Origin of the sequence: Micromonospora sp. NPDC049044 (genome assembly GCF_040649215.1) — a bacterium.
In the GTDB taxonomy this organism is placed as follows: Bacteria; Actinomycetota; Actinomycetes; order Mycobacteriales; family Micromonosporaceae; genus Micromonospora.
Map to the genome: position 1 here is coordinate 1 of NZ_JBEZFA010000012.1, position 112,890 is coordinate 112,890.

Below are 112,890 nucleotides of genomic sequence, written 5' to 3' on the forward strand. Positions count from 1 at the left end.
GGACGGCAGCGGCGTCGTGGTGATCGGACTGGGCCGGTTCGGCTGCCACCTGGCCGATGCTCTCACCCGGATGGACCGCGAGGTGTTGGCCATCGGAGCAGCTGTGTCGGCTCAGGCCTCGGCGGTGTCACCCGTGAGGTTCTTCACCAGGTTGGGGTCGACCGGAACGCCCGGGCCCATCGTGGAGGTCACGATGACCTTGCGAAGGTACTTGCCCTTGGCCGCGGACGGCTTGGCCCGCAGCACCTCGTCGAGCACCGCAGCGTAGTTCTCCACCAGCTGGCTCTCCGTAAAGGAGGCCTTGCCGATGATCAGGTGCAGGTTGGAGTGCTTGTCCACCCGGAAGGTGATCTTGCCGCCCTTGATGTCCTGCACCGCCTTGGTGACGTCCATGGTCACCGTGCCGGTCTTCGGGTTCGGCATGAGACCGCGCGGGCCCAGGATCCGCGCGATCCGGCCGATCTTGGCCATCTGGTCCGGCGTGGCGATCGCCGCGTCGAAGTCGAGCCAACCACCCTGGATCCGGGCGACCAGCTCATCGGTGCCCACCTCGTCCGCACCCGCCGCGGCAGCCTCTTCGGCCTTCGCGCCACCGGCGAACACGATCACGCGGGCGGTCTTACCGGTGCCGTGCGGCAGGTTGACCGTGCCGCGGACCATCTGGTCCGCCTTGCGGGGGTCGACGCCGAGGCGCATGGCGACCTCGACCGTGGCGTCGAACTTGACGTTGGTGGTCTCCTTGGCCAGCTTCACGGCCTCGGCGGGGGTGTAGAGCTTGGACCGGTCGATGACATCGGCGGCCTTGCGGTAGCTCTTGCTGCGCTGCATTGCTTATTACTCCTGTGGTCTCTGGCGGGCCGCTCGGCGCGGGCCCTCCCACGGTCTGGTCGACGGCCTGGGCCGACGTCAGTCGTTGACGGTGATGCCCATCGACCGGGCGGTGCCGGCGATGATCTTCTCGGCCTGCTCGATGTCGTTGGCGTTGAGGTCGGCCATCTTCTTCTCGGCGATCTCACGCAGCTGGGCGCGGCTGACCGAGCCGACCTTCTCGGACTGCGGAACACCCGAACCCTTCTGCACACCAGCGGCCTTGATCAGCAGCCGGGCAGCGGGCGGGGTCTTCAGCACGAACGTGAAGGAACGGTCCTCGTACACGCTGATCTCGGCGGGGACGATGTCGCCCCGCTGGGACTCGGTCTGCGAGTTGTAGGACTTGCAGAACTCCATGATGTTCACGCCGTGCTGGCCGAGCGCGGGGCCGACCGGCGGCGCCGGCGTGGCCTGGCCCGCCGGCAGCTGAAGCGTGAACGTCTTGACGAGCTTCTTCTTCGGAGGCATGTCACTTCCTGGGGCTTGGAGCTGGGAAAATGCGGCTGTCGCCGCCCTCGGAGCGCGCACGGTCAGCGCGGTGCGACAGCGGCGACATTCAAGAGTAGCGCAGGCCGCAGCCCACTCGTCCGCCGAGGTCGAGCGGGAGGGCGTACGCCGACGTCGGCGGCGGGTCGGACCCGCCGCCGACGACCAGTCAGATCTTGGCGACCTGGTTGAAGTTGAGCTCCACCGGCGTCTCGCGACCGAAGATCGACACCAGCACCTTGAGCTTCTGCTGGTCGGCGTTGATCTCGCTGATCGTGGCCGGCAGCGACGCGAACGCACCGTCGGTGACGGTGACCGAGTCGCCCACCTCGAAGTCGAGGACCTTGATCTCCGGCTTCGACTTCTTCTGCTCGGTCTCGACGGCCGGTGCCAGCCACTTCAGCACCTCGTCGAGGGAGAGCGGGGCGGGCCGGTCGGCCCGGTCGGTCGCGCCGACGAAGCCGGTCACGCCCGGGGTGTTGCGGACACACGAGTAGGACTCGGCGGTCAGCTCCATCCGGACCAGGATGTAGCCCGGGAAGACCTTGGCCTGGATCTGGGAACGCTTACCGTTCTTGACCTCGACCTCTTCCCTGGTCGGCACCTCGACCTGGTAGATGAAGTCCTCCATGTCGAGGCTCGTGATCCGGGTCTCGAGGTTGGTCTTGACCTTGTTCTCGTAGCCGGCGTAGGAGTGCACGACGTACCAGTCGCCCGGCGCGTAGCGCAGCTTCTGCCGCAGCTCGGCGACGGGGTCGTAATCCTCGTCCGGTGCAGGCTCGGTGGTGGGGAACTCCGGCTCGCTGGCGGCCTCAACCGACTCGTCACCAGCCGCCGTCGCGACCGTGGACTGCTCGTCCGCGGGTCCGGCGGTCTCGTCGTACTCAGGCACGCTCGCTCACTTCCATCACTATCGGCTGGAGGCAGCCGGTCAGTCCGAGTTGCCGAAGACAAACAACACGACCTTGGCGAAGCCGTAGTCCAGCACGCCGACGATCGTCAGCATCACCGCGACGAACGTCACCACCACGGCGGTGTAGGTCAGCAACTCCTTGCGGGTCGGCCAGATGACCTTACGCAGTTCGGCAACGACCTCGCGGAAGAACCGGGCGATGCGGCCGAACACGCCCACCCGACCCGTTTCCGACCGCGTGGTGGGCCGGCTGTCCGCCGACTCCGCCCGGGCGCGGGACCGCGTGGCGGTGCCGCCTCGGGAAACCGGCTCGTCCGCGCTGGAGGCGTCGTCGTCGGCTACGTCGTCGACGACCTCGTCGTCCAGACGATCGTCGCCGGCGTCCTCGCCGTGCCGCTTGTTGTCGGCCACTTCGCCCTCCGTCGCGGAATCTCGGGTCGCACGCCGAGCGGCGTACGCGGCGCTGGTCACGCCGGCCGGACCCAACCGTCCCGCGACGGGCCGCGGCCGGTGGATCACGGAGGGCCCGATTGCCTCGGGCCACCCCGCCGATGCCACCACCACGGGCCGGACGCCGCCGAACTGGCGGCGCGACCCACGGGAACGGTCAGGCCTGAGGCGCAGGGGTGACAGGACTTGAACCTGCAGCCTGCGGTTTTGGAGACCGCTGCTCTGCCAATTGAGCTACACCCCTGTGCGGCAACACTCGCCCCACGCGGTCACAGACGACCGAGCAGGGGTCACTTGCCCCACGGCGGACCAGTGTACGGGTAGCTGCCCGACTTTCCCAACCGGTCTCTCCGCCTCGCGTGGCGGGCCTGCTTCAGCGCGTGGTCCGGATGGTCGCGCGGGCCTGCGAGAGCACCTTCTCGCCCCCGCAGGTAGCCGTCACGTCGAGTCGGGTGAGCCCGTCCCCCGTCACCTCACGGACCCGCGCGGTGACCTCGATCTCGGTCCCCCGGTCATCGTCCGGGACCACCACCGGGCGGGTGAACCGGACGCCGTACTCGACCACCGCGTCCGGCGACCCGGCCCACTCGGTGACCGCCCGACCGACGAGCGCCATGGTGAACATGCCGTGGGCGATCACCCCGGGCAGACCCACGTTCGTGGCGAACCTGTCGCTCCAGTGGATCGGGTTGAAGTCACCCGACGCGCCGGCGTAGCGGACCAGGTCCGCGCGGGTCACCTGGAACGTCTTGGCTGACAACTCCATCTCAGGCCTCCCCGCGTACGACGATCTTCGACCAGACGGCGACCACCGGTTCCCCGGTGACGGTGTGCACGTCGGTGCGCGTGGTCAGGAAGCCGTGCCCGCCCCTGGTGCTGACGTCCTCGATGGTGTTGACGCAGACCAGCTCGTCGCCAGCGACCACCGGCCGGGTGTACGCGAACCGTTGGTCGCCATGCACCACGCGGCTGTAGTCCATACCCAGGGCCGGGTCCTCGATGATCTGGCGGCTCGCGGCCATCGTGACGATCACCGGGAAGGTCGGCGGAGCCACCACGTCGGGGTGGCCGAGCGCCTGCGCGGCCGCTGGGTCGTGGTGGGCCGGATCGGTGGCGCCGATGGCGGTGGCGAACTCACGGATCTTTTCTCGGCCCACCTGGTAGGGGGCGGTCGGCGGATAGGTCCGGCCGACGAAGGAAGGGTCCAGGGACATGCCGCGAACCTACACGGAACGCACAATCGCCGACCTGGTCGGCAGGCTGCGGCGGAGCCGCACCACACCGCTCAGATCGGCGATTGGAAAGCTTTGACACCGGCCGGCACGAGGCCGGCCCCGGGTCAGCGGGTCTCGCGGTGGACCGTGTGCCGACCGTCGCGCGGGCAGAACTTCTTCAGCTCGATGCGGTCGGGGTCGTTGCGCCGGTTCTTGCGCGTGATGTAGTTGCGCTCCTTGCACTCCACACACGCCAAAGTGATCTTCGGCCGGACATCGGTAGCCTTCGCCACGGCGGAGTGCCTTCCTCGCTAACGGAAACAACTACGACGCGCCAGCCTAGACGCTGACAGCGCGGACATGCAAAGTGGGCGCCGGAAGCGCCCATTTTCTTACGACCACCGGCAACAAGCCCGGAAGACGAGAGTAGCGGTGGCCGGACTTGAACCGGCGACACAGCGATTATGAGCCGCTTGCTCTACCATCTGAGCTACACCGCTGCGATGGGTCCAGCTGAACCCTCGAGCCCCCTTACGGAATCGAACCGTAGACCTTCTCCTTACCATGGAGACGCTCTGCCGACTGAGCTAAGGGGGCCTGCGCGAACTCCCCGTGGGGCGCGCAGGAGTAAGAGTACACGGCCCTGCTCGACAGGTGAAATCGGAACCCCGGTGATCGTCTACGCCCAGCTCAGGGCACCACACGCAGGCGCGGCAGCTCCCCGCTGGAGATCGATTCCGGCTCGACCTGGGCACCGAACCAGGCGGCCAGCCGCTCGTACGGCAGCGGGCGGCTGAACAGGAAGCCCTGCCCGATCTCACAGCCGATGTCCTGGAGAAGCTCCAGGGTCAGCTCACTCTCCACGCCCTCGGCGACCACCGCCAGGCCGAACTGCTGCGAGAGGGTGACCACGGCGTTGACGATGGCCAGGTCCCCCGGGTCGGTCGCCATGCCCTGCACGAAGGAGCGGTCCACCTTCACCTCGTGCACCGGCAGCCGGCGCAGGTGCGCCAGCGACGAGTCGCCGGTGCCGAAGTCGTCCACCGAGAGCCGGACACCCAGATCACGCAGCCGCCGCAGGGTCGGGATGGGCCGGTCGGTGCCGTCCAACACCCCCGCCTCGGTGATCTCCAGGGTCAGCCGCTGCGCCGGCACGCCGTACTCGGTGAGCAGCTCCTGGACCCGGTCCGGGAAGTGCTGGTCGGTGAGGGTACGGGCGGCGATGTTCACAGCGATCGGCAGCGGCTGATCGGCGAGCGCCCAGTCCCGGCTGCGGCGTAGCCCCTCCCGGAGGACCACCTCGGTGAGCCGGCTCAGCTGGCCGGTGTGCTCGGCCACCGCCACGAAGTCCTCGGGAGCGACAGTGCCGTGCGTCGGGTCCTCCCACCGGGCCAGGCACTCGACCCCGACCAGACGTCGATCCCGCAGCGTCACCTTGGGCTGGAAGTAGACCTCCAGCTCGTCCTGGTCCAGGGCGCGGCGCAGGTCGCCGGCCAGACCCAACCGGCGCAGCGATCGGGACTCCAGCGCGGGGTTGAACAGCTGCACACTGCCCGGCACCGACTTGGCCGCGGTGGCGGCCAGGTCGACCCTGAGCAGCAGGGTCGCCGCGTCGCTGCCGTGATCGGGGTGCACGGCCACCCCGACGGCTGTGTTCACGTCGAGGGTGAGCGCGTCGAAGACCATCTCGTCCCGGATCTGGTCGCGCAGCTGGGCGGCCAGCTCGAGCGCCGCCTCCGCGCTCTCCAACCGCAGTGTCACCAGGAACTCGTCCCCACCGGCGCGACCCACCAGAGCCGACGACGGCGCGCTGGCCCGCAGCCGGCTGGCAACCTCGGCGAGGACCTTGTCCCCGGCCGCGTGACCAAGCGACTCGTTCACTTGGCGCAGCCCGTCCACGTCGAAGAGCAGCAGTGCCACCACCTCGCCGGGGGCCGCGATCGTGAAGGACTCGGCGAGCGCGCCGGTGATCCGCCGACGGTTGGGCAGGCGGGTCAGTGCGTCGTGGTACGCGTCGTGCCGGAGCCTGTCGACCAGCCGCGAATTCTCCAGGGCGACGGCGGCGTGCGCCGCCACGGTCTCGAAGATGGGGAGGTCGGCCGGAGCGAAGTGACCCACGTCGCTGAGCCGGTTGGCCACCTCCAGCGTGCCGATCACCGCCTGCCCGGAGCGCAGGGGCACCGCGATGACGTCCTTGACCTTGGAGTCGGCGAGCGCGGACCGCAGCATCGGGTCACCGCCGAAGGCCCGACCGAGGGCGACCGTCCGACCCGACTTACGGGTCTTCTCCCGGATGACCGGCGGTGTCGGGGCGACGTCGAGCAGGCCCCGGTCGTCGAGGCGTGCGGTAAGCAGGACCTCCGGGTGCCGGCCCTGGGCCGGAAGCCACAACGTGGCGTACTCCGCCTGCATGAGAGAGCGGAGTCGGCCGAGCAGCGCGTCGGTCAGGTTGCCCTCCTGACCCGCCTCGCTCATCGCCCGGGTCAGCTCGTACATGTCGCCCAGGGTGCGATGCTGCCGAATGAACTGCGAGTAGGAGCGGTAGAGCAGGACGCCGGCCACGGCCAGCGCCAGCAGCAGCAGGATCGACCAGAGCGTGGTCGCCAGGGCGATGAGGATGATCATCCCGACCGCGACGTTGAGCGCCGTGGTCAGCAGCACCTGGACCGCCGTACTCGCCGTCTCCCTGGTGCCCTGCCAACCCTGGAGAAGGGTGATCACGCCGACCACGGCGACCAAGCTGATCAACGCGTTGGCGGCGACGGCGGCGAAGACCGCACCCCAGGTGGTCGGACCGACCCCCTCGTGCGGTGGCATGGCGGCCAACACCAGCCCGGCGACGGAGAACCCGGCCGCCGCCCGCGCGACGTTGAACCAGAACTTCGGCGGCGCGTAACCGCGGTGAAGCTGCGTGAAAAGCTCGGCCGCCGTAGCGACGACGACCATGAGCAGCGGCGACAGCCAGAACAGGGCGAGCACGAGTGGGATCTCGAGGAGGGTCACCACCACCGCTTGACGGCGGACGACGAAGCTGAGCGTTGGGATGCCGGCGGCAGCCATCACCACCAGCAACGCAACAGCAGTCGGCCAATCCTCAAGGCGGATTGGCACCGTTAGCGCGAGGACCAACGACCCCACCAGGGCGATCCCGGCGAGGGGTGCCGTGATCAGCCAGGCGTGCTCGGTCGTACGACGTCGGACAGCCTTAGGTGACACCGCACCGCCCTGTCATCGGACACGTCGCCGCCGCACCGGGGTCACCGAGCGACGCTTGACGCTCCACTCGGAACCGAAACGCTGTGGCCGGCGGGGGCACCCCACTCGATCAGCGTGGACTGGAAACCACTGCCGAGTTGGGCACCAAGGAAACCAACGGCCAGCGCGGCGAGGACGAGCGACGCCGTGCGCAGCCGGCCAAACTTTCGACCAGACATTTGGAACTCCTGTCGGCAGGGGGCTGTGCGGGGATGGAGATTCCACGATGGTGCCACAGCGACGTCCGCCAGGAAAGTTCCACACCCGCGATCGGGCCAACCGACCCGCGAGCCGACCCGCTCGGCCGGGCGGGCACAACGTCCGGCCAGACCATCTGCTGATCAACCCACGGCGGCACGGCCAAGAAACGACCTAGCAGGGGAAAGCGCACCTACTAGACGTAACAGTTGAATTGACCTGTCGTCCCTCTGTCTCGGGTACGCACACTACTCGTCGCTACGTCGGGACGACAGGGCACTGTCAGCAATCTCGCGACAGTGCTCGGGACCCCGATCGCTTGGATGCTTATCGATCTACTCCCGGTTCTGGCTCAGACTCGCGTAGTGACCGGAACACGGCCCGCAACTCCGCGGCGAACAGCTCCGGCCCAGCGGACGCCGGATCGCCGACTCGCGGTAATCAAACCTGGCTCAGGGTAATTGTGGTGCATGGCGAACCAACGACAGAGCCCAGCGGTCAACGGGGCTCACTCCCGGCCAAGCGACGTCGACGACAAGACAGTTGAGGCGTTGGGCAAGTTGAGCGAGGCGCTGGAGACCATCCATCGGGTACGCGGTCACCTGTACTCGGCACACCAGCTCGTCGGCGGCGCGGACCTCACCCTCGACCAGGTGGTGAAGCTGCTCCGCGAGGCCGGGCACGACGAGACGGCCGACCGGGTCGAGCAGGAACTGTTGGGCCGCAACGTGCTACCCGGCCGGTGGACGTTCCAGATCGTGGAGGAGTTCGACGACGGCTACTACGCCGCGTTCCAGGAGATCGAGCGGGACGCGCGGGAGAAGCTGGCCGGCGGACGGCGGCACATCTACGAGGCGGAGATGAAGGAACGGCGGCGTACCCACGGGATGCCGGGGCACGAGGCAACGCCGTAGCGCGACCGTCGACGCCATTCGGGATCATCGAGGCCGGCGCGCCAGCTCGGGGCTCGATGATCCGCAGTCGTACCCGACAATCGGCCGACTCCCGGTGCGCGGCCTGGCTGGGCCACTTCCGGTGGAGCGGCCGTACCCCCGGATGAAGTAGCCGCGGTGACCGCGTTGGCCCTGGCCAGCGCGCCGGTGCCCGCGGCGGCCGGCAACACCGGGTGGAAAGACGGGTGCCGGGCCCCTGGCCACCCACTCCACGGCGAAAGCCTGTCGAACTGCCGACATCGACATCTGTTGCGCCGCTGTGATCCACTGGGCGGGGATCAGCTTGCACTTGTCTACACGGGGGACAACGGCATGAGCCTCTATGGCGACCCAGACGAATTGGATCGCGTCGCCGCACGCCTCGCGGCTCGCGCACGTGAGCTGCGCGATTGGCGTGACGATCACAACCGCCGAGTCGAAACCGCGCACTGGGTCTCGACCGCGGCGGACGCGTATCGGCAGCGGGCACGCGCCGACAGCGCAGAGATCAGTCGCGCCGCCGACAACCTGGAGCAGGCCGCCAGAGACCTCTACGCGCATGCGCAGGAGGTCCGGGAGACGCTGGCCCGCATCGCCGCGATCGAACGGGCGGCAGTGGACTGGTTCGACCGCACGAGCCGTGAAATCGCCAACCAGGTGCAGCAGGTCGCCGGAGTCCTGGAGCGGGTGCTGACGCCCCCGTGGGACGCCTGGCCGTACAAGCCCGGATTGCTGCCGCCGCCTGGCGACCGTCAGTGGCTGGATGTGGGAAAGCTCCTCCGGTCGACGGGCGCGATCTGATGCCGAGCCAGGCGCTTGCCGCGCACCGGCTGACGCTGTCGGCCCAGGAGTGGTCGGTGCTCTGCACGAAGGCGGAACTGCCCCAACCCCCCGGGTTCGACAGCCAGGTCCCCGACGACGGCACCCCAGCCACGCAGGAAGCGACGGATGCCCTCTTCGAACGGGGCGTACTGACCGGCGACGAACGCGAGCCGACCGCCTCGGTCGCCGCCAACCTCGCGGTGATCGTGGGCGGACAGGTAGTCGTTGACGTCGTCATGTCGGTCCGGCATCTCGGCCTCCGCGCACGCTTTGCGATCACCGGCGAACTCGGAGCGAGCCTGCTGACGCTTCCCGACCAGGCAGTGGAACTGTCCATGTTCCCGGCCGCCTCAATCGGCCGGGAACTGGTCCGCGCCGTGCCCGGCACCGACGAACTCGCGCGGGCGTCGGACCCCGTTCGAGCCGCCCTGGCGGGACCGGGCACCCCGCCGTACGGGCGGCTCCCGCTCGCGGCGCTCGCAGAGTACGGGCCCGCCCAACGCACGACCGGCACCCAGGGCACCGCAGCCGTGGCGGACCGTTGGGGGCTCACCGATGTGCAGCGTCGGTTGGCGGGGCGCCTCGACAGTGAGGTGATGGGCGTCCTGCGCGCAGTCGTCACCGGGCCCGCCCGAGGCGCAGTCGCCGTCGCGCAGATCATCTGGCTCGCCACCGCCGACGGTTGGCTCGCCACGCACCCGGTGACCGCAGCGGACGGCACCCGCGAGGTCGTCATCGAACCAGTGCAGAGAACCGACTTCGCAAGTGCCGTCGCTCCCTACCTCGCTGAACTGATCGGGAACAACGATGACTGAGCCGCAGCTCACCGTCACCGGCGGAGCCGGCGGCATCGACGCCCGCTACGAGGATCTGGACCTGCTCGCCAGCCACAGTGACGAGGTGAGCTCCTTCCTCGCCTCGGTCAGCCAGGAGTGCCACTCCGCCCTTGTCGATCCCAACGTGCTGGCGTCCGCGGTCCTGAATCCCGGCGGCGTGGCCCGCTTCGAAGCCGCCCTGCTCTCCGCCCTTGACGGACCCAACGGTATGACCGCGCTCGCCGCCGGATTCGGCCTGCGCGCCGCCGCACTCCGCACCGTCGTCACCGCCTACCAGGTCACCGACGAGGCGCAGGCGCAGGCAATCGAGAGTCTACGATGGACGCTCGGCTTCGCCCTGAGCCAGAATCTGCCAACAGTGATCCCGTTACTGGTAGGGCTGGGAGTGCCGATCGCCGCCTACGAACTGGCGGGCGGGGACATCGACTGGCAGCGGTTGATCACCGACCATCCCGGCGTCGTCGACCTGGTGGTAGGCGCGAGCCCAGGCTTGATCACTGGTCTCGGGATCCCGACACTCGACGTCACGGGCGCCGCGGGCATGCTCGGCGCCTTCTACCCCGACGGCTCCCCCGTGGTCGCCGACCTGGGTGTCGACATCGACCCTCGCGCGGCGAAGCCGCCAGAGGGGTTCGCCGACCTCATGCGCTCCCTCGACTACCGCAACGGGTTGTCGAACGCGGAACACCCCGACCAGATCGACGTGCGGACCATCCGCCACGCCGACGGCAGCACCGCGTACATCGTCGACATCCCCGGCACGAAAGCGTGGGGCATGCCCGGCGAGTTCAGCCCCTACCTCAACGATCTCGGCACCAACATCCACGTCATGGCCGGTGACACGACGACGCGTGAGGTGGCCATCGCGGATGCGCTCCGCAGGGCCGGCGCAAGCCCCACCGACCCCGTCATGCTCATCGGCCACAGCCAGGGCGGCATGGTCGCCGCGCAAGCCGCCCACGACAGCGCGAACGGCAACTTCGACTTCAACGTCACCCACGTCGTCACCGCGGGCTCTCCCATCGGTACGACCGACGTACCCGCGAACGTGCAGGTGCTGTCGCTGGAAAACTCGCACGACATCGTGCCGCATCTCGACGCGGCGGATAACCCGGACCGCCCGAACCGCACCAATGTCACCTTCGACACGCAGACCGGCAGCATCGGCAACAACCATGGCACCAACACGGCTTACGTACCCGCGGCCGAAGCCCTCGACCGGAGCAACGACCCGTCCGTGACGACGTACCGAGACAGCGCGAGCGCGTTCCTCGGCGCTCCCGGCACTACCGTGCAGACCAACGTCTACGAGCTGACCCGAGTCCCGTGATCGAGCAGGTGGAAGCGAGTGCTGCAGGTGTTTCGTAAAAGTCGAATCCTGACGTCAGTTGCCGCCTGCCTGGCCGTGTTGGCTCTTGTTCTGGCCGGATGCGAGCAGGTAGGCCCGAAGTCCCAGAAGCACGAGGAAGACATGACGCCGATCGCCACCCAGATTCAGACGCAACTCGCCGCAGAACCGGGCGTCACAACGGCGAAGGTCATCTATCAGAACAACCTGAACGCCCCCGGCATGGTCTCCGTAAGCCTGACGGCTGAGTCCGGTGCCGACATGAGGACCCTCGTGGACGCCGCCGGCAAACTGGTGTGGCAGAGCAGGCTCACGCCCATCTCGACCATCTCCATCGGTGTCGCGGATCCCGCGAACCCGGCCAGGGGCCAGGCCCAGGACTACAACCTTGTCACCGGCGACGACAAGGCACAGCTCGAACAACAGTGGGGTCCGCGGCCGGTCAAGTGACGAGGGCAACCTCGCATCCCATCACCGGAGCATGTCCAGCTCACCCGTCTCCGGGTCCACTGCCATACCGAGCTTGCGGTAGCCCTGAACCTCGGCGTCACCCTGAGGAACGAAGTCAACGACGAGGTAGGGCTTCATACCCATGGGTCCTCGCAGCTCTTCCTCGTACGGCTCGCCGACATGCCAATCCTCGATCCGGAAACCACCCCTGGGCTTCCGTGCTCGCATCCGTCTGACGAACTCAGCGGTAGCCAATTCCCGAGCCTCATCCTGATCCATGGTCCTCACTGTCAAGCAACTCGACCGAGTGCGCCACTGATCTTGTCGTTCGTGGTGTCGTCTCTTGTCGTTCGTGGTGTCGTCTTGTCGTTCATGGTGTCGTCGCCGCCGTCGATGCAGTTGGCGTAGACGCGGAGCAGGACGGCGACGCCGTGGCCCAGGCACCGGGCAACCTCGGTCGGTGGGGCACCGGCATTCAGCCACCGCGAGGCCGCCGCGTGCCGCAGGTCGTACGGCCGGCGGACGAGACACTGATAAGCCAGCGACAGCGCCAGAGGAGCCCTTAGCGGCAAGATCGACGCCACCTTCGCGGCCCAGCCGGACTCGGCAAGACAAACGACAACGGCCCCCGATCAGCATCTCTGCTGGTCAGGGGCCGTGTCTGCACCTGTTGGCGGGTAGAGGATTCGAACCTCTGAAGCCTTCGCGAGCGTCAGACTGGAAGGTGCCAATCTTGTAGCCGATTCGACGCTCAGCTCTACGGCCAGCCGAGCGGACATCGGCGACGCGTTCGGCATTCCACGCCTCGACACGCTCGACGTACTGCCAGCCGAGTTCGAGGTGCCGGCGATCGTGCCACCTCGGCACTCGGCCACGGTCATCCGGCCATCCACCACGTCTACGTGCCGCCGCCGCAGACACAGCGTTTCACCAATGTGCTGCCCGCCGTCGGCGAGGACCAAGACCAGGAGGTCATCCGGCGGCGAAAGCTCGGCCACGAGCCGGTCGACGTGCGCGGCGGTGAGGATGGTCAGCCGCGAATCCCCTCGCCGGGCACCACCAGGGCTACCAGCCTCCCGGGACGGTCAACGACTGGCCGACGAGGAGATCCGCCACCGCCGTGCAAGCGTTGCTATCGCACCTCGGACACAATCAGACCTATGGACGAGGGTTCCGATGATGCGGTCACGCGAAGCAACCAGTCGTCCCGCTGGCTTCTGTGGTGCCCGCGTGAGCCCAGCTGGGTACCGACCGCCGGGCCGACGGTCAGCCCAGACGTTCCGTTTGCGCTCGACTACGTACTCATTCAAATCCTGGTTGCGATCTACGTATCGCTCCAGTGGATGGTTGTGGTAGTGATCGCGCCAGTGGTCTTCCTCGCCCGGAGCCTGCGGGCCACCACGGGCCATAAGTCAGGGTCAGGGGAGGCCAGGTGAGCTTGAGGGATCGGACCGAGCACGGGAAGAGCCGCACGCCGGTCCGATCTTTGCGATTCAAGCCGAAGCTCCGCGCCGCCCTGACAGGCGAGCGGTCCGCATCTGGTCCGCAAGAGGCCGACGGACGGTGGGGAGTGGTGTGGAGATGTCGAGAGGCGTTTCCGGTGCTAGACCCCATGTGCCCAGGTTGCCGAAGCGGACAACTTGATCTCATAATCCCCCGGTCGGAGGTTCAAGGCCCACCGCTTGAGCCCCCTGCCCGCCGGGCACGACGGCCGGCCACCACTGGCGACCGGCTGTGTCCTACCGGCGACCGCACCAGCGCTTGACATCCTGGAGCGATGAGTATCAGCCCCAAAACAGCGAAGGCCCCTAACCCACGTTTCCGCAGGTCAAGGGCCTTGCCGTTTCCTGGTGGCGGGTAGAGGATTCGAACCTCTGAAGCTTTCGCGACGGATTTACAGAGCGCCAAGCCCAACGCCGTGACCAGCATGAACGGCGATGGGGAGAGGCACGGCAACACAGATGCGACACGGGACGTCAGGCCCACTCGATCTCACACGGCCGCAAGCTGACGGGGTGGCGACTTTGGCGGGCCTTAGATGCTCTGCCGCGCGAGCCTCAGCCCCTTGTCGGTGCATCGCCCAGCTTCCTGCCTTTGTCGCCTACTCGACACGAGCAGTGTCCGCAGTCGCGGCGTCGGCGACCATGCGCCGGTGAACGAAAGTGAACACCGCCGGCCCATGCCCAACAGCGTCCTGATCCCCGTCGGCTTGTACTGGATCATCGGGGTGACGATGGTCGTGAGTGCTGTCCTCAACGCAACCAACGACGGGGTCGGCCGGCTGGGTGCCGTCGTGTTCCTCGGAACTGTTGGCGCGGCTTGTTTGGTGGCTGCGGTCGGCCTGCAACGGCGATGGGGTCCGGCCACGTTCATGGGCTACCTCTTGGCAATTCTGCTGGCGCTGGTGTCGCTGTCAAACCCGGGCGTGGCACTGCTCCTGGTGCCGCTCGCTGTGGGGATTGCTGTGGCATTGTCTCGACCGTCGGCCAAGCAGTGGACGGGGGAAAAGTGAGCGGCATCGACTTTGCCGCCTGGCTGGCGGTCCCGGTCGGGGCCGTTGGCGCGGTGGTCGCAACGTTGGCATGGCGTACCTCGGCTGGTGCCCGCCGCGACCAGGCCGAAGCTGAGGCGACTCGACGGCACCGGGAGATGCGGCCCGAACTAGAGGTAGCCATCGACCTGCGGTTCGGCCCTGACTCGGGTGTGTTGATGGTCAAGCTCGTTGGGCCGCGCGAGGTTGAGCGGTACGACTGGATTCGCGTAGAGATCCGCGACGACAAGGAGCGTCCGCCACCCCGAATGGGCAGCGGCGTCAGCGTGGAGCAGCAGCGTCGGCAGGTGTGGGGGCCATTCTGGTTCCGCCACGGTATCGACGGAGGCAGCGAGGACAGGCGCAGCGCCGAGCAGGGCGAAAATGCGGTCACCGATACCTGGCTTTTCAGCATTGACCGAACACTGGCACCGCACTGGTATTCGGGCGGCAACCGGGCATGGCGCAAGGACTATGAGGGCGCTCCGATGCGGCTGCGGATCGAGGTCGGCTTGGGTAACCAGTCGTGGACGGAGATAGTCGAGGTGCCTCCGCCGACGCGCAGCGCATACGAACACGGCGATTTGACGGTTGTCTGAGCCGCTGGAGCGGAAACTGATCAACGCGAGCCGTGCACCGCTAGGCACTTCCAGCCGCCGCTATCCGAGCGGAAGGTGGCAGTTCCGCCATGCTGATTCCTGAAGTGCTTCGCTGATAGGCAGCACCAGACAGGGAATCGGCTAATTGCTGTCCTTGAATAGGTTTTGCACTCGGCGCTGCAAAGGCCAGGTGGCGCTCGTGTCAGCAAAGAGACGCCGAGCGGGCTCCTTGTTCCTTGATACCCGACAAAGAAGTGCAACCGCCAACAACAGCGACGCACTCTCCGCTAGCGTGGCAAGCTCGTACTCATCGAATACATACTCGGGCTCATGCTTAAGCTTGTTGTATGTGCCCCAGAACCGGTGGGACCATTCACGGCTGTCGCCTACCCACTGATCAAAGCTACCGCCAACGGAACGGGCTATCGGCCAGGCCCACCCGCACCCTTGGCCACGCCTCCTACAGCAACTCTCCTTCGCCCATGCCGTGGTTCTCCTATGGGTGGCAACCCAGTACTCCATAGCGGCGGCGATTTCCAGTATCCGAACGGGCGGGGAAGCCTTGCCGTACCTATAAGGCTCAATCACGGGCCGAACGGCACGAAGATGATTCGAGCACAGGATTAGCCATCGCCTCAAAGATGGCATTCCACCAAGCTCCTGCAGAGTCAGGAGAGGGAAGTCTTTGCGTGCCGCTTGTACAACTCCGGGGCGAGTGACCATCAACCAGGCGTCCCACAGCCGCAATTCCTCGGGAGCCTCCTTCGTGAGATCCGGCGTGGCTAATCCACCCTCGGCCGTGATGGACCCCTCGTAACAGAAGGATATTAGGTCTTGGATTCTAAGCAGCGGCTGCCGGAGTGCCCATAGTGATTGGGGGCGTGCACTGCGGCACTCCAGTTCAACCGGCGCGTTGATCGTCCTGCGATCAGCCGACCCCCGCGTGCTCCAGTACGGCGAGATGGCAACCTCTCGGCCGCCCGGTATGCGGATTGAGGCTTCCGGCTGCGATTCGACTCGCACCGTAAATCCGGTCAACCTTCCTTCTTGGTCACGGCTGACGGATTCCCGAGCCCCAGTCAAACCAAACCAACGCGATATCCCAAAGAAGTGTGCCGAAAGAGAGCGGAGGCGCTCACTTCTAATGTCTTCGATGGGCGCGTTGGCGAGCAGGGTACGGGCACGGTAATGCCGCACCGATGCGGCAGACCCACCCATCCTCGTTTTCAGGCCGACACCTTTTACGTCAAGCATGAGCAATCCGCCGCGCTCGGTCGCTCCCGTAATCAGTCGCGGTCGAGGTATGTGCTCACCACCATCATCCCGGAAAGCATCTTCATCCAATGCCGTCAGCTCGACTGTATCCGGCGCGATTAAGCGAATGTAACCCCGCTCAGGCTCAGCACTGATTCTCCTTGGCTTTTCGTACCACGGCCAGAACCAACCTATTGTTCCATCCAGGATCGAAGTTACATCGTCTTCCATTAAAAGTCCTCGCGGTTGTCGCACGCCCGGGAGGCACAATTTTCACACAGGGAATAGCGATATTCAATCATGGGGCCATGACTCCCATGCATCCGCAAGAATGTCGCCGATCTTGGACTTCTCCGGCGTCCAGCCGAGAACGGTTTGAGCACGGCCAACGTCGGCAACCAGCTCCGGCGGTTCGGGCTTTGGCGGTTGACTGTGGACAATTACCGACTTCCCAGCGATCTGTTCGACAGTGGCCACCACGTTGGCCATGCTCGTTCCGATGCCTGAGCCAATGTTGATGGTCTGGCTAATGCCTGGAGTGCAGGCGGTCAGAGCCAGTCGGACTGCGACGGCGACGTCGGCCACGTGCACGAAGTCCCGCACCGCCGCCCCGTCGCCGTTAAGAGTGACTTGGTCAAGTTCTCCGGTGATCGCGCGGAAGACGTTCGGGATGATCCGTGCGCCGTCGGTATCGGTGACGCCGTCGACGGCCCCGGCGATGTTGAAGGGCCGGAGGATGACCGCGCCGATTGCTCCTGTCGCCGCGTATGCCGCGACCATGTGCTCAGCCGCGACCTTCGACGCCGCGTATGGGCTCTCGGGATGCGGGTCGAGGTCTTCGGACAGTGCGCCATGGTGTTGCGACCCGTAGACGATGTTGGTGGAAGCGAAAACCAGAGCGGCCGGCGCGGTGGTGGTCCGCGCCGCGTCCAGGGCCATGAGCAGGTTCAGGGTGCCGGTCGCGTTGACGTCGAAATAGCCCAGCGGGTCTGCGAACGAGTCCCGCCCGCTGGTTAGCGCCGCAAGATGTACGACTCCGTCGTACCCGCCCTCCTGGACGATCTCGGCGACCCGCGCACGGTCGCGGATGTCCCCTGTCACCAGCTCGACGCCGGACGGTGCGGTTCGGTCACCGCGGCCCCGGGTCATGACCGTGACGCGGTGTTTGGCGGCAAGCAGGTCGCGGGCGACGGCGCGGCCGAGGAATCCCAGGCCACCAGTTACCAGTACGTGCACGTCAGCTTCTCCCCAGGATCGTGCGGCGGTGTTCCCACGCGAGTTCAAGGCATCCGGCCGCCGCCGGTGCCAGTCGCCCGCTGGCGGTCAGTTCGTCGATGGTGTGCCGGGTGAATGGCAACGCCGAGGTCGGCCTTACCCGTCCGGTCATAACCACGGTTCCCTCATCGTTGGAGCTGACCATGTTGGCGAACAGGTGATCGTAGGTGGGACCGTCGTACACAGCGACGGTCAGAATCTCGCCCCACAGGGTGAGTGCGTCGAGCGCGACTCCGAGGCAGAACACCCGCACCCCGCCGGACGCATACGCCCGGTCGAACGCCGCCAGCGGTTCCGCGCTGTAGTCCGCCGGTTCGCCGTCGCCGCCGTGCTCGGCACTGCCGAGGAATTCCTCGCTGTACTCCCGCATCATGTTGCGCCACAGGTCGAAGTCGGCCACCTGAGCGGCAGGCAGGACGCTCGATGGCTGGAACACTCCCGCCGGCATGATGTGCAGCATTCCCCCGGCTACGGCGACGTTGCCGGCTGCGCGGTTATGCAGGACGAAGGACGCTCCGTCGTCGTCTACCCTCAGGGTGAGCGTGTCGGTTGACGGCGCTGTCGGCCGACGGCTGGGCGTGAACGGGTCACCCACGAGACGACGGAAGCTCAGGTGTCGCCAGGATGCCGGCAGGATGCCGCTACCGTCGCCGGCTACGTGGTACATGGCCATTTCGTGCGCGAGCGCTTCCGAGACATCGACACCGCCGAAGTACGTGCCGGTAGTGAACGTGAGTGCATTCTCGGGCTGGCTCCAATCGACTCCCGCGAGGTGCCACGCGAGCCGATTTTCAAAGAGCCGCGGCTGTTCAACATCCCGCAGGGCGAGGCTGTAGCGCTGGTGCCGCCGCCCGTCCGACGCCAACGGCCGTACGACGGCCGCCGCGTCCTCGGTCCCGGTGACGAGGGGCGCGGTTCCCTCCGGGGCAAGCCCAATTCCGAACCGTGCCAACTCAATCGGGGTTGACGGCAACCATTGCGGTGCCGCAATCAAGCCGCTGTCACCTACACGCAGCTCTACGTCGTAAAGCCGCGCGGCCTCGCGCGCAAGCTGCACACGGTGAGCGTTCAGCTTCCGCCGGACCGCTCGCCACTCTTCCTGGCTGTCCTCGGCCTGCGGGTGAGACACCGGATCTTGGTAGATCGCGAAACCTCCGGAATCGCTCTCGGGACTGTCGCGCTGCCTAGGCGTGACGCGCTGCCTGGTGAGTCCAAGGTCCTGCACAGATACGCCGAAGTGCTCGGCAAGAAGCTGCCGGTAGAGCGCGGACGGATACGTGATCCCTCGCTCCCACCTGCTGACCTGATTGGCGGTCAGAGCCAGTCTCTTCCCACGCGCCACCCCCAGGCGGTTCAACCCATCCGCCACGTCCTGCTGAGTCTCGCCCGCAGCGTCGCGGAGGTTGTACAAGGCGAGATTCGGGGTGGCATCCCTGGCGTGAGCAGGCACAGCGGCCCTCCTTCGCTGGCGTAGGCACCCGCTGACGCGCAACCGCGCCTAGTCGATGCCTAGTCGACGGCGTTTACCCGGCTGATGAACGGCGTTCGGGTGCGCGTTCGGAACTGGTGTCCTTATCGCCATGACCGACATCGACACCCATCCGCTCTACGGCATCCGCGAGCCGCCGCACCTCGGCGTGCAGCTGGTCCAGCCGTGCGAGTACCAGCGACGAACTGTCAGCCCGTCCCACTCCCCCGCCGCCGTCCGGCGGTGTGGACCCGGTCAGCACGGCACGAAGGTAGTCGTCTGGCCAGCCGAGAGCCTGCGAGATCGCGGCGAGCGTGCGCGCCGACCGCTTGCGGGTTGCGGTCGCCTTTTGCAGCTCACGCAGGGTGGCAACCGACACCTTGGACCGCTCGGCCAACTCCTGTTGCGACAGCGGCAAATCGGCCATCCGGCCGTTGATTGCGCTGGCCACAGCCTGCCAATCCTCCACCCGATGCCTCCCTGTCTGACTGCTTGATCCGCTGATTCTAGTCCCCTCACCTCGTTGACACCGCACAACTTCAGCGCTAATTTTAGCGCTGAAATTAGCTACACCAGCCGGCAGGCAGCCGGGGAAGGCAGCCCCTCACGGAGCTGCGCGCCCACGAGCCTCTGCGCGCTAGTTCGTTGAGAACCGAATAGCAGGAGCGCCGCGTGGATTCGTCTGCGGCATCCCCGCCTTGAGCCACACGGTGGCCGACCCCGGTGACTTCCCGGGCGAGCGGGGCGAGCGGGCCGGATCTGGCGCGCGGCATGGACTTCTGCCTCTCAATTTCTGTTCACCCCGGGGTGCGGCCGGTCTGGTCGCACCCCGGGCTTTCCCCCACTTCATCGACTTACCGGAGGTTCCCCCGTGCGCACGCACCTTGCCCCCGTCACCGACGAACCGACCACCGCCGATCTCGCCGCGATTGACGCGGAGTGGCCGCTGATCGCGGCCGAGCTGGACGTTCTGGACGCCGAGATCACGCTGCTCTACGCCGAGGACCACGGCGGCCCGTCGCCGCTGGACTGGCGTCGGTTGCGCCGGGCCGAGGCTCGCGTCACCCGCGCCGCCACCGACACCGCCACCCGCACCGACCCGCGTCGCGCGGCCTGATGGCCCGCATCCGCGCCGCCTTTCACGACCCGGACGGCACGCGGTACGGCATCCCCACCTACTGGTGGAAGGGTGCCCCGCCCGGCTACGCCACCCGCCGCCAACTGACCGCCGCCGGCCTGCGCCCCGGCGGACAACCCGTCGCCGCACAGATCCTCTGGCAAGGGGTCGGCGGCACCCGCACCGCCTACCTGTACCGGATGGATCTGGCCGCCCCGAAGCGCACCGCGACCCCCGCGCAGCGCGCAGCCATCGGCAAGGCCCTCACCGCTCGCCGGACCTGCCGCACCTGCCACCAGGTGCGGCCGTACTTCATCCCGCGCTCGCTGGGCGAATGCCTCGCGTGCGCCATCCCCCAGGAGGACGCAGCATGACCGCCCCCACCATCAACGGCACCCGCTACCCCCAACCGATCGAAGACCTGTTGCCCGCCGCCCGCGCCCTAGACCTGCCCGACGGGGAAGTCTTCCCCTCACGCAACCGGCTCATGCGGGAGTTCCGCATCGGCGCACCCAAGGCCGGCGAACTGCTCGCGCTGCTCAAGACCGAGCCCGCCGCACCGCCGGCCGACACCAGCGACTCGGCCACCCCGGACCCGGCACCCGCCCCGGCCGCACCCGAGCCCGCGCCGCCGGTCGTACCGGACCCGACGCCCGCCCCGGAGATCACGCCGCCGACGCCGCCGGCCGAGGTCGCGTCGGTCAGTCGCCCGGACACGCCCACCCCGCCCGCGCCAACCCGGTCAGCAGTGGTGTGGCCGGTGGTGCTGCTGGCCCTGCCCGCGTTCGTCGCCATCTGGTCCGGCTGGGTCGGGTTGGGCGGGCTCACCGGGTTCGGCATCGTGCACCCGCTCCCCGGGATCTGGGACAGCTTCTCCATCAACAGTGCGATCACCCTCCCGATCGGCGTGGAGACGTACGGCGCGTACGCGCTCTACGTGTGGCTGTCCGGTCGGGTGCCCGAGCGGGCACGCCGGTTCGCCAAGTGGTCCGCCCTCGGCTCCCTCGCCATCGGCGCACTCGGGCAGGTCGCCTACCACCTGCTCGAAGCGGCCGGGGTCACCTCGGCCCCCTGGTGGATCACCACCGCCGTGGCCTGCCTGCCCGTCGCGGTGCTCGGCATGGGTGCCGCCCTCGCGCACCTCGTTCGCACGCACGACTAGCGCCGCCCGGCGGCGCGGCCCCTCGGCCTGGAAACCAGTGCCGCGCCGCCGGCCCTCACCCATCAACCCTTTCGGACCTCGGGAGATACCCCTCATGTTCGCAGACCCCACCGGCACACGTGCGGCCACGTTCGCGGCCGTGTTCGTCGCTCTCTACGTCGCTCATCAGGTCGCCGACCACTGGGTGCAGACGCAGCATCAAGCCGACTGCAAGGGCCAGCCCGGCTGGCCCGGCCGGATCGCCTGCGCCGCCCACGTCGTCACCTACACGCTCACGGCCCTGCTCGCGCTGGTGTTCGTGATCGCCGGCACCGGCCTGCGGCTGGATGCGTGGGGCGTGGCGATCGGCCTCATGATCTCGGCGGTATCGCACTACATCGCCGACCGGCGCACTCCGTTGCGCCGACTGGCCGACGCCCTCGGGAAGAACCCCGCGTGGCTGGAGCGCGGCGGTGGCCTCTACGCCCTGGACCAGTCCTGGCACGTCGGGTTCCTGTTCGTCGCCGCGCTGTTCTGCGCGGTCTGACCACCCCCGCCCTCACCGGCCCGATTTCCGGTGGGGTGCGGAGGTTGCCAGACCCGCTGGCAGCACGGCAAGGAGGAATCCTCGTGGCGATGTCGTCCTGCTCCACCTGCGGCAAGGGCTTCCGGTCCGTCTCGATCGACAGCACCGGCACCCTCGCGATCTGCACCGCCGGCCACTACAACTTCGACCCCGGTAGCCGCTCCGACAGCGGCTCGATCAAGACGGGCAGCGTCAAGGTCAAGGGTCAGTCCGCGATCGGCAACGGCGCGACCGCGATCAGCCGCAAGGGCAAGAAGGGCCGCTGATGCCGGCCCGCTGCCCCGGCTGCGGCTGTATGCACGCGCACTCCGGCGGCGTCCCGGGACGCGGGTGCCTGTCCTGCGGCTGCGCGTGCTCCCCGGTCAACCGTGGCAAGACGTGCCGCTGCTGCGGCGCGACCGACACCTAGCCCTGCCCGGCGGCGCGGCCTCACGGCCTCGACAACCCGGCCGCGCCGCCGGCCCTCAACCCCCGACCCTCACGGATCAGATGGAGGAACACCCATCATGACGTCCCCCAACGAAGACGACCGATTCGACTGGCACGCCGCCGAAAACGACCTGACCAACCCGACCGCCGCCGGCCCGGATGCCGAGGTGGTCGACCTGGACGACGCCCGCGCCCGGCGGGCACCTCGACCGCACCCCGCCGCCGGTGACACCCACTTCGACATGCCGTTGGATGAGACGCCGCAGCGCGGGGGGATGCTGGTCGACCCGCCGCCTACCGCGCCGAACGGCCGCCGGCCGATCATCCCGGCAGGGTGGTCGGGGTGGCAGAACATCAAGCACAGCGTGCGGCAGGCCGCCGAGCTGGCCGGCTACCGCGCCGGTTTCCACGCGGTCCGCTCGCCCTGGTACGCCACGCAGGCCGCGTTCTGGGCCACGGTCGGCGCGTTCCGCCTGACGGGTCGGCAACTGCGGTGGTGGTGGGTCGCCGAGCAGACCGGGCTACGGCAGGCCGCCGCCGACGCGAATGACCCGGCGATGTGGCACAAGCTGCACCGGGAGGTCAAGGCCACCCGCGCCTGGCGGGGTGTCGTCCTGCTCGCCGAGGCGGTCACGCTGGCGGTGGCCGCGCCGATCGCGTGGGCGACCGCCCCGTGGTGGGCGCTGACCGCAGGTGCCGGCCTGGCCGTGGCCTACCTCGCGCACGTCGGACGGCCGGATGACCGGCCGATCATCACCCCGGCTACCGTGGCGGGTCGGTTCCGGCGGGTCAACCCGGACATCATCCTGCGCGCCTACTACGCCGCCGGCCTTGGCAACCCGGACAAGGCGCACCAGCGGGTGGAGTTCGGCTCCACGATGGCCCGTGACCCCTCCGGCACCGGCTCGCAGGTGTCGATCGATCTGCCGTACGGCAAGACCTTTGACGACGCGGTCAAGGCCCGCGGTTCGATCGCCTCGGGCCTGGACGTCGCAGTGTCGCAGGTGTTCATCACCCGCGATCCCAGCTCGCACCGCCGGCACACACTGTGGGTCGCCGACCGTGACCCGCTCGCCCAAGGCGCGGGCCGCACGCCGCTGCTGCGGTGCAAGCCGACCGACATTTGGCAGCCGGCCCCGTTCGGGCTGGACGAGCGCGGCAACAAGGTCGCCGTTGACCTGATGTGGAACAGCGTCCTGATCGGCGCGCAACCTCGGCAGGGCAAGACGTTCGCCGCCCGCTCCCTGGCGTTGTACGCGGCTTTGGACCCGTACGTGAAGCTGACCGTCCTCGACGGGGGCGGTAAGCCCGACTGGCGCAAGTTCGCGCTGGTCGCCGACCGGTACGCGTTCGGGCTGGCGATGACCCGCGACGGCGACCCGGCGGAAATCGTCCTCGACGCGTTGCGGGAGATCAAGGCCGACGTGCAAGACCGCTACGAGCGGCTGTCACGGCTGCCCGTGGACGTTTGCCCGGAAGGCAAGCTGACCCGCGAGATTGCCCGCGACCCGAAGTACAACATGCCGGTGCGGGCGGTGTTCCTGGACGAGTTCCAGGAGTACTTCGATCTCGGCGACATCTCCAAGGAGATCGCGTCGCTGCTGGTCTACCTGGTGAAGGTCGCCCCGGCAGCCGGGGTGATGTTCGTTGACGCCACGCAGCGACCCTCAGGGGTCGGCGGTGGACAGGTCGCCACGCAGTTCATCAGCTTCCGCGACAACCACCAGGTGCGTTTCTCGCTGCGCACCGGCTCGTGGAACGTCTCGGATCTGGTGTTGGGGGCGGGGGCGAACTCCGAAGGCTACGACTCGTCCACGCTGCTGCCGTCCTACAAGGGCGTTGGCATCCTGCGCGGCGCATCCGATGCCACCCCGACCGTGCGGACGTACCTCGCTGACGCCGACGACGCGGAGAAGATCCTGATCGCCGCGCGGAAGCTGCGCGAGGCCGCCGGCACGCTCTCCGGGATGGCGGCCGGGGAGGACGTCGCCCGCGAGATCCGCGATGTGCTCGCCGACGTTCGCAGCGTGATCGAGCGCGGCGAGACCGGCGCGCAGTGGGAAGAGATCGCGGCCCGCCTCGCCGCCCGCCTGCCCGAGGCGTACGCGGACGTGACCGCCGAATCGATCTCCGCTCAGGTCCGCGCGTTCGGTGTACGCAGCGTAGACGTCAAGCGTTCCGGCAAGGCCCTCAAGGGAGCCAAGGCCGACGACATCGACGCCGCCATCACCCGCCGCAAGGCCGCCTAACAGGTCGCGGCCCGCCCGCGACCGGTCGCGTTCACGCGACTCGACCCGCGACCGGCCTGGTCAGGACAGACATCGGCCGGTCGCGGGTCGCCCCCACCCCGCTCTAAGCCCGAAAACAGCCTCGGGAGGCCCCACCGTGCCCACCCACGCCGCGACCGCAACCACCACCGGCAGCGCTGCCGGCATGATCATCCTGGTTCTTCTCATCGTCACACTCGGTTACCTCACGGCGTGCATGATCCGGCCGTTTCGGCGCTGCCGCCGCTGCCACGGCATCGGCCGACGCCGCACCCTGATCCTGCGCGTCGGGCGTACCTGCCGCCGCTGCGAGGGCAACGGGGAGCACCTACGTGTCGGCCGTGTCGCCATCAACTACCTGCGCGAGCTACACGACAAAGGCACGCCCCGATGAACCGCCGCGCCGCCGGCCACACCGAGTGGTGCGGGATGAACCACCGCTGCAACCTCGGTGAACACCGCTCGGAAGAAATCGTGATCGACGTCGCCGGCCGCTCCCGCGCCGTCCTCGTGCGGGTGCGCACCGCCGCCGGCCGCGAACACGCCGAGGTCCGCGTCAGGGTCGCGCTCGCCCCGACCGAGGTGGCCGCCCGCCGACAGTTGGTCGGGCTACTCGGCGACCTGCGGCACGCGGTGACCCGGGCCGCGATCACCACCCGGCCCCGACCGAGGCGGTAACCCGGTGGCCGCCCGGTGGCTGGCCGCAAGCACGGTGCTCGGCCGGCCGGTGACCGACGCCGAGGCATACCCGCACATCTGCAACCGGCTACTCGCCGCCGACAACGCGAGCAGCGGCCGGCCTGTCCTGCTACGCCGCCGCGACTGCGCCGCCTGCGCCCAAGGCCGACACGAACGCCTACACGGCCGGCCGCAACCCGCTCGCCTCACCACCTCACCCGCACCACCGGAGAGGACCCGCACCATGCCCGACAACCCGCTGCTCACCGCCGCGCTCGCGCACGCCGCACGCGGCTGGCACGTCTTCCCGCTACGCCCCGACGACAAGCGACCCGCCTTCCCCGACCACGCTGGCGACGACTGCACCGGCCGCGACCCGCGCTGCCGCACCGCCGGTCACCACCTCGGATGGGAGCCCCGCGCCACCACCGACCCCGACCGCATCCGCCGCGCGTGGTCTGCCCGCCCCTACGGCATCGGGTTGGCCTGCGGCCCGTCGCGGCTGGTCGTGGTCGACCTCGACCGGCCCAAGGACGGCACCACCGGCCCTACCGGACTGGACACCCTCGCCGACCTGGCCGCCGCACACGCCGCCAGCATCGAACCGACGTACACGGTCACCACCGGGCGGGGCGGCACCCACCTCTACTACCGCCACCCCGACGACGGACCAGAGTTGCGCAACACGGCCGGCACGCTCGGCCCGCTGGTCGACACCCGCGCGCATGGCGGCTACGTAGTCGCCGCCGGGTCGACGGTCAACGGACGGCCCTACCGGGTCGACCTGGACACCGACCCCGCCCCACTGCCCCGGTGGCTGGCCGCCCGGTTGATTCCGGCGCCGCTTCCGCCGCAGCGGCCGGTGGTGGTATCGCTGCCGACCGACCGCAGCGGCGCGTACGTCCGGGCCGCGATCACCCGGGAAGCCGACCGGGTAACCACCGCACCGGCAGGGGAGCGCAATCGGGCGCTCTACGTCGCCGCCGTGGCACTCGGGCAACTCACCGCCGGTGGGTCGCTCACCGCCGAGGACGCCGAAAGCGTGCTGGAACAAGCCGCAGCACAGGCCGGGCTGGGCCACGTCGAGACGGCACGCACCATCCGATCCGGGCTGGCCGCCGGCAGCAAGCGACCCCGGCAGGTGGCCGCATGAACGCCGCCCGCCTCCACCTCGTCACCGACCACCCCGACACCACCGACGCGCCGGCCCCGGGCGGTCCGCTGTGGGATGTTCCAGTGCCCCTGACCGGGCCGAGCACCGCGCCGCCACCGTTCCCGGTCGACGTGTTCCCCGCATGGTTGGGCGACATGGTGACCGGCGTCGCCCGGTTCACCCAGACCGACCCCGCGATGGCCGGCACCCTCGCCGTAGCCGTGCTCTCGGCGTGCGCGGGTGGCCGCCTGGAGGTGGAGCCGGTGGGCGGGTGGCGGGAGCCGGTGAACGTGTTCGCCGCCGTCATCGCCGGCCCCGGTGAGCGGAAGTCGCCTGTGCACCGGGCGATGACCGCGCCGCTGTTCGCCGCTCAATCCACGCTTGGTGAGGCGATGCGACCTCGGATCGCGGAAGCGGCGGCGCTGCGGGACATCGCCGATCGGCAGGCCGAGCAAGCCAAGGCTCAGGCCGCAAAGGCCAGCGACCCGGGCAAGCGGGACGAGGCCGCCGCCGAGGCCGTAGCCGCTGCGATCGCGGCCGAGGCGATCACCGTTCCCGGCCTGCCCCGGCTGATCGTGGACGACGCCACCCCGGAAGCCCTCATCGGGTTGATGGCCGCCAACGGCGGACGCATGGCGATCATCTCCGATGAAGGCGGGATCTTCGACACCCTCGCTGGCCGGTACTCCGGTGCACCCAACCTTGACCCCTACCTGAAAGGCCACGCGGGACAGCCGATGAGCAACGAACGGCAGACCCGCGAGGGAGCCTCGGTCGACAAACCCGCCCTGACCGTGTGCGTCATGGCGCAACCGACCGTGCTGCGCAAATTCGGCGGGAACGCCGACCTCGCCGGGCGCGGCCTGCCGGCCCGGTTCCTGTTCGCCCTGCCCCGATCCCTCGCGGGGTATCGGCTGGTCGACACGGAGCCGGTGCCCGAGGCAGTGACGGCCGGCTACCGGCACCGGGTGCACGACCTGGCCGCCACCCTCGCCGAGTGGGAAGACCCCGCCGTGGTCACCCTCACCCCCGATGCCGGGCGGGTGCGGCTGGCCGCCGCTCAGGAGGTAGAGGCACAGCTACGCCCCGGCGGGACGCTGCACGACATGCGCGAGTGGGGCAACAAGCTCTCTGGCGCAACGCTGCGGCTGGCCGGGTTGCTGCACGTCGCCCACCACCCCGCCGACGCGTGGCGACGCCCCATCGACGCCGACCGCATGACCGACGCCGTGCGGCTGGCCGAGTTCTTCGCCGCGCACTACCGGGCCGCACTCACCACCATCGGCAGCGACGCCGCGATTGAGAACACCCGGTACGTCCTCGGCGTGCTCACCACCAAGGGCATGACCACCTTCACCCGCCGGGAGCTACACCGCCGCGTCTCCCGCCGGCTACCGAAGTCCGACGAGGTGTCAGCGGTGCTCGCCGAGCTGGCCGCTCTCGGGTGGGTGCGCAACGGGCCGGACGGTCGCTACGAGCTGCACCCGCGCGCCGTGGCCGAGGTGCCCGAAGGCGTTGACACGTTGACAACCGCCCCCGACGCCGACGTTTCCGCAGCTCAGCACGCCCGCGAGGGTGTCAACAGGGTGCGTTGACAGCCGTTGACAGGCGTTGACAACCCGCCGCCGGCCGACCCGGTGTCAACGGGTGTCAACGCCTGTCAACGGAGGGTGTTGACACCCCGACACCGCCTCTCACCTGCGGAAACGCTTCCGGTTCGGCCGATTGTCAACGTGTCAACGCTTCCCGACCCCCTCCCGGCCCGCATCCGCGCCGCCCCCGTCGATCGGCACCCGGAAACGGCCCGCTGAGAGCCACACAGACGGTTCGGCCCTATGCCTTACACCAACGATGCCCGGATCTTGCCTACACGGTGCTCTCAGCGGGCCGCCCTACGCCGTTATGACGCACCGCCACCCCAACCCTCCACAGCCGACCGCCGCCGACCGGAAGGCGCTCACCGCGCCACTCAGCCCGCAAAACACCCCGCTGAAACAGCCGCAACACTGCCCGCCTCAACGCCGCGGCTTGTTCCAGCGCTCCACCTGCACCCCGCACGAGGGAGGCCCCGCCCATGACCGCGCGCCGCACCCCGACCGGCAACCTGCTCACCCTCGCCGAAGTCCTGGACGAACTCCGCGTACCCCGGTCGACCTTCTTCCGCTGGAAGGCCACCGGCCGCGCACCCCGAACGATCAAGTACCCGAACGGCAGCCTGTACGTCCGCCGCCGCGACCTGGACAACTGGCTCAACGACCACGAAGAGGCAGCATGAGCAGCACTTACGAAGTACGCGTACACGGCATCCTCAAGAACCAACTCAGCAAGGGCTACTCCTACGTGGTCCGCTGGAAGGTGGCGGGCGAGCCGTTCCGGAAGACCTTCGCGACCCGCGCCCTAGCCGAGAGCTACCGGTCAAAGCTGGTGGTGTCTCAGCGGGAAGGCGTCGCGTTCGACAAGGCCAGCGGCCTGCCCGAGCCCATGGCCCGCGCGCTCAACGCCCGTTCGTGGTACGAGCACGCGGTGGCCTACGTCGACATGAAGTGGCCCCGCGCGTCGGCAAAGCATCGCAAGGGCATCGCCGAGACGCTGGCCACCGTTACACCGGCACTGCTGACGACGGACCGGGGCGTGCCCAGCGACAAGGCGCTACGGGCCGCGCTCTACGGGTGGGTGTTCAACAAGGCTCGCCGCGACGCTGGCGACCCACCCGCTCACCTGTCCGCCGCCGTGCGCTGGCTCAAGGCAAACACCGTCGATCTGACGGCGCTCGCCGACCCTGCCTTGGTGCGGAAGGCGCTCGACACACTCGCCCTGCGGATGGATGGTGCCCCCGCCTCGGCAAGCACGATCGCCCGCAAGCGGGCAGTCTTCTCCGGCGCTCTCAAGTACGCCGTTGAGCTGCGCCTACTCGACACGCACCCAATGACCCTGGTGAGCTGGACCGCCCCGAAGACGGCCGATGAGGTCGACCGGGGCGCGGTGGTGAACCCCGATCAGGCGCGGGCACTGCTCGCCGAGGTCGGCCGCACGGTGCCCGAGTTGGAAGCGTTCTTCGGATGCATGTACTACGCCGCACTACGCCCCGAAGAGGTGCTTCACCTGCGCGAAGACGAGTACGAGCGGCCCGCCGAGCCTGACGGGTGGGGCGTACTGCACCTGACCGGCTCGACGGTGGCCGTGGGTCGGGACTGGGGCGACGGAGACGACACGGCCGAGGACCGGGGGTTGAAGCACAGAGCGAAGGCCGCCACACGGGATGTGCCGGTGCCGCCGCCGCTCGTGCGGCTGCTCGACCATCACGTCAAGGAGTACCCGCCCGGATCGAACGGGAAGCTGTTCGTCACCCGGCGCGGCCCCGGTGGGCGGTACGTGCCCACCGCCGGCCAACCGATCCCGAACAATACCTACGGGAAGGCGTGGCGCGACGCGCGGGCAAAGGTGCTCACCCCAGCTCAGCAGCGATCCCCGCTGGCACGGCGACCGTACGACCTGCGACACGCCGCCGTGTCGCTCTGGCTTAACGCCGGGGTGCCGGCTACCCAGGTCGCAGAGTGGGCCGGGCATAGCGTGCACGTCCTCATGCGGGTCTACGCGAAGTGCGTCTACGGCCAGGAAGAGGCCGCGCGGAGAAGGATTGAGGCCGCTTTGTCGCAGGTGGAATGACGGGATTCTGACACCTGCCGCTGCTCTCCTCGATCAGAAGGTTCCACCCGGTGCGAGTCAGCGTCGAATGATGCCGAGCGGAGGCAGGACAAGGGCTGAACTGCGCTTTCCTGCCTCCAGCCGGCGAGGTGTCTCGGCCGAAAGTGGCAACCAACGGGCTAAAGGGCGGTCAGTCGGGGACGTGAGGACTCGCCCTAGAGCCCTGGAGCCGCCTTTATCCACCAAACCACTCATTCCGCCACGATCACTTACCGTGGTACGACGTATCCATGGAGTCAGAAGCCACGCCGGCCACCGCCCCTCCCAAGCTCCGCTTCAACTGCTACCTCTTACGCCAAGGCCTGCCGACGATCGAAGCCGCCCTACGCACCCCATACCGCCCAGGGGGCAGAACACCGATGTTGCCCATTCAACCAGCGGGCGGAGCGCCACAGGGAACAGTTGGCTACTTCAGCACCCCGAAACAAAAGGTTCCGCCGTGGGCCAAAGCCCTCTCGCCAATCTTCCCTGCACTTTCCCAGGCGCAGAATCTATCGAATCGATTCGTCATCTTCCTTCCAGTCCAGAGTCGATGGTTCGCCGTGTGCTTCGGCTACGGAAGCTCAGCCTTGGAGTGGAGCGCAATCGAGGCAAATTTCGGCCTCCGATTCGCAGCTCGACGCATGAGCCCTAAGTCGCTCCGCGAGTTCCGCAGCAGAAGGGTAGGCGCGTCAAATCGTGCCCAAGCCGTGCAACTACCGCTCGGAGGTGACCTAAAGGACCTTGATGTTGGAGCACTAGAGGGCGAATTTGTTCGACGCCTGGCGGGAACGCTAGACGAGAGCAACGGAGCCGAGTTCGCCGACGTTGACGCGGTGGCCGCAACCGACGCCATATCCTTCCGAGCCCGCACGGACCTTGAGAAGATCCAAGGAACACTTAGTCGGATGCTTGCCGAGATTGAGGCTGGCACGGCCACCGAGGGACTGAAATTCGTTGACTCCCTAGAACCACTTCGAGTCAAGAGCGAGCAGACAGCCCAGCTTGATCGTCACCTCGCACAAGCGCTCTTCGGCGGGGTGCATGGCTTTGCTGAGTTCGGCGATGAGTTAAGCGGGCTACAGGACCATCTGCTGGAGTTCTCTTTCCCCGACACCCTGACGACAGACGAGATAGACGAAATCCGTCTGTACCGCGGAGAGCGATCGACGCTTCTATCGGAGCCCTCCATCGCAGGCGTGCGTGACGCACTCAACGAACTTAAAGGCCGGCTCACGGCACGATCGCTCGACAACATCAAGTTGATGGCGTTCGACAATGAAGGTGAAGCCAAGAGCCCATATATGCCGCTACGTCACTGGCTTATATTTGAGTCGGGCAACGAGGAGCGGCGCTTCATTCTCACACTCGGCCGATGGTTCGCGCTGAACGAGGACTACACGCGCAAGCTCGATGACGACCTGAGCAAAGTCGATGACCTAACGAATGCCCTCAAGCCGCCCGCATGGGAGGGAGGGAAAGCAGAAGGCGCATACAACGATGACTTCCAGGACGCCCACTCCGATACCACCATTATCCTCGATAAGGTAAAGATTCGGTCAGAAGATGGTGACGAGATCGAAGCATGTGACCTACTTCATCGTGACGGATTCTTGATCCACGTGAAGAACTATAAGAAAAGCCAGACCCTCAGTCACCTGTTCTCCCAGGGTCTCGTTTCCGCGCTTAGCTTGCGCGGCGACTCCGTGTACCGTGCCAACTTTCTCCGAGCCGTGCAGGGCATCGACCCGGCCTTCGTACCTATAGCCGAGAAGGCTCCCGAAGTGGTCGTTTATGCGATCGGGGTTCAGAAGGACCGACCAGTACCACTAGGGCTCCCGAGCTTCAGCAAGGTGAACCTACGCGACTTCGTGAAGCGGGTACGGGGCACAGGCGCGCGTCCCGCGATCTGTCGGATACAAATCACCGACTCTGCCGGGAGCGCGGGAGCCTCTAATGACGTGCAGACAGTGCCGGTGGAGCAGGCTGAGGTCTCATCCCCCCATCCCCCCGGGCCGAGGAAGGCCGAAGAGGGCACGCATCCGAGCCAGACGTAGAACTGGACGCGGCAGGACACGCGATCATGGCGACACGTATGCGACACGACCGGTGAGACGCAGCCGCCCTGAGTGAGAACCAGCGGGACTACCAAGAAGGGCCCCTGACCGGCATCTCTGCTGGTCAGGGGCCCTTCTTAGCACCTGGTGGCGGGTAGAGGATTCGAACCTCTGTAGCTTTCGCGACGGATTTACAGTCCGCTCCCATTGGCCGCTCGGGCAACCCGCCAGGGCACCCCACCGCGTCGTAACGCGGCGGCGGAAGCAAGGATAGCGGCTCCCCCCGGTGCCGACGCAACCGGGTACGGTCAGGGGGTCGTGCCGCTGGTCGGCGGCCGACGGCAGGCCCAGACCGCCGGACAGCAGGAGCAGATACATGGCAGCGAACCCGTCGTTTGACATTGTGAGCAAGGTTGACCGGCAGGAGGTCGACAACGCCCTCCGGCAGGCGGTGAAGGAGCTCGCGACCCGGTTCGACTTCCGCGGCACCGGGGCGGAGATCTCCTGGTCCGGCGAGGAGGCGATCGGCCTTCAGGCGGAGACCGAGGAGCGTGTTCGTGCCGCGCTTGACGTCTTCAAGGAGAAGCTCGTCAAGCGGAACATCTCGCTGAAGGCGCTGGACGCCGGCGAGCCGCGCCCGTCCGGCAAGATTTTCAAGATCGACTGCAAGGTCGTCCAGGGCATCGAGGCGGACAAGGCCAAGGCCATCAGCAAGAAGATCCGCGACGAGGGTCCCAAGGGCGTACAGGCGCAGATCCAGGGCGACCAGCTGCGCGTCACCGGCAAGAAGAGGGATGACCTCCAGGCCGTCATCGCGCTGCTCAAGGGTGAGGACTTCGGCGTCGCCCTCCAGTTCGACAACTACCGGTAAGGCGGCGACCGCCGCTCAGGCCGCCGCCGACCAGCAGGGCTTTCCGATATCGCCGTCAGGCACTGAGGCAAAGGCGGGACCTGGCCGAGTTGGAGCGAGCCGGGCATCAACCGACAAGGCATCCGACGCCTACTCACAGGGCTTCGCCGGTTGCCGTTGTTGATGTCTGCTGGTCGACGGCGTTCGACGGTGTCTTGCGCTCCATCGGTGTCCCGAGCGCCTGCCGGGCGGCTTCGCCCATGGGGTCCTCGCGGGTCGGCATCCCTCGGATTGTCGGCAGCACCTCGTCCCGAAAGACGCCGTGCAGCCGGCGCAGTTCCCGCGCCGGATGCTCGGCGTCGTCGACTCGCACGTCCCAGAGCGGGTACGGCTGATCGCCGATCACCGTGACGGTCGCCGACCGTGCGCCGTGCCGGTCACCGCCGGCCTCCTCGCCGGCCTCGATGGCCAGAACGAGCCGCTCCGCCAGGTCGAGTCCCCCACTCTCCTCGAACACCCGGAGGATCTCCGCGAGGATCTGCGGGCCTACCAGGCGGTTGCCCTGCAGCGCGTAACCCGGCCCGGTGCGGTGCCCTGCCCAGCCCACGGTGCGGGAGCCGGTGAAGGCGTGCGAGCGGCCGTGGCGGTCGACCATGCCGACCTGCCGCACGTCCCGACCCGGATCCTGGGCCAGCAGCTCGGTCAGGACGTCCTGCGGCGAGCGGCCCTCGTCGAGCAGCGGCAGACCGTGATAGGCCAGGAACGGATTGACTGTGGCCTGGGTCGCCACCGCACCGCCGCCCGACTGGACGTGGGCGACGAGCTTGCCGACCGCGGGCCTGGCCGTCAGGGCTCCCACCCCGAGTTGCCCGGTACGCCGGCACCATGCGGCGATCGAGAAGGTCACGCCCGGGAGGTACCCGGACGTACTCCCAGCATGCCCGGAGCCCCGCCTGGGTGCTGTCGCCGCCGACCCCGCCGGCACCGCACCTGACGCGCAGCGGGAACCGCTCTGGATGCAGAGCGCCGTGCACACTGGGCAGGCCGGCGGGACCCGGGTTCCTTGAAGTCGGGGCATCCGACGCGCAGGGGTAGCCGGACTTCAAGGAATTCGAGTGGATCAAGCCGGGGGCGGCCGCCGAGTGGATCGGGCCCGCGCGGGCGGCGAGCCCCGCACGGGAGGCGAGCCCCGCGCGGGGGACAGCGGCGTCAGACCGGGACGGGGGCTTCGGCGCGTACCGCTGTGGTTTCGGCACGGGCGATGGGCCCGGCGGGCAGGGCCGCGACTGCGGCCCCGACGGCGACGGCCGCCCCGGCGAACAGGAACGCCCAGCGGACCCCGCCGGAGTGATCCACGATCAGGCCGGCCACCGCGCCGCCGGCCGCGCTCGCCGCCACCGCGACGGTGACCACCCAGGTGTACGCCTCGTTCAGCATGCTGGTCGGGGCGATCCGGCCGACCAGGGTGTTCTCCAGGGTCAGCGCGGGCGCGATGGTGGCTCCGCCGACGACGAGGGCGACGCCGAGCGCCAGCGGGGTGGGCATCACCGCGAACACGGCGAAGGTGCCGGCCAGCGCGGCGAGGATCAGGGCGAACTGCCGGGTCATGTTCGCCGCCGGCTTGCGGACGCCGAACCAGAACCCGCCGATGGCGCTGCCGATCCCCCAGACGGCCAGGAGCAGGCCGGCCAGGCTCTCCGGGTCGCCGGTGGTGTGGCCGCTCGCGTACGCCGGGACGATCACCCCGGCGGCGCCGAAGGCGATGCCCAGGCCGGCCACGCAGACCAGCAGGGCGGGGAAGCCGGCGACGCGCAGCGGGCCGAGCCCGCGGGCGTGGTGCTCGCGCGGGTGCGGACGCCACCCGCGCATCACCCGGCCGAGTGCCACGGCGGTGGTGCCGACCAGGGTGACCACTGCCGCGCCGATCAGCGCGGCCGCGGCGTCGGCGACGAGCACGAACCCGGCGACGAGCAGCGGGCCGAGCACGAAGACGATTTCGAACAGTGAGGTTTCGGCGGCGAGCGCCGTGTTGCGCAGGGGGTACCTGCCGCTTGCGGGGCCGGTCAGGTCGTTCCAGGCGCCTCGGATGGCGGCGGTGAGCGGCGGGTAGGTGGCGCCGGCCACGCCTGCGGCGAGGTAGATGGCGGGGAGCGCGTCGTCGCCCGAGCGGCTGGCCAGCAGTAGTCCGATGAGTGCCAGCGGGTGGGCCACGGCGGTGGCCAGCAGGACGGGGCTGGGGCCGACGCGGTCGGCGATCCGGCCAGCGATCGGGCTGAGGGCGGCACCGGCGACGGCGTAGATCCCGCCGGCGATGGCGGCCAGCGCGTACCGCCCGGTCACCTGTTCGACGACAAGCAGCAGCGCCAGCGGCGTCATGCCGATCCCGAGCCGCCCGACGATGCCGAGGATCAGCAGCATCGGGGCGCCGGGGATCCGCCAGACACCCAGATACTGACGCAGCGCGGCCACCGTGAACCTCCCGGGGATGTAATGAGCGTTAGCCGTTACGACCCTAACGCCACCGCCGTGCCGGCAGACAACCGAAATACAGCACTCCGCCCGCACCCGGGGCTACCGGATGCGGGCGGAGTGCGTGCTCAGCGGGTCAGCGCTGGAACTGGACCGGACCCGAGTTGGCGGCCATCTGCTCCAGCCGGGCGACGCGGTCCTCCATCTTCGGGTGGGTGGAGAAGAGCGCCGCCATGCCGCCGCCCCGGAACGGGTTGGCGATCATGAGGTGTGCGGTGCTGGTGAGCTGACCCTGGGCCGGCAACGGCCGACGCCGGGCCACCGCGTCGATCTTGCGCAGCGCGCTGGCCAGGGCGAGCGGGTCACGGCTCAGCTCGGCGCCCGACGCGTCCGCCTGGAACTCGCGGCTCCGGCTGATCGCCAACTGGATCACGGTCGCCGCGATCGGGCCGAGGATCAGGGTGAGCAGCAGCACCGCCGGGTTCGGGCGGTCCTCGTCGTCCCCGCCACCGAGCGGAATGAAGAAGGCGAGGTTCGCCAGCAGGGTGATGATGCTGGCCAGCCCGGCCGCCACGCTGGAGATCAGGATGTCCCGGTTGTAGACGTGGGACAGCTCATGGCCGATCACACCGCGCAGCTCACGGTAGTCGAGGATCTCGGTGATGCCCTGGGTCACGCAGACCGCCGCGTGCTGCGGGTTGCGCCCCGTGGCGAACGCGTTCGGCTGCGCGGTCGGGCTGACGTACAGGCGCGGCATCGGCTGCTGGGCGTCGGTCGCCAACTCCCGCACCATGCGGTACAACTCGGGGAACTGTGCCTCGGTGACCGGTTGCGCACCCATCGAGCGCAGCGCGAGCTTGTCGGAGTAGAAGTAGCTCACGCCGTTCATGACAAGCGAGATGAGGACGGCGATGACCAAGCCGCTGCTGCCACCGAACCAATAGCCCACCGCGAGGATCAGGGCGCTGAGCAGGCCAAGCAGCGCTGCGGTCTTCAGACGGTTGTGGTGCACGATGTCTCCTTCGGTGCACGGATCGCCGGGATCCGCTGACCGGTTCAACAACCCGGTACCCGCCAACCATCCGTCTCAACGCTGAGAGTTCACTGAGACTGGAATACCAGGTCAGCGGGGGGCGAGGTCGAGCACCAACTGCGGGGCGAAGCCGAGCACCACAGCGGCCACCGTCGCCACCGCCAGCACCACTGCCACCACACCCACCACGGGTACGGCAGCCGTACCGTCCCCGGCTGGCGCCGCGGCCGGGCCTGACCCCACCGTCGCCGGGGTCCAGAGCGCGGCAGCCACCCGCAGGTAGTACGCCAACCCGATCACCGCGTTCAACGCCACCACGAGCGCCAACCAGGCCGCCCCGCCGTCCAGCAGCGCCCGCACCACTGTCACCTTCGCGAACAGCCCGGCCAGGCCGGGCGGCAGACCGGCCAGGCCCACGAGCGCCAGACCGAGCGCCGCGCCCCGCCACGGGTGCCGGCGGGCCGCCCCCCGCAGGTCGTCGAGCGTGCCGCCGTCCGCCCCGGCCGGACGCAACGCGGTCACCCCGGCGAACGCGGCCAGCTCCAACACGACGAAGAAGACCGCGTACGCCACGGCGGCGGCGTACGCGGCGGAACGTGCCTCGTCAGTGCGGCCGGCGGCCAGCGCCAACGCCCCCAGCGGGGCGAGGATGTACCCGGCCTGCGCGACTGACGACCAGGCGAGCAGCCGGACGGTCCGCCGCTGGCGCAGCGCAACCAGGTTGCCGACGGTCATGGTGAGCACCGCGAGCAGGGCGAGCACCGGGCCGGTCTGCTCCGCCGGCAGTGCCCGCTGCACCACGGCGAGCAACGCGACGAGGCCACCGAGCTTCGACGCCGTGGACAGGTACGCGGCCACCGGCAGCGGCGCCCCGTCGTAGGTGGCCGGCGCCCAGGCGTGGAACGGCACCGCCGCCACCTTGAACGCCAACCCGACAAGCAGCAACGCCACAGCTGCGGTGGTCAGCGGCAGCTCCCGCAGGTCGGAACGCTCGGCGAGCAGCGCGCCAAGCCGATCCAGGTGCAGTCCACCGGTCACCGCGTACAGCAGTGCCGCGCCGAGCAGCGTGATGGTGGTCGCGACCACGCTGACCACGAAGAAGGTGAGTGCCGCCTCGGCGCTCGCGAGACTGCCCCGACGCAGGCCGACAAGCACGTACAGCGGCAGGGTGAGCGTCTCCAGGGCCACGATCACGGTGATCAGGTCGCCCGCCGCGCCGAGCACCACGCCACCGGTCATCGAGCAGGCCAGCAGGAAGCAGTACTCCCCCACCGGCGACCGGCCGCCCCGAAGCGCCGGCACGGACAGCCCGAGCACGCCCAGGGTGAGCAGCGCCACCACCACGCCGACCAGGGCGGCCCGGCCGCCGAAGACCCAGGAGCAGTCCGCGCCGACACAGAACGTCCGCCGCTCCCCGGCCGCGCCGACCACTGCGGCACCGACTGCGGTACCGAGCGCGCCGAGCGCCGCCACCACGATCGTGGCCCGTGGCCGCGCCAGGAGCAGGTCGGTGATGAGCACGAGCACCGCGGTGCCGGCGGCCAGGTAGGCCGGCAGCAGCGCGACGTTGTCCACGCTCTGCACACCGGTCATGGCAGGACCACCCCGATCAGAGCGTCGACGGGCGCCTCGGCGACCCCGAGCACAAGCGCCGGGGCCAGCCCGATCGCCAACGCGAGCAGCACCAGCGGCACCCACGCGGTCAGCTCCGCACCGGCCAGGCCGGGACCGACCCGACCGACGGCGGCACTCGGCCGGTTGTGGGTGACCTGGCGCAGCAGGCGCAGGAAGTACGCGGCGGTGAGCGCGGCACCGACAGCGGCCAACACCCCGAGGGTGGTCCAGAGCGGGCCACCCACCTGGACGGCGGCGATCACCGCGAACGCCTCGCCCCAGAAGCCGGCCAACCCGGGCAGGCCGAGCGAACCGATCGCCGCGAACGCCAGCAGGCCAGCCAGCCGGGGAGCGGTCTCCCGCAGCCCGGACAGCTCGGCGAGCGCGCCCGTGCCGGTGCGGTCCTTCACCGCGCCGGCCAGGAAGAACAGCAGGGCGGTGAGCACCCCGTGCGCGATGTTGCCGATCAGGGCCGCCTGGACGCCGACTGTGGTCAGCGTGGCGACGCCGAGCAGCACGAAGCCCATGTGCCCCACACTTGAGTACGCGATCAGCCGCTTGACGTCCGTCTGGGCCAGGCAGACAAGCGAACCGACCAGGATCGCGGCGACGGCGAGCACGCCGAGCACGGGCGCTGCCCAGCGGGCGCCTTCCGGTGCCACCCCCACCGCCACCCGGATCAGACCGTAGGTGCCCATCTTCAACAGCACCCCGGCCAGCACGACGCTGCCCACCGTGGGGGCCTGGGTGTGCGCGTCGGGCAGCCAGGAGTGCAGCGGCCACAGCGGGCTCTTCACCGCGAACGCCACAGCGAACAGGGTGAACGCGGCCAACTGGGTGCCCCTGGACATCCCCGCGCCACCGGTCAACGCCATCAGATCGGCGGTGCCGGTGGCCGCGACCACCACGTACACGCCGACCAGCAGCAGCACCGAGCCGAACAGGGTGTACAGCGCGAACTTGCGGGCCGCCCGACGCCGGTCCGCGCCGCCCCAGCCGGCGATGATCGCGTACATCGGCAGCAGGACGACCTCGAAGAACAGGAAGAACAACACCAGGTCCAGGGCGAGGAAGGTGCCCAGGATGCCCACCTCGACCACCAACAGCAACGCGACAAGGGTCCGGCCACTGCCGCCGTCCGGCACCCGCCACACCGTGTACGCGCAGCAGAGCAGCGTGAGCAGCGCGGTCAACACCACGAGCGGCCAGGAGATGCCGTCGACACCGAGGTGGAAGCGCAACTCCAGGCCGGGCACCCAGGGCAGGTCCAGGTAGTGCCACGGGAACACCGCCGGCCCGTTGTCCGACCACACCAGCCAGTCCCGGCGGCCGAACACCAGCGCCACCGCCGCCAGCAGGGTCAGCGCCGCGGCTACCGTCCCGACCAGCCGGGCCGCCCGGTCCCGGGGCGTCGCCGCCACCGCTACCGCACCCAGCGCCGGCACCGCCAGCACGGCGACCAGCAACGCCTGCCCAACGCTCACCGGACCGCCTTCGTTCGCGAGGCTCGCGACCCCGACCCACTCCACGCGCTCACCGGACCGCCCTCGGCTCGCGGCCCCGACCCACTCCACGCGCTCACCGGACCGCCCTCGGCTCGCGGCCCCGACCCACGCCGCGCGCTCACTGGGCAGCTCCGATCACAGCCGCCGCCAGGCCGATCAGCAGCGCGCCGGCCAGCACGCCCGCGGCGGCCCGGGGCAGCGCCGCCCGGTGCAGCGCGGCCAACCCCGCGCCCAGACCGGTCGCCGCCCGCCCGCTGCCCTCGACGGCACCGTCCACCACCACCTCGTCCCCGGCGCGGGCGACCCGGGCCAGCGCGCGGACGGGGCGTACGACAAGGATGTGCTGAAGGTCGTCGAGCCGGAACGCGCGGGCGAAGACCGGCCGCAGCGGACCCAGCGCGGCCGCCGGGTCGGCGGCCGGGTTCCGCCGCCACAGCAGCAGGACCAGCGCCGCCCCGACCAGCAGCAACGCGAGTGGGAGCAGCACCTCCGACGCCACGTGGACCAGGCCGTCCTCGGAGCCCGCCACCGGCACTGTCGGAAACCGCAGACGGTCGGCGAACGCCCCGACGAACCCGGCCAGACCCAACAGCGCGGCCGGTACGGTGAGCAGCAGCACCGGCCAGCGCAGCAACGCGGGCGGGTCGTGCGGTCGGACCAGTGGCAGTCGTGGCGCACCGAAGAAGGCGCGGAGCAGCAGCCGACCGGCGTACCAGGCGGTGATCACCACCCCGACCAGCCCGGCGATCCAGACGATCCAGCCCACCCACGACGGTGCCGGGCCGGTGCCCTCGAGCGCGGCGGACTCGGCGACCGTGAGCACGCCGTCCTTGCTCCAGAAACCCGCCAACGGCGGCACCCCGGCCAACGCGCCCAGGCCCACGACCGTGCACCAGAACGTCACGGGCATGCTGCGCCGCAGCCCACCCATCTCCGACATCAGGGTGGTGCCGACCGCGTGGATCACCGCGCCCGCGGCCAGGAACAGCAACGCCTTGAACGCGGCGTGGGTGAGCAGGTGGAACAGCGCCGCCGCCGGTGAGCCGACCGCCAACGCGCCGGTCATGTAGCCCAACTGGGACACCGTCGACCAGGCCAGCACCCGCTTGATGTCGTCCTGCGCGGTGGCGGCGAGCGCACCGAGCAGCAGCGTGATCGCGCCCAGCACCCCCAGCACCGTGAGCGTCACCGGCGCGGCAGTGAAGAGTGGGTAGAGCCGGGTCACGGCGTACACCCCGGCGGCGACCATGGTCGCCGCGTGGATCAGTGCGGAGATCGGCGTCGGGCCGGCCATCGCGTCCGGCAGCCAGGTGTGCAGCGGGAACTGCGCGCTCTTGCCGGCCACCCCGGCGAGCAGCAACAGGCCGGCGGCGGTCAACGTCGCTGTGGAGTGGTCGTGGGCGAGCACGTCGGCGATCCGGAAACTGCCCGTCGACACGCCGAGCAACGCGATGCCGAGCAGGAACCCGACATCACCGACCCGGGTCACCAGGAACGCCTTCATCGCGGCGGCCGGCGCACCGGCCAGTCGGCGGTCGTGGGCGATGAGCAGGTACGAGCAGAGGCCCATCACCTCCCAACCGACCAACAGCATGATCAGGTCCCCGGCCACCACCACCAGCAGCATGGCGCCGGTGAAGATGCTGATCTGGGCGGCGTACGGCGGGTAGCGGTGGTCGACGTCGATGTCGTCGTGTGGACCGCGCCGCAGGTAGCCGATCGAGTAGACCTGAACGGCCAGCGCGACAGCGGTGACCGCCACCGCGACAAGTGTGGCGGCCCCGTCCAGCCGTACGCCGAGGGTCACCGCCAGCCCACCGACGTCGACCCAGGTGGTCGACGTCTCCGTCGGCCCGTCGACAGTGACCAGCAGCGCGACGGCAAGCGCGAACGCGACGGCCGCACCGGTGACGCCGAGCGCGACGGCCGCCCGGCGGGCCCGGCCACCGCCGGTCGGGTCGTCGCGACGCGGGGCCGGCGGCAGCAACAGGCCGGCCAGGCCGGCGACCAGCGGTACGGCGGGCAGCAAAGCCCCGAGCAGCCCGGTCACCGGCCCGCCTCCCGGTCCAGGACGGCCGGTTCGCGCCCACCAACGGTCTGCGCAGGCTCGGTCAGCGGCACGTCATCGACCGCGACGGTGGCCCGCAGCCGGTAGAGCTGCAGGACGATCGCCAGCCCCACCCCGATCTCGGCGGCGGCGAGGACGATCACGAACAGCGCGAAGACCTGCCCGGAGTGCGGCAGCACGGCGCGGGCGGTGCTGTCCGCGGTGACCAGGATCAGGTTTACCGCGTTGAGCATCAACTCGACAGACATCAGCACCAGCACCGCGTTGCGCCGACGCAGCACGCCGTAGACGCCGAGGCCGAACAGCAGCGCGGCGGTGACGTACGGGATGACCGGCCTCACCGGCGCCCCCCGGTCCGGACGTCGACCCCGGGCCGGTCGGCGGTCTCGGCCACGCCGGGGCCGGCCCGGCCGATGTCCGGCCGGGACAGCACTATCGCACCCACCAGCGCGGACAGCAGCAGCACCGAGAGCACCTCGAACGGCAGCACCCAGGACTGGAAGATCTGCTCCCCCAGCCGCTCGGCGGTGCCCGTGGCCGGCAAGGCGACACTGCTCCAGCGGTACGCGTCGACGAGCAGCACGGTAAGGCCCAGCCCGGCGCCACCGCCGATCAGTGCGGCCGGCCAGCCGGGCCGGTCCAGGTCGTCGGAGGCGCCGATCGGCGCCCGGGTCAGCATCACCGCGAACAACAGCAGGACCACCACCGCGCCCACATAGATCAGCACCTGCACCCAGGCCACCAACTCGGCGCTGAGCACCAGGAAGTCACCGGCCAGCGCGCCCAGGCACACCACCAGGTAGAGCCCGGCCCGGACCAGGTGCTTCGTGGTCACCACCAGCACGCCGGCACCGACCGCCACCGCGCCGAGGGCGAGCAGCAGCACATCCGCCCCGGTCACCGGGCCGCCTCTCCGGCTCCGGTGGTCACGACGCGGGGTCCTGGTCGGCGGCGGGGCGTACCGATGGAGGAGCCGGACGGGCGGCGGCGGCCTTGCGGGCGGCGGCGGTCTCCTCCTTGGCCGGCTCCCCGTTCGGGTCGTGCGCGGGCGGCGGCGGGACGGTGGCCATCCACTGACCGAGGTGGTCCTTGTCGTGCAGCAGGTCCTTGATGTCGTACTCGGCGTACTCGAACTCGGGGGACCAGTAGAGCGCGTCGAACGGGCAGACCTCGATGCAGATGCCGCAGTACATGCAGAGGGAGAAGTCGATGTCGAACTTGTCGAGCACGTTGCGCTGGCGGGGGCGGGCGGCGCCGGGCACCGCCACCTCCTCCTTGTGCGAGTCGATGTAGATGCACCAGTCCGGACACTCCCGGGCGCAGAGCATGCAGACAGTGCAGTTCTCCTCCGACAGCGCGATCACACCGCGCGAGCGGGGCGGCAGGTCGGGGGCGACGTCCGGGTACTGCTGGGTGGTCGACCGGCTGGTCATCGTCTTGAGGGTGACCGCCAACCCCTTCACCAGGCCCGCGCCGGGAAGGCCGCGTTCGCCGGTGGCACCGCGCTCGCTGGGGTCGCTCATGTCGACCATCCTGCCCTGTGGCCCCGGCGCGCGCGACCACCACCCACAGGTCCACGGCGATACCGTGGCTGCGGCGAGCCCTTCCCGATCAATCTGCCGATCACACCCCGGGCCCGGTCACAGCCGGGGGCAGCATCTCCACGCCGAGTTGCTGGAGGAGTTGGAACAGCTCGTTGCAGCTCCACACCTCGACGATCCGGCCCGCCGCGTCGAAGCGCAGGAACGTCGCGCCGGAGTAGCTGACCACCTGACCGGTCGGCGGCACCGGCCCGAACTGCCCGGCGTGCGTGCCGGCGGCCCGCCAGTGCACTGCCACCCGCTCGCCGGACGCCACCACGTCCACGATCTTGTAGCGCAGGTCCGGGAACGCCGCCCGCCGCTCCCGGTGCCAGGCGAGCGTCGCCTCCGGCCCGGTGCCGCCCAGCCCCGGGCAGTCCTCCGCGATCAACTCGTACGCCGACTCCTCCCGGCGCGCGTTCCACACATCGGCGATGAACCGCCGGGCCGCCGCCTCCACATCCGTCATCCCGGCAGGGTAACCGGGCCAGCCGGCCCCGAGACGGGCCAGGTTGCGGCGCACCGCACGGTCGAACCGAAGATCGGCGAGGATGTGAGGAGCGGCAACAGACCGGAGGATGACGTGGGCGAGGAAACAGGCGGGAAGTACGTCGAGCCGGGTGGCGAGTTCACCCGCGACCAGCGGTACATCGCCACTCGGATCACCGAGGACGGGCGCGACGGGTATCCGGTGGAGCCGGGCCGGTACCGCCTGGCGGTCAGTCGGGCCTGCCCGTGGGCCAACCGCCTGATCATCGTCCGACGGCTGCTCGGCCTGGAGGATGCCATCTCGATGGCGGTGGCCGGCCCGACCCACGACGCCCGGAGCTGGACCTTCGACCTCGACCCGGGCGGCCGGGACCCGGTGCTCGGCATCGAGCGCATCCAGGAGGCCTACTTCAGGCGCTTCCCCGACTACGAGCGCGGCATCACCGTGCCGGCGATGGTGGACGTGCCGACCGGGCAGGTGGTGACTAACGACTACGCGCAGATGAGCCTGGACCTGTCCACCCAGTGGCGCGCGTACCACCGCGACGGTGCCCCGCAGCTCTATCCCGAGCACCTGCGGACGCAGATCGACGAGGTCAACACCGTGGTGTTCCGGGACGTCAACAACGGTGTCTACAGGTGTGGGTTCGCCGGCAGCCAGGAGGCGTACGACAAGGCGTACCACCGGCTCTTCGACCGGCTGGACTGGTTGACCGAGCGGCTGACCGACCAGCGCTTCCTGGTCGGCGACACCATCACCGAGGCCGACGTGCGGCTGTTCACCACGCTGGTCCGCTTCGACCCGGTGTATCACGGCCACTTCAAGTGCAACAGGCAGAAGCTGAGCGAGATGCCGGTGCTGTGGGCGTACGCCCGGGACCTGTTCCAGACCCCCGGCTTCGGCGACACGATCGACTTCGACCACATCAAGCGGCACTACTACGAGGTGCACCGCGACATCAACCCGACCGGGATCGTGCCGCTCGGCCCCGACCTGTCCAACTGGCTCACCCCGCACGGCCGGGAGACGCTGGGTGGCCGCCCGTTCGGCGACGGCACCCCGCCACCGCCGCCCGCCGAGCCGGTCGACCCGGCACACACCCCGCTGCGCTGAGCGGCCACCTCGCGCCAGTTCGTCGCTCCTCGCCGAGATCCGCGCAACATCAGGGATGTTGGTGCCTCCCGCCTGTCGGAGGCAGCGGTCCGCCCCACCTCGCGCAGGATGATCGCGCTCGATCACTGATGTAGTGGCTTCCGCGCCGACCGACACCACTACAACAAGGATCGAGCGCGATCAAGGTCGCGCGAGGCCCCGGCATCGTCGCGCGAGGCCTGGGCACCGTCGCGCGAGGCCTGGGCACTGTCGCGCGAGGCCTGGGCACCGTCGCGCGAGGCCCGGACACTGCCGCTCCAGGTCAGAGGGCGAGGCGGACGGCCACCGTGAGGACCAGCTGCGCGAGGGAGGCGGGCACCAGTACCAGCCAGCAGAGCCGTTGCAACTGGTCTTCGCGCAGCCGGGGGTAGGACACCCGCAGCCAGATGATCACGAAGGACACCGCGAAGATCTTGAGGAGCGTCCAGAGCCAGCCCAACTGGTCGTCGGCGAACGGGCCCTGCCACCCACCGAGGAACAGCACAGTGGTCAGTGCGGCGATCACCACGATGCCGACGTACTCGGCGAGCAGGAAGAACGCGAAGCGCAGCCCGGTGTATTCGGTCATGTAGCCGAAGACCAGCTCGGAGTCGGCCACCGGCATGTCGAACGGTGGCCGGCGGATCTCGGCCAGCCCGGCGACGAAGAAGACGATCATCGCGGGTGCCTGCCAGAGCAGCCACCACGGCTGCCACGCCTCGACGATGCCGGAGAGGCTGAGCGTGCCCGCCGCCATCGCCACCGACGCGGCGGCCAACACCAGCGGCAGCTCGTAACCGAGCAGCTGGGCGGCCCCCCGCAGCCCGCCGAGCAGGCTGTATTTGTTCGCCGACGCCCACGCCGACATGAGCACCGCCACCACACCGACGCCGACCACGGCCAGCACGAAGAACAGGCCGATGTCCAACGGTTGCCCGACCAGGTCGTTCGGGCCGAGCGGGATGACCAGCAGCACCAGCAGGTAGGGCACCAGCGCCACCGCCGGGGCGAGCCGGAACACCGCCCGGTCGGCCTCGCGCGGGGTCACGTCCTCCTTCTGCACGAACTTGACCCCGTCCGCCACCAACTGGGCCCAGCCGTGGAAGCCACCGGCGTACATCGGACCGAGCCGGCCCTGCATGTGCGCCATCACCTTGTGCTCGGCCTGGCCGACCAGCAGGGGCAGGGTGAGGAACGCGACAAGCACGCCAGCCACCCGCAGCACCAGCTCCACCCAGAGCGGCATCAGGTCGTACCCCCGTCGTCGTCGCTGCGGCCGTCGCGGGCCGGCGCGTCCGCGACCGGGCCCGACCCCGGCTGCCCGGCTGAGCCCTCCCCGGCAGACCGGGGGGTACGCGCCGGACGGGTCCCCGGCGCGGGCCGCGCCGGACGGTCACCGGCCGGGCGGGCCGGGGTGCCGCCGCGCGGGCCCTCCCCCACGCCACCGGCGCCGGCCGGGGTGGGTGTGGTCCCCCACTCACCCGGAGCGGGCACGCCCGGCGGGCGGATCGGGCGGCGGCCACCACCGGCCTCGGCCTCGCCCGGCTCCTTCGCGCCCGGCCAGGGCTTCGCCACCCGGGACGCGAGCACGAACTCCTTGCGGAGCGGGTGACCCTCGAACTCCGGCGGCAGCAACAGCGGCAACAGGTCCCCGTGGCCGGCGAAGTCGATGCCGAACATCTCGTGTGTCTCCCGCTCGTGCCAGGCGGCGCCCGGGTAGACGTCGACCACCGAGGCGACGGTGGGCGCTTCGCGCGGCAGCCGGGTGCGCAGCAGCACCCCGTGTCGCAGCCGCGTCGACCAGAGGTGCGCCACCACGTCGAAGCCGTCGGTCAACTCGTCGACGGCGGAGAGCCAGTCGAAGAAGTCGCAGGCCAACGCGTCGTCGTCGCGGGCGACCCGAACAGCGGTCAGCCAGCTTTCCGGTGGGACGTCCACGGTGGCGCGGGCGAACCGTTGCCCGCCGGAGACCGACGGGGTCGCCGCAACCGGCGCGAGCAGCGCGACCAGCTGAGCGCCGACCTCTTCGGGAGTCATGCCGCTGATCCTAGTGCCGCTCGGGTCGTCGCCTGGCCGCCGCCGAGGCCCGGTGATCTGCCGGCTTTGGGAGCGGCGCGGCCCTGGGCGGGGAAAGATGAGGGACGTGCGCGCTGTGACTGTGAAACCCGGGGTCGCCAACTCGCTGAGCCTCGTCGAGGATCAGCCGGAGCCGGCTGCCGAGGAGGGGTCGGTGCTTGTCGAGGCGCTGGCCGTGGGGATCTGCGGCACGGACCACGAGATCATCGCCGGACAGTACGGCGAGGCGCCGCCGGGTGCCGACCGGCTCGTCATCGGGCACGAGTCGCTGGGTCGGGTGATCGAGGACCCCAGCGGCACGCTGCAACCCGGTGACCTGGTGGCCGGGATCGTCCGGCACCCCGACCCGGTCCCCTGCCCCAACTGCGCGGTCGGCGAGTGGGACATGTGCCGCAACGGTCAGTACACCGAACACGGCATCAAGGCGCTACCCGGGTTCGCCCGCGACCGTTGGCGGATCGAGTCACAGTTCGCGGTCCGGCTCGACCCGGCTCTGGGCCAGGTGGGCGTGCTGTTGGAGCCGACAAGCGTGGTGGCGAAGGCCTGGGACCACATCGAGCGGATCGGGCACCGGGCGGAGTGGCAGCCGCAGACCGTCCTGGTCACCGGGGCCGGGCCGATCGGATTGCTGGCCGCCCTGCTCGGCACCCAGCGCGGGCTCGCCGTCCACGTCCTGGACCGGGCCACCGACGGGCCCAAGCCGGAACTGGTCCGTGGGCTCGGTGCCACCTACCACGCGGTGCCGGTAAACGACCTGCCCTTCGAACCGGACGTGGTGATCGAGTGCACCGGTGCGCCCACCGTGGTCCTCGACGTGATGTGCAAGGCGGCCCCGACCGGGATCGTCTGCCTGGCCGGGGTGTCCAGCGGTGGTCGGAGCATCGACTTCGACGCCGGTGCGCTCAACCGGGCGTTGGTGCTTGAGAACAACGTGGTGTTCGGCTCGGTGAACGCCAACCGGCGGCACTGGAACATGGCCGCGCAGGCGTTGGCCCGCGCCGACCAGGTCTGGTTGGAGTCGCTGATCACCCGCCGGGTGCCGGCGAACAGGTACGCCGACGCGTACACCGCTGGCCCGGACGACATCAAGGTGGTCCTGGAGTTCGCCTCCTGAGGGTCCTAGATGCCCGGCAGCCGGCCGTTGCGGAACAGGTCGACGAAGAGCTGATGGTCCTGCCGGGCCCGCACCCCGTACCCGTGCGCGAAGTCCACCAGGTGGGCGACGAAACCCCGCTCGTCGGCGTCCACCGCCGCGACGATCGCCTCCTCGGTGGAGTAGTCCACCAGGTCGTGGCTGGACTCGTCGTCGGCGACCGAGTGCATCCGGGCCACCGCCCGACCCAGGTCGACAAGCACCCCGGTCAGCTCCTCCGGCTCGTTCACGTCCGACCAGTCCAGGTCGGCGGCGTACGGGGAGACCTCGGCGACGAGCTGACCGGCCCCGTCCAGCTCGGTGAAGCCCAGCCACGGGTCGGCGTGCGCCTGCAAGGCCCGCTGCGACTCGGCGGTCCGGTGCCCCTGGTGCTGGAAGTAGCCGCGGACCGACTCGTCGGTGACGTACCGCGCCACGGCCGGCACCTGCGCCTGCTTCATGTAGATGACGACGTCGTTCTCGAGGGCCTGGGTGTGCCCCTCAAGCAGCAGGTTGTACGACGGCAGCCCGGCCGACCCGATGCCCACGCCCTTGCGCAACACCACGTCCTTGATCCGTGCCGCCACCGGCCGGAGCTGCGTCGAGGCGGTCGGCAGGGTGCCCAGGTAGTCCTGGAAGGCCGCGCGTACCCGGTCCCGGGTGGCGTCGTCGACCTCGAAGACCCCGTCGCCGACGGAGAACCGCCGCTCGTAGTTGTCGATGGTGGTCTGCGCGGCGAGCAGGTCCACCCGGGTGTTGAGCCGGGCCTGCTGGAGCACCCGGCGCAGCACCCCGTCGGCGTTCTCCAGGGTGATCGAGCCGATCGCGTCGTCGCCGCCGGCGGCGATCGCCCGCAGCTCCGTCAGGTACGAGCGGGCGAACCCGGCGACCAGATCACCGATCGCCGTGTCGGAGAGCGCCTTGCCGTAGCCGAGCAGCGCCACACTCGCCGCCAGGCGGCGCAGGTCCCAGGTGAACGGCCCGACGTACGCCTCGTCGAAGTCGTTGACGTTGAACACGAGCTGCCCGGAGGCGTTCATGTAGGTGCCGAAGTTCTCCGCGTGCAGGTCACCGTGGATCCACACCCGGCTGGTCCGCTCGTCGAGGAACCGGTCGTCGGCGAAGTCCCCGCGCTGGTCGGCGTAGAACAGCGCGGCGCTGCCCCGGTAGAAGGCGAACGGGGACGCGGCCATCTTCCGGAACTTGCGTCGGAACGCGGCCGGGTCGATCGCCATCGACGCACCGAACTCCTCGGTGAGCACGTCGACGATGTGGGCGGACCGCTGGTCCACTGAGCTGGTCATGCTGCGCAGGCTAGCTGGGCCCGGCCACCCGGAGGTCAGTTCGTCGCGGGTGGGCGTACCGGCGCGGCGGTGAGCGAGTCGACGGATCGCGGGGCGGCGGCTTCGCGGGGCGGGGCGTCCAACGGGGCGGCCAGCAGGTCCCGCTGCGGCACGCCGCCGACGCCGGACTGCTCGGCGGCGATCTTCTCCTGGAGGCGCAGGATGCCGTGCAGCAGTGCCTCCGGCCGGGGTGGGCAGCCGGGCACGTAGACGTCCACCGGGATGAGCTGGTCGACGCCCTTGGTCACCGAGTACGAGTCCCAGTACGGGCCGCCGCAGTTGGAGCAGGCGCCGAACGAGATGACGTACTTCGGTTCGGGCATCTGGTCGTAGAGCCGCTTGATCGCCGGAGCCATCTTGTCGGTCACCGTGCCGGACACCACCATCAGGTCGGCCTGTCGGGGGCCATGGGCGAACGGGATCACGCCGAGCCGGATGAAGTCGTGCCGACCCATGCTGGTGGCGATGAACTCGATCGCGCAGCAGGCCAGGCCGAAGTTGAACACCCAGAGCGAGTAGCGGCGGCCCCAGTTGAGCACGAACCGGATCGGCTCGCCGAGCAATGCCGGCAGCTCCACGAGCGCCCCCTCTCCTCACCGACAGTGAATCACAGGCAGCGCCGACGCGGTCCGGCGGTGAGCGGCCCGGGGGCCGGTCCGCCTGTCCCGCAGCCGACAACGACTCGGCACCGACCGACCCGCAACCCACCGGCGTGTCCGGCGGTGTGACTGATGCTGGCGAACAACCCGTCAGCGGCCGCCACGGGGAGGGCGAGTGCTTGTGACGAGAGACGTACGGGTGGGCGCGCCGCCCCCGGAGCCTCCGGGCAACTCCATCCCGGCGGCCCCCGAACTGGTCTTCGACGACTTCTACCACGCCCACTTCCGCGGGCTGGTGGTGCAGCTCACCGCGTACACGGGCGACCTCGGGCAGGCGCAGGACCTGGTTCAGGAGGCGTTCTGCCGGGCGTACGCCCGCTGGGACCGGATCGCCGGGTACGAGGACCCGTTGGCCTGGGTCCGCAAGGTCGCCTGGAACCTCGGACACAACCGCTGGCGGCGGCTGCGGACCGCCCAGTCGTGGCTGCTGCGGCAGCGGGAGGCGCACGTCGCCGGCCCGAGCCCCGACCGGGTCGCGCTCGACGTCGCGTTGGCGACGTTGCCGCCGAAGCAGCGCCGGGCGGTCGTCCTGCACTACCTCGCCGATCTGTCGGTCGCCGAGATCGCCGCCGAGGAGCAGGTTGCCGAGGGCACCGTCAAGTCCTGGCTGCACCGGGGCCGGACGGCCCTCGCCACCCAACTGCGGGACACAACCGAGGAGGTGCGGGATGTCTGAGCCGGAGACCCTCGGCCTCGCCGAAGAATTCGCCCACTACCGCCGTACCGTGCTGGACAAGGTCGAGGTGCCCGGCCCCGCCGCCGTCCGGCGGACGGTACGTGGCCGCAACCGACGCCGGTGGGGGGCCACCGCCACGACGGTGCTCGCACTGTTCGGCGGGTCCGCCATCGGGTACGCGGCGATGAACGGCCCGGACCACCGGCCCCCTCCGGTCGACCCGACGCCGAGCATCTCGGTGTCGCCCACGCCGGACGGCTCGACGAGCCCGACTCCCAGCGCCTCCGCGACCAGTGCTGGCCCCGGCTCCGCGGTGCCGGACGGCCGGATCAGCCGGGCTCAGTTGCTCGGCGCGGCGGTGACCCTGCCGGCGTGGCGGGCCGGGCTCGACTGCCCGTCGTCGGCCGCCCGGCTCAGCGGCGACAGCCGCGAGGGGGTCAACTGGCTCGAGGCGCTCGACCACGGTGACATCGACGGGGACGGGGCGGTGGAGACGGTGGCGCTCGTGCGGTGCGTGTTCGGCACCGGCGGTTCCCAACAGGTGGTCGCCTTCGACCGGGACGAGCAGGGGAAGGTGGTCACGCTCGGCCGCGTGGTGGCGACGACGATCGACAAGCCGCAGTGGCTGTTCGCCCTCGACGTGGTGGGCGACGGCACGGTCCGCGTGCAGGTGGGTGACATCGCTCCCGGGGGCGGCTGGCCCGCAGAATTTTCACAACGACAGTGGCGGGGCTACCGCTCGCAGGGCGACGCTTTCGCCCAGGTCTCCGGGCCGACGAGCTTCGCTCCGAACCGGCACGACGTCAACCTTGTCGTCACCGCCACGAATCTGGTGCTCGCCGACGCGGCGGACGGCGCCAAGGTCGGCACTGTCACAGTGCGCATTCGCAACACGGCCGGACTGGCCGCCTACGTGGCGCTGCGGCTGGGCCTGCCGGCGGAGGTCCGCCCGGACGGCAGTGGCTGGGCGGCGTGCCGGAACGACCCGGCGACGACCCGGGAGCCGGTGCGGTGCGACCTGAACAAGCTCGAAGGCGGCAAGGAGACCCAACTGACGTTGGGCTTCCGGGTTCCGGCGGGCAGCACCGTCGGCACCGGCAAGGCCGACGTGGACGTCCGGGCGATGGACGCCGACTTCGACTTCGTGGAGGAGGTCTACGACGTGGACAACACCGTCTCGGTCACCTACCGCTGAACCGGTAGGTCCGGTCCGCCGTCGCCTGCCGGCGGACCGGGCCGGGTCGGGTCGGGTCGGGTTGGGTCGGGTTAGGTTGGGCCACGTCACCAGGTGGGGCGTTGCAGCAGGCCGACGAACTCCACGAGCAGGCGTTCGCGCAACGCCGGAGGGGCGGCGTCGAGCAGGGTGTTCACCACCGCCAGCGGGCCCGGTGTCGGCGTGCCACCGCCACCGAGTCCGAGCCCGGCGGCGAGTCCGGCGACGAGTTCGGGGGTGAGGGCGTCCGGGGTCAACGACGTCGCCAGCGCCATCAGCTCGGGCGGGAGGGCGACCGGGCCGGCTGTCCGGGCGGCGGCCACCGCCTCGACCAGGTCGGGCCCGAACTCGGCGACCCGGGGCGCGACCGAGGCGGTCACCGTGAGGTGCACACTCGCCGGCAGCCCGGCGTACGACAGTTGGGGCTGGGTGTGCCAGCCCCGCGCGGTCAGCTCGTCGACAAGCACGAACAGGTCGGGGCCACCCTCGGTGGCGGTGAAGCACACGACTGTCGACTCCGGCTCGACCATCAGCCGCAACCCGTCGATGGCGCGGACCGCGTCGGCCAGGCCGGCGACCGCGTCCCGGGTGACGGCGGCCAGCCGCAGGTAGCCGTCGTCGCCGAGGTGCCGCACTGTGGCGTACGCGGCGGCGATCGGCCCGCCCGAGCGGGTGGACGCGATCACCGGGTTGATCATCGTGTAGCCGGGCCAGTCCGCGTACGCGAAGTACTGCGGGGCGCGCAGCCGGGCGTCGCGGTGCAGCAGCACCGACACCCCCTTCGGCGCGTACGCGTACTTGTGCAGGTCCACCGAGATGGACGTGACCCCGGGGACCGTGAAGTCGAACGCCGGCACCGGCTCGCCGAGGCGACGCAGGTAGGGCAGGGTCCAGCCGCCGAAGCAGGCGTCCACGTGGCAGCGCACCCCGGCGGCGGCGGCCACGGCGGCGATCTCCGCGACCGGGTCCACCACGCCGTGCGCGTACGAGGGCGCGGAGCAGGCGACGAGCACCGTCTCCGGGCGGATCGCGGCGGCCATCGCGGATGGGTCGGGGCGCAGGGTGTCCGGGGAGACCGGTACGACGTCCAACGCCACCCGCAGGTAGTGCGCCGCCTTGGCGAATGCCGCGTGCGCGCTCGACGGCACCACGATCCGGGGTTCGGAGATCTCCGGGTGCGCGTCCCGGGCGGTCTTGACCGCGAGGATCAGCGACTCGGTGCCACCGCTGGTGACGCTGCCGACGACGTCCGGGGCGGTGCTGCCCGGACCGGCGCCGAGCACCCGGCCGGCGGCGGCGACCAGCGCGTTCTCCATGGCCAGCAGGGACGGAAACGCGGTCGGGTCCAGCCCGTTGACGTGCGCGCTCTCCCGGTGCGCTGCGGCAGCCAGCTCGTCCAGCCCCGGCACCGCCGGGTCGTAGACGTACGCGAACAGTTGCCCGCCGTGCGTAGGCCGATCACCGGCACGCAACCGACGAACCTCCGCCAAAACATCCTCAGCCGCCACCCCGAAAGGCGACAAAGCGCCGCCCGCAACCCTGCTCTCATCGTCGATCATGGAGTCGTGGTGCCTTTCTTGTTCCGGTCAGCGGCTTTCGTCCCCCACCACAACTCCATGATCGGCGCGGTGGTGGGGGGTCAGGGGGGTCAGGGTGTAGTGGCGTAGGAGGAACACGGGCGGGGCTATCAGGAACGCCGGGAGGATCGTGAAGCCTAGGAGCACGCCTAGTCGGGCTGGGTTGGACTGGGTGGCTGCCGTACCGCTGTCGGAGGACACGTAGCCGGAGAGTTGGAGCACCAGTCCGTAGATGCCCGGACCGAGCGCCAGGCCGAGGGTCTCCCCGGCGGTCCACAGGCCGGTGAAGACACCCGCCTGCCGTCGACCGGTGCGGACCGTGTCGTACGCGATGCAGTCCGGCAGCATCGCCAACGCGAAGACCTGCTGTCCGGCGTATCCCACCCCGATGACCGCGACCACCAGGTAGACCGCTACCGGCGGCAGCACCGGCGCGGCGACCAGGGCGAGCGCCCCGCCGGCGAGGATCAGCGAGCCGACGACAAGCGCGGTCCGCTTGCCGAGCCGGGCACCGACCCGGGTCCAGATCGGCATCACCAGCAGCGCCGGCCCGACGAAGCAGACGAAGAGCAGGGTCGGCCCGCTCTGCTCGTCGCGCAGGATCTGCGCCGCGAAGTAGTTGACCCCGGCCAGGATGGTCGCCACCCCGGCGGACTGCACAACGAAACAGATCAGCAGCGCCCGGAACGGGCGGTTGGCGCTGGCGACGGCGAGTTGGGCACGCAGCGTCGGCTCGCTGCCGCCCACCGCGCCGGTGGGCGCGGACCGGGTGCCGAAGAACGCGCCGAGGGCACCGAGGGCGATAAGCGCCGCCACGAACAGGCCCATCCACCGGTGCCCGGCCACGCCGTCGCCGCCGGCGGTCACCACCAGGGGCGCGATCGCGCCGGAGACCAGGATGGCCAGCGCCAGCACCGCGATCCGCCAGGTCATCAACCTGGTGCGCTCGGCGTAGTCGTCGGTCAGCTCCGCCGGCATCGCCACGTACGGCACCTGGAAGAAGGCGAACGCGGTGGCGGTGGCGAGGAAGGCGACCGCCACGTACGCGGCTGCGGCCGAGCCGTTCCCGAACGGCGCGGCGAAGATCGACGCGAACAGGACGGCGAGCGCGAGGCCGCCGACGAGCAGGTACGGGCGGCGGGCGCCCCAGGGCGACCGGGTGCGGTCGGAGATCCGCCCGGCGACCGGGTTGACCAGCACGTCCCAGGCCTTCGGCAGCAGCACCAGCAGAGCGGCCAGGCCGGCGGCCACACCGAGGGTGTCGGTCAGGTACGGCAACAGCAGCAGACCGGGCACGGTGCCGAACGCACCGGTCGCCAGGGAGCCGAGCGCGTACCCGGCGTGCACCCGTCGAGGCAGCGAGCCGGGGCCCGGCGGCGTTGTCATGGGGCCGAATATTACTCACGTTGTGTCGGAGGCCACATCCCCTCCTGCGGCCACGAACCTGCCGCCCGTCGCGGTCATCTAAGAAAGCAGGTGGCCGGCAGCCAGCCCGCAACCGCGTCCGCAGTCTCGGAGTGTTACTACCGCGAGGGCACACCGCCTGGCGGTGACGGGGAGGGGCAGTGACGTCAACGATGGGTGCCCGCGCCAATGAACCAGCGTTACGGACGGCCGCTTCGGCGGTCGAGCCGACGATCACCTTCGACGACTTCTACCACGCGCACTTCGGCAGCGTGACCGCTCAACTGTCCGCGTACACCGGGGACCTGGGCCACGCCCAGGACCTGGCCCAGGAGGCGTTCTACCGGGCGCTGACCCGCTGGGACCGCCTGGTCCGCTACGACGACCCGGTGGCCTGGGTCCGCCGGGTCGCGTGGAACCTGGCGCACAGCCGCTGGCGACGCCTGCGCACCGCCCGGGACCACCTGCTGCGACAACGACGCACCGAGGCCGAGGTGCCCGGCCCGAACCCCGACCGGGTCGCCATCGACGCGGCGCTGGCGCAACTGCCACCCAACCATCGCCGTGCGGTCATCCTGCACTATCTGGCGGACCTGTCGGTCAGCCAGATCGCCGCGCAGGAGGGGGTGGCCGAGGGCACCGTCAAGTCGTGGTTGCACCGCGGCCGGACCGCCCTGGCCGCGCTGCTGGACGAGAACACCGAGAGGGTGCGCGATGTCTGACCTCGACCCGCTGCTGCGCGAGCGGCTCGGCGCGTACCGCAATGACGTGATCAGCCAAGTCGCCGGCGCCGGTCCGGACAAGGCCCGGCAGCGCCTACGCCGACGCCGGCGAACGACAGCGGCGGCCGCCGCGGCGGCGGTCGTCCTGGGGGTGACCCCCGTCGTCATCAACGCCGCACTGCACGGCGACCGGACTCCGCCGGTGCCGGTGGAGTCCATCCCACCGACGGCCCCGCCCACGCCGGCACCGGCGACGCCCACGCCGAGCGGGTCGCCGACGCAGAGACCGACACCCACCGGTACTGCCCCGACCGGCCCGGACGGACGCATCAGTCGGGCGCAGTTGCTCGCCACACCTGTCGACCTGCCGAACTGGCCGCCGGGCATGGCGGAGGGCGGCTGCACCACCTCGAACGTACGGCTGAAGACCAACACGGATAAGACGTACGTGTCCGAGCTTGCCGACAACGAGTTCGAGTACGGCGACGTCGATGGCGACGGAGTCGACGAGACCATCGCCATCGTCGCCTGCCGGTACGGCGAGGCGTCGGCCAAACAGGTGGTGGCGTTCGAGCGGAACCGGGACGAGCGGATCGTGACGGTGGGCAGAGTGGTCCGGACCGACGACGAGTTCAAGGACATCCTCGCGGCGGAGATCAGCCCGACCGGTGCGGTCCAGGTGACGGTGGCCGACATCGTGCCCTGTTGCGAGATCCCGAAGTACTTCCGGCGGGAACAGGTGCGGACGTACAAGTGGAACGGGCAACGGTTCGAGCAGAGCGACGGCCCGACGAAATTCGGCACGGATCCCCGGCTCACCGACCTGAGGCTGAGCATGACCTACGACGTGGTCGACGTCGGCGGGGCGGACACCCGACGCAAACTCACCACTGTCTTCACGGTCACCAACGCCGGGCCGGTCGACGCGCCGCAGGTCGCATTCCACGACATCGAGCGCGGCGAGCGGGCGGGCGGGCGGGCGGAGACTGGTCCCGATGCAAGCCGGGACAGGTCGCGGACTCGAGCCGACCGACGTGTCTACTTCCCGGCGTGCCGGCTGGTGAGTCTCGCCGCTACACGTTCGTCCTACTGATACCTGGCCAGCCGGGCCCCGACGCCTCGAACCGGGACTTCCGCGTCCTGCACTACGACACCCAGGACCGCTACTGGCTCGACCTGAAGCCCGACGACAACGAGGTGCCGCCCGCGTTTCCGCTCTGAAAGGCGCCCCGCCCCAGCCCGGGGCGGGCACCTGTCCTGCCCGCGGCGGGCCGCAGAACTACCTGCCGAGCGGTGTCGCGCGGCAGGACCGCCTGCCCGACCGCGCCCGCCGGGCTCGATCACGTTCCGCCGGTCGTCACGGCCTCTCCTGGGGCGACCATCCGGCCGCCGCGACGTCCACGCCCTCGCCGCGCAGCGGTGTGCCCTCGGCGCGCAGCCGGGCCCGCGCCTCCCGCTCGTGTCCCGGTGGCAGCCGGCCGGCGGAGGTAACCACCCGATGCCAGGGCACCGAGCCGCCGTGGCGGGCCATGATGTTGCCCACCAGTCGCGCGGACGCCCGCCCCGAACGCTCGGCGAGCGCGTCGGCGACCGCGCCGTAGGACATCACCCGACCCTCGGGGATCCGCTCGACCAGGTCGAGCACCGCCTCGACGTACTCGTCAGGAGTCACAATCCGCCACCATATGGGAACATCGCCGGGCGCTGCGACAGTGAGCACGCAGAATGGTCGCGTGCGCGACGCAGTCACGGCGGCCCGGCGGGTCGTCGTCAAGATCGGATCTTCCTCGTTGACCACCGCGACCGGCGGGCTGGCCGACGAGCGCGTCGACACGCTCGTCGACACCCTCGGCCGGCTGACAAGCGAGGGGCGCGAGGTGGTGCTGGTCTCCTCCGGCGCCATCGCCGCCGGCCTCGCCCCGCTCGGGCTCCCCCGACGTCCGCGCGACCTGGCCACCCAGCAGGCCGCCGCCAGCGTCGGGCAGGGCCTCCTGATCGGCAGGTACGCGACGAGCTTCGCCCGGCACGGCCGCACCGTCGGGCAGGTGCTGCTCACCGTCGACGACGTGACCCGACGGGCGCACTACCGCAACGCGTACCGCACACTTCGCAAGCTGCTCGACCTGGGGGCGGTGCCGATCGTCAACGAGAACGACACGGTCGCCACCCAGGAGATCCGGTTCGGCGACAACGACCGACTGGCCGCCCTGGTCGCCGCGCTGGTGCACGCCGACCTGCTGGTGCTCCTCTCCGACGTGGACGCGCTCTGGACCGGCGACCCCGGCAACCCGCACTCCACCCGGATCGCGGAGGTCCGGGACGACGCGGACCTGGCCGGGATCACCATCGGCGGGACCGGCCGCTCCGGCGTCGGCACCGGCGGCATGGTGACCAAGGTCGAGGCGGCCCGGATCGCCACCGGCTTCGGCATCCCGGTGGTGCTCACCGCCGCCGACCTGGCCGCACCGGCCCTGACCGGCGAACCGGTCGGCACCCTGTTCCATCCGCAACGGCAACGCCCGACGGCCCGCTTGTTCTGGCTGGCCCACGCCACCTCACCGCGCGGGCGGCTGCACCTCGACCCGGGCGCGGTGGCGGCTGTCGTCGGGCGGCGCAAGTCGCTGCTACCCGCCGGCATCACCGCTGTGGACGGCACCTTCACCGCTGGCGACCCGGTGGACCTGGTGGACACCGCCGGCGCGTCGGTGGCCCGCGGGTTGGTCAACTACGACGCGGTGGAGCTGCCGGGGCTGCTCGGCCGGTCCACGTCCGAACTCGCCGCGGCGCTCGGCCCGGCGTACGAACGAGAGGTCGTCCACCGCGACGACCTCGTGTTGCTGTAAGCAGGGGCCCCCTTGACGCCTGGTGTCGTACGAGGGGCCCTTCCGAACACGAGGAGCGATCGATGAGCGTCGTCGAGCAGGCGAAGCGGGCGCGGGAAGCCGCCACGGCGTTGGCAGTGGCCACCCGTACGGTCAAGGACGCCGCGCTGGTGGCGATGGCCGAGGCGCTGGTGGCGCGTACCCCGGAGATCCTGACCGCCAACGAGACGGACCTGGCGGCCGGCCGGGAGGCCGGGCTGAGCGCGGCGGTGCTGGACCGGCTCGCCCTCGACGGGGGCCGGGTCGCCGGCATCGCCGACGCGCTACGCCAGATGGCCGCGCTGCCCGACCCGGTCGGCGAGGTGGTACGCGGTTCCACCCTGCCCAACGGGCTGGAGCTGCGCCAGATCCGGGTGCCGTTCGGGGTGGTCGGCATCATCTACGAGGCGCGGCCGAACGTGACAGTGGACGCCGCCGGGATCTGCCTGAAGTCCGGCAACGCGGCGCTGCTGCGCGGGTCGTCGTCGGCCGCGCACTCCAACGCCGCGCTTGTCGCGGTGCTGCGCGACGCGGTCGCCGGCGCGGGGCTCCCGGCCGACGCGGTACAACTGCTCGACGCCAGCTCCCGCGACTCGGTGAAGGAGCTGATGCGCGCCCGCGGGCTCGTCGACGTGCTCATTCCGCGCGGTGGGGCGTCGCTGATTCGGACCGTGGTCGAGGAGTCGACGGTGCCGGTGATCGAGACCGGGGTGGGTAACTGCCACGTCTACGTGGACGCCGCCGCCGACGTGGCGAAGGCCGTCGCTGTGACGTTGAACGCCAAGACGCAGCGTCTGTCCACCTGCAACACCGCCGAGTCGCTGCTGGTGCACGCCAGCGTCGCCGACGCGTTCCTGCCACCGATGCTCGCGGCCTTCGCCGAGGCCGGGGTGACGGTGCACGGCTCCCCCGAGGTGGCCGCGTACTCCGCCGCTGTGGTCCCGGCCACCGAGGAGGACTTCGCCACCGAGTACCTGTCCGCCGACATCTCGGTAGCGGTGGTCGAGTCGCTGGACGCGGCGGTGGGGCACATCCGGCGCTACGGCACCGGGCACACCGAGGCGATCCTCACCGACTCGGCGAGCGCGGCCCGCGATTTCGTCGCGCGGGTGGACGCGGCCGCGGTGATGGTGAACGCGTCGACCCGCTTCACCGATGGCGGCGAGTTCGGCTTCGGCGCGGAGATCGGCATCTCCACGCAGAAGCTGCACGCCCGTGGCCCGATGGGCCTGCCCGAGCTGACCTCGACGAAGTACGTGGTCACCGGGGACGGGCACCTGCGCGCCTGACCGTCCCCGGTGGACGGGGTGCCGCCGGGGTGTGCCGGGTCGCTAGTCTGGGGCCGGTTCGGCACGGCCAGTCCGGGGAGGCAGCATGCTGGGTGAGAAGGCCCTGGAAGAGCAACTAGCCCAGGCGCGGGCCGCCTTGCGGGAGGTCAGCAGCACCGTCGCGCCCCGGGAACGGGTCGAGTCGGTGGGCGAGGCGGCCGACGGGCGGATCCGGGTCACCGTCGACAGCGCCGGCCGGGTCAGCGCCGTCAACCTCGATCCCCGGGTGCTGCGCGAGGGCTCGGAGCAGCTTGCCGAGGAGTTTCGCCGGGCGGTGAACGCGGCCCTCGACGGGCAGGAAGAGGCCACGGCCGGGACGGAGCCGATGCCCGACCTGGCTGCGATGACCGCCACAGTGGAGCGGCTACAGGACCAGGGCCTGCGGCAGATGCGGGAGATCACCCTCGCGGTCAGCGAGACCATGCGGAAACTGCATGGGAGGAGCTGACGATGAACCCGCTCGACGTCGACGTCGACTCGGTGCGCCGCGGCGCTGAGGAGTTGGCCCGGGCCAAGGAGGAGGTCGGGCAGGCCTTCGAGGCGTTCCAGGCCGCGGTGGGTAGCTACGCGGACGCCTTCGGCGGCGACGACATCGGGATGCTGCTCGGTGTCGCCCACCAGGCCTGTGTGGACGGGCTGACCGAGTGCCTCAGCACCAACCTCACCGAGCTGGAAAACTACGCCGCCGGCCTGCACTCGATGGCGGAGGGTTACCGAGCCGTCGAGGAGGGCGTCACCGACCTGTTCCAATCAATTCTCGGCAAGCTCGGCGGCTGAACCCGCCGTACGGGGAAATGGAGTGGCCGTGGGCCTGACGCTTCCGGGTGAGCTCGTGTCGTTGCTCTCGATGATCGGGTACGACTGGCCGGAGTCGGACGAGACAGCCCTGTTCCAGCTTGCCGGCGAGTGGACCGGCATGGCCGACCGGATCAACAGTTCGGTAGCCCAGTTGGAGTCGGCCGCGCGAACGGTGTTGGACGCCAACCGGGGCGAGAGCTTCACAGCGTTCGCCGACGAGTGGAACGACAGGGAGTCGGCCGCCCGCAACATCGCCGATGCCACCGACCCGACGAACATCATCTCCATCGGGCTGATGGCCGCGGCAGGGGTGGTGCTGGCCCTGAAGATCCAGGTCATCATCCAGCTGATCCTGCTGGCCATCCAGATCGCGCAGGCGATCGCCACGGCGGTGGTGACCTTCGGCGCGTCCCTGCTGGAGATCCCGATCTTCAAGATGATCACCGGGCTGATCGTCGACCAGCTGATCGGGATGGCGGTGGACACGGTGCTCAATGGCTAGGAAGCGCACCTCGCCGCCCCGCCAGACGCAGGCGAAGGGCGCCAGGATCGTCTCGGCGTACCTGGAGAACGCCGACGTGTTCCGCACCGCCAAGACGGCCGGCACCACCCCCCGCGGCCCGGCCGTGCTGGTGCTGCGCAACCGCCCGGACTTCGACAAGAGGGACTTCGACCGCAAGGCCAGGGACCTGGTCCGGCTCGGCCAGGAGGGCCGGCTGAGCAAGGCGAAGTCGGACCGGACGGCCAACAACGTCTACCACCGCGGGGGCCGAGGGACCAAGCCGGGCACCCGGACCCGCACCAACGTCTTCCGGGACCGGGTGATCCGCCGGCTGACGAAGAACGAGAAGTTGACCCAGCAGCACGGTGACCCGACGACCAATCAGTACCTGGCCAACAAGCAACTCGTCGATCGCCTCTACGACGGCCGGGGGCCGATCCGGGCCCGGGGCGAGGGACTGGACCCGGACCATATCCACGAGCTGCAACTCGACGGAAAGGACGAATACGCTAACCTCAGGCTGATGGACTCCTGGACCAACCGCCAGCTCGGCAGCGATATCTCCGTGGCGTTGCGCGACGTCCCCGAGGGCACCCCGATCATCGTGAAGTTCCTGCCATGACCGACGCGGACCCCGCCGTCCTCGCCCGGATCACCGAAAAGCTGGAGCTGCTCACCCGGGTCGAGGCCGAGCACGGCTTCGGTGTGCGTATCGAGGGGGCGGCCCCGCTGGAGCCGATCGCCGACCTGCCGGGCGTCGCCGAGGTCTACTCCCTGTTCCAGCGGCTGGAGGGCGACAACTTCCGGTTCCACGCGCCGAAGGAGATCCGCACCCCGCAGGCCTGGGCGGAATACGAGGTCGACCCGAGCGACCCGATGGGCAGCCCGTTGGTCGTCGGCTACGAGATCGACAGTGTCCCCCGCGGCCTACGGTCCGAGATCCGCGGCGGCGACCCGATCTACCTCGACCGGGAAGACCTGGACGTGTATTACATGGAGTCCAGCGCCTACGTCTACCAGTACGAGCACCCCGACGAGGACGTCGAGTTCGCCATCATCGCCCCCGACGTCGCCACGTTCTTCGACGAACACGTGCTCGGCCCCCGCTACCCGGAGCTGACGGCCGTCGTCCTCGGTCCCGCCGCCCCCGAGCAGCGGCTGCGCAAGGGACGGCACGCAGGCGAGTACGCCGACAACTGGCGGCGGCTGCTGATCGCCGCCGGCCTGTCGTCCTGACCGACCCGACTCCTGTGACCACGAAGGACCGTCATGGCCGCTGACCCCCGGTTCCGTGCCCTGTGGCACGAGGACGAGCTCATCCCGTACCCGCGTGAGGCGTGGCTGGAGGGGGGTCTCGGCCCCGACCTGCTCCCCGCTGGCGACGAGATCCCGCTCGACGTGGCGGTCGTCTACACCGCGTTCCTCGAAGGCGACATCGAGCTGTACGACACCATGCAGCTGACCACCGAGGACGGTTCGCTGGACATCCGGCTGATCGTGGTGGGCGCGGTCGCCGACAACCCCAACCTGCTCTACGTGCTGGACCCGCGCACCGGCGAGATCCTCCAGTTCGACCTGGACCAGAAGGACGTTCAGGGCGTCAACAGCAGTTTCCGCACGTTCGTCGAGTTCCTCTACCAGTTCGCGCTCTTCGTCGAGGCGGATGAGGGCAAGGCGGGCCGGGCGGAGCGGGCCGAGACGCTGCGGACGGTGCTGGAGGGCATCGACCCGGCCGCGTTCGCCCCGGACGGCTGGTGGCCGCTGGTGATCAGCCAGCTGAGGTGACCACCCGGCACGCCCGGATCGCCCGCAGTGTGGTGTGCACATCGAACTGGTGACCGTCGTCGCTGTCCCAGCCGCCGTCGCTGCGCTGGGTCTTGGTGAGCCGCTCGCGGGCCGCGACAAGCAGCCAGTGCTCCTCGCCCATGTCCACGCGGCTCAGCGTCCCGGCCAGCCAGGCCACGTCCGCCGGGGACAGCTGTGGGATCCGCTCGGCGAGCACCGACTGGATCAGCGCCGACTCGTAGTACATCTCCTGCCGGTGCAGCACTGCCGCGGTCAGCCAACCGGCGGGCACGAACGAGGGCCAACGGCCGTCCGGGGCGAGCTGCGCGGCGAGCGTCTGCGCGGCGGCCTGCACCACCCCGGCGTACGACCCGCCGACCCGGTGGTCCAGCGGCCCGGCGGCCCGGGCGCCCAGCCCGCCCACACTGAGCCAGAAGGCGGCGTTGGCGGTGAGGTAGAGACGGGCCTCCGGGTCGCCTGGGCGGGCCCACTCCGGGGCGAGGTCGGCGAGCGTCGGGTCCTCGTCCCAGCCGCCGTCGGGCAACTGGGAGGCGGCGAGCCAGTCCAGCGCGCGCCGGGCCGCCGGGCGGCCGAGGGCACCGAGGTCGTCCAACTCGGCCAGGCGGAAGCAGGTCGCGTCGATGGAGCCGACGGCACCGTCCAGGACGGCCGGCCACCCGCCGTCGGGCGTCTGCCCGGCCTCGGCGGCGTCGAGCACCTCGTCCGGCACCGGTACGCCGCCGCGCAGCCGGGACAGACGCGCACGGTCGACCGCGTCGCCGTGCGCCACGACGAAGCCGATAGCGCCGTCCATGTCCACCACGGCGGTCACGCTACCTGCGTAAAGGGCGTCGCGCCTCGGGGAATCGGCCGAGGCCGGGGCGGGTGAGTGGCCCGCCGCCGGCCCCGGTCGTCGCTCAGTACGCGGGCAGCGACGGGTCGATCTGCTTGATCCAGGAGAGCACGCCACCCTGCACGTGCACGGCGTCGCGGAAACCGGCCGCCTTGAGCGCGGCGAGCGCCTCGGCCGAGCGGACGCCGGACTTGCAGTGCAGCACCACCTGCTTGTCCTGCGGCAGCTTCGCCAGCGCCTCACCGGAGAGGATGTCGCCCTTGGGGATCAGGGTGGAGCCGGGGATCCGGACGATCTCGTACTCGGCGGGCTCCCGCACGTCGACGAGGAAGATGTCCTTGCCGGCGTCCTGCCACTCCTTGAGCTCCACAGCGGTGATTGTCGAGTCGACGGTCGCCTCCTGGGCCTCCTCGGAGACCGCGCCGCAGAAGTCCTCGTAGTCTTCCAGCAGGTCGGTGACGCTCGGGTTGTCGCCGCAGAGCGCGCAGTTCGGGTCCTTGCGCACCTTGATCTTGCGGTATTCCATCTCCAGGGCGTCGTAGACCATCAGGCGGCCGACGAGCGGCTCGCCGATGCCGGTGAGCAGCTTGATCGCCTCGTTCACCTGGATCGAGCCGATCGACGCGCAGAGCACGCCGAGCACGCCGCCCTCGGCGCAGGAGGGGACCATGCCGGGCGGCGGCGGCTCCGGGTAGAGGCAGCGGTAGCAGGGGCCGTGCTCGGCCCAGAACACCGACGCCTGGCCGTCGAAGCGGTAGATCGAGCCCCAGACGTACGGCTTGCCGAGCAGCACCGCCGCGTCGTTGACCATGTAACGGGTGGCGAAGTTGTCGGTGCCGTCGACGATCAGGTCGTACTGGGCGAAGATCTCCCGGACATTCTCCCGGTCCAGCGCGGTGTTGTGGATCTCCACCTGGACCAGGGGGTTGATCTCGCGGATCGACGCGGCGGCGGACTCGGCCTTGGACCGCCCGACGTCCGACACGCCGTGAATGACCTGGCGCTGGAGGTTGGACTCGTCGACGGTGTCGAAGTCGATGATGCCGAGCGTGCCGACCCCGGCCGCGGCGAGGTACAGCAGGGCGGGCGACCCGAGGCCACCGGCGCCGACACAGAGCACCCGGGCGTTTTTCAGCCGCTTCTGCCCGGTCACCCCGACATCCGGAATGATCAGATGGCGTGAGTAGCGGCGGATCTCGTCAACGGTCAGCTCGGCGGCGGGCTCGACGAGCGGGGGCAACGACACGGTGGACTCCCCGGGATCGGCGGTGTGAACCGCGCCATTGTCACTCGCCGGAGCCCCGCTCGGCCATGAGGGACGACACTGGTCCGCGATGCGGGAGTGGGAATAACCGACGACCCGGCTGATCAGGGAACAATGTCGCCGGCGTAGCGACGGCCGTCGAGGTAGGGCCAGGCGTTCGCGACGCAGCCGCGCAGGCCGTACGTCTGCTGCTGCATCACCGGGGCGGGCTCCCCCGGCTCGGGACAGGCCTCGTGCTGCTCGCCGAACTCGTGACCCACCTCGTGGTTGATCACGTAGGTGCGGTAGGTGTCGAGCGCGGCGCCGTAGTCGGGGACCGCCTCCATCCAGCGGGCCAGGTTGATGATGACCTGGCCGGGCAGGCGACAGGAGGTGTAGCGCTCGGTGGCCAACCCGCCCTCGGCGCACATCCGCTCGGACGTGACCGGGGTGGCCAGGTAGATGGTGAAGTCCGCCGCCCCGGCGTCGGCCACCCGCTGCACCCGCAACTCGTCGGAGGCGATCCAACTGCGCCGGTCGGCAAGCACCTCGTCCACCTTGGCGGCGAACGCGTCGGCGTCCTGGCCGGTGCCGCGTTCGACCACCACCCGGTAGCGGCGCAGCGGCCCATCCGTTCCGTACACGGGTGTCTCGCCGTCGGCCGCCGTGAAGCGTCCGGCTCCGACCGAGGGGTAGCTGGTGGGCGCGGGGTGCGCGGGCGCCCCACCTCCGTGGCCCATCTCACCCTGCCTGGTGGCCGGGGTGTCGGCCGGCGGCTCGCCGCCCTGGTTGAGCGTCACGCCGACGCCGGCGGCCAGGACGAGCACGAGCGCGCCGAGCAGCAGGGTACGGCGACGTCGCCTGCGCATCCGGCGGAGCGTGGGACGCGCGCCGTCGTACGCCGACCGGCCAGACCGGTCGGGCGGTGAGGGCGGGCCGTAAGGGGACGACGGCGTCATGACGTCAAGCCTGCCAGATTATTCGGGCATTTCTCTGTTTTTACCGTTATTCAGGCATTGCGCCTGATGGTGAGTGGGCGGTCAGCCGGTCGCAGCGCCGTTCAGAGGGCGGGGCCGGCGTAGCGGCGTCCATCGACGTACGGCCACGGGTTGACCCGGCACCCGTTGAGGAAGAGCGTCTGCTGCATCATCACCGGCGCCGGGCGGCCCGCACCCGGGCAGCGCTCGTGCCGGTGCCCGAGCTGGTGACCGACCTCGTGGTTGACCACGTATGTGCGGTAGACCGCAAGCGGCACCCGGGCCGAGACGAAATGCGGCACCGACAGCCGCCACCGGTCCAGATTGATGATCACCTGGCCGGGTGCCCGGCAGGAGGTGTACGGCCGACCCCCGATCCGGATGTTCACCCCGCCCTCGGCACACATCCGCCCCGCCGTGCGGGCGGTGGCCAGATAGACGGTGAAGTCGCGCGGCGCGTCCCCCGGCACCTGCTGCAGCCGGAGCCTGCCGCTGTCCACCCAACTGCCCGGCCCGGCCAGCGCCACCTGGACCGCCTGCGCGAAGTCCGCGGCGACCTCGTTGCTGCCCGACTCCACAGCGACCCGGTACCGCCGCACCGCACCGGCGCGACCCAGCACCGGGCCGGAACTGTCGTCGTAGCCGAACCTCCCGGTGCCGGCACTCGGGACGGTGCCAGGCACCCGCAGCACCGGCGACGGACTGGACGGGACCACGGCGGAGGGCGACGGGCCCACCGACGGCGGCGGCGCGACCACCAGCGGCGTCGCGTCGACCTCGTCGGCGGCCAACCGCTCGGCACCGGGACGCCCGCCCGGCCCCTCGGCGACGACGGTGACCACCGCGCAGACCGCCAACACCACCGCAGCGAGCTGGGCGAACCGCGCGAAACGTCGCTGACGGCGACCGGGAAGGGGGCTTGAGCTGGGCATCCAGGTCAGCCTGCCAGATCGGACCGCCCGACGGTCTCCTCCGTTTCGGCGAGCAGGCCGACCACCGCCCGGGCAACCAGGCGCGGCACCTCCAACTGCGCCACGTGACCGACGCCGTCGAGCATCATCAACCGACTGTCCGGGATCACCCGGGCGGTCTGCGGCGCGACCCGCACGTCGACCAGGCGATCCGCCCGGCCGCCCACCACCAGGGTCGGTGCACGCACCGCCGCGGCGAGTCGCCACAGCGAACCCGACCCCGGCAGGTACGCCCGCAGGAAGCTGGAGACCAGGCCACGGAACGTCCGGACGTACGCGGCGGCGTAGTGCTCCGCCTCGTACCGCACCCGGATCTCCTCAAGCGCCTCGGCCCGACGCTGGTCGCAGATCCGGCTCAGGTCGGCGACGCACGCCTCCAGCACCTGCTGGGCCATCACCTCGGGAGCGAGCTGGGTGAGGTGCCGGGCGACCAGCCGCTCACCCCGCGGGATGGCGAGCACCGGCAGCATCCGCCCCTGCAACGAGCGACGGAAGTCGAGGAACGGCAGGGCCGGAGAGATCAGGGTGAGGGTCCGGACCAGGTCCGGCCGGAGCCCGGCGACCTGCACCGCCACCGCGCCGCCGAGCGAGTTGCCGAACAGGTGCACCGGCCCTCGACCGGAGTGCTCGATCCAGCGGACGACAAGGTCGGCGAAGGCCGCAATGGTGTAGCGGGGACCCGGCTCACTGCGACCGAAGCCGGGCAGGTCGATGGCCTGACCGTCAAGCCGGTCGGCGAGCAGCCCGGCCAGGTCGGTCCAGTTCTGTGACGACCCGCCCAACCCGTGCACGTACAGCGCCGGTTCCGCGCCGGCGGTGGTCGCCGGAGTGTCTCGGACGTACGTGACCCGGCCGTCGAGGCGGACCTCCCGGCCCGGCCAGGGCGGTGGGACCTGATGATCGGGGAGCAGGTGGTCGGGCCAGAGGGTGGCGCGCTTCATCGTTCCAGTCTGCCCCGTTCCACTCAGGACAGCAGCGCCTCCAGCCGACGGTTGACCGCCGCCAGCGTCGCCCGGACCACCGCCTGCCGCGGATCACCGGCGACCAGCGCCGAGCCGGCGAGCTGCTCGACCCAGCCCGCACAGACCAGCAGCACCACCACGGTGGCCACCTCGCAGTTGCCGAACGGCACCACCGCCGCGTGCTCGACGAAGCAGCGACCCCGTTCGGCGTTGTCGGTGCCGCGCAGCAACTCGTCCACCGCGGCGGCCGCCGCCACCGCGCAGAGCCGCAGCACGTAGCCGTCCACCGCCGGCCCGGTGGCGTACCCGGAGGCGTTGTCCCCCTCGGCCAGCAGGCGGACCTCCACGTTCGCGTCCAGCCCGAACGTGCTCACCTGCACGTGGTCGATCACCACCCGCGGCCCCGGCACTCCCCCGGTGTCCAGCGGGCGGGACGGCGCCGACTCCGTCGTGGTCACCTGACCACCGGAGTACGACGTGCCGAGGGTGGCCGGGCTGCCGGTCGCGGCACCGGCCGGCGCGGCCGAGACCGAGCCCGGCTCCTCGACCGTGGCGCGACCCCGGTGCGTCGCGTTCGTTCGGCGGCGGCGTGTGGTGTCCGTGCCGGTCCACTGCTCCGGGCCGGTCGGCGTCGCCTCCACCGGGCCGCCCGACGGACGCCCCGGCGGCGTCGGCTCGGCTGCCCGGATCTCACCGGTGCGGGAGGCCGGACCACCGTCGCGCGGGGTCGCGCCGGGCGGCTCCGCCGTACGCCGCTCGGCAGGTCGGGGTTCGGCCAGCCGTCGACGAACCGGCGGAGGTGGCGTGCTGGGCAGGCCGGGCACGTTCTGTGGGGCGGCGGCCAGCCCCATCCGATCCTGCAGCAGCCGGGCCACCTGGCGGCTCACCTCGGCCGGGTCGGCGCCGTCGGCCAGGTCCAGGCGCAGGCTGTGCGCCCCCGCCGGGGTGCGGCGCAGCGCCGCGTCGCGGACACCGGCGACCTCTCGAACGGCGTCCAGGATGGCGTTGACGTCGAACCCCTCGGGGCGCTCCCGGAGTGGGGCTGGTTCGTCGTCGCGGCGAAGGTGGGTGGCGATGCGGGCGAGCTCCGGGGTTTCGGCGGGTGGATCCACGGCTGGCGGCTCCGGCACGACGGGCACGTCCGGCTCCGCGGGGACGCGCTGCGGCAGCACCGCCGCCCTCGGGTCTGGTTGCCGGCCGTCGTCGGCCGGATCGGTCGACGACGCCGGGTCGGGGGCGGAACGGCGCGCCGCGTAGGGCGAGGTGGAAGTGACCGGGGACCGGTCATGGCGCTGGGCCCCGCTGGCGGCGACGGGCGGAATCTCCGCGGCTGAGGACACCCTGAGGTCGGCTGCCGACGGGGCGTCGGCCCGGGGTGCCTCGAAATGCGCGGGCCCGGGCGGTTCGGGGATCGCCGACCGGAGCCGGAATGGTGCGGTCGGCCGGATCTCGGGCCGTGCTGGGCCGGGCGTCTCGCCGGCCTCGCCGCCGGCCGCGCTCGTGGACCGGCTGGCCGGCCAGGAGGGTCGCTCGGCGGGGGCGGTTGGGATCCGGCCCTCGGACCAGTCCGGCCGCTCGGCCGGGGAGTTGCTCGCCGTCGGTGAACCGCCGGCCCACGAGGGGCGCTCCGCCACCAGGGGCGGGCCCGCCGGGGCCGGGGGCGCGTCGGCGAGCGTGGGGGGCGGCCCGGCCGGTGCCGGAGGCGGCGCGTCGACGGGCGCGGCACCGGCGGCCCAGGAGGGCCTCGTCGGTGGGGCGCTGGCAGGTGTCGGGTCGGCGTCTCCGGCCCAGGGCTCCGGCGCCGGGGTGGGCTCGGCAGCGGAACCCCTGGCCCACGAGGGCCGGACCGGCGGGACGCTTGTCGTCGCCTCGGACCCGCCGGCCCAGGACGGCCGTACCGGCGGAACGCTTGTCACCGCTCCGGACCCGCCGGCCCAGGAGGGCCGTGCCGGCGCCGGGCTGGTGGGCGTCGGGTCGGACCCGCCGGCCCAGGACGGGCGGTCCGTCCGGGGTGCGCCGGACCCGGCCCAGGAGGGACGGTCGGTCGGTGGGCCGCTGGTCGGCGCGGGAACGTTTGCCCACGAAGGGTGGTCGGCCGGTGGGCTGCTGGTCGGCATCGGAGCGCCGGCCCACGAGGGACGATCGGCGACCGGTGGTGTGCTGCCAGTCGACGGCACCGGGGGGCCACTGGTGGGGGACACGTCCGCGTCGGCGGACCGGGGCGCGACGGCGGGCGACGCGGCCCAGGACGGGCGATCGGACGGCGGTGGGCTGAACTGCTCGCCCGGGCGCGGCGGCACGGCCTCGGACCCGGACTCAGCCCCTGTGACGTCGTACCCGTGGGGCGGATCGGCACGCACCGGCTCATAGGGGCGGGGCACCTCGGCGCGCACCGGCTCGTACGGCTGGTGGGGCTCGGCGACCCAACCCGGCGCGGGCTCGTCCCGGGTCTTGGGGGCGGCCGGCTCGTCGTCCGACCGGGACCAGGGTGGCGCCCACCCGCCGCCGGAGCTCGGCCGGTTCCAGTTCGGCCCGGACCAGTCCGGCTCGATGGCCGGCGACTCGCCGGCACGGTGTGCGTCGCCTGGTCGGGGGTTGTCCGCGGCGCGACCCGGCTCGGCCGCGTCGGCGGGCCCGGCCGGCCTCGATGCTGCCGGCGGCTCGGGGGCGAGCGGGTCCCGCCAGTCACGGGGCGCGGCCGGCTCGTCGGCGGCCAACCGTTCGCTTGTCGGCGCGCGGAAGCCGGGCGGCACCTCGAAACCAGACGCGGCGGTGCCGACCGGCGGCACCTGGACGGCTGGTGGCGCGGAGGTGGGCGGGCCGGGTGCGGCCCAGCGAGCACGGTGCGCGGCGGCCGGATCGGCGGTGGCGCGGGTGGCGGTGCCCTCGTCGGGCTCGCCGGCACCCTGCTCCTGCGGCGGTGCGGGACGTTGGGCGGGCACCACCAGCCGGTCACCGGACGCCTCGGGTCGACCCTCGGCCGGTAGCCCCGGCGGTGCGCTCACCGGCGTGGGGCGGCCGGCGGGTGGTTCGAGACCGGGAGGGCGGACGCCGTTGGCGTCGCCCGGGTGGTGCACGCCGTTCGGGTGGTGGCCGTTGGCGCGGGTCGGCGGATCGAGGTCACCCGGCAGCCCGCGCAGCGGCGCCGGCAGGTCGCCGTGCCGGCTGGACGAGGTGCGCCAGCCAGCCGCCGGGTCGGGTTGCCAGCGCGGCTCCTCGTCCGGGGCATCCTCGCGATCGGCGGCTCGGGACCACCCACCCGACGGAGGCGCCCACCCGCTGACGGAACGGCCCGGGTCGTCGTGCTGACCCGTTCCGTCACCGTGTTCTCCCGGGGTGGCGGCTCCGGGTTGCCCTGTTTCACTCACCGCGCGCTCCTTGGTCGCCCCCGCTGAGGCTACCGTGTGCCGAGAGTGGCGATAAGTTACAGCGGCGGGCCATTTCCACGACGGGGGTCGCGAGCTTCGCCCGGTCTGGGGGGAAAATGCCGGCTCGTACGGAGAACTCGGAGGATCCCATGACCGCTGCGGGGAACGGTGCACAGACCGCTGGCCGGCCCACCCGCCTGCCCCGCTCCGCGCGCCGAAAGCAGCTTCTCGCTGCGGCGCAGGAGGTGTTCGTCGCACAGGGCTACCACGCCGCGGCGATGGACGACATCGCCGAGCGGGCCGGGGTCTCGAAGCCGGTGCTCTATCAACACTTTCCCGGAAAGATGGATCTCTACCTGGCGCTGCTCGACACGCACTGTGACGCCATCGTCGCTCAGGTGCAGGATGCGATGCGCGGCACCAGCGACAACAAGGAGCGCGTCGGCGCGTCGGTGCGGGCGTACTTCGACTTCGTCGATCACGAGAGCGAGGCGTTCCGCCTCGTCTTCGAATCGGACCTGCGCAACGACCCGGCGGTGCGGCAGCGGGTGGAGCGGGTCGAGCAGGGCTGCATCGCGGCGATCACCGACACCATCATCTCGGACACCGGGGTGAGCCGGGCGCACGCCGAGTTGCTCGCCTCCGGGCTGGTCGGCGCGGCGGAGACGGCCGCGCAGTTCTGGCTGGCCGGTGGCCGTCAGGTGCCCAAGGCCGAGGCCGAGGCCCTGGTGGCCGCGTTGTCCTGGCGGGGCATCGCGAGCTTCCCGCTGCAAGGTGAGTCAGCCTGACCGCTGACCCCGTGATCGGATAGCCTTCCCAGGGCGGTTCTTTCGCCCCAGTTGAGGAGGCACAGTGGAGGTCAAGATCGGCGTGCAGTACGCGCCGCGTGAGCTGGTACTGGACAGCGCTCAGTCGCCGGCCGAGATCGAGCAGATCGTGACCGACGCCTTCGCCGGCAACGGCGGCACGCTCTCCCTGACCGACGAGAAGGGCCGGCGGGTCATCGTTCCGGTCGAGAAGGTCGCCTACGTCGAGATCGCCGAGGCGTCGCCCCGGTCGGTCGGTTTCACCGTCCGCTGACCGGTCCGGCCATCGCGGCAGGTAGGCGTCGGGCCACCTGCCGCGGGCCGGTGCCGGGTTCGCGGTTCCGGTAGCGGCCCCTGCGCGCGGTGCCGCGTCGACGCAGTGCTCGACCCGGCAAGCACCGCCCGCTCGGCTCGGGTTCTTCCCGCACCTCACCCGGATGACATGAGGCAATCCCCGTCCGGCCCGGACCCCCGCCGTCCGGCCCGGACCCCCGCCGCCCACCGCACGTCGGTGACTCATGCGGGGTACGCCCCTCGCTTAAATGTGACTTAGGTCACAATCATCGCCCCCGCGTGTCGCCTGGCCGACCGGGAATCGGGACGAAGGCATGCCTGTTCAGGTAGCATAGAGCAGTTGCCGTGGGCGCCGACCTGATCGAAGCTCAGCCTGCGGCGCGCGTGCGGCCCGGTCCGGCTCGGCAGTCTGCCGCCGACCGTGTGGCCCGCGTCATACCGATCGCGCCCTGAGGACATGACGGGCGCACCCACGAGAGGGCACCCCCACATCCAGATGAGCGATTTGACTCAAGATCTGATGGACGGCCAGGAACTGGCCCCCACCGCCCCGGTTCGCCCCGAGGCCCCCACGTTTGCCGCACTCGGCGCCCGCGCCGAGACCGTCGAGGCCCTGGCCGCGGCGGGCATCACCCGCGCCTTCGCCATCCAGGAGTACGCGATCCCGATCGCGCTGCGTGGCGTCGACCTGATCGGCCAGGCGCCCACCGGCACCGGCAAGACCCTCGGCTTCGGCGTGCCACTGCTGGACCGGGTCTTCGCCCCGGGCGAGGGCAGTGACGGCGTCCCCCAGGCGCTTGTCGTCGTCCCCACCCGCGAGCTGGGCATCCAGGTCGCCAAGGACCTGGCCGCCGCCGGCCGGACGCGCGGCGTCCGGGTGCTGCCGATCTACGGCGGCGTGGCGTACGAGCCACAGATCGACGCGCTGCGCAAGGGCGTGGAGATTCTGGTCGGCACCCCCGGCCGCCTGATGGACCTGCAGAAGCAGAAGCACCTCCGACTGGACCGGGTGCACGCGCTCGTTCTCGACGAGGCCGACCGGATGCTCGACCTGGGCTTCCTCGACGACGTCGAGAAGATCCTGGCGATGCTCCCGGAAGACCGGCAGACGATGCTCTTCTCGGCCACCATGCCGGACCCGATCGTCACCCTGTCCCGGCGTTTCCTGCGCCAGCCGATGACGATCCACGCCGGGCACACCGCCGAGACCGGCCCGTCGCCGCAGACCCAGCAACTGGTCTACCGCACCCACTCGATGAACAAGGTCGAGGTGGTGGCGCGCATCCTCCAGGCGGAGGGGCGCGGGTTGACCATGATCTTCACGCGGACCAAGCGGGCCGCCGACCGGGTCGCCGAAGACCTCGACTTCCGCGGCTTCGCTGTCGCGGCGGTGCACGGTGACCTCGGCCAGGGTGCCCGGGAGCGGGCGCTGCGGGCGTTCCGCGCCGGCAAGATCGACATCCTGGTCGCCACCGACGTGGCGGCCCGTGGACTGGACGTCACGGGCGTCACCCACGTCATCAACTACGACTGCCCGGAAGACCAGGACACGTACACCCACCGGATCGGTCGTACCGGCCGAGCGGGTGCGACGGGCGTCGCGGTGACCTTCGTCGACTGGGACGACATGCCGCGCTGGCGGATCATCGACAAGACCCTCGGTCTGGAGATGCCGGAGCCGCCGGAGACGTACCACACGTCGCCGCACCTCTACACCGACCTGCACATCCCCACCGAGGTCAGCGGCACGCTGCCCACCGCCGAGCGCACCCGGGCCGGGCTGTCCGCCGAGGTCGAGGAGGACCTGGGTGGCACGACCCGCTCCCGTCGGGGCGACAGCGGTGGCCGGGGCGGCCGACGCGGGGAGAGCCGCGGCGAGGGTCGCGGTGAGCGCCGCGGGCGCGGTGACGGTCGCCGGGACCGGTCCGACTCCGGCACCCCGGCCGTCGCCGAGGCACCCGCAGTCGACGCGGCCGAGGAAGGCACCCGTACCCCCCGCCGCCGGCGTCGCCGCCGCGCCGGTGAGGCGGTCGCGGGCGAGCCGACCGCGGTGATCTCCGCGGACGCCGGCCCCAGCGAGCCGGCCGCCGCGGCCGACGGTGAGCCGTCGAAGCCGCGCCGCCGTCGGCGCCGCCGTGGTGGCGGTTCCGACGCGGGTACGCCGGCCGAGGCGACCGCCGACTGACAGCGAGCCACACCTGACATCCCCCGCACCGCCTCGCGCGGTACGGGGGATGTTCCCTTCTCCCGCCCCACCTGCCGAAGATGGATCGATGCCGGAATCACTTGACGCCGCCCTGACCGAGGTCCGGGCGTTGCTGCTCGACCCCGCGCTGACCCGGGCGGTCGCCGCCGGGCGTCGGCGCGGACGCCGCCCCACCGTCGCACGGGCCGAGCTGCGGCCGGTGGCGCTCAAGGCCGGACCCCGGATGCAGATCACCACGTCCGACGGCGCCCGCCCGTACACCCGCAACGTCGCCGCCGGCCCCGAGGCCGCCGCGGCGGTCGACGAACTGCTCGCCGAACCGTTCGGCAACTGGCACGTGGAGACGGCCGACGCGACACTCCAACTACGGGTGACCAAGTCCGGCGACGCGCAGGTGCACCGGGCCACGACGCCCCGCCCGGCGGCGACGCCCGCCGGAAATGACCGGGCCAAGGAATACCTGCTCGACCCCGGTGACCCGATCTTCGCCGAGATCGGCGGCTCGGCGGCGAAACGCCGCCAGGTGGACGCGTTCCTGCGCGCTCTGGCCGCGACCCTGCCCGACGAGCTGACCGGCCCGCTCCGGGTTGTCGACCTGGGCTGTGGCAACGCCTACCTGACGTTCGCCGCGTACCGGTACCTGACCGGTCGTGGGCTCGACGTGCAGCTGGTGGGCGTGGACGTCAGGGAGGACCAGCGGCGGCGCAACACCGAGCTGGCACAGCGGCTGGGCTGGGCCGACCAGGTCAGCTTCGTGGCCGGCACGATCGCCGACGCCGTCGTCGACCCCGCCCCCGACCTGGTGCTGGCGCTGCACGCCTGCGACACCGCCACCGACGAGGCGCTGGCCCGCGCGGTGCGCTGGGAGGCCCGCTGGGTACTTGCCGCACCATGCTGCCACCACGACCTGGCCATGCAGCTCCGCGCCCAGCCCACCCCGGCCCCGTACGAGCTGCTGACCCGGCAGGGCATTCTGCGCGAGCGCTTCGCCGACGTGCTCACCGACGCGCTGCGGGCCGGGCTGCTGCGGGTGCACGGCTACCGGACCGAGGTGGTGGAGTTCGTGGACTCCCAGCACACGCCCCGCAACCTGCTGATCCGCGCCCGCCGCACCGGCGGCGAGGCGACCGGAGCGCAGCGCGAGGAGTACCGCGAGCTGGTGGACCAGTGGCGGGTCACGCCGCGCCTGGCGACCCTGCTGGCCGCCGATGGGGAGCCGACCGAACCGCAGCCGGCGACCCAGGGCGACGACTAACGACGCCGATCGCCGTTGCCGCCGGGATCCCGGCCATTCGTGCGCTCACCGGCTCCCCGGTCGAGGGCCGTCACCCGCTCGCCGCCGTTGCGCTGGCCGGGCCATCCGCCGTCGGCCGGGGCGACGGGGAACGGCACCACCTTGCCCGTGCTCTCGGCGTTGCCGGCGGCTGCGAAGGCGTTCCAGGAGATGTCGACGAGCAACTTCTTCAGCTCCGCGTGCCGGACGGCCGCGTTGTGTTGCAACGCCATCCGGACACCGAGCACCACACCGACAAGCGTGGTGGTGACCGCACCGGTGGCGGCCAACACGTGTTGGCCGGTCGCGGAGTCGGTGCGGAGCACCAGGACCAGCAACCAGATCCAGAACCCGGCGGCGAAGACGCCAGCCTTGGCGACGAAGAAAAGGCTTACCGCACCGGGCTGGTACGGCTGTGGACGGCTCGATTCGGCCATGGTGCTCCTCGGCGGTGGTCCGGTCGAACAGGCTGGCGTTCATGCGCCAATGCCGGGACGGGCACCGAGCCTAGTAGAAGAACGATGATGATCGTTCGAGGTCGGTTGTGGCCGACAGCTGCCCCGGCGAAGAAAGTCCCATCCACGGGACAGTTTGTGCGCTCAGTCAATTGTTTCGGGCCCCGGGCGTACTACCCTCGGAAGGCGCACTGTCCCGTCGCACCGGCAGGGGGTAAGACACGCAGGGATGGGATCAGCCGACGCAACACCGCAGATAGCCTTCGCCCGCTTCGTCCGGCGGGCCATCGACGACGCCCGCGACGAACGTGGCTGGACCGTGACAGATCTCGCCGCCCACACCGGCGTCGGCCGTTCCACTGTGTTTCGTTGGCTGGCCGGTGACTGGCAGGACTATCCCGAGTTGGCCAAGGTACGCGGTTTCTGCGCCGCACTTGATCTGCCGGTCGCCGCCGCGTTCCGCGCGCTCGGCCTGCCCGACGCCGGCCCCACGCCCCGCCGACGCAACGACGACGGCCCGGTCGAGGCGGACGTCCGGGCCATCCTGGACCGGCTGGCCGACCCGACGGTCCCGGCCGAGGAGAAGCACCACATTCGTGACCTGCTCCGCTACCTGGCCCGCCGTCCCAACCGCCGCGCCGGCTAGCCCCGCACGCGCCGCTTGCCCTACTGCACGACGAGGGTGAATTCGGCGGTGTGCACCTCGGCCGCCACCTGGAAGTCGAGGTAGAGGCGGTAGCGGCCCGGGCCGGGGATGGTCAGCCAGAACGTGACCTGGCCGTCGGTCAGCTCCGGCTCCGGATGCACGTGCAGGTAGCCGAGGTCGCCCTCACGCAACGCCACCAGGTGCCCGTACGCCCCGAGGTAGCGTTCCAGCGCCGCACCACCGCTCGGGCCGTCGATCCGGAAGGTCAACGGCACCGTCACCCCGGCCTGCGGGCTGCCCTGGTAGCCGACCGTGAACCCGTCCACCGTCGTCGAGGTCGCCGGCGCCGGCAGCGACCGAGGCTGGTAGTCGCCGGGCGCGACCAGGTCCGCGCCGAGGGTCACCGCGGTCTGCGCGCCGTTGTCGGCCACCACCGTGAAGTCGGCGTACGCGCGCCAGACGCCGGGCTGCCCGAGGGTCAACGGCACCGACCAGATGCCGTCCGTCGCCATCGTCGGGTGCAGGTGCTGGTAGCCGGTCAGGTCGCGGCGGACGACGATGAGGTGCATCGGCTTGTCGTGCACGACAGCGAAGCGCGTCACCGGGCGGCGCTGCGCGTCCCGCACCTGGAAGCGGAACTGACCGGGGCGACCGGCGGCGAACCCGTCGCCCAGGGGGGCCAGGGTGAAACCGGCAGCGCTGACCGCCAGCCCGCCCGGCTCGGTGGCCGCGCCCTGATCGGTGCTCGTGGTGCTGCCGTGGCTGTGCGGCCCAATGCCCGGCGGGTCGGTGTGCTCGGCCGCCAGGGCGGGACTGCCGGTGGTGCTCCCGGTGGCGTTCACCCGGCCGAGCCCGAAGCCGAGCAGCACCGCCAGCACCAGCCCGCCGACCACCAACGCCAGCCGGAGCGTGCTCCGGTCCGGTGCGGCGGAGACCGGCGCGGGGTCGGAGACCGGATCAGCTCGCACCGCCGGCTCAGCCTGGTCAGGCACCACCGCCGCGTCGGAAACCGGGTCAGACACCTCCGGTTCGGCGGCGGGGTGCTTGTCGGTCATGCCGCCCACCGTACCGCCGGGGCGGAGCACCCCGGGCCGACGCCCGGACGGCGTGGCGACTGTCGCATTCGCCGGGGCCCGGGAACTTTTCCGCACCGGCGTGCGCGGACCGGTCCACCCGGATACCAGCTGGTCAACCGGCTACGGCGAGGGCGAGCGGGAGCACGTCGGGTGCGCCCGCCCGGCGAAGCACCCGAGCCACGAGCGTCATCGTCCAGCCCGAATCGACAAGGTCATCGACGAGCAGTACCGGGCCGTCCAGGCCAGCCAGGGCGGCGGCCAGGTCGGCCGGCACGGTGAACGTGTCGTGCAGCGCGCGTACCCGCTGGGCGCTGTTGCCGCGCGGCCCGGCCGAGCCGCCCGGACCGGCCGGGGTGACCTCGCCGAGCAGCGGCAGCCGACCCACTGCGGCGATCCGCTCGGCCAACGACCCGACCAGCCGTGGTCGGCGCCGGGAACCCACAGCGACCACCCCCACCGGTCGGCGCGGCCACGGGTCGTCGCCGTGCGCCCACGCCTTCAACACCTCCACCACCGCGCCGACGACGTCGTCGGGCACCGGCACGTCCGGTGCCTCCGCGCCGACGAGATCACGCAGCCGGCCACCCCAGCCCAGGTCGGAAAGGCGCCCGACGGCCCGGCCCGGCAGCGCCTGCTCCGCCGGGGCGATCCGGCCCTTGAGGGGTACGCCCACCGCGTCCAGGCCGGTCGGCCAGAGCTTCTTGGGGGCGATCTCCACGCCGGGTCGGCCCAGGAACGTCTGGGCGGCGGCGAGCGCGGCGGTCGACACGTCGGCGGCGAAGAGCGGGTCGGCGCACCTGTCGCACCGCCCGCAGTCGGCCGCACCGGTGTCGTCCAGGCACTCCCGCAGATAGCGCATCCGGCAGTCGGGTGTGGTCGCGTACTCCCGCATGGCCTGCTGCTCGACGGTGCGCGCCTCGGCGACGCGGCGCAACCGGGCCTCGTCATAGGCCCAGGGCTCGCCCGTGGCGAGCCAACCACCGCGCACCCGGCGGACCGCGCCGTCCACGTCGAGCACCTTGAGCATCAGCTCCAACCGGGTCCGGCGCAGGTCGACGAGAGGTTCGAGGGCCTGGGTGCTGAGCGGGCGGTCGGTGTGCAGCGCGGCCAGCACGGCCCGCACCTGCTGCTCCGGCGGGAACGCGAGCGAAGCGAAGTAACGCCAGATCGCGGCGTCCTCGACGCCGGGCAGCAGCAACACCTCGGCATGCTCCACGGCGCGGCCGGCGCGGCCGACCTGCTGGTAGTACGCGATCGGCGAGGGCGGTGCGCCGAGGTGGACGACGAAGCCCAGGTCGGGTTTGTCGAAGCCCATGCCGAGCGCGCTGGTGGCGACCAGCGCCTTGATCTTGTTGTCGAGCAGGTCCTGCTCGGCGGCCCGCCGGTCGGCGTCCTCCACCTGCCCGGTGTACGACGCCACCGGGTAGCCGCGCGAGCGCAGGAACTCGGCAGTCTCCCCCGCTGCCGCCACGGTGAGCGTGTAGACGATGCCCGAGCCGGGCAACTGGTCCAGGTGGTCGGCGAGCCAGGCCAGCCGGTGCGCCGGGCTGGGCAGGTCGAGCACGCCGAGGCGCAGCGACTCGCGGTCCAGGGTGCCGCGCAGCACGAGGGCGTCACCCAACTGCTCGGCCACGTCCTGGGTGACCCGGGTGTTGGCGGTGGCGGTGGTGGCCAGCACGGGCGTGCGCTCGGGCAGCTCGGCGAGGAACGTGCGCAGCCGCCGGTAGTCCGGCCGGAAGTCGTGCCCCCAGTCGGAGACGCAGTGCGCCTCGTCGACCACGAGCAGCCCGGTGGTCGCGGCCAGCTTCGGCAGCACACCGTCGCGGAAGTCCGGGTTGTTGAGCCGCTCCGGGCTGATCAGCAGCACGTCCACCGCACCGGTCTGGATCTCCGCGGTGATCTCGTCCCACTCGTCGAGGTTCGCCGAGTTGATCGTGCGGGCCCGGATGCCGGCCCGGGCCGCCGCCTCGACCTGGTTGCGCATGAGCGCCAGCAGCGGAGACACGATGACGGTGGGGCCAGCCTGGTCGACCTGCCCGCTGTCGCGCAGCAGCGCGGTAGCCACGAAGTAGACAGCCGACTTGCCCCAACCGGTGCGCTGCACGCAGAGCACCCGACGCCGGTCGACGACCAGGGCTTCGATCGCCCGCCACTGATCCTCACGCAGCCGGGCATGGTCGCCGGCCAGCCGACGCAGCACCGCCTCGGCCCGCTCCCGTACCGCTGCTCGATCGTGGCTCATCCGACATTTCTACCAGCAACGGCAGACGTCCCGGCCCGTCGCGGTCGGTGCCGATTGCCTCACTCGACCCGGCCGGGTGCGGCTGCGGGTGGGGCGGGCACGGCCGGTGGGGGTAGGAAGATGAGCCGCTCGCGCAGGGCATCAGTGAGCACCGGCGGGAGGAGGCACCGGGCGGCCAGGTCCTCCATCGAGCCGAACGGCCCACGGAGCCACCGGTCCATCACCACCTGGCGTGCCTGCCCGGCGGTGATCCCGGGCAGCTCGGCGATCGTCCGCTCCTGGACCGCGTTGACATCCACCAGGCCACCGTCATCGAAGGTGCGGGGCAGGTCGGGCCGGCCGATGTGCAACTCATGCCGCGCCGCCGGGTAGTGATAGAGCAGGTAGCGGGCCTGTTCACGACGAACCCGACGGTCGTCGACGGTCGTCTCGGACGTGCCAGCGGTCCGGTGGGTGAGGGCCGACCAGATCGCGCCGTTGAGCAGGATCGTGTGCAGCACGCCGAGCAGCCAGCCGAGCAGCCAGGCCACGATCAGGACACCTTCGGCGTCCGTCACCTCCTCCGTGTCGCCGCTACCGAGCACCGCGATGAACGCGACAGACAGCGACAGGTAACCCACTGCGGCCAGCCCGGTGCGCCAACTCCGTCGCCAACTGGCGTAGAGCAGCACCACCAGCCAGGTGAGCAGACCGAACGAGAGCATCGCGGTAAGCGTGCCGACGACAGTCGCGCTGATGCTCAGCCAGCGCGGCACTGCGTGCGCCCGGATGTCCCGCGCCGAATGCCGGTCCGGGGGCGTGCCCCAGACCGGGAACGGGACGGGCTGCGGGGTGGCCGCCACGCCAATCGGCCCGATCGGCGTAGGCGGCGCGGGCGGACCTGTCGGGGCGGGCGGGCCTGTCGGCGCGGGCGGCGCGGGCGGGCCTGTCGGGGCGGGCGGGCCTGTCGGCGCGGGCGGACCTGTCGGGGCGGGCGGTACGCGAGGGTTGGGGGCCGGTGTGGGGTGGGGCGGTTGCGGCTCGGTCGGCTCTGCCAGAGCGAGCGTCGGGTCGGAGCAGAGGATGCGCCGGTGCAGCTCCTGAAGCACCTCGCCCGGGCCGATGCCGTACTCCTCCCGGAGCAGGTCACCGAACTCCCGGTAGGCCGCGAGCGCCTCCGCCTGCCGCCCACTGCGGTAGAGCGCCAGCATGAGCTGGTGCCGTAGCCGTTCCCGGACCGGGAACTCGGCCACCAACTCCACAAGCTCCCCGACCATCTCCCGGTGCCGGCCGAGGTCCAGCATCAGATCGGCCCGGGTCTCCAACGCCACGGCCCGCAGCTCGACCAACCGTTGCCGGGCGGCCTCCAGGAACGGCCCGGTGAAGCCGGTGAACGGCTCGCCCTGCCAGAGCGCCAGGGCGGTGGCCAGCTCGGTAAGCGCCTCGGCGGCCCGACCCTCGGCCCGCCGCTGCCGGGCGCGGTGGATGCCCCGTTGGAAGCGGACCGCGTCGAGCGCGTCCGGATCGACGCGGAGCAGGTAGCCGGCATCGGTGAGGCTCAACACCTGCCCCGGCGTACGCGGCGACCGGTCCGGCTCCAGCACCCGGCGCAACCCGGCTACGTACTTCTGCACCACGTTGGGGCCGTTCGCGGGCGGATCCTCCGGCCAGACCGCCTCGACGATCTGCCCGGTGGACACCGGTCGGCCCGCCGAGAGCAGCAGCACCGTAAGCACAGCACGCTGTTTGCCGGGACCAATGTCGATCTCGCGGTCGCCGTACCAGGCCCGCTGAGGCCCGAGGATCTCGAAACGCAGCGTTGCTGACATGCGAATTCCCGCTCCTGACACCTGCGGCAGCGCCGGACGGCAGTGCCCGGCAGCCGGACGGCAGCATATCGGCAGCCGAACCGCCGTGCCCGCCGACAACATGGTCACCGGCACCAGCCACACAGCGAGAAAGAGAAATGCGATGACACAGGCAACGGGCAGCGCGAGCACCACCCGACGTACGGCCGGCGTGATCGCGGCCCTGCTGGCCACGACCAGCCTGCTCGCGGGTTGCGGGTCGAAGGACGAGCCCGCCGCGGCGCCGCAGGACAGCCCGGCCGCCAGCCCGAGCGTCAGTCCGAAGGACGCGCTCCTGGACGCCGTACCGGACGGCTCCGAGGGGGCGTTCCGGTTCAGCGGCAAGGACGCGACGAGCACGATCGACGGTCGGATCGACCCAACGGCGAAGGCAGTCGAACTCAACCTGGACATGCCGCCCAACGACGGCGTCGTGGTGAAGATGTCGTTCCTGGTGATCGACGAGCAGAACTGGGTGAAGGCGAAGTTCAGCGGCCGTCCCGGTCTGCCGAAGCTCCCCGACAAGTGGATGAAGTTGGACCCCACGAAGCTGACCGATGCCGCGGGCATCCCGACCTACGACGGCGCGGACCAGGGCAACGCCGGTCCGCTGATCCAGGCGGCCACCTCGGTGGAGGAGAAGATCCCCGGTCAGTACGTCGGGTTCATCGACGTGAGCGCCGGGGAGGCGGCGGAGGCGCTGGAGGAGGGTGAGGCGGCGGCCCTCGGGGAGGCAGCCAAGAAGGTGCCGTTCACCGCGGTCGTCGGCGCGGACAAGCACCTGGCCTCGCTGACGTTGAAGATGCCGGCCGCCGGCAAGGCGAAGGCGTACGACTACGTCGTCAACTACGCCGACTACGGCAGCGCGCCGACGATCAGCGTGCCGACCGGCGCCGCCGCGACGAACGCGCCGAAGACGGTGTACGAGCTGTTGAACGGCTGACCCACGACGCAGGAGGGCGGCGGCCACACGGGGGGCCGCCGCCCTTGCGTCGTTCATCGGCGTGTGGATGGTCAGCGGCCGAGGACCGAGCCTCCGTTGACGCCGAGGACCTGGCCGGCGATGAACCTGGGCGCGCGGGGTAATCGCCTGACTACGTCCATCGATGGTGATCGTAGCGCTGCTGTCGCCAGTTACTTATCACTCGCGCGGTATCGACGGAGACGCAAAACGAGCGCCAGCGTCAAGGCGGCCCGCAGGCACTGGAAGATCTCGCCGGCTTGGTTGGACCGGGATGCCTGACGGCTCACCAGGACCTCATAGATCCCGCCCCACCACTCCTCGATGTAGCGGTCACGGGCCTCTGCCGGCAACAGTGCGCCCGCGTAGACAAGCCATTGCTCGATTCGCCGCCCGGCGGCGGGAGACAGCCCGGTATCAGGGCGGCCGACGGTCACCGAATTGGCGGCGATCACGCGAAGTCGTTCAGTGATCTCGAGGAAGGCCAAGCTTCCGCTGGTCACACAGACTGCACTGAGCAGGTGGAGAGGGCTTGCGGCCGCTGCAACAGCACAGAAGCCTAGAGTGGCGCCGACGATGGCGAAAGCATCGACGGAAACTCTGATCATGAAGCCGACCCGTCGGACGACGAAACCAGCCGAAGCGCTCACCTTTGCGTGCCTCCTAACCCTGGTAACCAGGCCGCGGATGCAGATAGGCCGGCGGCGTGCCGCGTTGACTCTCGCCTTGCCTTGCGACTGCCGAACGAGCGACAGTCGCGCCATCACTGGTGAGCCGGTAATACCGGCGGCGGGGCCGTCCCTGGTCCTCGTGCTCGGCTGGGTCCTCCCAGAAGCTTTCGACCCAACCCACCGCCTCTAGCCGCGCCAAGATCGGATGCAGGGTCCCCGTCTTGAGGCCCGTCTCGCGGGCGACGTCGCGACCGTACCGAGGCGCCGTCGGGGTCGCCAGCAGGAGCCGAAGAACTTTTAACGTCTGCGGGGTCATGCGGGGAGTGCCGGTTGCCATGAACACAGTCTAGTTAGCTAGCGCAGCTCGGCAAGCAGGGCGACCGCTGGCGCCGACAGGCACAATCGGGCGGGATGCGCACCGTCCGACCACTGTCGGATTGCCGGAAAAGTAGCCGACGCACCCTACCCGCCCCACAAAGAAGATCATCTAAGTTTTATAACTCTATCTAGGTAGACATAGCTAGTCTTCCTAGCTAGAGTTACCGCCCAGGGAGCACGGGAAGGGGCCGATGCGTCTGCGGAACAGAGGTCACCTCTTTCGCAACCGCCCATTGTCGACCGGCCCGACTAATCCAATAGAGTCAACGAAAGGAGAGACGATGCTTCGTCGTTTTCTAAGAATCGCGGCCGTGTCGGCCCTGCTGTTGCCGCTTGTGGCGGTGGTTCCCTCCAGTCCCGCAACCGCGGCAGGAATTGGCACGGTCATGGAGGTACGCATCGACCCAGCCGGCGCACAGTGGGGCGAGGCAGTGGCAGCGGCGCAGATCGTTGGATCAACGGGCATCGGGGACACCGTATGGGCCGACGGCGCCTACGGCGGCTACAGCGGCCAGCGGTGGAACCTTGTAGTCCGCGAGATCGACAGCGCAGGCCGATGGACCGTTGAGCTTCGGAACCTGCGGTACAGCAACATCTGTCTCGACGAGTACATCGGTCAGGGCGTCGTGAAGCTGTACACCTGCAATGGGAAGGCCAACCAACGTTGGAAGCTTTGGGGGAGGGGCAAGCTGTCAAACGGCATCGAAGTGTTCAATCTGGAGAACAAGGCCACCGAAAACTGCCTGTTCGTTGGTTTCTTGAGCGCATATCCCGGCTCGTGCCTTGATGATCCATTGTTCGCCATCGTGAAGCTCTGACGGGCGCTCTGCGGACCATGCCGCGCTGGGTGCAGGCGCACACAGCGCGGCATAGGCGGTGAATCGATCGGAAGAGGGGCCGCACCGAGACCTGCGAATCCACCTCCCGAGCCTCCCCTCGAAGCCCTGTCTACGCGGTCAGCGTGGGGGGCGGAGGGTTTTGGTTAGGTGGGATAGGCGGGGGGCGAGGCTTGTCAGGCCTCCGGGGAAGAAGTAGACGGCCAGGATGAACACCGTGCCCAGGACGAAGAGGGGCTGGCTCAGCGGGTGGCTGAGGACGGCCGGCAGGTTGTCTACCGCGTCGCTCGTGCCGAAAGCGGTGAGCCGGTGGTCCAGGTACATGTAGAGGACGCCGCCGAGCACCGGCCCCCAGCGGGTGCCTGGGCCGCCGAGCACCACCATGACCAGCAGCGACAGGGTCAGCTCGGAGGACGTGATGTGCGGCGACGCACCGCCGACGATCAGGACGTAGACCACCCCACCGGCCGAGGCCAGCCCGCCGGCGAGGGTGGCCGAAGGAGGCGTACGAGTTGTTGAACGGCTGACCCACGACGTAGGAGGGCGGCGGCCACACGGGGGGCCGCCGCCCTTGCGTCGTTCATCGGCGTGTGGATGGTCAGCGGCCGAGGACCGAGCCTCCGTTGACGCCGAGGACCTGGCCCGTCACGTAACCGGCGGCGGGGCTGGCGAGATAACGGACCGCCTCGGCGATGTCGTCGGGTACCCCGGCCCGCCCGACCAGGGTCGCCGCGACCCGCTGCGCGTGCCCCTCGGCGGTCATCCGGTCGCCGAAGAACTCGGTCTCGGCAACGTAGCCAGGGCTCACCACGTTGACAGTGATCTGCTCCGGGCCGAGCTGAGCCGCCAGGTCGTACGCCCAGCCGTGCAGGGCCGCCTTCGCCGCCGAGTACGGCCCGCCGCCGCCGCGCTGGGCGGCGATCGAGCTGACCAGGATCACCCGCCCGCCGGGGCGACGCAGTGCCGGCCGCAACGCCTCGGTCAGCAGGACGGCGGTGAGCACGTTGGCGTCCAGGTTGGCCCGCCAGTGCGCGGCGGTCCCGGCCAGGGCGCCGGTGTCCCCACCCAGGTAGCCGCCGGCGTTGTTGACGACCACGTCGACCGGCCGGTCACCGACCGCTGAGAGGACCGCGTCGACCTGCTCCGGGTCGGTCAGGTCGGCGGTCACCGCGTTGGCCGCGTCCGGTCGCCCGCAGTCGGCGGAGATCCGTTCTGCGGCGGCCGTCAACACGTCCACCCGCCGCCCGACGATCAGCACGTCGTACCCGTCCCGGGCGAGCGCCCCCGCAACGGCCGCCCCAATCCCGGTCCCACCCCCACTGACAACCGCAACCCGCTGCCCCATCTGCCTGTCTCCCCATCCACAGAACCCCGTCGATCATGAAGTTATCGCCATCCGCCACGGCGTGTCGTGGCAATAACTTCATGATCGACGGGGTCAACCCCCGGGGGGTCAGCGTGGGGGGCGGGGGCGGAGGGATCGGGTTAGAGCGGTTAGGCGGGGGGCGAGGCTTGTCAGGCCTCCGGGGAAGAAGTAGACGGCCAGGATGAACACCGTGCCCAGGACGAAGAGGGGCTGGCTCAGCGGGTGGCTGAGGACGGCCGGCAGGTTGTCCACCGCGTCGCTCGTGCCGAAAGCGGTGAGCCGGTGGTCCAGGTACATGTAGAGGACGCCGCCGAGCACCGGCCCCCAGCGGGTGCCTGGGCCGCCGAGCACCACCATGACCAGCAGCGACAGGGTCAGCTCGGAGGACGTGATGTGCGGCGACGCACCGCCGACGATCAGGACGTAGACCACCCCACCGGCCGAGGCCAGCCCGCCGGCCAGGGTGAACGCCACAAGCTTGTAGCGGTACGGGTCCAGCCCGAGCACGCCGATCCGCCGCTCGTCGTCGCGCAGCCCGGCGAGCACCCGCCCGGTCGGCGACCCGCTGACCCGGTGCACCACGAAGACCACCACGGTCAGGTACGCCAGCGCCAGCCAGTACAGGTTGACGGTGTTGGTCACCCCGACCAGCCCGGCGGGCAGCCCGGACACGTCAAGCGGCAGGCCCTCCTCGCCACCGGTGAGCCCGCCGAAGTCCCGGGCCACCAGGATCGCCCCGACCTGCGCGAAAGCGAGGGTCACCATGGCGAACGCGATGCCCACGGTCCGCAGCGCCACAGCGCCGAGCAGCGCCGCGAGGATCGTGCCGCCGGTGACGGTCAACAGGGCTGCCTGCCACAGCGGCAGACCGGCCCGGGTGATCAGGATGTCGGTGCCGTAGACCCCGGCGGCGAAGTACAGGGCGTGCCCGAAGGAGAGCATCCCGGTCCGGCCGAAGAGCAGGTCGTACCCGGCGGCCAGGCCGCCGAAGATCAGGCAGATGGCGAGCAGTTGCAGGGTGCCCGGCGAGTTGACCGGCCCCTCGAAGATCCCCGGCAGGGAGACCGTCGAGTACGGCAGGATCGCCAGCACGACGAGCGCGACAAGCGGCAGGAACGGGCGTACCCGGTGCCACCGCCCGCGCTGCGGGGTCAGCTCGTCGGGCACCTGCGCGGGAGGAGCGTCGATCACCGTCATGCCGTTGCCACCTTTCCGGCGATGCCCTGCGGGCGCAGCAGCAGCACCACGGCCAGCAGCCCGACCACGCAGATGTCGCCCAGCCCGGACGTGCCGTAGTAGTTGACGAACTGCTGCACCAGCCCGACCACGACCGCCGCGTACGCGGAGCCGACCACCGAACCCATCCCACCGATCACCACCACGATGAACGCGAAGATCAGCAGTGAGCTGCCCTGACCGGGCGAGACGGTGCCGAAGTAGACCCCGCCGAGCGCCCCGGCGAGCGCCGCAGCGGCCCCACCGATCGCGAAGACCAACGTGAACGCCTTGCGCACGTCGATGCCGAGCGCTGTCACCATCTCCCGGTTCTCCACCCCGGCCCGGATCACCAGGCCGTACCGGGTCCAGCGCAGGAACGCCAGGATCGCGCCGAGCACCAGCACCGCCGCGACGATCAGCAGCAGTCCCCCGTTCGGCACCTGCGCCCCGAGGATCCCGGTCACCTGCCGGGTCCACTCCGGACGCGGGAACGGCCGAGCGTCCGCGCCCCAGGTGGCCTGCAACAACGCCACGCCGGCCAGGGACAGGCCGACGGTGACGAGCACCTGCTCGATGGTGCGGGAGTAGAGCGGACGGATCAGCACCAGCTCGACCAGGATCGCGACAAGCGTGCCGGCGGCCACTCCGAAGGCGACAGCGAGCACGAAACCGAACCCGTCGGAGCCCGCGCCCGGCAGGTTGCCCGCCGCCCACCAGGTGCCGTACGCGCCGACGCCGAGGAACAGCCCGTGCGCGAAGTTGAGCACGTCGGCCAGGCCGAAGACCAGGGACAGGCCGGACGCGACGAGGAAGTACAGCGCCGCCAGGCCCAGCCCGGTCAACGTCAACAGGATCACGGTGCCCATCAGTGGTTCACCTCCGCCGAGCCGACACCGAGCAGCGACTTGGTGAGCGCCGTCTCCAACAACAGCTCGTGGGCGTCGCCGGTCCAGGCCACCTTGCCGGCGGCCAGCACCACAGCGTCGCGGGCCAGTCGGCGGACCACTGCCAGGTTCTGCTCGACGAGCAGCACCGGCACCGACTCCGCGACCCGTTCCAGCACCTCGGCCACCTCGGTCACCACCTTCGGCGCCAACCCCTTGGTCGGCTCGTCGATCAGCAGCAGCCGGTTGTCGTTGAGCAGCACCCGGCCGATCGCGAGCATCTGCTGCTGCCCGCCGGAGAGCGAGCCGGCCCGTTGCCGTCCGCGCCGGTCCAGCTCTGGGAAGAGCGCGAAAACCTTGTCGTACGCCGGGGTGGTGCCGCGCCGCTCGGCGAGCCGCAGGTTCTCGGCGACGGTGAGGCCGGCGAACACGCAGCGGTCCTCCGGCACGTAGCCGAGCCCACCGCGGACCAGCCGGTGCGTGGGCCGGGCCAGCAGGCTCTGCGCGCCCATCCGGATGCTGCCGCGGACCTCGCCGGCGGGCGGGGTGAGGCCGACGATCGCGCGCAGCGTGGTGGTCTTGCCGACGCCGTTGCGCCCGAGCAGGACTGTCACGCCGGTCGGCGCGACGGTGAAGGACACCCCTTGCAGGATGTGCAGCCCGGAGATCCGGACCGACAGGTCCTCCACACTGAGGATCGGTTCCATCAGAGCGACTCCCCCAGGTAGGCCTCTTGCACAGTGGGGTTCGCCATCACCGTCTCCGGGGTGTCGCAGGCCAGCAGCGCGCCGTGGTGCATGACGGCGATCCGGTCGGCCAGCTCCAGGATGACGTCCATGTGGTGTTCGACCATCAGCACCGCCCGGCCGCTGTCGCCGGTCAACGACTTGATGACGGCCACCAGTTCGGGCACGTCCTCGGCGCTGACCCCGGCCATCGGCTCGTCGAGCAGCATCACCCGCGGTTCACCGGCGAGCAGCAGCGCGATCTCCAACTTGCGCTTCTCCCCGTGGGCCAGGGTGCCGGCGAGTGCCGTACCCCGGTGGGCGAGGCCGACCCGGTCGAGCGCCGCGTCGGCGGCGGCGGCGACCTGCCGGTCGGCCGCCGCCCGCCGCCACAGTGCCATCGAGCCCCCGCGGTGCGCCTGCACGGCGAGCCGGACGTTCTCCCGCACGCTGAGCGAGCCGAAGACCGAGGAAGCCTGGAAGGTACGGCCCAGCCCGAGGCGGGCCCGCCGATGCGGCGGAAGCGCCCCGATGTCCTGCCCGTCCAGGACGACCCGGCCCTCCGTGGCCCGACGCAGGCCGGTGATCAGGTTGAACAGTGAGGTCTTGCCGGCGCCGTTCGGTCCGATCACGCCCAGGAACTCCCCGGGCGCGAGGTCGAGGTAGACGCTGTCGACGATGGCGACCTCACCGATCCGCCAGGTCAGACCGCGGGTGGCGAGCATCGGTCAGCCCTTCATCGCCACGGCCGGTGGCGCCGACTCGTCACCGGTGAGGCTCTTCTGTGCGGTCGCCGTGAACGCGGTGCCGCTGCCGGTCAGCTTTGCCTGGAACATCGGCTGGAGCAGTGCGTGGTCGGCGGCCCGGATGGTCATCTTGCCCTTGACCCCGTCGAAGCTCCAGCCCTCCAGTGCGGTGACCATCTTGTCGACGTCGTCCCCACCCTCCTGCACCGCGCGGACCACCATCTGGGCGGCGGCGAAGCCGTCCGGGTGGAACAGGTCGATGGTGCTGACCTTGGCCTTCAGCGCCTTGCTGGCCTCGGTGTCGGACGCACCGTCGAAGTAGTGCGACAGGAAGGAGATCTTCGTGCCGGCGGCACCGAAGGTCGGCCAGGACGAACGGATGTCCAGGCCCGTGACGACGGTGGTCGACGAGAGCACGCCCTGCTGGTCGAGGCTCTGCCACATGGCCGGGGCGGTGGTGCCCGCCCACGCCACGAAGAGCAGGTCCGGCTTGGCCGCCTTGATCTGGCTGGCGAACGGGGTGAACTCGGTGGCGCTGGCCGGGGCCCGGACGCTGCTCACCGTCGCGCCAGCTCCACCGATGACGGCTTTGACGGCGGCCTCGTTGGCGTCGCCGAACGCGCCGTCCTGGGCGAAGACCACCACCTTCTTGCCGGCCGGGTCGCCGATGAACGACTTGGCGGTCACCACGTCCTGGTAGGACTGCCGGCCGGAGCGGAACGTGTACTTGTTCGCGCCGGTCACCGCGTCGGTAGCAGCGGGTCCGCTGATGAACAGGACCTTGTTCTGCGCCGCGATCGGCGCGACCTGGAGCGCCACCCCGGAAGCGGTGGAACCGGCGATGATCTTCGTGCCCTTGCCGATCAGGTCCTTCGCGGCGGAGACCGCCTTGGCCGGGTCACCCGCGTCGTCGACCTCGGTCAGCTCGATCTTCCGGTCACCGACCTTGCCGGTGCCCTGGGTGGCGAAGTCCAACCCCGCCTTGAACCCTTCGATGTACTGCTTTCCGTAGCTGGCCAGGGCTCCCGACTGGGAGTACACCAGGCCGACCTTGACCGGCGCGGCCTTGTCGCCGCCGCCGGTGGCGGTGTCCTGCGGGCTACCACAGGCCGTGGCGGCCAACGCCGCAGCCATCATCGTGGCGGCGGAGAGGAACGCCCGCCGCGTGTGCCGGACCGTCATCGCGACTCCAGGTGAGGACAGGATGCTGTGTTGTCGGCTCACGCTAGAAGTGACGTCACCCACGGGCTATGTGGCCGAAACACACAAGTAACCGGAAGAGGGTGGCCCGGGGTTACAGCGGACCGCACTACCATCCTCTGCCCCGGCCTCCCGATGGCCGCAAGCGCCGCGGGTGGATCGACGGGTGTGTCGCCCTGAGCTATCCACCACCAGCAGCCGCAGGCCGTCGTGGTCCGCCGGCTGCGGGCACCGCCGCCGGCCCGCCGCCCCTCGCGGGTCGAGCAGGCGAAGATCGTCGCAACTTCCCTGATGGTGCTGCCTCGAGCCGCGCTTCGCCCCGTCGAGATCGTGCTCGATCGTGGATGTAGTGGCCTCCGGGGCGCGGCGAGGCCACTACTTCCTTGATCCAGCACGATCTTGCGGGTGGTCCCGTGGGGAGGGGGGCGGTCCGGCCCCAGCGTCGCAGACGCCGCTGGCCCGGCGTCCGGGGTGACGGACGCCGGGCCAGCGTGTGGGCCGGGCGTGATCGGCCCGGTGGGTCGACTCGGAGCGGGTCAGCTCCGCATCGCCGTCTCCTGTCGTCGGGGGAAAGCCGCTTCAGCGGACCGCCCCGGGTTGAACGGGAGTTGGTCGATGGCTGGCCGGCAGGTGAATCTCCGGAATGCGCGTTCCCACTCCCACAGACGGGCGGAAAAGGAAGATTGTCTGGTGCGCCGGTTCTTCCGCAACCCCGTGCGGCTGGTGCCGTTCGCCTTCCTGGTGCCGATCCTGCTGGGTACCGGGCTGCTGATGACCCGCTGGTCGACCGTGGAGTACCAGCGCCCACCGCTGGTCGCGGCGCTCTTCACCGCCACCTCGGCCGTGTCGGTCACCGGCATGGCCGTCACCGACACCCCCAACTACTGGTCCGGCTGGGGCCTGCTGGTGATCACCCTGCTCACCCAGCTCGGCGGTCTCGGCATCCTCAGCGTCGCGGCGCTCGTCATCCTCGTGGTCTCGCGTCAGCTGGGGCTGCGCAACCGGCTGCTGGTGCAGGCCGAGACGGCGGAGTTCGGTGTCGGTGACGTGGCCCGGCTGCTACGCCGGATCGCCATCACCGTCTTCGCCTGCGAGGCGGTGATGACCGCGATTGTCGCCGGCCGGCTCTGGTGGGCGTACGACTACCCACCCGGCCGGGCGCTCTGGTCGGGCGTGTTCCATGCCATCCAGGCGTTCAACAACGGCGGTTTCGCGCTCTACACGGACGGGTTGCTCGCCTTCGACCGCGACCCGTGGGTGTCGCTGCCGCTGGCGTTCGGTGCCATCGTCGGCGGACTGGGGTTTCCCGCCCTGTTCGAGGCCGTGCGGGAGTGGCGCCGGCCGACGGGGTGGACGGTGGCCACCAAGCTGACCATCTGGGGCAGCGTCGCCCTGCTGCTGCTCGGCTTCGTCGGCCTGCTCGCCGCCGAGTGGACGAACGTCAGCACCATCGGCTCGTACGACCCGGGCGGCAAAATGCTCGCGTCGTTCACCCAGATCGCGTTGAGCCGTACCGGTGGCTTCAGCGTCCTGAACGTCGCCGACCTGCAGGAGGAGAGCTACCCGCTGTTGATCGTGTTGATGTTCATCGGCGGCGGCAGCGCCAGCACGGCCGGTGGGATCAAGGTGTCCACGTTCTTCCTGCTGGGGTTCACCATCTGGGCCGAACTGCGCGGCGAGCCCGACGTGACGGTCGGGCACCGCCGGGTGGCCACCGCCAGCCAGCGGCAGGCCGTCACCGTGGCGCTGCTCAGCGTCGCGCTGGTCACCGCCGGGACGATGCTCCTGCTGCTGCTCACCGAGGGCGTCCGGTTCGTCGCGGTCCTGTTCGAGGTGACATCCGCGTTCAGCACCACCGGGCTGACCATCGGTCTGGCCGGCGAACTGCCGGCCAGCGGCCAGGTGGTGCTGACGGTGCTGATGTTCATCGGCCGGGTCGGACCGCTCACCCTCGGGTCGGCGATCGCCCTGAACACCCGACACCGGCTCTACCGCTACCCGCAGGAACAACCAATTGTCGGCTGACGAGAAGGAGGGCCGAGGTGTCGGCGAAACGATCGGACGGCAGCGGCGTCGTGGTGATCGGACTGGGCCGGTTCGGCTGCCACCTGGCCGATGCTCTCACCCGGATGGACCGCGAGGTGTTGGCCATCGACCGCAACCCGGATCAGGTGCAGCGCTTCTCGGCCCAGCTCGACCGGGTGGTCCAGGCCGACGCGACCGAGGAGGGGTCGTTACGGCAACTCGGGATCACCGGCTTCGGGCGGGCGGTGGTGGCCATCGGAGCGTCGGTGGAGGCGAGCGTCCTCACCGTGCTGGCGTTGGTCGAGCTGGGGGTGCCGCAGATCTGGGCCCGGGCCACCTCGCAGAAACACGCCAAGATCCTGTCGTCGGTGGGGGCGCACCACGTGATCTTTCCCGAGGCGGAGGCCGGCGACCGGGTGGCGCACCTGATCGTCAGCCGGCTGCTCGACTTCATCGAGTTCGACGACGACTTCGCGATCGCCACCGTCCGGGTGCCGGAGTCGTTCGTCGGCCGCACCCTGCGCGACCTGCGCCCAGACGAGCGGGAGGGGGTCCGGGTGATCGGGGCGAAGGTGCCCGGCGAGCGGTTCCGGTACGCCTCGGACGACACCGCGCTGGCCGAGGGTGGGCTGCTGGTGGTGGAGGGTGGCATCAACCAGGTGCAACGGTTCGCGGGACGACGCTGACAGTCATCTCCTCGGCCCACCGTGGCGCGCCGCGGGGGCCGTCACCCTTTTCCCGGACCACCCGGCCCCTTGGCCTGGCCGGGCTTCGCGGGGCCCTTCGGCGGCTTCGGGGGCTTAGCCTTCGGTGCGCCACCGCCGGAGCCGCCGGGTGCTGTCGCCTTCTTCGGCGGGGTCTTCGTCGTGGTGGCCGCCGCCGTGCTCGGCGGGGCCGCGGCCGGCGTGCTGCCGGCGACCCCGGAGACCCGCACCCCGCAGGTCGCCTCGCCGAGCCGGAACTCCACAGGCAGCGGGTTCGCCCCGCTGTACGTCCCGCTGAGGGTGAGCTTCTCGACGGCACCGGGTGCCAGCACGGTGCCCTGCGCCACCGGCCGGATCACCACTGTGCTGCCCTGCTGGTACACCGGCGCGGGTTCCGACTTCGTCACCGTCTGCTGACCCGGGAAGCTGAAGCTCATCGCCCAGTCCCGCAACTCCCGGTCACCGGTGTTGGTGAGCGTGAGGTCCGCGGCGAAGTCGGTGCCGGAGTCCGTGCGCAGCGCGTACGCCACCTCGCACGGCACCTTCGTCGGCAGACCCATCCGCGCCTCGGTGGTCGGCCGGCCCTCGCCGCTGGCCGGCGTACGTGAGGTGAACCCCCACATGGCCCCGGTGACCGCGATCAGCCCCACGGCGGCCACCCCGGCCTCCACGCGCCGACGCCGGGTCACCCGCTGCCGGGCTCGCCGGTCCCGATTGCGGGTACGCGACAACGGCAACGCGTCGGTCGCCGCCGACCAGGGCAGGATGGTGGTCCGCGCACTGCCCAGCAGGGCCGGGTCCAGCGGTCCACCGGCCGGAGAAACCGGCACCGGCGCGAGCAGGCCGGCCGCGTCGGCGAGGATCCGGGTCAGCTCGGCGGTGGCCGGTCGGTCGGCGGGCCGCTTCGCCAGGCAGCGCCCCACCAGGTCGGTCACCTCGTCGGGCAGCCCTGCGACGGTGGGCATCGGCTCCGGTTCGTTGTACATGTGTGCGCGCAGCATCTGGGTGGTCGTGGTGGCCCGCCACGGCAGCCGGCCGGTGAGCATCCGGTAGAGCAGCAGCCCGACGGCGTACACGTCGGTGGCCGGGGACACCTGGCCGTTGTCCAACCGTTCCGGGGCGAGGTACGCGGGGGTGCCCAACAGCGCACCGTCCGGCCCCTTCTCGCTCTCCCCCACCAGCGCGGAGATGCCGAAGTCGACCACCTTGACCCCGGTGGACGTGAGCATGACGTTGCCCGGGGTCACGTCGCGGTGCACCACGCCCCGGGCGTGCGCGGTGGTGAGCGCCGAGCTGACCTCCGCGCCGATCGTCACCGCCTCCCGCCAGGGCAGCTGGCTCTCCCGGCCCAGTCGACTGGCCAGCGAGGTGCCGTCGACAAGCTCCATCACCACGTACGGCACGGTCAGCCCTACCTGCTCGGACTCGCCGTAGTCGTACACGTTGGTGATGTTGGGATGGCAGAGCCGGGCGGCGGCCTGCGCCTCGATCCGGATCCGGTGGCGGAACGCCCGGTCGCTGGCCAGCCTGGAGGCCAGCACCTTCACCGCGACCTGACGGCCGAGCACCTCGTCGTAGCCGCGCCACACCACCGACATGCCGCCCGCGCCGAGCTGCTCGATCAGTCGGTACCGCTCATCGAGGAGCTGCGCGCCGTTTCGGTCCCCACCACCCATGGTGACCGTTGTTGCCCAGGATCAACCGCCCTACACCTCAACGATCGGAATCGGTCAGGGCAGTCACCCGTTCAGGCGGTGGCCAGCAGTTGGTCCACCGGGGCGTAGTCGTCGGTGAGTATCAGGGCCGTGCCGACGAAGTCCGTCAACGCCGCGCCGGACAGCAGGCTGACCTTGGGATCCACCTCGCCCAGCCGGGTCCGGACCGCGTCCAGCGGCAGCGGCGCGTCGGAGCCGACGATGAGGAAGTTGGAGCCCTGCTCCTCGGCGAGCGCCTCCGGCGGCGCGATCAACGCGACGTACCGGAACTCGGCGGCCACGGTGGCCAGCTCGGCGCGGATGAACCGCAGCGGCGGGTAGTCGATGACGTTCTGCACGTACACCCCGCCGGGGCGGGTGACCCGGCGGACCTCGGCCACCATCTCCCGGGTGGCCAGGTGCCAGGGCACCACCAGGTGACCGAACGCGTCACCGACCACCAGGTCACGGCTGTCCGTCGGCTCGCCGCCGACGAGCATCCGGGCGTCGCCCACCACCGCCCGCAGCTCCGGCCCGGTCCGTACGCCCAGCTCCTTCTCGCCCAGCTCGACAAGCCCGCCGTCGATCTCGAACACCACGTTGTCGGTGCCCGGCCGGGTGGCGGTCAGGTAACGCGGCACGGTGAACCCGCCGCCGCCCAGGTGTAGTGCGTCGAGCCGTTGACCGGCCGGCGCGGCGACGTCGGCGACCGCGCCGATCCACTTCGTGTACGCGTACTCCAGGTGTTTCGGGTCGGCGAGGTCCACGTACGAGTGATGGGCCGAGTTGAGCAGCAGCGACCGGCCGGTGGGCCGGGCCGGATCGGTGGTGACCCGGGCGCAGTGGTACGCGGTTTCGATGTCGCACGGGTTCGGGGCAACGGTGCTGAGGCCGGCGCCGACCAGGCCGAGGACGGCCAGCGCGGCCCGGGTCCGGGCCGGACCGGGCAGTTCGGCGGGCTCCTGCCGGCGCAGGTACCAACCCAGACCGATGCCGACCAACCCGAGCGCCACCGCCAGGGCCAGCAGGATGACAGTGGTGCGCAGCGCGGCGACCAGCACGAAGCCGGTGAGCAGGGTGGCGGTGATGCCGCCCAGGGTGCCGATGCTGGAGAGCCGACCGACCACCTGGCCGGTGCGCCGCAGGTCGGCCAACTGGAGCTTCATCACCAACGGGGTGACCGCTGCCAACAGCGCGGCCGGTACGAACACGGCAAGCGCCACCAGCAGCAGGATCCCGCTGGCCGCGCCACCGCGCAGCACCTCACCGGCGTACCGGACGACGGGCAGGGTGACGGCGGTGGCGATGCCGGCCAGCACCAACGCCGGGGCCAGCAGGCCGCGCGGGTTACGCCGGTCGGCCAGCCAGCCGCCGGTCCACGCCCCGTAGGCGATAGCGGCGAGCGCGACACCGATCACCGAGCTGGTCACCTGGAGCGTCACCCCGACGTACGGGCCGACCAGGCGCAGCGCGACGGTCTCCAGCACCAGCACGGCACCACTGGAGAAGAAGACAAGGAAGGCGGCCAGGCCGTTGGGCAGCGCCCGGCCGGTGACCGGCACGGGCGGGGTCGCGGCGGCCGGCGGGGCAGCGACGTCGGGCGTTGGGGAACTCATCGTCGCGATGGTACGCAGCGAAGCTGGTGCCGAGGGTCAGTACAGCGATAGATGAACATGGTTCGTGTGGGACGCGGCCGGACTGCCGCTGCCGCTGTACGAACGCCACCCGGTGCCGGGATGCCAGATCTGCCGGTACCAGATCACGTAGAGCACGCCCAGCCGGTCGGCGTTGCGCACGTGCCAGGCGGCCAGGCTGTCGCCGTACGCCTTGTCGCCGCCTGTCGCGTTGCGATCCTCGAAGCCGTTGGTGGCCGCGGCGAAGTCGCAGGCCCGGCCCTTCGGGTGCTCGCCACCGCCACCCTCGCGCTTGCAGGAGACGTGCCGCTTGTAGCCGGCCGCCTGGGTCTGCTTGAGCGCGTTGAGGGTGCGCGGGGTGATGCAGCCGGAGGTGGTCGGGTCCTTCACTGAGCAGGACTCCGACGGCCAGGATCCGTCGGAGTTACGCGGGGCGGGCTTCGCCGAGGCGGAACTGCCCCCGCTGAAACCGTTGCTGCTGCCCGAGCTGACCTCGGCGAGCGCCGCCTCGGCCTCCTTCTTCTTCTTCGCCATCACGGCGAGCTGCTTCTGCTGCTCGCGGACCTCGGTGTCGATTGCCACCTTGGCCTGTTGGGCCTGCTGCCGGGCTTCGACGAGATCGCGCAACCGCTTGCTGTCCCGCTGGGCCATCAGGTCGAGGTCGCTTGCGCGTTCCAGGAACGCCTGCGGCGTGGCGGTGTTGAGCAGCATCGACGCCGGGCCGAGCCGGCCGATCCGGTAGGACTGTGCGGCGACCTCGCCAACCTGGGCGGTGAGCCCACCCAGGCGACCCTCGATCGCCGTCAACTCGCCGGTCAACGCGGTCTGGCGGCGCTTGGAGTTGTCGAGTTTTGCCTTGGCCTCGATGTGCCCCTTGGCTGTCGACTCCAACGCGTCCTGCAGCTTCTTGCTGCCACCCTCACCGGGCTCGGCGTACGCGGGCACTGCGGCACCGCCGAGCACCAGGGCGACGGCGGCGAGCAGAGTGAGCAGGGTGCGGCGACCGAGCCGCAGGTCGAGTCTGGTGCTGGGCACGAAAGCGTCCTTCCGTCGACCGCCGGCCCCCGCTTGACAACTGTGCGGCGGCGTCCCCGCCGGCGCCGGTCGGCGGCCTGCTGGCGGAGACCGCCGTCACGATACCGGACTGCGCGCCGGTGACCAGCCCTCTGCGACCCGGGACGCCCGGATGTCGACGGAGCGTCCCGGCACCGTCGCACAACGCCTGGATCAGGGGGCCAGCAGGGCGTCCCGCACCTCGGTCCAGACCTGCTCGTTCGCCGCGACGAGCAGCCCGCGGCCGTCGTCGGCGGGGTGGTAGTCGACGCCGTCGAAGCGGCGGGCGACGCCACCGGCCGCCCGGACCAGCACGCTGCCCGGGGCATGATCCCAGGGCAGGGTGCGCCAGAAGAGGGCGAACTGCTGCTCACCGGTGAGGATGTCCAGATATTCCCGACCGGCGCAGTGCTGACCGGGCAGCAACTCGCCGATCCGCCGACCACCGGCGCGGACCTGGTCGCGGGTCTCCGGTGGCAGGAACCGGGTCATCGCCGCGCCGCGTAGCCCGCCGCGCGGCGGCACCGGGATGGTGCCGTCCACCGGCTGGCCGTTGAGCAGGGTGCCGTCGTCCGCCCAGCCCGCGGCGAGGGTGTCGGCGAGCGGGTCGAGGATCCAGCCGGCTACCTGTCGTCCGTCGGTCAGCAACGACACCATCAGGGCGAACGGCCGGCGACCCGCGGCGAAGTTGGCGGTGCCGTCGACCGGGTCGACGAGCCAGACGTCACCGGCGTCGCGCAGGTGCCGCAGCAAGCCGGGGTCGTCGGCGACCCCCTCCTCACCTACCACCTCTGAGCCGGGTCGCAGTCGGCGCAACCCGGCCGAGAGCAGCTCCTCGGCCCGGCGGTCGGCGACGGTGACCACCTCACCGGGCGCCTTCTCCGACACGTCGGCGTCGTCGAGCTTGCGGAACAACGGCAGCACGACCTGGTCGGCGGCCTCCCGCAGCAGGTCGCCGACATCGTCGAGCAGGGTGTCAGCCACGCGGCGGCAGCTTGACCACGCTGACGAAGAACTCGTCGATCTGGCGGACCACCGAGATGAACCGCTCGAAGTCCACCGGCTTGGTCACGTAGGCGTTGGCGTGCAGCTGGTAGCTGCGCAGGATGTCCTCGTCAGCCTGCGAGGTGGTGAGCACCACCACCGGGATCCGGCGCAGCTCCGGGTCGTTCTTTATCTCCTCGAGCACCTCCCGGCCGTCGCGCCGGGGCAGGTTGAGGTCGAGCAGGATCAGGTCGGGCACCACCGCGTCCGCGTACTGGCCCTCCCGCCGCAGGTAGGCGAGCGCCTCGGCGCCGTCGGAGACGACGGTCAGCCGGTTGCGCAGCTTGTGCTCCTCGAACGCCTCCTGGGTCATCAGCACATCACCCGGATCGTCCTCGACCAGCAGGACCTCGATCGGGCTCTTGCCATCCGCAGGCGCGGTCATCCCACCGTCTCCCTCATGTCACCCGTTCTACCGCTTTCCGGCGACTCGTCGGCCCGGTCCGGCCGGTCCGACCCGTCGGACTGCTCGGCCGGCGCTGCCGCGGTCTCGTTCGAGGGCGTGGCGTCGCCCGCCGGCAGGTCCGGCGGCTGCTCCGACGAGTCGACGGCGGCAGTCGCCTCCAGGTCCGCCGGAAGCGCCGGCAGGGTGAACCGGATCGCCGTGCCCTCCGGCACGTCGGTGTCCACCCAGACCCGGCCCCCGTGATATTCGACGATCTTCTTGACGATTGCCAACCCGATGCCGGTGCCCGGGTACGCGTCCTTCGAGTGCAGCCGCTGGAAGATCACGAAGATCTTGTCGGCGAACTCCGGTTCGATTCCGATGCCGTTGTCCTGGCAGGTGATCTCCCACTCGCCGTCCACCAACCGGGCCGAGACGTGCACCTTGGGCGGCACCTCCGCCCGCCGGAACTTGATCGAGTTGCTGACCAGGTTGGCCAGCAGGTTGGTGAGCAGCGGTTCCTCACCGGAGATCACCGGCAGATCGGTCCAGGTCAGCTCGGCGTCGGCGTACTGCCGGGCGGCCTCGGTCTGGCCGGCCACGTCGCTCATCACCTTGTTGAGGTCGACCTCGACGAAGCCGGTGGTGAGCCGGCCGATCCGGGAGAACGCGAGCAGGTCGTTGATCAGACGTTGCATCCGCTGTGCGCCGTCCACCGCGAAGGCGATGTACTGGTCGGCCCGCTCGTCGAGCTGCCCGGCGTAGCGACGCTGGAGCAACTGGCAGAAGCTCGCCACCTTGCGCAACGGCTCCTGCAGGTCGTGCGAGGCCACGTACGCGAACTGCTCCAGATCCCGGTTGGACCGGGTCAACTCCTCGGCCTGCTTCTGCAACTGGCTGTTGACCCACTCGATCCGCTCGCGGGCAGCCCGCACCTCGGCCAGGTCGGCGGCGATCTTCTGGCGCATCGCGTCCACGTCGTCGCCGAGCTGGATGAACTCCGGCGGGCCGGTGGTGGCGATGCGGTGCTGGTAGTCACCCTCGGCGACCTCGCGAACCTGGACGGCCAGGCCGGTAAGCGGTCGGACCACCATCCGGTCCAGCGAGAGCAGCAGCACCGCGCCGGCCACGACCACCACCAGGGCGGCGACGATCAGCAGCACGACAAGCACGTTGCTGCTGGTGCGCACGTTGTCGGCGGTCTGCTCCCGGGCGGCCAGGACCTCCTCCTGGAGATCGTTCACCGCCATCCGCACCTCGTCGAACTGCTGCCGGGCCTGCTCGGTGACGAGTGCCTGGCCGGCGCTGGTGCCGTTGCGCTCGGTGGTGGTGATCACCGGCTCGGCCACCGACTGCCGCCACTGCGTGATGCGCTCCTCGACGGTCCGCAGCTCCTGGCTGATCTGTGGATAGTCGCCGAGCAGCGCCCGCATCGAGACGATGACGCTCTGTTCCTGGGCGAGCCCCTCCCGATAGGGGTTCAGGTCGTCCTGGTCACCGCTCACCGCGTACCCACGGATCGCCGTCTCCTGGTCAAGCAGCGCGTTGAGCAGCTCCTGGGACTGCACCCGCAGGGGGCCGGTCTCGTTCAGGACGGCGTCGATCTGGGTGCGGTTGCGGGCGGCCATCGCCGCCTCCGCGGCGGCCAGGGCGATCAGCAGCACCCCCACGACGGTGAGCAGCGTGATGACCCGGCGGCGCAGACTCCAGCCGCCGGCCACCGGCTTCACCGGCCACCACCCCGGCTCACCAGCAGCATGGCCACGTCGTCGGCCAGTGGACCACCGTTGAGCCGTTCGGCCCGGCCGACCAGCCAGGCCGGCAGCTCGGGCAGCGCCACCGAACGGTTGGCCGGCTCGTCGAGCAGGCCACTCAGCCCCGGCACGTCGAGGCGGTCGTTGCCCGCGTCCACCCGCCCCTCGATGAGGCCGTCGGTATACATCAGCAGGGACCAGTCATCGGTGTCGAACTCCAGGTCGTAGGCGATCGGCCGGCGGGGTCGTACGCCCAGCAGTCGGCCGCCGGGCGCGGGCACCGGGACGACCCGGCCGCCGGCGAGCAGCAGTGGTGGCGGGTGCCCGGCGAGTCGGACGGTGGCGCGGTTGGCGTCCAGGTCGAGCCTGGTGGTGGCCACCGTCGCGAAGATCTCCTGCAGGCGGCGCTCACTCATCAGCACCTGCTCGAGCGCGGGCAGCACCTCGTCGTCCGGCACTCCGGCGAGCACCAGGGCCCGCCAGGCCACCCGCAGCTCGACGCCGAGCGCGGCCTCGTCCACCCCGTGCCCGCAGACGTCGCCGACGATCAGGTCGAGACGGTCCGGACGGGTCTGCACGACGTCGAAGAAATCCCCGCCGATAAGCGCGGCGTGCCGGCCGGGCCGGTAGAAGGTGTGCACCGCCACCTGGTCGGTGGTCATCAGCGGTTGGGGCAGCAGGCCGCGCTCGAGGCGGGCCGACTCGGCCTGGCGCAGCTCGACCTCCCGCAGCCGGCGCGCGTTCTCGTCGGCGCGCTTGCGCTCCACCGCGTACCGCAGCGCCCGGGTCAGCAGCACCCCGTCGACCTGGCCCTTGACCAGGTAGTCCTGTGCGCCCTCGGCGACCGCCACGACACCCAGGTGCTCATCCGAGCGGCCGGTGAGCACGCACACCGCGGCGCCGCTGGACATCTCCAGCACCTGACGCAGCCCGTCCAGCCCCTGCGCGTCGGGCAGGCCCAGGTCGAGCAGGACGCAGTCGACGTCGTTGATCCGCTGCCGCGCCTCGCGCAGGCTGGTGGCGACCAGCAGGTCGATCATCGAGTTGGTCTCGGCGAGCAGCTCACCGACCAGGAAGGCGTCGCCCTCGTCGTCCTCCACCAGCAGCACCCGCAACCGTTCGCCAGGTGGCAGGTTGGCGTGCCGCGCCAGGCCACCGTGCGGGTACGGCACAACTGGGGATCCGGCCGAGCCGGACCCCCGGTGCGGCCGGGTCACCGCCGCGAGGCGCGGGAGTTCGCTGGTGATGTCGGCCTCCTTCCGAGTGCCCTGCTGATCCTGTATTAGACAACGGTCGCACACAACACGATGCCCACGGCACGGGCGGGCATGGGCCGCATCACTGCCCGCCCCGGGACAGACCAGGTGGGTGATCGACACCGGGCCGTACCGGCCATGCCGGCCGGGACGGCTGGGGGGCAGGATGATGCCACCCCAGGCCCCACCACCCCCGAGGAGTTCCCGTGGGCGCACCCCCCACCCCGGCCACGACGGGCACACCGCCCCGTCCGACTCCCGGCGTACCCCCCGCGGATCGTGCGCTGACCCGGCCGCACCGGCGGCTCGTGGCCGCCGCGGCGGCGCTTGTGGCGCTTGCCGCCGTCGGCGCCGGCAGCCTGCTCGACCTGCGCACCCCGACACCGAAGCCGGCTGACTCGCCGGCGGGTGAGTTCAGCGCCGGCCGGGCGTACGAGGACGTCCAGATTATCGCCGCCCGGTCGCACGTCGCCGGCAGCGCGGCAAACGACCAGGTTCGCGCGCACCTTGAGCAGCAGTTGCGCGGGTTGGGCCTGGAGACCGAGGTGCAGGACACCGTGGCGCCGGAGGCCGGTCAGCTCAGCGGCGCGGCGGGCGGGGCGACACTGGCCCGCGTCCGCAACGTGGTGGCCCGGCTGCCCGGCACCGACTCGACCGGCCGGGTCTTCCTGGTCGCCCATTACGACTCGGTGCAGACCGGGCCGGGCGGCAACGACGACGCGGCCGGCACCTCGACCATCCTCGAGGTGGCCCGCGCGCTGGCCACCGGCCCACGGCCCCGCAACGACATCGTCTTCGTGCTCACCGACGCGGAGGAGGCGTGCCTCTGCGGCGCGTCCGCGTTCGCCGCCAGCCATCCGCTGGCCGCCGACGGCGGGGTGGTGCTCAACCTGGAGGCGCGGGGCTCCACCGGCCCGGTGATCATGTTTGAGACGTCCCGGAACAACGCGAAGCTCGTGGACGTCTTCGGCCGGGCCGCGCCGCACCCGGTCGGCACCTCGTTCGCTGTGGAGATCTACCGGGCACTGCCCAACGACACCGACTTCACCGCGTTCCTGGACCAGAAGTTCGTCGGGCTGAACTCGGCGTACATCGACGGCGGGGCGATCTACCACACGCCGTTGGACACGCCTTCGGCGATGGACCGGGGCAGCCTCCAGCAGCACGGGGACAACGCGCTGGGCCTGGCCCGGGAGTTCGGCCGCACCGACCTGACCGACCTGCGTTCGGGGCACGACGCTACCTACTTCCCGGTCCCCGGCGGCCTGGTCCGCTACCCGGGCACGCTCACCCTGCCGCTGGCCCTGCTCGCGGTGGCCGCGGTGGTCGCGCTGGGCTGGCTGGTCCGTCGGCGGGGTCGGGCCAGCACCGGCCGGCTGGCCGCCGGCTTCGGGCTGGCCCTGCTGCCGATCGTGGTCGCGCCGGTCGCCGCGCAACTGCTCTGGCTGGCGATCACCACGATCCGACCGGGGTACGCGGAACTACTCGACCCGTACCGGCCGGTCTGGTACCGGTTGGCCGTCGTGGCGCTGGCCGCTGCCGTCGTATTCGCCTGGTACGCGCTGCTGCGCCGCCGGATCGGCCCGGCCGCGCTGGCCGTGGGCGGGTTGGCCTGGCTGGCGCTGCTCGGGGTGCTGCTGGCCGTGGCGGTGCCCGGCGGGGCGTACCTCACCACGGTGCCGGCGCTCGCCGGCGCCCTCGGTGGGCTGGTCGCGCTGCGGACCCGGCAGACCGGGCCGTGGCCGGTGGTGGCGGTGACCGCCGCCGCGGCGGTCGGCGTGGTCATCCTCCTCCCCACTGTGGTGCTGCTCTTCCCCGCGCTGGGCATGGGCATGGGTGGGGTGGCCGCGCTCGTCGCGGTGCTGCTCGGGCTGACCGCGCTGCCGGTGGTCGACCTGCTGCACCCGCAGGCCGGCGGCCAGCGCGGCCTGCGGGCGTTGCGGGCCCGCCGGCTCGGCGTGCTGCCGGCGGCAGCCGCCGCCGTGGCGACGGTGGTGCTCGCCGGGGTCGGGCTGGGCGTCGACCGGTTCGACGCCGCCCATCCCGCGCCCACCCACCTGATGTACGCCCTGGACACCGACACGGGCGACGCGCAGTGGGTCACCCACGAGGAGAAGCTGCAACCGTGGACGGCCGAGCACGTCGACCCGGTCGCGCGGGAGTCGCTCCGCGAGCGGTTCCCCGTCCTGGGCGACGAGTCACTGCGGGTCGGCACGGCCCCGAACGCCAACCTGCCGGCACCGACAGTGCAACTGGTGTCGGACAGCACCTCCGGCGGTGAGCGCACGCTGCGGGTCCGGGTGGTGCCGCAGCGGACGGTACGCCTCGTGTCGTTGCACGTGGACGCGAAGACCGCCGAGGTGAAGCGGGCGGAGGTCGCCGGTCGGGCCGTACCGGTGGAGCGGCAGCCGACGGTCGAGGAGGCCGCGCTGGACCGGTGGGGGTTCGGGGTGGTCTTCCACGCCCCACCGCCCGAGGGCATCGAGGTGACCCTGACCGTGGTACCGCGGGCACCTCAGGTGTCGCTGCGGGTGCTGGACGCCAGCGACGGGCTGGACGGGTTGCCCGGATTCCGCCCCCGGCCGCCGGGCGTCGGTGTCGTCGGGTCGCACAGTTCCGAGATGCTCGCTGTCGCCCGCACGTATCCCTTCTGACCGTCCGGATGGTGGTTCGGCGGAGCGATCCCTCCGCCGAACCGGTCAGGTACGCAGAGATGTGCAAGCCGGTGCGGGATGGATACCCTTGCGCGTGACGTGGTGCGGCGACGATCCCTCCGACTGATGTCGAGACGACAGAGAGCTTCCGCAGGCCACCGCGATTTCGCCACCGAAGGGGGACCGCATTGACTGCGGACGCTCCACCCGAGGATGCCGGCGGACCCCGGCCACCCGCGTACGACCGGCCGGGTCGCGTCTCTGTCGACCCACCGCTCGGCCGGCTCGACAGCCCGCTGCGCGGGCGTGACGACCTGCTCGACGAGCTGATGCGGGCACCCGGAGCCGGTGCGGACCGGGCCTCGGTGCACGTCCTGTGGGGCATGGGTGGCTCCGGCAAGAGCCGGGTCGCGCTGGAGATCGCCCGCCGGGCCCGGGCTGACGGCCGGGTGGTCTGGTGGGTGCCGGCGGGCCGGCTCAACTCCGGGATGCGGGAGGTGGCCAGCCAACTCGGCGCGTCGGAGCCTCAGGTCGACTGGGCCTGGGCCGGGATGTCAAGCGCGCCCGACCTGGTGTGGCACTACCTCGACCAGGCCACGCAACCTTGGTTGTTGGTCTTCGACAGTGCGGACGAGCCGACCGTGCTGGGGCCCGCCGACGGAGTGCTCGCCGACGGCACCGGCTGGCTGCGGCGCCCGGCGACCAAGGACGGCATGGTCCTCGTGACCACCCGGGACGGCAACCCGGCCACCTGGGGCACCTGGTCGACGCTGCACCAGGTGCCCGCGCTCGACGCCGAGGCCGGCGCGCAGGTGTTGCTCGACCGGGCCGGGACGCAGGCCGGTGGCCTGACCGACGCCCGCGAGTTGGCCCGGGAGTTGGGCGGGCTGCCGCTGACGTTGCAGGTTGCCGGCAACTACCTGCGGTCGGTGCACGCCAGCCCGGTCTGGCGCGGCTCGTCCGCCATCACCACCTTCGCCGAGTACGGGGCCGCTGTGCGGCGGCGGCTGCACGCACCACTCGACGTCACCGACGTCGATCTCGACGAGTCGCTCGGCCTGGAGATCGTCCGCTACAACTACGACATCTCACTCGATCTGCTGGCCCGCCGCGGCCTACCCCACAGCCGGCCGCTGCTCAACGTGCTGGCCTGCCTGGGCCTCTCCCCGGTGCCCTACGAGGTGGTGCGCAACCCGGCCGTCCTGGCCGGGTCGCCGCTGTTCAAGGGGTTCACCGCTCCCGAGTCGGTCAAGACGCTGGAGGGCTTCGGCGACCTCGCCCTTGTCGACTTCGACGTCCGGCAGGACGTCCGCGACCCGACCTTCGCGCACGTGCTGTCGATGCAACCCATGGTGCGCGCCATGGTCCGCGACCGCGACGAGTTCCGTGAGCAGATCGCCGATTACCACGGCCTGGTCGTGAAGCTGCTGCTCGCCGCCACCGAGGGGCAGGACCCGGACGACGGGGAGAGCTGGCCCAACTGGAACGTGCTGGCGCCACACGTGGTCGAGGTCGTCCGGGGATACCTGGTGCCACAGCGACACAAACACGACCCCGAGACGGTACGCCGCGCACTGGAGTTGACCCGGCTCGCCGCCCGCTACCTCATCGCGAACGGCCTCCCCGGATCCGCCTTCGACCTCCTGGAACCGGTGGTGCGGGATTGTGCCGCGTACGACCACGACCGGGACCATCCACAGGTGTTGGCGCTGCGCCACGAGTTGGGTCGTACCTGGCTGGAACGCAACCAGTCGGAGATGGCCGACCGGATGCTCAGCGACGTGATTACGGCCCGCACCCGGGTGCTGGGCAGTGGCGACGCCGACACCCTCGACAGCCGGCACCGGTTCGCAACGGCGATCTTGGCACAGCGGCGGTGGTCGGAGGCCGAGGCGGAGTTGCGGCAGATCGTCGCCGCTGAGGACCAGGTCCGCGGTCCGGAACACTGGGACACCATGTTCATGCGGCACAGCCTGGCGCTCGCGGTGCTCGCTCAGGACCGGGTGCCCGAGGCCGAGGCGATGATGCACACCCTCCTGGAGGTCTACTACCGGCGCTGGCCGCTCAACCAACCCGAAACCTGGCAGGCCCGGCACACGCTGGCCCGCTGCATGCAGGCGCAGGGCCGGCTCGTCGAGGCGGAAGCGGAACTGCGGGCCACCCTGGCCACCGTCGAGCCCCGGTACGCCGACCGCAGTGAAGTGCTCGCCATCCGGGCCACCCTGGCCGTGGTGCTCCTGCTCGACGGACGGGTCGACCCGGCGATCGAGGCGTTCGACGAACTGCTGGCCGACCGACGACGGCTGCTCGGGGACACCCACCTGGACACCCTCCAGATCGAACACGCGCTGCGCCGGCTGCGCAGCGGCTGACGGGTAGGTGCGCTCCGCCGAGGAGCGATCGAGCGTCCTGGCGGCCAGAGTCTGAGTACCGGGACGGATGCGCGCCTGCGGGATCGACGATGTGCTTGCCGCATGCCGCGACACACAATCGACAGGCGACGGGCGCCCGATCCGGCCCGCTGGGGTCGGACAGGCATCAGGGCACTGCTTACCTGCCTCGCCGTGCTGCCTTGCACGGGATGCGCCCTCTCGGGCCACGAGAGAGCTCGGGATTCGGTAGTGGCGAGGGCCGAACAGATCGCCCACGAGACCGAGCCGTGGGCGACCGACTCACTCGGTCTGAGGGGCTGGAAAAGCAATCAGTCGGTGCTCGACCGCCTCGTCGCCGAAAGCGGAGGCGAACGGCTCACCGCGTCGGTGCACGATCCGGATGAGCACGGGGTGGGTCTGCTGGCCACGGTAGAGGTCACGATGGTGGGCCGCGCATCCGACGGCTGGCTGGCCGACGAAGAGATGTCCTACCAGATCTGCGTACGCTTCGAAGTTCGCCGGGAGACCAGTGGCCCCCGTGAGATCACTCCCACGCCCATCGACTGCCCAGCCGGGGTTCCATAAGCCCCGTCAACTCACGAAGGCGGGATTCGCCAAAGGGTCCAGGAGAGGGACCCATTCCGGATGTCGGCGGCGAACACGTCAGTTGCGACACCGAACACGGCCGCTGGCGACACCCGCGTTGTCGACACCTCCACGTCGCTCGTTTCAGCGGGCGGGTTCAGGCTGACCCACGCCACCGGGCTGAGCTCGCCGGAGCACAGCAACAGCCCGTGTTCGTAGGTGTCGAGCAGCACCCGCCGGTCGTTCAGGAAACATCCGTACAGGGTGAACGCGAAGTCGTCGATTGCCAGATCGGCGGCGTGCAGCCGAGCAAGGGGACGCCGGCTCGGCCATTCCAGGATGGATATCTCATCATCGAAACAGGGGTGTGGCATGAGCAGCAGGCGATCTCCGGACGGTGCGAAGCTCGCCGCGACCACGTTCTCGGCGACCGGCTCCACCTTGATCCTGTCGTCGAGCACCCGGGCGACATAGATCAGAGCGCCATCCTGACCCATCGCGGCGTCCAGGACCACCGACCCGTCGTGCGGATGAGGCACAGTGGTCATGCTGGCGTCCACCGCATCGAGAACGGCCTGGTCCAGGACTTGTCCCGAATCTGGATCCACCAAGAACACCAGGTGTTCGCCCTTGACGTCGTACTCGCGGCCCTTGTGTTCGAGCCGTTCGAGTGCCGGCGCGGTGATCAGCAGCCGGCCGCCCGGCAGCAGCGTCGCGGTATCGGCTGCCGCGATCTCGACCGGGATTGGCCGGCCCGCCGCCATGATGATGACCCGACGGGTGTCGGTCACGACGACGGTTGCCAGATCCGGACTTGCGGCAAGAAGCTCCGCTGTGGGTGGCACGTCCACGAACAGCTGCCGGATCGGCTGCAACTGCTCGTCCAGCACACTTACCGTTCGGTCGAGTAGGTGATATCTGACTACCGGCTCCAGCGAACATGGCGCAAGAACACGATCCAGTTGTAGATCCGGCAGTCGACGTACCCATTCCGCTTCGATCCGATGCACTAGATCATCCTGCCAACATCGGGGCAGGCTGTCATCCCGGCGTGATCATGGTTCGCCGATCTTGGCCGAGCCCTGAGACGCAGGTCAGGGCCTGGGCTGTCGCTATTTCCAGCGGAAGTGGACGAAGAGGCGGCCGAAGTTCTTCGAGTCCTTTTCCACGCGGTGGTAGAGCTGCTTGACGTCCTTCTGGTCGAGGAACCGCAGCACCCGCTTCTTGAGCTGCCCGGACCCCTTGCCAGGGATGATCTCGACGAGGGTGGCCTTCTTCGCCACCGCCTCGTCCATGATCCCGCGCAACGCCCTGTCGATGTCCTGCCCCTTGTTGAAGATCTCGTGCAGGTCCAGCTTGAGCTTCATGCCACAGCCCCCGCCCGGTCAGGTCCCATGCCCGCCATCCTAGGCACGCCCGGCGGCCCGTCCGCCCGACGACGAGGGGCGGCCCCGCAGGACCGCCCCTCGTCACGTCACCGGTGCACGCTCAGCGCGTGCCGCTGACCCGGGTCTCCACCCGATCCAGCGCGATCCGGTAGTCGTCGTTTGTCGCGTACATGGCGGCGGCGATCCGCAGGTGCCGCAGCGCGTCGGTGTGCCGGTTCAGCCGCTCAAGCGTCCGACCGAGCACGTGGTGCGCGTAGTGGTCGCTCGGGTCCCGGTCGACCAACTCCCGCAGGTGCTCCTCGGCCCGGCTGAGCTGGGCCGACTGGAAGTACGCGCGAGCCAGCAGCTGTCGAACCGCCGCGTTGCCGGGTTCGGCGTCGACGATCGGCTCCAGCAGTCGGGCCGCCGCGCTCGGGTCACCGGTTTCGAAGAACATGGTCGCCCGCCGGTAGTCCGCCAGAAGATCCATCTGCCCACCTCCTCGGGTCGCACCGTCACCTGTTCCGACGCTGGCACAACGTCAGGCGTTTGGCGACTGTTCCCGTCGTCGAAACCGGGTCAGGTTCGCGCGTCGCGGCGGATGGCGGCCAACTCCCAGGCGCGGACGCCACCGACGATTCCCGCCGTGTTCGGCACCACCACCACGTCGTCGCCCATCCTGGCCAGCTGCTCGGGCCGGATCAGTCGGGAGTTGCCGCCGCCCAGGTAGAGCCGGTCCCAGCGGAACACCGGGCGGAGCCCGTCGACCACCTGCCGGATCCGCCGGGACCAGAAGGCGTCGCCGAGCCGCCGCCGTTCCGGCTCGCCCACGTACGTGTCGTAGGTGGTGCCCCAGCGCACCGGCGCGTGCGACAGCTCCAGGTGCGGTGCGAGCACCCCGCCGTCGTAGAGGGCGCTGCCCAGCCCCGTCCCCAGGGTCAGCACCAGCTCGCAGCCGGTGCCGGCGACCACCCCGGCACCGTGCACCTCGGCGTCGTTGAGCACGAGCGCCGGCACCCCGAACGCGTCGGCAAGCGCGCCTCGCGCGTCCCAGCCGGACCACTCGGCGAGCAGATCCGGGTCGACCCGGCTGCGCGGCCCGCTGCGGGTCACGTAGTGGGGTGTGGCCACCACCACCCCGTGCCGGATCATCCCGGGTACGCCGACGGTCAGCCGGTCCGCCGCCGGCAGCCGCCCGCCCAGATCCAGCAGGGTCTGGACGAAGAGCGCGGGCGGCAACGGGTACGGCGTCGGCACCCGCAAGGGTCGGGCCCGCATCGTCCCCGCCTCGTCCAGCACGGACGCCTTGATGCCTCCGCCGCCGCAGTCGATCGCCAGTGTGGTCACCACGCCGTTGAGTCTGCCCGCTCCCGTCGGATCGTATGCCGGCAGCCGGATAGGCTCCCGTTCTGATGAGCGCCACGATGATCGTCAAGGACCTGGCCGCCGGGCACGGCGACCGCCCACTCTTCGCCGGGCTGGACCTGGTGGTGGCCCCCGGTGACGTGGTCGGCCTGGTCGGGCCGAACGGGGCCGGCAAGTCGACGCTGCTGCGTACCCTCGCCGGGTTGCTGCCGGTCGAGGCCGGCAGCGTGCGACTCAGCCCGCCCACGGCGAGCGTCGGGCACCTGCCGCAGGAGCCGGAGCGGCGGCCGGGCGAGACGGTACGCGACTTCCTGGCCCGCCGGACCGGGGTGACCGCCGCGCAGGCGGCGTTGGACGCGGCGACCGAGGCGCTGACCGCCGGGGCGGCGGGCGCCGACGACGCGTACGGCGACGCGCTTGAGCGCTGGCTCGCCCTCGGCGGCGCGGACCTGGACGAACGCGCCGAGCAGGTGAGCGCGGACCTGGGCCTGGCGGTGGACCTGGACCACCCGATGACCGGTTTGTCCGGCGGTCAGGCGGCTCGCGCCGGGCTGGCGTCGCTGCTGCTCAGCCGGTACGACGTGTTCCTGCTCGACGAGCCGACGAACGACCTGGACCTGGCGGGGTTGGAGCGGCTGGAGGAGTTCGTCACCGGGTTGCGCGCCGGCACGGTGCTGGTCAGCCACGACCGGGAGTTCCTCCTCCGCACGGTGACCCGGGTGCTGGAGCTGGACCTGCCGCAGCAGCAGGTCAACCACTACGGCGGCGGTTACGCCGCGTACCTGGAGGAGCGTGAGGTCGCGCGCCGACACGCCCGCGCCGACTTCGAGGAGTACGCCGACACCAAGGCCGGACTGGAGGCGCGGGCCCGCACCCAGCGCGGCTGGATGGAGAAGGGCGTGAAGAACGCCCGCCGCAAGGCCACCGACAACGACAAGATCGGTCGCAAGTTCCGCAGCGAGGCGAGCGAGAAGCAGGCCGCCAAGGCGAAGCAGACCGAACGGCTTATCGAACGGCTCGAGGTGGTCGAGGAGCCCCGCAAGGAGTGGGAGCTGCGGATGGAGATCGCCGCCGCGCCCCGCGCCGGCGCCGTGGTGGCCACGCTGCGCGGAGCTGTGGTACGCCGGGGCGACTTCACCCTCGGCCCGGTCGACCTCCAGATCGACTGGGCGGACCGGGTCGCGGTGACCGGGGCGAACGGCTCGGGCAAGTCGACGCTGCTGGCCGCGCTGCTCGGGCGGCTGCCGTTGGACGCCGGCACCGCCTCGCTCGGCCCCGGGGTGGTGGTCGGCGAGGTCGACCAGGCGCGCGGGCTGTTCCTCGGCGACGCGCCGCTTATCGACGCGTTCCACGCTGCCGTACCCCACATGTCGCCCGCCGACGCGCGGACACTGTTGGCGAAGTTCGGGCTGCGTGCGGCGCACGTGCCCCGACCGGCGGCCACGCTGTCCCCCGGTGAGCGCACCCGGGCCGCGCTGGCGCTGCTCCAGGGCCGCGGGGTCAACCTGCTGGTGCTCGACGAGCCCACGAACCACCTGGACCTGCCCGCCATCGAACAGCTCGAATCGGCACTGGCCAGCTACCCCGGAACGCTGCTGCTGGTCACGCACGACCGGCGGATGCTGGCCGCCATCGAGACCAACAGGCGACTGCGGGTCGACGGCGGGCGGATCGCCGAGGATTGATCCGTGCCCGTGGGCCGGCGCGGGGTGAGAATGACGCCATGCTCAAGTGGGAGTACGCCCTGCTGGTCCGCCGCCGCCAGGCGGCGACAAACGACCTCGGCTGGGAGGTCGTGTTCGTCTGGTACGGCCCGGACGGCTCGATGGTCGACGTGACGCCCTACGGTGACACCTCGCTGGCCCACCTCAACCGGGCCGGCGACCAGGGCTGGGAGTTGGTCGCGATGAGCGAGGACCCGTCCCTGCCCGGCAACCACGAGTTGCACCGCTACCACCTGAAGCGGCCGAAGCCGGCCGACCCGCCG

110 protein-coding genes, 4 tRNA genes and 2 pseudogenes (1 of these 116 only partly in view) are annotated in these 112,890 nt (G+C 70.8%); 50 read left to right on the forward strand and 66 right to left on the reverse strand.

Annotated features, from left to right (window positions below; translation table 11 throughout):
• Positions 1-111: 111 nt before the first annotated feature.
• The 12 genes from rplA to AB0B85_RS12405 form a co-directional block, all read right to left on the reverse strand.
• A complete protein-coding gene (gene rplA / locus AB0B85_RS12350; RefSeq protein WP_357406443.1) occupies positions 112-828 on the reverse strand; it encodes a 50S ribosomal protein L1 in 717 nt (238 codons plus the stop codon).
• A 78-nt stretch (positions 829-906) separates the two neighbouring features.
• Positions 907-1,338 (reverse strand): 50S ribosomal protein L11, encoded by a 432-nt coding sequence (gene rplK / locus AB0B85_RS12355; RefSeq protein ID WP_145778886.1) that lies wholly within the window; start codon positions 1,336-1,338, stop codon positions 907-909.
• Positions 1,339-1,525: 187 nt separating this feature from the next.
• Positions 1,526-2,248 carry a transcription termination/antitermination protein NusG gene (gene nusG / locus AB0B85_RS12360; protein ID WP_357406446.1) on the reverse strand — a complete coding sequence of 241 codons (723 nt, stop codon included), beginning with the start codon at positions 2,246-2,248 and terminating at the stop codon, positions 1,526-1,528.
• Positions 2,249-2,287: 39 nt separating this feature from the next.
• Positions 2,288-2,680, reverse strand: a complete 393-nt coding sequence (gene secE / locus AB0B85_RS12365) for a preprotein translocase subunit SecE (protein WP_088950249.1) — start codon at positions 2,678-2,680, stop codon at positions 2,288-2,290.
• A gap of 210 nt (positions 2,681-2,890) precedes the next feature.
• A tRNA-Trp gene (locus AB0B85_RS12370) sits at positions 2,891-2,963 on the reverse strand.
• Between the two features lie 129 nt (positions 2,964-3,092).
• A complete protein-coding gene (locus tag AB0B85_RS12375; protein ID WP_357406448.1) occupies positions 3,093-3,485 on the reverse strand; it encodes a MaoC family dehydratase in 393 nt (130 codons plus the stop codon).
• 1 nt (position 3,486) lies between these two features.
• The gene (locus AB0B85_RS12380; protein WP_357406450.1) at positions 3,487-3,933 is read right to left on the reverse strand and encodes a MaoC family dehydratase N-terminal domain-containing protein; all 447 of its coding nucleotides are present in this window, start codon (positions 3,931-3,933) and stop codon (positions 3,487-3,489) included.
• A gap of 125 nt (positions 3,934-4,058) precedes the next feature.
• Positions 4,059-4,226, reverse strand: coding sequence for a 50S ribosomal protein L33 (gene rpmG, locus AB0B85_RS12385; protein ID WP_007073056.1), 168 nt, complete (start codon positions 4,224-4,226; stop codon positions 4,059-4,061).
• Positions 4,227-4,360: 134 nt separating this feature from the next.
• Positions 4,361-4,433, reverse strand: a tRNA-Met gene (locus AB0B85_RS12390).
• A 24-nt stretch (positions 4,434-4,457) separates the two neighbouring features.
• Positions 4,458-4,530 (reverse strand) — tRNA-Thr (locus AB0B85_RS12395).
• A 93-nt stretch (positions 4,531-4,623) separates the two neighbouring features.
• Positions 4,624-7,149 carry a bifunctional diguanylate cyclase/phosphodiesterase gene (locus tag AB0B85_RS12400; RefSeq protein ID WP_357406452.1) on the reverse strand — a complete coding sequence of 842 codons (2,526 nt, stop codon included), beginning with the start codon at positions 7,147-7,149 and terminating at the stop codon, positions 4,624-4,626.
• A 41-nt stretch (positions 7,150-7,190) separates the two neighbouring features.
• Positions 7,191-7,367: a hypothetical protein gene (locus AB0B85_RS12405; RefSeq protein ID WP_357406454.1), complete on the reverse strand. Its 177-nt coding sequence runs from the start codon at positions 7,365-7,367 to the stop codon at positions 7,191-7,193.
• Positions 7,368-7,856: 489 nt separating this feature from the next.
• Here AB0B85_RS12405 and AB0B85_RS12410 point away from each other — a divergent pair, with 489 nt between their 5' ends.
• The 5 genes from AB0B85_RS12410 (at position 7,857) to AB0B85_RS12430 (ending at position 11,774) form a co-directional block, all read left to right on the forward strand.
• The gene (locus AB0B85_RS12410; RefSeq protein WP_357406456.1) at positions 7,857-8,300 is read left to right on the forward strand and encodes a hypothetical protein; all 444 of its coding nucleotides are present in this window, start codon (positions 7,857-7,859) and stop codon (positions 8,298-8,300) included.
• Positions 8,301-8,456: 156 nt separating this feature from the next.
• Entirely contained in the window at positions 8,457-9,119 is a 663-nt protein-coding gene (locus AB0B85_RS12415; RefSeq protein ID WP_357406458.1) for a putative T7SS-secreted protein, read from the forward strand.
• Positions 9,119-9,955 carry an ESX secretion-associated protein EspG gene (locus tag AB0B85_RS12420; protein ID WP_357406460.1) on the forward strand — a complete coding sequence of 279 codons (837 nt, stop codon included), beginning with the start codon at positions 9,119-9,121 and terminating at the stop codon, positions 9,953-9,955. The genes AB0B85_RS12415 and AB0B85_RS12420 overlap by 1 nt, the downstream gene beginning before the upstream one ends.
• Entirely contained in the window at positions 9,948-11,306 is a 1,359-nt protein-coding gene (locus AB0B85_RS12425) for an alpha/beta hydrolase (protein WP_357406462.1), read from the forward strand. Before AB0B85_RS12420 ends, AB0B85_RS12425 begins: the two co-directional genes overlap by 8 nt.
• An 18-nt stretch (positions 11,307-11,324) precedes the next feature.
• Positions 11,325-11,774 carry a hypothetical protein gene (locus AB0B85_RS12430; protein WP_357406464.1) on the forward strand — a complete coding sequence of 150 codons (450 nt, stop codon included), beginning with the start codon at positions 11,325-11,327 and terminating at the stop codon, positions 11,772-11,774.
• A 21-nt stretch (positions 11,775-11,795) separates the two neighbouring features.
• Here AB0B85_RS12430 and AB0B85_RS12435 read toward each other — a convergent pair whose 3' ends face one another.
• A complete protein-coding gene (locus AB0B85_RS12435; RefSeq protein WP_357406466.1) occupies positions 11,796-12,002 on the reverse strand; it encodes a hypothetical protein in 207 nt (68 codons plus the stop codon).
• Between the two features lie 62 nt (positions 12,003-12,064).
• Positions 12,065-12,295, reverse strand: a pseudogene (locus AB0B85_RS12440) (hypothetical protein); the annotation flags it as partial.
• Between the two features lie 1,631 nt (positions 12,296-13,926).
• Here AB0B85_RS12440 and AB0B85_RS12445 point away from each other — a divergent pair.
• Positions 13,927-14,286: a hypothetical protein gene (locus AB0B85_RS12445; protein WP_357406468.1), complete on the forward strand. Its 360-nt coding sequence runs from the start codon at positions 13,927-13,929 to the stop codon at positions 14,284-14,286.
• Entirely contained in the window at positions 14,283-14,903 is a 621-nt protein-coding gene (locus AB0B85_RS12450; RefSeq protein ID WP_357406470.1) for a hypothetical protein, read from the forward strand. Before AB0B85_RS12445 ends, AB0B85_RS12450 begins: the two co-directional genes overlap by 4 nt.
• Positions 14,904-15,044: 141 nt before the next feature.
• Here the strand turns inward: AB0B85_RS12450 and AB0B85_RS12455 are convergent, their stop codons facing one another.
• From AB0B85_RS12455 to AB0B85_RS12470, 4 genes are all read right to left on the reverse strand, one after another.
• Positions 15,045-16,388 (reverse strand): hypothetical protein, encoded by a 1,344-nt coding sequence (locus AB0B85_RS12455; RefSeq protein ID WP_357406472.1) that lies wholly within the window; start codon positions 16,386-16,388, stop codon positions 15,045-15,047.
• A 63-nt stretch (positions 16,389-16,451) separates the two neighbouring features.
• A complete protein-coding gene (locus AB0B85_RS12460; protein WP_357406474.1) occupies positions 16,452-17,393 on the reverse strand; it encodes an NAD-dependent epimerase/dehydratase family protein in 942 nt (313 codons plus the stop codon).
• Position 17,394: 1 nt separating this feature from the next.
• Positions 17,395-18,882, reverse strand: a complete 1,488-nt coding sequence (locus tag AB0B85_RS12465; RefSeq protein WP_357406476.1) for a helix-turn-helix transcriptional regulator — start codon at positions 18,880-18,882, stop codon at positions 17,395-17,397.
• 73 nt (positions 18,883-18,955) lie between these two features.
• On the reverse strand, positions 18,956-19,369 hold the full coding sequence (locus tag AB0B85_RS12470; RefSeq protein WP_357406477.1) for a helix-turn-helix transcriptional regulator: 414 nt from the start codon (positions 19,367-19,369) through the stop codon (positions 18,956-18,958).
• Between the two features lie 402 nt (positions 19,370-19,771).
• Here AB0B85_RS12470 and AB0B85_RS12475 point away from each other — a divergent pair, with 402 nt between their 5' ends.
• From AB0B85_RS12475 to AB0B85_RS12535, 13 genes are all read left to right on the forward strand, one after another.
• Positions 19,772-20,017 (forward strand): DUF6284 family protein, encoded by a 246-nt coding sequence (locus tag AB0B85_RS12475; protein WP_357406479.1) that lies wholly within the window; start codon positions 19,772-19,774, stop codon positions 20,015-20,017.
• On the forward strand, positions 20,017-20,391 hold the full coding sequence (locus AB0B85_RS12480; RefSeq protein ID WP_357406482.1) for an RRQRL motif-containing zinc-binding protein: 375 nt from the start codon (positions 20,017-20,019) through the stop codon (positions 20,389-20,391). Before AB0B85_RS12475 ends, AB0B85_RS12480 begins: the two co-directional genes overlap by 1 nt.
• The gene (locus AB0B85_RS12485) at positions 20,388-21,179 is read left to right on the forward strand and encodes an ABC transporter permease (protein ID WP_357406484.1); all 792 of its coding nucleotides are present in this window, start codon (positions 20,388-20,390) and stop codon (positions 21,177-21,179) included. Before AB0B85_RS12480 ends, AB0B85_RS12485 begins: the two co-directional genes overlap by 4 nt.
• 94 nt (positions 21,180-21,273) lie before the next feature.
• A complete protein-coding gene (locus AB0B85_RS12490; protein WP_357406486.1) occupies positions 21,274-21,705 on the forward strand; it encodes a helix-turn-helix transcriptional regulator in 432 nt (143 codons plus the stop codon).
• 83 nt (positions 21,706-21,788) lie between these two features.
• Positions 21,789-22,010: a hypothetical protein gene (locus tag AB0B85_RS12495; protein WP_357406488.1), complete on the forward strand. Its 222-nt coding sequence runs from the start codon at positions 21,789-21,791 to the stop codon at positions 22,008-22,010.
• A 240-nt stretch (positions 22,011-22,250) separates the two neighbouring features.
• The gene (locus tag AB0B85_RS12500; RefSeq protein ID WP_357406490.1) at positions 22,251-24,422 is read left to right on the forward strand and encodes a cell division protein FtsK; all 2,172 of its coding nucleotides are present in this window, start codon (positions 22,251-22,253) and stop codon (positions 24,420-24,422) included.
• 136 nt (positions 24,423-24,558) lie between these two features.
• Complete coding sequence (locus AB0B85_RS12505; RefSeq protein ID WP_357406492.1) at positions 24,559-24,834, forward strand: hypothetical protein; 276 nt, start codon at positions 24,559-24,561, stop codon at positions 24,832-24,834.
• Positions 24,831-25,118, forward strand: coding sequence for a hypothetical protein (locus AB0B85_RS12510; protein ID WP_357406494.1), 288 nt, complete (start codon positions 24,831-24,833; stop codon positions 25,116-25,118). The genes AB0B85_RS12505 and AB0B85_RS12510 overlap by 4 nt, the downstream gene beginning before the upstream one ends.
• A 4-nt stretch (positions 25,119-25,122) precedes the next feature.
• Entirely contained in the window at positions 25,123-26,271 is a 1,149-nt protein-coding gene (locus tag AB0B85_RS12515; RefSeq protein WP_357406496.1) for a bifunctional DNA primase/polymerase, read from the forward strand.
• Positions 26,268-27,866 (forward strand): YfjI family protein, encoded by a 1,599-nt coding sequence (locus tag AB0B85_RS12520; protein ID WP_357406498.1) that lies wholly within the window; start codon positions 26,268-26,270, stop codon positions 27,864-27,866. Before AB0B85_RS12515 ends, AB0B85_RS12520 begins: the two co-directional genes overlap by 4 nt.
• A 479-nt stretch (positions 27,867-28,345) precedes the next feature.
• Positions 28,346-28,546: a helix-turn-helix domain-containing protein gene (locus AB0B85_RS12525; protein WP_203174352.1), complete on the forward strand. Its 201-nt coding sequence runs from the start codon at positions 28,346-28,348 to the stop codon at positions 28,544-28,546.
• The gene (locus AB0B85_RS12530; RefSeq protein ID WP_357406500.1) at positions 28,543-29,937 is read left to right on the forward strand and encodes an integrase; all 1,395 of its coding nucleotides are present in this window, start codon (positions 28,543-28,545) and stop codon (positions 29,935-29,937) included. Before AB0B85_RS12525 ends, AB0B85_RS12530 begins: the two co-directional genes overlap by 4 nt.
• A 269-nt stretch (positions 29,938-30,206) precedes the next feature.
• Positions 30,207-32,012: a DUF6119 family protein gene (locus tag AB0B85_RS12535; protein WP_357406502.1), complete on the forward strand. Its 1,806-nt coding sequence runs from the start codon at positions 30,207-30,209 to the stop codon at positions 32,010-32,012.
• Positions 32,013-32,157: 145 nt separating this feature from the next.
• Here the strand turns inward: AB0B85_RS12535 and AB0B85_RS12540 are convergent.
• Positions 32,158-32,241, reverse strand: a tRNA-Tyr gene (locus AB0B85_RS12540).
• Between the two features lie 147 nt (positions 32,242-32,388).
• Here AB0B85_RS12540 and AB0B85_RS12545 point away from each other — a divergent pair.
• Complete coding sequence (locus AB0B85_RS12545) at positions 32,389-32,883, forward strand: YajQ family cyclic di-GMP-binding protein (protein WP_357406504.1); 495 nt, start codon at positions 32,389-32,391, stop codon at positions 32,881-32,883.
• A 133-nt stretch (positions 32,884-33,016) separates the two neighbouring features.
• Here AB0B85_RS12545 and AB0B85_RS12550 read toward each other — a convergent pair whose 3' ends face one another.
• From AB0B85_RS12550 to AB0B85_RS12595, 10 genes are all read right to left on the reverse strand, one after another.
• On the reverse strand, positions 33,017-33,769 hold the full coding sequence (locus AB0B85_RS12550; protein ID WP_357406506.1) for a DUF1028 domain-containing protein: 753 nt from the start codon (positions 33,767-33,769) through the stop codon (positions 33,017-33,019).
• 302 nt (positions 33,770-34,071) lie between these two features.
• Entirely contained in the window at positions 34,072-35,331 is a 1,260-nt protein-coding gene (locus AB0B85_RS12555; RefSeq protein ID WP_357406508.1) for an MFS transporter, read from the reverse strand.
• A gap of 136 nt (positions 35,332-35,467) precedes the next feature.
• Positions 35,468-36,343 carry a zinc metalloprotease HtpX gene (gene htpX / locus AB0B85_RS12560; RefSeq protein WP_357406510.1) on the reverse strand — a complete coding sequence of 292 codons (876 nt, stop codon included), beginning with the start codon at positions 36,341-36,343 and terminating at the stop codon, positions 35,468-35,470.
• A 111-nt stretch (positions 36,344-36,454) separates the two neighbouring features.
• On the reverse strand, positions 36,455-37,957 hold the full coding sequence (locus AB0B85_RS12565) for an NADH-quinone oxidoreductase subunit N (protein ID WP_357406512.1): 1,503 nt from the start codon (positions 37,955-37,957) through the stop codon (positions 36,455-36,457).
• Positions 37,954-39,462, reverse strand: a complete 1,509-nt coding sequence (locus AB0B85_RS12570) for an NADH-quinone oxidoreductase subunit M (protein ID WP_357406514.1) — start codon at positions 39,460-39,462, stop codon at positions 37,954-37,956. The genes AB0B85_RS12565 and AB0B85_RS12570 overlap by 4 nt, the downstream gene beginning before the upstream one ends.
• Before the next feature lie 139 nt (positions 39,463-39,601).
• On the reverse strand, positions 39,602-41,533 hold the full coding sequence (locus tag AB0B85_RS12575) for an NADH-quinone oxidoreductase subunit L (protein ID WP_357406516.1): 1,932 nt from the start codon (positions 41,531-41,533) through the stop codon (positions 39,602-39,604).
• Complete coding sequence (gene nuoK / locus AB0B85_RS12580; RefSeq protein WP_357406518.1) at positions 41,530-41,892, reverse strand: NADH-quinone oxidoreductase subunit NuoK; 363 nt, start codon at positions 41,890-41,892, stop codon at positions 41,530-41,532. The genes AB0B85_RS12575 and nuoK overlap by 4 nt, the downstream gene beginning before the upstream one ends.
• Positions 41,889-42,452, reverse strand: coding sequence for an NADH-quinone oxidoreductase subunit J (locus tag AB0B85_RS12585; RefSeq protein WP_357406520.1), 564 nt, complete (start codon positions 42,450-42,452; stop codon positions 41,889-41,891). Before AB0B85_RS12585 ends, nuoK begins: the two co-directional genes overlap by 4 nt.
• A 25-nt stretch (positions 42,453-42,477) precedes the next feature.
• Positions 42,478-43,083, reverse strand: a complete 606-nt coding sequence (locus AB0B85_RS12590; RefSeq protein ID WP_357406523.1) for an NADH-quinone oxidoreductase subunit I — start codon at positions 43,081-43,083, stop codon at positions 42,478-42,480.
• A gap of 91 nt (positions 43,084-43,174) precedes the next feature.
• Positions 43,175-43,600: an ester cyclase gene (locus AB0B85_RS12595; protein WP_357406525.1), complete on the reverse strand. Its 426-nt coding sequence runs from the start codon at positions 43,598-43,600 to the stop codon at positions 43,175-43,177.
• A 114-nt stretch (positions 43,601-43,714) separates the two neighbouring features.
• On the opposite strand from AB0B85_RS12595, the gene AB0B85_RS12600 reads away from it, so the two are divergent.
• Entirely contained in the window at positions 43,715-44,734 is a 1,020-nt protein-coding gene (locus tag AB0B85_RS12600; protein WP_357406527.1) for a glutathione S-transferase C-terminal domain-containing protein, read from the forward strand.
• A 301-nt stretch (positions 44,735-45,035) separates the two neighbouring features.
• Here the strand turns inward: AB0B85_RS12600 and AB0B85_RS12605 are convergent, their stop codons facing one another.
• Positions 45,036-45,998, reverse strand: a complete 963-nt coding sequence (locus tag AB0B85_RS12605; RefSeq protein WP_357406529.1) for a complex I subunit 1 family protein — start codon at positions 45,996-45,998, stop codon at positions 45,036-45,038.
• Positions 45,998-46,789 (reverse strand): NADH-quinone oxidoreductase subunit C, encoded by a 792-nt coding sequence (locus AB0B85_RS12610; protein ID WP_357406531.1) that lies wholly within the window; start codon positions 46,787-46,789, stop codon positions 45,998-46,000. The genes AB0B85_RS12605 and AB0B85_RS12610 overlap by 1 nt, the downstream gene beginning before the upstream one ends.
• 106 nt (positions 46,790-46,895) lie before the next feature.
• Here AB0B85_RS12610 and AB0B85_RS12615 point away from each other — a divergent pair, with 106 nt between their 5' ends.
• Positions 46,896-47,942 (forward strand): glucose 1-dehydrogenase, encoded by a 1,047-nt coding sequence (locus AB0B85_RS12615; protein WP_357406533.1) that lies wholly within the window; start codon positions 46,896-46,898, stop codon positions 47,940-47,942.
• Positions 47,943-47,947: 5 nt separating this feature from the next.
• Here the strand turns inward: AB0B85_RS12615 and AB0B85_RS12620 are convergent, their stop codons facing one another.
• Entirely contained in the window at positions 47,948-49,264 is a 1,317-nt protein-coding gene (locus tag AB0B85_RS12620) for a DUF2252 domain-containing protein (protein WP_357406535.1), read from the reverse strand.
• A gap of 35 nt (positions 49,265-49,299) precedes the next feature.
• Positions 49,300-49,881, reverse strand: coding sequence for an NADH-quinone oxidoreductase subunit B family protein (locus AB0B85_RS12625; protein ID WP_357406537.1), 582 nt, complete (start codon positions 49,879-49,881; stop codon positions 49,300-49,302).
• Positions 49,882-50,101: 220 nt separating this feature from the next.
• Here AB0B85_RS12625 and AB0B85_RS12630 point away from each other — a divergent pair, with 220 nt between their 5' ends.
• Entirely contained in the window at positions 50,102-50,638 is a 537-nt protein-coding gene (locus tag AB0B85_RS12630) for a SigE family RNA polymerase sigma factor (RefSeq protein ID WP_357406761.1), read from the forward strand.
• A complete protein-coding gene (locus AB0B85_RS12635; protein ID WP_357406539.1) occupies positions 50,631-51,833 on the forward strand; it encodes a hypothetical protein in 1,203 nt (400 codons plus the stop codon). The genes AB0B85_RS12630 and AB0B85_RS12635 overlap by 8 nt, the downstream gene beginning before the upstream one ends.
• Positions 51,834-51,919: 86 nt before the next feature.
• On the opposite strand, the gene AB0B85_RS12640 is transcribed toward AB0B85_RS12635, so the two are convergent.
• Together AB0B85_RS12640 and AB0B85_RS12645 are read right to left on the reverse strand one after the other, a co-directional pair.
• Positions 51,920-53,410, reverse strand: coding sequence for an aminotransferase class V-fold PLP-dependent enzyme (locus tag AB0B85_RS12640; protein WP_357406541.1), 1,491 nt, complete (start codon positions 53,408-53,410; stop codon positions 51,920-51,922).
• Between the two features lie 27 nt (positions 53,411-53,437).
• Positions 53,438-54,814, reverse strand: coding sequence for an MFS transporter (locus tag AB0B85_RS12645; protein ID WP_357406543.1), 1,377 nt, complete (start codon positions 54,812-54,814; stop codon positions 53,438-53,440).
• Positions 54,815-55,005: 191 nt separating this feature from the next.
• Between AB0B85_RS12645 and AB0B85_RS12650 the strand changes: the two genes are divergently transcribed.
• From AB0B85_RS12650 to AB0B85_RS12660, 3 genes are read left to right on the forward strand one after another with little or no spacing between them, the layout of a single operon-like run.
• Entirely contained in the window at positions 55,006-55,554 is a 549-nt protein-coding gene (locus AB0B85_RS12650; protein WP_357406763.1) for a SigE family RNA polymerase sigma factor, read from the forward strand.
• The gene (locus AB0B85_RS12655; RefSeq protein WP_357406545.1) at positions 55,547-56,647 is read left to right on the forward strand and encodes a hypothetical protein; all 1,101 of its coding nucleotides are present in this window, start codon (positions 55,547-55,549) and stop codon (positions 56,645-56,647) included. The genes AB0B85_RS12650 and AB0B85_RS12655 overlap by 8 nt, the downstream gene beginning before the upstream one ends.
• Positions 56,605-56,775, forward strand: a complete 171-nt coding sequence (locus AB0B85_RS12660) for a hypothetical protein (protein WP_357406547.1) — start codon at positions 56,605-56,607, stop codon at positions 56,773-56,775. The genes AB0B85_RS12655 and AB0B85_RS12660 overlap by 43 nt, the downstream gene beginning before the upstream one ends.
• A gap of 136 nt (positions 56,776-56,911) precedes the next feature.
• Here the strand turns inward: AB0B85_RS12660 and AB0B85_RS12665 are convergent, their stop codons facing one another.
• On the reverse strand, positions 56,912-57,226 hold the full coding sequence (locus AB0B85_RS12665; RefSeq protein WP_357406549.1) for an MGMT family protein: 315 nt from the start codon (positions 57,224-57,226) through the stop codon (positions 56,912-56,914).
• 13 nt (positions 57,227-57,239) lie between these two features.
• Here AB0B85_RS12665 and proB point away from each other — a divergent pair, with 13 nt between their 5' ends.
• The 8 genes from proB (at position 57,240) to AB0B85_RS12705 (ending at position 62,828) form a co-directional block, all read left to right on the forward strand.
• A complete protein-coding gene (gene proB / locus AB0B85_RS12670) occupies positions 57,240-58,397 on the forward strand; it encodes a glutamate 5-kinase (protein WP_357406551.1) in 1,158 nt (385 codons plus the stop codon).
• A 62-nt stretch (positions 58,398-58,459) separates the two neighbouring features.
• Entirely contained in the window at positions 58,460-59,704 is a 1,245-nt protein-coding gene (locus tag AB0B85_RS12675) for a glutamate-5-semialdehyde dehydrogenase (protein WP_357406554.1), read from the forward strand.
• Between the two features lie 85 nt (positions 59,705-59,789).
• Complete coding sequence (locus AB0B85_RS12680; RefSeq protein ID WP_357406556.1) at positions 59,790-60,191, forward strand: YbaB/EbfC family nucleoid-associated protein; 402 nt, start codon at positions 59,790-59,792, stop codon at positions 60,189-60,191.
• Between the two features lie 2 nt (positions 60,192-60,193).
• A complete protein-coding gene (locus AB0B85_RS12685; protein WP_357406557.1) occupies positions 60,194-60,520 on the forward strand; it encodes a hypothetical protein in 327 nt (108 codons plus the stop codon).
• A gap of 28 nt (positions 60,521-60,548) precedes the next feature.
• Entirely contained in the window at positions 60,549-61,043 is a 495-nt protein-coding gene (locus AB0B85_RS12690; protein ID WP_357406560.1) for a hypothetical protein, read from the forward strand.
• On the forward strand, positions 61,036-61,665 hold the full coding sequence (locus AB0B85_RS12695; protein ID WP_357406562.1) for a hypothetical protein: 630 nt from the start codon (positions 61,036-61,038) through the stop codon (positions 61,663-61,665). Before AB0B85_RS12690 ends, AB0B85_RS12695 begins: the two co-directional genes overlap by 8 nt.
• Entirely contained in the window at positions 61,662-62,279 is a 618-nt protein-coding gene (locus AB0B85_RS12700; protein WP_357406564.1) for a hypothetical protein, read from the forward strand. The genes AB0B85_RS12695 and AB0B85_RS12700 overlap by 4 nt, the downstream gene beginning before the upstream one ends.
• A 33-nt stretch (positions 62,280-62,312) precedes the next feature.
• Complete coding sequence (locus AB0B85_RS12705) at positions 62,313-62,828, forward strand: SUKH-4 family immunity protein (RefSeq protein WP_357406566.1); 516 nt, start codon at positions 62,313-62,315, stop codon at positions 62,826-62,828.
• Here AB0B85_RS12705 and AB0B85_RS12710 read toward each other — a convergent pair.
• The 6 genes from AB0B85_RS12710 to AB0B85_RS12735 form a co-directional block, all read right to left on the reverse strand.
• Positions 62,812-63,660: a prenyltransferase/squalene oxidase repeat-containing protein gene (locus AB0B85_RS12710; RefSeq protein ID WP_357406568.1), complete on the reverse strand. Its 849-nt coding sequence runs from the start codon at positions 63,658-63,660 to the stop codon at positions 62,812-62,814. The two genes, AB0B85_RS12705 and AB0B85_RS12710, sit on opposite strands and share 17 nt — an antisense overlap.
• Positions 63,661-63,745: 85 nt before the next feature.
• Entirely contained in the window at positions 63,746-64,927 is a 1,182-nt protein-coding gene (gene moeZ, locus AB0B85_RS12715; RefSeq protein WP_357406570.1) for an adenylyltransferase/sulfurtransferase MoeZ, read from the reverse strand.
• A 122-nt stretch (positions 64,928-65,049) separates the two neighbouring features.
• Positions 65,050-65,793 carry a DUF3152 domain-containing protein gene (locus AB0B85_RS12720; RefSeq protein WP_357406572.1) on the reverse strand — a complete coding sequence of 248 codons (744 nt, stop codon included), beginning with the start codon at positions 65,791-65,793 and terminating at the stop codon, positions 65,050-65,052.
• A gap of 191 nt (positions 65,794-65,984) precedes the next feature.
• Positions 65,985-66,833, reverse strand: coding sequence for a DUF3152 domain-containing protein (locus tag AB0B85_RS12725; protein WP_357406574.1), 849 nt, complete (start codon positions 66,831-66,833; stop codon positions 65,985-65,987).
• Between the two features lie 5 nt (positions 66,834-66,838).
• Positions 66,839-67,813 carry an alpha/beta hydrolase gene (locus tag AB0B85_RS12730; protein ID WP_357406576.1) on the reverse strand — a complete coding sequence of 325 codons (975 nt, stop codon included), beginning with the start codon at positions 67,811-67,813 and terminating at the stop codon, positions 66,839-66,841.
• Between the two features lie 23 nt (positions 67,814-67,836).
• Positions 67,837-69,951, reverse strand: a complete 2,115-nt coding sequence (locus AB0B85_RS12735; protein WP_357406765.1) for a hypothetical protein — start codon at positions 69,949-69,951, stop codon at positions 67,837-67,839.
• Positions 69,952-71,351: 1,400 nt separating this feature from the next.
• Between AB0B85_RS12735 and AB0B85_RS12740 the strand changes: the two genes are divergently transcribed.
• The 4 genes from AB0B85_RS12740 to AB0B85_RS12755 all read left to right on the forward strand — a co-directional run bounded on the left by AB0B85_RS12740 (position 71,352) and on the right by AB0B85_RS12755 (position 75,763).
• Positions 71,352-71,990 carry a TetR/AcrR family transcriptional regulator gene (locus tag AB0B85_RS12740; RefSeq protein ID WP_110563158.1) on the forward strand — a complete coding sequence of 213 codons (639 nt, stop codon included), beginning with the start codon at positions 71,352-71,354 and terminating at the stop codon, positions 71,988-71,990.
• A gap of 64 nt (positions 71,991-72,054) precedes the next feature.
• Positions 72,055-72,282, forward strand: a complete 228-nt coding sequence (locus AB0B85_RS12745; RefSeq protein ID WP_110563159.1) for a DUF3107 domain-containing protein — start codon at positions 72,055-72,057, stop codon at positions 72,280-72,282.
• A gap of 516 nt (positions 72,283-72,798) precedes the next feature.
• Positions 72,799-74,487 carry a DEAD/DEAH box helicase gene (locus tag AB0B85_RS12750; RefSeq protein ID WP_357406578.1) on the forward strand — a complete coding sequence of 563 codons (1,689 nt, stop codon included), beginning with the start codon at positions 72,799-72,801 and terminating at the stop codon, positions 74,485-74,487.
• A gap of 88 nt (positions 74,488-74,575) precedes the next feature.
• The gene (locus AB0B85_RS12755; RefSeq protein ID WP_357406580.1) at positions 74,576-75,763 is read left to right on the forward strand and encodes an SAM-dependent methyltransferase; all 1,188 of its coding nucleotides are present in this window, start codon (positions 74,576-74,578) and stop codon (positions 75,761-75,763) included.
• Here the strand turns inward: AB0B85_RS12755 and AB0B85_RS12760 are convergent.
• Positions 75,760-76,218: a hypothetical protein gene (locus AB0B85_RS12760; RefSeq protein WP_357406582.1), complete on the reverse strand. Its 459-nt coding sequence runs from the start codon at positions 76,216-76,218 to the stop codon at positions 75,760-75,762. The two genes, AB0B85_RS12755 and AB0B85_RS12760, sit on opposite strands and share 4 nt — an antisense overlap.
• A gap of 247 nt (positions 76,219-76,465) precedes the next feature.
• Between AB0B85_RS12760 and AB0B85_RS12765 the strand changes: the two genes are divergently transcribed.
• Positions 76,466-76,882 (forward strand): helix-turn-helix transcriptional regulator, encoded by a 417-nt coding sequence (locus AB0B85_RS12765; RefSeq protein ID WP_357406584.1) that lies wholly within the window; start codon positions 76,466-76,468, stop codon positions 76,880-76,882.
• A gap of 20 nt (positions 76,883-76,902) precedes the next feature.
• Here the strand turns inward: AB0B85_RS12765 and AB0B85_RS12770 are convergent, their stop codons facing one another.
• From AB0B85_RS12770 to AB0B85_RS12780, 3 genes are all read right to left on the reverse strand, one after another.
• Positions 76,903-77,937 (reverse strand): hypothetical protein, encoded by a 1,035-nt coding sequence (locus AB0B85_RS12770; protein ID WP_357406586.1) that lies wholly within the window; start codon positions 77,935-77,937, stop codon positions 76,903-76,905.
• A 133-nt stretch (positions 77,938-78,070) separates the two neighbouring features.
• Complete coding sequence (locus AB0B85_RS12775; RefSeq protein WP_357406588.1) at positions 78,071-80,200, reverse strand: DEAD/DEAH box helicase; 2,130 nt, start codon at positions 80,198-80,200, stop codon at positions 78,071-78,073.
• Positions 80,201-80,259: 59 nt separating this feature from the next.
• Positions 80,260-82,008 carry a BTAD domain-containing putative transcriptional regulator gene (locus tag AB0B85_RS12780; RefSeq protein ID WP_357406590.1) on the reverse strand — a complete coding sequence of 583 codons (1,749 nt, stop codon included), beginning with the start codon at positions 82,006-82,008 and terminating at the stop codon, positions 80,260-80,262.
• Between the two features lie 142 nt (positions 82,009-82,150).
• Here AB0B85_RS12780 and AB0B85_RS12785 point away from each other — a divergent pair, with 142 nt between their 5' ends.
• Positions 82,151-82,969 (forward strand): hypothetical protein, encoded by an 819-nt coding sequence (locus tag AB0B85_RS12785; protein WP_357406592.1) that lies wholly within the window; start codon positions 82,151-82,153, stop codon positions 82,967-82,969.
• A 191-nt stretch (positions 82,970-83,160) separates the two neighbouring features.
• Here AB0B85_RS12785 and AB0B85_RS12790 read toward each other — a convergent pair whose 3' ends face one another.
• Positions 83,161-83,637, reverse strand: a complete 477-nt coding sequence (locus AB0B85_RS12790; protein WP_357406594.1) for a hypothetical protein — start codon at positions 83,635-83,637, stop codon at positions 83,161-83,163.
• 13 nt (positions 83,638-83,650) lie between these two features.
• Positions 83,651-83,995, reverse strand: coding sequence for a helix-turn-helix transcriptional regulator (locus AB0B85_RS12795; protein ID WP_357406596.1), 345 nt, complete (start codon positions 83,993-83,995; stop codon positions 83,651-83,653).
• A 352-nt stretch (positions 83,996-84,347) separates the two neighbouring features.
• Here AB0B85_RS12795 and AB0B85_RS12800 point away from each other — a divergent pair, with 352 nt between their 5' ends.
• On the forward strand, positions 84,348-84,854 hold the full coding sequence (locus tag AB0B85_RS12800; protein WP_357406598.1) for an RICIN domain-containing protein: 507 nt from the start codon (positions 84,348-84,350) through the stop codon (positions 84,852-84,854).
• A 138-nt stretch (positions 84,855-84,992) separates the two neighbouring features.
• Here AB0B85_RS12800 and AB0B85_RS12805 read toward each other — a convergent pair.
• The 7 genes and pseudogenes from AB0B85_RS12805 to AB0B85_RS12835 all read right to left on the reverse strand — a co-directional run.
• Positions 84,993-85,364, reverse strand: a pseudogene (locus AB0B85_RS12805) (branched-chain amino acid ABC transporter permease); the annotation flags it as partial.
• A 106-nt stretch (positions 85,365-85,470) separates the two neighbouring features.
• Positions 85,471-86,217: an SDR family NAD(P)-dependent oxidoreductase gene (locus AB0B85_RS12810; protein WP_357406600.1), complete on the reverse strand. Its 747-nt coding sequence runs from the start codon at positions 86,215-86,217 to the stop codon at positions 85,471-85,473.
• Positions 86,218-86,325: 108 nt separating this feature from the next.
• Positions 86,326-87,435 carry a branched-chain amino acid ABC transporter permease gene (locus tag AB0B85_RS12815; RefSeq protein ID WP_357406602.1) on the reverse strand — a complete coding sequence of 370 codons (1,110 nt, stop codon included), beginning with the start codon at positions 87,433-87,435 and terminating at the stop codon, positions 86,326-86,328.
• Positions 87,432-88,322, reverse strand: coding sequence for a branched-chain amino acid ABC transporter permease (locus AB0B85_RS12820; protein ID WP_357406604.1), 891 nt, complete (start codon positions 88,320-88,322; stop codon positions 87,432-87,434). The genes AB0B85_RS12815 and AB0B85_RS12820 overlap by 4 nt, the downstream gene beginning before the upstream one ends.
• The gene (locus AB0B85_RS12825; RefSeq protein ID WP_357406606.1) at positions 88,322-89,047 is read right to left on the reverse strand and encodes an ABC transporter ATP-binding protein; all 726 of its coding nucleotides are present in this window, start codon (positions 89,045-89,047) and stop codon (positions 88,322-88,324) included. The genes AB0B85_RS12820 and AB0B85_RS12825 overlap by 1 nt, the downstream gene beginning before the upstream one ends.
• Positions 89,047-89,790 carry an ABC transporter ATP-binding protein gene (locus AB0B85_RS12830; protein ID WP_357406608.1) on the reverse strand — a complete coding sequence of 248 codons (744 nt, stop codon included), beginning with the start codon at positions 89,788-89,790 and terminating at the stop codon, positions 89,047-89,049. Before AB0B85_RS12830 ends, AB0B85_RS12825 begins: the two co-directional genes overlap by 1 nt.
• A 3-nt stretch (positions 89,791-89,793) precedes the next feature.
• Positions 89,794-90,993: a substrate-binding domain-containing protein gene (locus AB0B85_RS12835; protein WP_357406610.1), complete on the reverse strand. Its 1,200-nt coding sequence runs from the start codon at positions 90,991-90,993 to the stop codon at positions 89,794-89,796.
• Positions 90,994-91,701: 708 nt separating this feature from the next.
• Between AB0B85_RS12835 and AB0B85_RS12840 the strand changes: the two genes are divergently transcribed.
• Both AB0B85_RS12840 and AB0B85_RS12845 read left to right on the forward strand, forming a co-directional pair.
• Positions 91,702-93,036: a potassium transporter TrkG gene (locus AB0B85_RS12840; RefSeq protein ID WP_357406612.1), complete on the forward strand. Its 1,335-nt coding sequence runs from the start codon at positions 91,702-91,704 to the stop codon at positions 93,034-93,036.
• Between the two features lie 17 nt (positions 93,037-93,053).
• Complete coding sequence (locus AB0B85_RS12845; RefSeq protein ID WP_357406614.1) at positions 93,054-93,722, forward strand: TrkA family potassium uptake protein; 669 nt, start codon at positions 93,054-93,056, stop codon at positions 93,720-93,722.
• Positions 93,723-93,763: 41 nt separating this feature from the next.
• Here the strand turns inward: AB0B85_RS12845 and AB0B85_RS12850 are convergent, their stop codons facing one another.
• The 7 genes from AB0B85_RS12850 to AB0B85_RS12880 form a co-directional block, all read right to left on the reverse strand.
• A complete protein-coding gene (locus AB0B85_RS12850) occupies positions 93,764-95,416 on the reverse strand; it encodes a serine/threonine-protein kinase (protein WP_357406616.1) in 1,653 nt (550 codons plus the stop codon).
• A gap of 71 nt (positions 95,417-95,487) precedes the next feature.
• On the reverse strand, positions 95,488-97,050 hold the full coding sequence (locus AB0B85_RS12855; protein ID WP_357406618.1) for a fused MFS/spermidine synthase: 1,563 nt from the start codon (positions 97,048-97,050) through the stop codon (positions 95,488-95,490).
• A 36-nt stretch (positions 97,051-97,086) separates the two neighbouring features.
• Entirely contained in the window at positions 97,087-98,103 is a 1,017-nt protein-coding gene (locus AB0B85_RS12860) for a hypothetical protein (protein ID WP_357406620.1), read from the reverse strand.
• A gap of 192 nt (positions 98,104-98,295) precedes the next feature.
• On the reverse strand, positions 98,296-99,105 hold the full coding sequence (locus tag AB0B85_RS12865; RefSeq protein ID WP_357406622.1) for an inositol monophosphatase family protein: 810 nt from the start codon (positions 99,103-99,105) through the stop codon (positions 98,296-98,298).
• On the reverse strand, positions 99,098-99,550 hold the full coding sequence (locus AB0B85_RS12870; protein ID WP_357406624.1) for a response regulator: 453 nt from the start codon (positions 99,548-99,550) through the stop codon (positions 99,098-99,100). Before AB0B85_RS12870 ends, AB0B85_RS12865 begins: the two co-directional genes overlap by 8 nt.
• Positions 99,547-101,280 carry an ATP-binding protein gene (locus tag AB0B85_RS12875; protein WP_357406626.1) on the reverse strand — a complete coding sequence of 578 codons (1,734 nt, stop codon included), beginning with the start codon at positions 101,278-101,280 and terminating at the stop codon, positions 99,547-99,549. The genes AB0B85_RS12870 and AB0B85_RS12875 overlap by 4 nt, the downstream gene beginning before the upstream one ends.
• Complete coding sequence (locus AB0B85_RS12880) at positions 101,277-102,476, reverse strand: fused response regulator/phosphatase (RefSeq protein WP_357406628.1); 1,200 nt, start codon at positions 102,474-102,476, stop codon at positions 101,277-101,279. Before AB0B85_RS12880 ends, AB0B85_RS12875 begins: the two co-directional genes overlap by 4 nt.
• 392 nt (positions 102,477-102,868) lie before the next feature.
• Between AB0B85_RS12880 and AB0B85_RS12885 the strand changes: the two genes are divergently transcribed.
• The 3 genes from AB0B85_RS12885 (at position 102,869) to AB0B85_RS12895 (ending at position 108,171) form a co-directional block, all read left to right on the forward strand.
• The gene (locus AB0B85_RS12885; protein WP_357406767.1) at positions 102,869-105,214 is read left to right on the forward strand and encodes a M28 family peptidase; all 2,346 of its coding nucleotides are present in this window, start codon (positions 102,869-102,871) and stop codon (positions 105,212-105,214) included.
• 188 nt (positions 105,215-105,402) lie between these two features.
• Complete coding sequence (locus AB0B85_RS12890; protein ID WP_357406630.1) at positions 105,403-107,586, forward strand: tetratricopeptide repeat protein; 2,184 nt, start codon at positions 105,403-105,405, stop codon at positions 107,584-107,586.
• Between the two features lie 249 nt (positions 107,587-107,835).
• The gene (locus AB0B85_RS12895) at positions 107,836-108,171 is read left to right on the forward strand and encodes a hypothetical protein (protein ID WP_357406632.1); all 336 of its coding nucleotides are present in this window, start codon (positions 107,836-107,838) and stop codon (positions 108,169-108,171) included.
• An 11-nt stretch (positions 108,172-108,182) separates the two neighbouring features.
• Here AB0B85_RS12895 and AB0B85_RS12900 read toward each other — a convergent pair whose 3' ends face one another.
• The 4 genes from AB0B85_RS12900 to AB0B85_RS12915 form a co-directional block, all read right to left on the reverse strand.
• Positions 108,183-109,061: a hypothetical protein gene (locus tag AB0B85_RS12900; protein WP_357406634.1), complete on the reverse strand. Its 879-nt coding sequence runs from the start codon at positions 109,059-109,061 to the stop codon at positions 108,183-108,185.
• A 222-nt stretch (positions 109,062-109,283) separates the two neighbouring features.
• Positions 109,284-109,538 carry a Smr/MutS family protein gene (locus AB0B85_RS12905; RefSeq protein ID WP_007465523.1) on the reverse strand — a complete coding sequence of 85 codons (255 nt, stop codon included), beginning with the start codon at positions 109,536-109,538 and terminating at the stop codon, positions 109,284-109,286.
• Positions 109,539-109,659: 121 nt separating this feature from the next.
• A complete protein-coding gene (locus tag AB0B85_RS12910; protein ID WP_357406636.1) occupies positions 109,660-110,028 on the reverse strand; it encodes a tetratricopeptide repeat protein in 369 nt (122 codons plus the stop codon).
• 89 nt (positions 110,029-110,117) lie between these two features.
• Positions 110,118-110,888, reverse strand: coding sequence for an ROK family protein (locus AB0B85_RS12915; RefSeq protein WP_357406638.1), 771 nt, complete (start codon positions 110,886-110,888; stop codon positions 110,118-110,120).
• A 62-nt stretch (positions 110,889-110,950) separates the two neighbouring features.
• Here AB0B85_RS12915 and AB0B85_RS12920 point away from each other — a divergent pair, with 62 nt between their 5' ends.
• Together AB0B85_RS12920 and AB0B85_RS12925 are read left to right on the forward strand one after the other, a co-directional pair.
• Positions 110,951-112,588, forward strand: coding sequence for an ABC-F family ATP-binding cassette domain-containing protein (locus AB0B85_RS12920; RefSeq protein ID WP_357406640.1), 1,638 nt, complete (start codon positions 110,951-110,953; stop codon positions 112,586-112,588).
• A 38-nt stretch (positions 112,589-112,626) separates the two neighbouring features.
• Positions 112,627-112,890, forward strand: partial view of a hypothetical protein gene (locus tag AB0B85_RS12925; protein WP_124822832.1) — the 5' portion only. The gene runs 45 nt beyond the window's last position; only the first 264 of its 309 coding nucleotides appear in the window; its start codon is at positions 112,627-112,629; its stop codon lies off the right edge, out of view.

Coding starts and splice junctions, on each gene's coding strand:
- AB0B85_RS12850 (WP_357406616.1), bottom strand. CDS start 95,416: ATGGGTGGTGGGGACCGAAACGGCGCGCAGCTCCTCGATGAGCGGTAC.
- AB0B85_RS12835 (WP_357406610.1), bottom strand. CDS start 90,993: ATGACGGTCCGGCACACGCGGCGGGCGTTCCTCTCCGCCGCCACGATG.
- AB0B85_RS12910 (WP_357406636.1), bottom strand. CDS start 110,028: ATGGATCTTCTGGCGGACTACCGGCGGGCGACCATGTTCTTCGAAACC.
- AB0B85_RS12535 (WP_357406502.1), top strand. CDS start 30,207: ATGGAGTCAGAAGCCACGCCGGCCACCGCCCCTCCCAAGCTCCGCTTC.
- AB0B85_RS12815 (WP_357406602.1), bottom strand. CDS start 87,435: ATGACGGTGATCGACGCTCCTCCCGCGCAGGTGCCCGACGAGCTGACC.
- AB0B85_RS12755 (WP_357406580.1), top strand. CDS start 74,576: ATGCCGGAATCACTTGACGCCGCCCTGACCGAGGTCCGGGCGTTGCTG.
- AB0B85_RS12740 (WP_110563158.1), top strand. CDS start 71,352: ATGACCGCTGCGGGGAACGGTGCACAGACCGCTGGCCGGCCCACCCGC.
- AB0B85_RS12420 (WP_357406460.1), top strand. CDS start 9,119: ATGCCGAGCCAGGCGCTTGCCGCGCACCGGCTGACGCTGTCGGCCCAG.
- AB0B85_RS12485 (WP_357406484.1), top strand. CDS start 20,388: ATGACCGCCCCCACCATCAACGGCACCCGCTACCCCCAACCGATCGAA.
- AB0B85_RS12405 (WP_357406454.1), bottom strand. CDS start 7,367: ATGTCTGGTCGAAAGTTTGGCCGGCTGCGCACGGCGTCGCTCGTCCTC.
- AB0B85_RS12530 (WP_357406500.1), top strand. CDS start 28,543: ATGAGCAGCACTTACGAAGTACGCGTACACGGCATCCTCAAGAACCAA.
- AB0B85_RS12810 (WP_357406600.1), bottom strand. CDS start 86,217: ATGGGGCAGCGGGTTGCGGTTGTCAGTGGGGGTGGGACCGGGATTGGG.
- AB0B85_RS12425 (WP_357406462.1), top strand. CDS start 9,948: ATGACTGAGCCGCAGCTCACCGTCACCGGCGGAGCCGGCGGCATCGAC.
- AB0B85_RS12770 (WP_357406586.1), bottom strand. CDS start 77,937: ATGACCGACAAGCACCCCGCCGCCGAACCGGAGGTGTCTGACCCGGTT.
- AB0B85_RS12730 (WP_357406576.1), bottom strand. CDS start 67,813: ATGAAGCGCGCCACCCTCTGGCCCGACCACCTGCTCCCCGATCATCAG.
- AB0B85_RS12640 (WP_357406541.1), bottom strand. CDS start 53,410: ATGATCGACGATGAGAGCAGGGTTGCGGGCGGCGCTTTGTCGCCTTTC.
- AB0B85_RS12920 (WP_357406640.1), top strand. CDS start 110,951: ATGAGCGCCACGATGATCGTCAAGGACCTGGCCGCCGGGCACGGCGAC.
- AB0B85_RS12855 (WP_357406618.1), bottom strand. CDS start 97,050: ATGAGTTCCCCAACGCCCGACGTCGCTGCCCCGCCGGCCGCCGCGACC.
- AB0B85_RS12610 (WP_357406531.1), bottom strand. CDS start 46,789: ATGACTCCCGAAGAGGTCGGCGCTCAGCTGGTCGCGCTGCTCGCGCCG.
- AB0B85_RS12725 (WP_357406574.1), bottom strand. CDS start 66,833: ATGCCCAGCTCAAGCCCCCTTCCCGGTCGCCGTCAGCGACGTTTCGCG.
- AB0B85_RS12680 (WP_357406556.1), top strand. CDS start 59,790: ATGCTGGGTGAGAAGGCCCTGGAAGAGCAACTAGCCCAGGCGCGGGCC.
- AB0B85_RS12605 (WP_357406529.1), bottom strand. CDS start 45,998: ATGCCGCTCTGGGTGGAGCTGGTGCTGCGGGTGGCTGGCGTGCTTGTC.
- AB0B85_RS12675 (WP_357406554.1), top strand. CDS start 58,460: ATGAGCGTCGTCGAGCAGGCGAAGCGGGCGCGGGAAGCCGCCACGGCG.
- AB0B85_RS12545 (WP_357406504.1), top strand. CDS start 32,389: ATGGCAGCGAACCCGTCGTTTGACATTGTGAGCAAGGTTGACCGGCAG.
- AB0B85_RS12435 (WP_357406466.1), bottom strand. CDS start 12,002: ATGCGAGCACGGAAGCCCAGGGGTGGTTTCCGGATCGAGGATTGGCAT.
- AB0B85_RS12520 (WP_357406498.1), top strand. CDS start 26,268: ATGAACGCCGCCCGCCTCCACCTCGTCACCGACCACCCCGACACCACC.
- AB0B85_RS12705 (WP_357406566.1), top strand. CDS start 62,313: ATGGCCGCTGACCCCCGGTTCCGTGCCCTGTGGCACGAGGACGAGCTC.
- AB0B85_RS12765 (WP_357406584.1), top strand. CDS start 76,466: ATGGGATCAGCCGACGCAACACCGCAGATAGCCTTCGCCCGCTTCGTC.
- AB0B85_RS12590 (WP_357406523.1), bottom strand. CDS start 43,083: ATGGTCGACATGAGCGACCCCAGCGAGCGCGGTGCCACCGGCGAACGC.
- AB0B85_RS12380 (WP_357406450.1), bottom strand. CDS start 3,933: ATGTCCCTGGACCCTTCCTTCGTCGGCCGGACCTATCCGCCGACCGCC.
- proB (WP_357406551.1), top strand. CDS start 57,240: ATGGGAACATCGCCGGGCGCTGCGACAGTGAGCACGCAGAATGGTCGC.
- AB0B85_RS12375 (WP_357406448.1), bottom strand. CDS start 3,485: ATGGAGTTGTCAGCCAAGACGTTCCAGGTGACCCGCGCGGACCTGGTC.
- rplA (WP_357406443.1), bottom strand. CDS start 828: ATGCAGCGCAGCAAGAGCTACCGCAAGGCCGCCGATGTCATCGACCGG.
- AB0B85_RS12500 (WP_357406490.1), top strand. CDS start 22,251: ATGACGTCCCCCAACGAAGACGACCGATTCGACTGGCACGCCGCCGAA.
- AB0B85_RS12735 (WP_357406765.1), bottom strand. CDS start 69,951: ATGCCGACCAGCAGCCCACCGGCCGACCACCCTTCGTGGGCAAACGTT.
- AB0B85_RS12480 (WP_357406482.1), top strand. CDS start 20,017: ATGGCCCGCATCCGCGCCGCCTTTCACGACCCGGACGGCACGCGGTAC.
- AB0B85_RS12700 (WP_357406564.1), top strand. CDS start 61,662: ATGACCGACGCGGACCCCGCCGTCCTCGCCCGGATCACCGAAAAGCTG.
- AB0B85_RS12830 (WP_357406608.1), bottom strand. CDS start 89,790: ATGCTCGCCACCCGCGGTCTGACCTGGCGGATCGGTGAGGTCGCCATC.
- AB0B85_RS12410 (WP_357406456.1), top strand. CDS start 7,857: ATGGCGAACCAACGACAGAGCCCAGCGGTCAACGGGGCTCACTCCCGG.
- AB0B85_RS12635 (WP_357406539.1), top strand. CDS start 50,631: ATGTCTGAGCCGGAGACCCTCGGCCTCGCCGAAGAATTCGCCCACTAC.
- AB0B85_RS12720 (WP_357406572.1), bottom strand. CDS start 65,793: ATGCGCAGGCGACGTCGCCGTACCCTGCTGCTCGGCGCGCTCGTGCTC.
- AB0B85_RS12655 (WP_357406545.1), top strand. CDS start 55,547: ATGTCTGACCTCGACCCGCTGCTGCGCGAGCGGCTCGGCGCGTACCGC.
- AB0B85_RS12780 (WP_357406590.1), bottom strand. CDS start 82,008: ATGTCAGCAACGCTGCGTTTCGAGATCCTCGGGCCTCAGCGGGCCTGG.
- AB0B85_RS12820 (WP_357406604.1), bottom strand. CDS start 88,322: ATGGGCACCGTGATCCTGTTGACGTTGACCGGGCTGGGCCTGGCGGCG.
- AB0B85_RS12825 (WP_357406606.1), bottom strand. CDS start 89,047: ATGGAACCGATCCTCAGTGTGGAGGACCTGTCGGTCCGGATCTCCGGG.
- AB0B85_RS12490 (WP_357406486.1), top strand. CDS start 21,274: ATGTTCGCAGACCCCACCGGCACACGTGCGGCCACGTTCGCGGCCGTG.
- AB0B85_RS12750 (WP_357406578.1), top strand. CDS start 72,799: ATGAGCGATTTGACTCAAGATCTGATGGACGGCCAGGAACTGGCCCCC.
- AB0B85_RS12455 (WP_357406472.1), bottom strand. CDS start 16,388: ATGGAAGACGATGTAACTTCGATCCTGGATGGAACAATAGGTTGGTTC.
- AB0B85_RS12870 (WP_357406624.1), bottom strand. CDS start 99,550: ATGACCGCGCCTGCGGATGGCAAGAGCCCGATCGAGGTCCTGCTGGTC.
- AB0B85_RS12695 (WP_357406562.1), top strand. CDS start 61,036: ATGGCTAGGAAGCGCACCTCGCCGCCCCGCCAGACGCAGGCGAAGGGC.
- AB0B85_RS12685 (WP_357406557.1), top strand. CDS start 60,194: ATGAACCCGCTCGACGTCGACGTCGACTCGGTGCGCCGCGGCGCTGAG.
- AB0B85_RS12775 (WP_357406588.1), bottom strand. CDS start 80,200: ATGAGCCACGATCGAGCAGCGGTACGGGAGCGGGCCGAGGCGGTGCTG.
- AB0B85_RS12795 (WP_357406596.1), bottom strand. CDS start 83,995: ATGGCAACCGGCACTCCCCGCATGACCCCGCAGACGTTAAAAGTTCTT.
- rplK (WP_145778886.1), bottom strand. CDS start 1,338: ATGCCTCCGAAGAAGAAGCTCGTCAAGACGTTCACGCTTCAGCTGCCG.
- AB0B85_RS12650 (WP_357406763.1), top strand. CDS start 55,006: ATGGGTGCCCGCGCCAATGAACCAGCGTTACGGACGGCCGCTTCGGCG.
- AB0B85_RS12510 (WP_357406494.1), top strand. CDS start 24,831: ATGAACCGCCGCGCCGCCGGCCACACCGAGTGGTGCGGGATGAACCAC.
- AB0B85_RS12905 (WP_007465523.1), bottom strand. CDS start 109,538: ATGAAGCTCAAGCTGGACCTGCACGAGATCTTCAACAAGGGGCAGGAC.
- AB0B85_RS12595 (WP_357406525.1), bottom strand. CDS start 43,600: ATGACGGATGTGGAGGCGGCGGCCCGGCGGTTCATCGCCGATGTGTGG.
- AB0B85_RS12565 (WP_357406512.1), bottom strand. CDS start 37,957: ATGACCGGTGTGCAGAGCGTGGACAACGTCGCGCTGCTGCCGGCCTAC.
- AB0B85_RS12620 (WP_357406535.1), bottom strand. CDS start 49,264: ATGACCAGCTCAGTGGACCAGCGGTCCGCCCACATCGTCGACGTGCTC.
- AB0B85_RS12645 (WP_357406543.1), bottom strand. CDS start 54,814: ATGACAACGCCGCCGGGCCCCGGCTCGCTGCCTCGACGGGTGCACGCC.
- AB0B85_RS12785 (WP_357406592.1), top strand. CDS start 82,151: ATGACACAGGCAACGGGCAGCGCGAGCACCACCCGACGTACGGCCGGC.
- AB0B85_RS12760 (WP_357406582.1), bottom strand. CDS start 76,218: ATGGCCGAATCGAGCCGTCCACAGCCGTACCAGCCCGGTGCGGTAAGC.
- AB0B85_RS12525 (WP_203174352.1), top strand. CDS start 28,346: ATGACCGCGCGCCGCACCCCGACCGGCAACCTGCTCACCCTCGCCGAA.